Origin of the sequence: Paracoccus sp. (in: a-proteobacteria), from assembly GCF_046289755.1 — a bacterium.
GTDB lineage: Bacteria > Pseudomonadota > Alphaproteobacteria > Rhodobacterales > Rhodobacteraceae > Paracoccus.
On the sequence record NZ_JBKBVD010000006.1, the window covers coordinates 1 to 113,052 of the forward strand.

The 113,052-nt window shown below is 67.1% G+C and carries 105 protein-coding genes and 2 tRNA genes (1 of these 107 only partly in view); 44 read left to right on the forward strand and 63 right to left on the reverse strand.

What is annotated here, in order from left to right; all coding sequences use genetic code 11:
• The first annotated feature begins 141 nt into the window (after positions 1-141).
• Entirely contained in the window at positions 142-357 is a 216-nt protein-coding gene (locus ACK41U_RS03295) for a hypothetical protein (RefSeq protein ID WP_409675895.1), read from the forward strand.
• A gap of 620 nt (positions 358-977) precedes the next feature.
• Here ACK41U_RS03295 and ACK41U_RS03300 read toward each other — a convergent pair.
• From ACK41U_RS03300 to pdxH, 6 genes are all read right to left on the reverse strand, one after another.
• Complete coding sequence (locus tag ACK41U_RS03300; protein WP_409675898.1) at positions 978-1,208, reverse strand: hypothetical protein; 231 nt, start codon at positions 1,206-1,208, stop codon at positions 978-980.
• 9 nt (positions 1,209-1,217) lie between these two features.
• A complete protein-coding gene (locus ACK41U_RS03305; protein ID WP_409675901.1) occupies positions 1,218-1,886 on the reverse strand; it encodes a hypothetical protein in 669 nt (222 codons plus the stop codon).
• 660 nt (positions 1,887-2,546) lie between these two features.
• Positions 2,547-2,623, reverse strand: a tRNA-Pro gene (locus tag ACK41U_RS03310).
• A gap of 40 nt (positions 2,624-2,663) precedes the next feature.
• On the reverse strand, positions 2,664-3,194 hold the full coding sequence (locus tag ACK41U_RS03315; RefSeq protein ID WP_409675904.1) for a DUF192 domain-containing protein: 531 nt from the start codon (positions 3,192-3,194) through the stop codon (positions 2,664-2,666).
• Entirely contained in the window at positions 3,181-3,777 is a 597-nt protein-coding gene (locus ACK41U_RS03320; RefSeq protein WP_409675907.1) for a cold-shock protein, read from the reverse strand. Before ACK41U_RS03320 ends, ACK41U_RS03315 begins: the two co-directional genes overlap by 14 nt.
• A 137-nt stretch (positions 3,778-3,914) precedes the next feature.
• Positions 3,915-4,529 (reverse strand): pyridoxamine 5'-phosphate oxidase, encoded by a 615-nt coding sequence (gene pdxH, locus ACK41U_RS03325; protein ID WP_409675910.1) that lies wholly within the window; start codon positions 4,527-4,529, stop codon positions 3,915-3,917.
• Between the two features lie 84 nt (positions 4,530-4,613).
• Between pdxH and fabI the strand changes: the two genes are divergently transcribed.
• The 4 genes from fabI to ACK41U_RS03345 all read left to right on the forward strand — a co-directional run bounded on the left by fabI (position 4,614) and on the right by ACK41U_RS03345 (position 7,502).
• Complete coding sequence (fabI, locus tag ACK41U_RS03330; RefSeq protein ID WP_409675913.1) at positions 4,614-5,450, forward strand: enoyl-ACP reductase FabI; 837 nt, start codon at positions 4,614-4,616, stop codon at positions 5,448-5,450.
• Entirely contained in the window at positions 5,447-6,064 is a 618-nt protein-coding gene (locus tag ACK41U_RS03335) for a LysE family translocator (RefSeq protein ID WP_409675916.1), read from the forward strand. The genes fabI and ACK41U_RS03335 overlap by 4 nt, the downstream gene beginning before the upstream one ends.
• 10 nt (positions 6,065-6,074) lie before the next feature.
• Entirely contained in the window at positions 6,075-6,578 is a 504-nt protein-coding gene (gene gpt, locus ACK41U_RS03340) for a xanthine phosphoribosyltransferase (RefSeq protein WP_409675919.1), read from the forward strand.
• Between the two features lie 129 nt (positions 6,579-6,707).
• A complete protein-coding gene (locus ACK41U_RS03345) occupies positions 6,708-7,502 on the forward strand; it encodes a PRC-barrel domain-containing protein (protein ID WP_409675922.1) in 795 nt (264 codons plus the stop codon).
• An 86-nt stretch (positions 7,503-7,588) separates the two neighbouring features.
• Here ACK41U_RS03345 and trpE read toward each other — a convergent pair whose 3' ends face one another.
• The 4 genes from trpE to ACK41U_RS03365 all read right to left on the reverse strand — a co-directional run bounded on the left by trpE (position 7,589) and on the right by ACK41U_RS03365 (position 13,126).
• Complete coding sequence (gene trpE, locus ACK41U_RS03350) at positions 7,589-9,097, reverse strand: anthranilate synthase component I (RefSeq protein ID WP_409675924.1); 1,509 nt, start codon at positions 9,095-9,097, stop codon at positions 7,589-7,591.
• Positions 9,097-11,079, reverse strand: coding sequence for a SurA N-terminal domain-containing protein (locus ACK41U_RS03355; protein WP_409675928.1), 1,983 nt, complete (start codon positions 11,077-11,079; stop codon positions 9,097-9,099). Before ACK41U_RS03355 ends, trpE begins: the two co-directional genes overlap by 1 nt.
• 66 nt (positions 11,080-11,145) lie before the next feature.
• Positions 11,146-12,321: an aminotransferase gene (locus tag ACK41U_RS03360; RefSeq protein WP_409675931.1), complete on the reverse strand. Its 1,176-nt coding sequence runs from the start codon at positions 12,319-12,321 to the stop codon at positions 11,146-11,148.
• A gap of 1 nt (position 12,322) precedes the next feature.
• Positions 12,323-13,126: a hypothetical protein gene (locus ACK41U_RS03365; RefSeq protein WP_409675934.1), complete on the reverse strand. Its 804-nt coding sequence runs from the start codon at positions 13,124-13,126 to the stop codon at positions 12,323-12,325.
• Positions 13,127-13,347: 221 nt separating this feature from the next.
• On the opposite strand from ACK41U_RS03365, the gene ACK41U_RS03370 reads away from it, so the two are divergent.
• From ACK41U_RS03370 to lexA, 7 genes are all read left to right on the forward strand, one after another.
• Positions 13,348-13,938 (forward strand): anthranilate synthase component II, encoded by a 591-nt coding sequence (locus ACK41U_RS03370; RefSeq protein ID WP_409675937.1) that lies wholly within the window; start codon positions 13,348-13,350, stop codon positions 13,936-13,938.
• Positions 13,935-14,954 (forward strand): anthranilate phosphoribosyltransferase, encoded by a 1,020-nt coding sequence (trpD, locus tag ACK41U_RS03375; RefSeq protein WP_409675940.1) that lies wholly within the window; start codon positions 13,935-13,937, stop codon positions 14,952-14,954. Before ACK41U_RS03370 ends, trpD begins: the two co-directional genes overlap by 4 nt.
• The gene (locus ACK41U_RS03380) at positions 14,951-15,589 is read left to right on the forward strand and encodes a uracil-DNA glycosylase (protein WP_409675943.1); all 639 of its coding nucleotides are present in this window, start codon (positions 14,951-14,953) and stop codon (positions 15,587-15,589) included. The genes trpD and ACK41U_RS03380 overlap by 4 nt, the downstream gene beginning before the upstream one ends.
• Before the next feature lie 94 nt (positions 15,590-15,683).
• Complete coding sequence (gene trpC, locus ACK41U_RS03385; RefSeq protein WP_409675946.1) at positions 15,684-16,475, forward strand: indole-3-glycerol phosphate synthase TrpC; 792 nt, start codon at positions 15,684-15,686, stop codon at positions 16,473-16,475.
• The gene (moaC, locus tag ACK41U_RS03390) at positions 16,472-16,945 is read left to right on the forward strand and encodes a cyclic pyranopterin monophosphate synthase MoaC (RefSeq protein WP_409675949.1); all 474 of its coding nucleotides are present in this window, start codon (positions 16,472-16,474) and stop codon (positions 16,943-16,945) included. Before trpC ends, moaC begins: the two co-directional genes overlap by 4 nt.
• A complete protein-coding gene (gene glp, locus ACK41U_RS03395; protein WP_409675952.1) occupies positions 16,942-18,144 on the forward strand; it encodes a gephyrin-like molybdotransferase Glp in 1,203 nt (400 codons plus the stop codon). The genes moaC and glp overlap by 4 nt, the downstream gene beginning before the upstream one ends.
• A 71-nt stretch (positions 18,145-18,215) precedes the next feature.
• The gene (lexA, locus tag ACK41U_RS03400) at positions 18,216-18,932 is read left to right on the forward strand and encodes a transcriptional repressor LexA (RefSeq protein WP_409675955.1); all 717 of its coding nucleotides are present in this window, start codon (positions 18,216-18,218) and stop codon (positions 18,930-18,932) included.
• A gap of 18 nt (positions 18,933-18,950) precedes the next feature.
• Here lexA and hemC read toward each other — a convergent pair whose 3' ends face one another.
• Entirely contained in the window at positions 18,951-19,892 is a 942-nt protein-coding gene (gene hemC / locus ACK41U_RS03405) for a hydroxymethylbilane synthase (RefSeq protein WP_409675957.1), read from the reverse strand.
• Between the two features lie 73 nt (positions 19,893-19,965).
• Between hemC and hemE the strand changes: the two genes are divergently transcribed.
• On the forward strand, positions 19,966-20,994 hold the full coding sequence (gene hemE, locus ACK41U_RS03410; protein WP_409675961.1) for a uroporphyrinogen decarboxylase: 1,029 nt from the start codon (positions 19,966-19,968) through the stop codon (positions 20,992-20,994).
• On the opposite strand, the gene ACK41U_RS03415 is transcribed toward hemE, so the two are convergent.
• From ACK41U_RS03415 to ACK41U_RS03440, 6 genes are all read right to left on the reverse strand, one after another.
• On the reverse strand, positions 20,995-21,963 hold the full coding sequence (locus ACK41U_RS03415; protein WP_409675964.1) for an SPOR domain-containing protein: 969 nt from the start codon (positions 21,961-21,963) through the stop codon (positions 20,995-20,997).
• A 68-nt stretch (positions 21,964-22,031) separates the two neighbouring features.
• The gene (gene upp, locus ACK41U_RS03420) at positions 22,032-22,664 is read right to left on the reverse strand and encodes a uracil phosphoribosyltransferase (protein ID WP_409675967.1); all 633 of its coding nucleotides are present in this window, start codon (positions 22,662-22,664) and stop codon (positions 22,032-22,034) included.
• Positions 22,661-23,638, reverse strand: a complete 978-nt coding sequence (locus ACK41U_RS03425; protein WP_409676215.1) for an adenosine deaminase — start codon at positions 23,636-23,638, stop codon at positions 22,661-22,663. Before ACK41U_RS03425 ends, upp begins: the two co-directional genes overlap by 4 nt.
• Positions 23,629-24,807 (reverse strand): phosphopentomutase, encoded by a 1,179-nt coding sequence (locus ACK41U_RS03430; protein ID WP_409675970.1) that lies wholly within the window; start codon positions 24,805-24,807, stop codon positions 23,629-23,631. The genes ACK41U_RS03425 and ACK41U_RS03430 overlap by 10 nt, the downstream gene beginning before the upstream one ends.
• A complete protein-coding gene (locus ACK41U_RS03435) occupies positions 24,804-26,099 on the reverse strand; it encodes a thymidine phosphorylase (RefSeq protein ID WP_409675973.1) in 1,296 nt (431 codons plus the stop codon). Before ACK41U_RS03435 ends, ACK41U_RS03430 begins: the two co-directional genes overlap by 4 nt.
• Positions 26,096-26,488 carry a cytidine deaminase gene (locus ACK41U_RS03440; protein WP_409675976.1) on the reverse strand — a complete coding sequence of 131 codons (393 nt, stop codon included), beginning with the start codon at positions 26,486-26,488 and terminating at the stop codon, positions 26,096-26,098. The genes ACK41U_RS03435 and ACK41U_RS03440 overlap by 4 nt, the downstream gene beginning before the upstream one ends.
• Before the next feature lie 160 nt (positions 26,489-26,648).
• Between ACK41U_RS03440 and ACK41U_RS03445 the strand changes: the two genes are divergently transcribed.
• Complete coding sequence (locus ACK41U_RS03445) at positions 26,649-28,928, forward strand: NADP-dependent malic enzyme (protein ID WP_409675979.1); 2,280 nt, start codon at positions 26,649-26,651, stop codon at positions 28,926-28,928.
• Positions 28,929-29,162: 234 nt separating this feature from the next.
• Complete coding sequence (locus ACK41U_RS03450) at positions 29,163-31,058, forward strand: propionyl-CoA synthetase (RefSeq protein ID WP_409675982.1); 1,896 nt, start codon at positions 29,163-29,165, stop codon at positions 31,056-31,058.
• Between the two features lie 83 nt (positions 31,059-31,141).
• On the opposite strand, the gene aroA is transcribed toward ACK41U_RS03450, so the two are convergent.
• Positions 31,142-32,473, reverse strand: a complete 1,332-nt coding sequence (gene aroA / locus ACK41U_RS03455; protein WP_409675985.1) for a 3-phosphoshikimate 1-carboxyvinyltransferase — start codon at positions 32,471-32,473, stop codon at positions 31,142-31,144.
• Between the two features lie 114 nt (positions 32,474-32,587).
• Here aroA and ACK41U_RS03460 point away from each other — a divergent pair, with 114 nt between their 5' ends.
• Positions 32,588-33,346, forward strand: coding sequence for a DNA alkylation repair protein (locus ACK41U_RS03460; RefSeq protein WP_409675988.1), 759 nt, complete (start codon positions 32,588-32,590; stop codon positions 33,344-33,346).
• Here the strand turns inward: ACK41U_RS03460 and ACK41U_RS03465 are convergent.
• Positions 33,289-33,792, reverse strand: a complete 504-nt coding sequence (locus tag ACK41U_RS03465; RefSeq protein ID WP_409675991.1) for a hypothetical protein — start codon at positions 33,790-33,792, stop codon at positions 33,289-33,291. The two genes, ACK41U_RS03460 and ACK41U_RS03465, sit on opposite strands and share 58 nt — an antisense overlap.
• A gap of 142 nt (positions 33,793-33,934) precedes the next feature.
• Here ACK41U_RS03465 and moaA point away from each other — a divergent pair, with 142 nt between their 5' ends.
• Positions 33,935-34,942: a GTP 3',8-cyclase MoaA gene (gene moaA / locus ACK41U_RS03470; RefSeq protein WP_409675994.1), complete on the forward strand. Its 1,008-nt coding sequence runs from the start codon at positions 33,935-33,937 to the stop codon at positions 34,940-34,942.
• A gap of 52 nt (positions 34,943-34,994) precedes the next feature.
• On the opposite strand, the gene ACK41U_RS03475 is transcribed toward moaA, so the two are convergent.
• From ACK41U_RS03475 to ACK41U_RS03500, 6 genes are all read right to left on the reverse strand, one after another.
• Complete coding sequence (locus tag ACK41U_RS03475; protein ID WP_409675997.1) at positions 34,995-35,753, reverse strand: hypothetical protein; 759 nt, start codon at positions 35,751-35,753, stop codon at positions 34,995-34,997.
• Positions 35,754-35,854: 101 nt separating this feature from the next.
• Positions 35,855-36,982 carry a flavodoxin-dependent (E)-4-hydroxy-3-methylbut-2-enyl-diphosphate synthase gene (gene ispG, locus ACK41U_RS03480; protein ID WP_409676000.1) on the reverse strand — a complete coding sequence of 376 codons (1,128 nt, stop codon included), beginning with the start codon at positions 36,980-36,982 and terminating at the stop codon, positions 35,855-35,857.
• A 72-nt stretch (positions 36,983-37,054) separates the two neighbouring features.
• On the reverse strand, positions 37,055-37,726 hold the full coding sequence (locus ACK41U_RS03485) for a thiamine diphosphokinase (RefSeq protein ID WP_409676003.1): 672 nt from the start codon (positions 37,724-37,726) through the stop codon (positions 37,055-37,057).
• A complete protein-coding gene (locus ACK41U_RS03490; RefSeq protein WP_409676006.1) occupies positions 37,723-37,935 on the reverse strand; it encodes a DUF2842 domain-containing protein in 213 nt (70 codons plus the stop codon). The genes ACK41U_RS03485 and ACK41U_RS03490 overlap by 4 nt, the downstream gene beginning before the upstream one ends.
• Before the next feature lie 84 nt (positions 37,936-38,019).
• Positions 38,020-39,312, reverse strand: coding sequence for an adenylosuccinate synthase (locus ACK41U_RS03495; protein ID WP_409676009.1), 1,293 nt, complete (start codon positions 39,310-39,312; stop codon positions 38,020-38,022).
• Between the two features lie 185 nt (positions 39,313-39,497).
• Entirely contained in the window at positions 39,498-39,716 is a 219-nt protein-coding gene (locus ACK41U_RS03500) for a SlyX family protein (protein WP_409676012.1), read from the reverse strand.
• 56 nt (positions 39,717-39,772) lie between these two features.
• Here ACK41U_RS03500 and hisS point away from each other — a divergent pair, with 56 nt between their 5' ends.
• Genes hisS through hisG form a run of 3 tightly spaced genes read left to right on the forward strand, consistent with a single transcriptional unit; the run spans position 39,773 to position 42,995 of the window.
• The gene (gene hisS, locus ACK41U_RS03505) at positions 39,773-41,257 is read left to right on the forward strand and encodes a histidine--tRNA ligase (RefSeq protein WP_409676015.1); all 1,485 of its coding nucleotides are present in this window, start codon (positions 39,773-39,775) and stop codon (positions 41,255-41,257) included.
• On the forward strand, positions 41,257-42,315 hold the full coding sequence (locus ACK41U_RS03510) for an ATP phosphoribosyltransferase regulatory subunit (protein ID WP_409676218.1): 1,059 nt from the start codon (positions 41,257-41,259) through the stop codon (positions 42,313-42,315). The genes hisS and ACK41U_RS03510 overlap by 1 nt, the downstream gene beginning before the upstream one ends.
• Entirely contained in the window at positions 42,312-42,995 is a 684-nt protein-coding gene (gene hisG, locus ACK41U_RS03515; protein ID WP_409676018.1) for an ATP phosphoribosyltransferase, read from the forward strand. Before ACK41U_RS03510 ends, hisG begins: the two co-directional genes overlap by 4 nt.
• Here hisG and ccoS read toward each other — a convergent pair.
• From ccoS to ACK41U_RS03545, 6 genes are all read right to left on the reverse strand, one after another.
• Positions 42,992-43,153: a cbb3-type cytochrome oxidase assembly protein CcoS gene (ccoS, locus tag ACK41U_RS03520; RefSeq protein ID WP_409676021.1), complete on the reverse strand. Its 162-nt coding sequence runs from the start codon at positions 43,151-43,153 to the stop codon at positions 42,992-42,994. The two genes, hisG and ccoS, sit on opposite strands and share 4 nt — an antisense overlap.
• Positions 43,154-43,162: 9 nt before the next feature.
• Positions 43,163-45,367 (reverse strand): heavy metal translocating P-type ATPase, encoded by a 2,205-nt coding sequence (locus ACK41U_RS03525; protein WP_409676024.1) that lies wholly within the window; start codon positions 45,365-45,367, stop codon positions 43,163-43,165.
• Positions 45,368-45,370: 3 nt separating this feature from the next.
• Positions 45,371-45,838 carry a FixH family protein gene (locus ACK41U_RS03530; RefSeq protein WP_409676027.1) on the reverse strand — a complete coding sequence of 156 codons (468 nt, stop codon included), beginning with the start codon at positions 45,836-45,838 and terminating at the stop codon, positions 45,371-45,373.
• Positions 45,838-47,277 (reverse strand): cytochrome c oxidase accessory protein CcoG, encoded by a 1,440-nt coding sequence (gene ccoG / locus ACK41U_RS03535; protein WP_409676030.1) that lies wholly within the window; start codon positions 47,275-47,277, stop codon positions 45,838-45,840. The genes ACK41U_RS03530 and ccoG overlap by 1 nt, the downstream gene beginning before the upstream one ends.
• A 106-nt stretch (positions 47,278-47,383) precedes the next feature.
• A complete protein-coding gene (locus tag ACK41U_RS03540; protein WP_409676033.1) occupies positions 47,384-48,301 on the reverse strand; it encodes a nickel/cobalt transporter in 918 nt (305 codons plus the stop codon).
• Entirely contained in the window at positions 48,298-48,975 is a 678-nt protein-coding gene (locus tag ACK41U_RS03545) for a DUF1007 family protein (protein WP_409676036.1), read from the reverse strand. Before ACK41U_RS03545 ends, ACK41U_RS03540 begins: the two co-directional genes overlap by 4 nt.
• Positions 48,976-49,122: 147 nt before the next feature.
• On the opposite strand from ACK41U_RS03545, the gene ACK41U_RS03550 reads away from it, so the two are divergent.
• The 3 genes from ACK41U_RS03550 (at position 49,123) to parE (ending at position 52,880) form a co-directional block, all read left to right on the forward strand.
• Positions 49,123-50,088 (forward strand): alpha/beta fold hydrolase, encoded by a 966-nt coding sequence (locus ACK41U_RS03550; protein WP_409676039.1) that lies wholly within the window; start codon positions 49,123-49,125, stop codon positions 50,086-50,088.
• 62 nt (positions 50,089-50,150) lie between these two features.
• On the forward strand, positions 50,151-50,807 hold the full coding sequence (locus ACK41U_RS03555; protein ID WP_409676042.1) for a glutathione S-transferase family protein: 657 nt from the start codon (positions 50,151-50,153) through the stop codon (positions 50,805-50,807).
• A gap of 114 nt (positions 50,808-50,921) precedes the next feature.
• The gene (gene parE, locus ACK41U_RS03560; protein WP_409676044.1) at positions 50,922-52,880 is read left to right on the forward strand and encodes a DNA topoisomerase IV subunit B; all 1,959 of its coding nucleotides are present in this window, start codon (positions 50,922-50,924) and stop codon (positions 52,878-52,880) included.
• On the opposite strand, the gene ACK41U_RS03565 is transcribed toward parE, so the two are convergent.
• Both ACK41U_RS03565 and hemF read right to left on the reverse strand, forming a co-directional pair.
• Positions 52,881-53,507, reverse strand: a complete 627-nt coding sequence (locus ACK41U_RS03565) for a LysE family translocator (RefSeq protein WP_409676047.1) — start codon at positions 53,505-53,507, stop codon at positions 52,881-52,883.
• Positions 53,498-54,352, reverse strand: coding sequence for an oxygen-dependent coproporphyrinogen oxidase (gene hemF, locus ACK41U_RS03570; RefSeq protein ID WP_409676050.1), 855 nt, complete (start codon positions 54,350-54,352; stop codon positions 53,498-53,500). Before hemF ends, ACK41U_RS03565 begins: the two co-directional genes overlap by 10 nt.
• Positions 54,353-54,428: 76 nt before the next feature.
• Between hemF and ACK41U_RS03575 the strand changes: the two genes are divergently transcribed.
• Entirely contained in the window at positions 54,429-54,845 is a 417-nt protein-coding gene (locus tag ACK41U_RS03575) for a hypothetical protein (RefSeq protein ID WP_409676053.1), read from the forward strand.
• 8 nt (positions 54,846-54,853) lie between these two features.
• Here ACK41U_RS03575 and ACK41U_RS03580 read toward each other — a convergent pair whose 3' ends face one another.
• The 3 genes from ACK41U_RS03580 to clpS are packed head-to-tail and all read right to left on the reverse strand — an operon-like array spanning position 54,854 to position 56,991.
• Positions 54,854-55,657, reverse strand: a complete 804-nt coding sequence (locus ACK41U_RS03580; protein ID WP_409676056.1) for an SDR family NAD(P)-dependent oxidoreductase — start codon at positions 55,655-55,657, stop codon at positions 54,854-54,856.
• Positions 55,654-56,670, reverse strand: coding sequence for a class I SAM-dependent methyltransferase (locus ACK41U_RS03585; RefSeq protein ID WP_409676059.1), 1,017 nt, complete (start codon positions 56,668-56,670; stop codon positions 55,654-55,656). Before ACK41U_RS03585 ends, ACK41U_RS03580 begins: the two co-directional genes overlap by 4 nt.
• Before the next feature lie 3 nt (positions 56,671-56,673).
• Positions 56,674-56,991, reverse strand: a complete 318-nt coding sequence (clpS, locus tag ACK41U_RS03590; protein ID WP_409676221.1) for an ATP-dependent Clp protease adapter ClpS — start codon at positions 56,989-56,991, stop codon at positions 56,674-56,676.
• 280 nt (positions 56,992-57,271) lie between these two features.
• Here clpS and ACK41U_RS03595 point away from each other — a divergent pair, with 280 nt between their 5' ends.
• Positions 57,272-58,972 carry a D-alanyl-D-alanine carboxypeptidase family protein gene (locus ACK41U_RS03595; RefSeq protein ID WP_409676062.1) on the forward strand — a complete coding sequence of 567 codons (1,701 nt, stop codon included), beginning with the start codon at positions 57,272-57,274 and terminating at the stop codon, positions 58,970-58,972.
• A gap of 358 nt (positions 58,973-59,330) precedes the next feature.
• Here the strand turns inward: ACK41U_RS03595 and ACK41U_RS03600 are convergent, their stop codons facing one another.
• The 9 genes from ACK41U_RS03600 to ACK41U_RS03640 form a co-directional block, all read right to left on the reverse strand.
• Positions 59,331-61,520 carry a TRAP transporter permease gene (locus tag ACK41U_RS03600; RefSeq protein WP_409676065.1) on the reverse strand — a complete coding sequence of 730 codons (2,190 nt, stop codon included), beginning with the start codon at positions 61,518-61,520 and terminating at the stop codon, positions 59,331-59,333.
• A 121-nt stretch (positions 61,521-61,641) separates the two neighbouring features.
• Positions 61,642-62,616 carry a TAXI family TRAP transporter solute-binding subunit gene (locus tag ACK41U_RS03605; protein ID WP_409676068.1) on the reverse strand — a complete coding sequence of 325 codons (975 nt, stop codon included), beginning with the start codon at positions 62,614-62,616 and terminating at the stop codon, positions 61,642-61,644.
• A gap of 194 nt (positions 62,617-62,810) precedes the next feature.
• Complete coding sequence (locus ACK41U_RS03610) at positions 62,811-64,166, reverse strand: sigma-54-dependent transcriptional regulator (protein ID WP_409676071.1); 1,356 nt, start codon at positions 64,164-64,166, stop codon at positions 62,811-62,813.
• A complete protein-coding gene (locus ACK41U_RS03615) occupies positions 64,163-66,037 on the reverse strand; it encodes an ATP-binding protein (protein ID WP_409676074.1) in 1,875 nt (624 codons plus the stop codon). The genes ACK41U_RS03610 and ACK41U_RS03615 overlap by 4 nt, the downstream gene beginning before the upstream one ends.
• Positions 66,038-66,094: 57 nt before the next feature.
• Positions 66,095-66,913 carry an ABC transporter permease gene (locus ACK41U_RS03620; RefSeq protein ID WP_409676077.1) on the reverse strand — a complete coding sequence of 273 codons (819 nt, stop codon included), beginning with the start codon at positions 66,911-66,913 and terminating at the stop codon, positions 66,095-66,097.
• On the reverse strand, positions 66,910-67,791 hold the full coding sequence (locus tag ACK41U_RS03625) for an ABC transporter permease (protein WP_409676080.1): 882 nt from the start codon (positions 67,789-67,791) through the stop codon (positions 66,910-66,912). Before ACK41U_RS03625 ends, ACK41U_RS03620 begins: the two co-directional genes overlap by 4 nt.
• Entirely contained in the window at positions 67,784-68,848 is a 1,065-nt protein-coding gene (locus ACK41U_RS03630) for an ABC transporter ATP-binding protein (protein WP_409676083.1), read from the reverse strand. The genes ACK41U_RS03625 and ACK41U_RS03630 overlap by 8 nt, the downstream gene beginning before the upstream one ends.
• Positions 68,849-68,899: 51 nt before the next feature.
• Positions 68,900-70,018 carry an extracellular solute-binding protein gene (locus ACK41U_RS03635; RefSeq protein WP_409676086.1) on the reverse strand — a complete coding sequence of 373 codons (1,119 nt, stop codon included), beginning with the start codon at positions 70,016-70,018 and terminating at the stop codon, positions 68,900-68,902.
• Positions 70,019-70,213: 195 nt separating this feature from the next.
• The gene (locus tag ACK41U_RS03640) at positions 70,214-71,041 is read right to left on the reverse strand and encodes a hypothetical protein (RefSeq protein WP_409676089.1); all 828 of its coding nucleotides are present in this window, start codon (positions 71,039-71,041) and stop codon (positions 70,214-70,216) included.
• Between the two features lie 126 nt (positions 71,042-71,167).
• On the opposite strand from ACK41U_RS03640, the gene ACK41U_RS03645 reads away from it, so the two are divergent.
• From ACK41U_RS03645 to preA, 5 genes are all read left to right on the forward strand, one after another.
• On the forward strand, positions 71,168-71,512 hold the full coding sequence (locus ACK41U_RS03645) for a PepSY domain-containing protein (RefSeq protein ID WP_409676092.1): 345 nt from the start codon (positions 71,168-71,170) through the stop codon (positions 71,510-71,512).
• 26 nt (positions 71,513-71,538) lie between these two features.
• A complete protein-coding gene (locus tag ACK41U_RS03650) occupies positions 71,539-72,216 on the forward strand; it encodes a response regulator transcription factor (RefSeq protein WP_409676094.1) in 678 nt (225 codons plus the stop codon).
• Complete coding sequence (locus ACK41U_RS03655; RefSeq protein WP_409676224.1) at positions 72,216-73,526, forward strand: sensor histidine kinase; 1,311 nt, start codon at positions 72,216-72,218, stop codon at positions 73,524-73,526. Before ACK41U_RS03650 ends, ACK41U_RS03655 begins: the two co-directional genes overlap by 1 nt.
• A gap of 115 nt (positions 73,527-73,641) precedes the next feature.
• Complete coding sequence (locus tag ACK41U_RS03660) at positions 73,642-74,997, forward strand: NAD(P)-dependent oxidoreductase (protein ID WP_409676097.1); 1,356 nt, start codon at positions 73,642-73,644, stop codon at positions 74,995-74,997.
• Positions 74,998-75,011: 14 nt separating this feature from the next.
• A complete protein-coding gene (preA, locus tag ACK41U_RS03665; RefSeq protein WP_409676100.1) occupies positions 75,012-76,310 on the forward strand; it encodes an NAD-dependent dihydropyrimidine dehydrogenase subunit PreA in 1,299 nt (432 codons plus the stop codon).
• A 126-nt stretch (positions 76,311-76,436) separates the two neighbouring features.
• On the opposite strand, the gene ACK41U_RS03670 is transcribed toward preA, so the two are convergent.
• The 3 genes from ACK41U_RS03670 to ACK41U_RS03680 are packed head-to-tail and all read right to left on the reverse strand — an operon-like array spanning position 76,437 to position 79,821.
• Positions 76,437-77,909 (reverse strand): carboxypeptidase M32, encoded by a 1,473-nt coding sequence (locus tag ACK41U_RS03670; protein ID WP_409676103.1) that lies wholly within the window; start codon positions 77,907-77,909, stop codon positions 76,437-76,439.
• On the reverse strand, positions 77,906-79,054 hold the full coding sequence (gene ctaA, locus ACK41U_RS03675) for a heme A synthase (RefSeq protein ID WP_409676105.1): 1,149 nt from the start codon (positions 79,052-79,054) through the stop codon (positions 77,906-77,908). Before ctaA ends, ACK41U_RS03670 begins: the two co-directional genes overlap by 4 nt.
• A 38-nt stretch (positions 79,055-79,092) precedes the next feature.
• Positions 79,093-79,821 (reverse strand): RNA methyltransferase, encoded by a 729-nt coding sequence (locus tag ACK41U_RS03680; protein ID WP_409676108.1) that lies wholly within the window; start codon positions 79,819-79,821, stop codon positions 79,093-79,095.
• 69 nt (positions 79,822-79,890) lie between these two features.
• Here ACK41U_RS03680 and ACK41U_RS03685 point away from each other — a divergent pair, with 69 nt between their 5' ends.
• Positions 79,891-80,496: a thiamine phosphate synthase gene (locus ACK41U_RS03685; protein WP_409676111.1), complete on the forward strand. Its 606-nt coding sequence runs from the start codon at positions 79,891-79,893 to the stop codon at positions 80,494-80,496.
• 2 nt (positions 80,497-80,498) lie between these two features.
• On the opposite strand, the gene purN is transcribed toward ACK41U_RS03685, so the two are convergent.
• Both purN and purM read right to left on the reverse strand, forming a co-directional pair.
• Positions 80,499-81,086, reverse strand: coding sequence for a phosphoribosylglycinamide formyltransferase (purN, locus tag ACK41U_RS03690; RefSeq protein ID WP_409676114.1), 588 nt, complete (start codon positions 81,084-81,086; stop codon positions 80,499-80,501).
• A complete protein-coding gene (gene purM, locus ACK41U_RS03695) occupies positions 81,083-82,123 on the reverse strand; it encodes a phosphoribosylformylglycinamidine cyclo-ligase (RefSeq protein WP_409676117.1) in 1,041 nt (346 codons plus the stop codon). Before purM ends, purN begins: the two co-directional genes overlap by 4 nt.
• A gap of 110 nt (positions 82,124-82,233) precedes the next feature.
• Here purM and ACK41U_RS03700 point away from each other — a divergent pair.
• A tRNA-Ile gene (locus ACK41U_RS03700) sits at positions 82,234-82,309 on the forward strand.
• Positions 82,310-82,592: 283 nt separating this feature from the next.
• Positions 82,593-83,390, forward strand: coding sequence for a GGDEF domain-containing protein (locus ACK41U_RS03705; protein ID WP_409676120.1), 798 nt, complete (start codon positions 82,593-82,595; stop codon positions 83,388-83,390).
• Positions 83,391-83,490: 100 nt separating this feature from the next.
• Here ACK41U_RS03705 and ACK41U_RS03710 read toward each other — a convergent pair whose 3' ends face one another.
• Genes ACK41U_RS03710 through ACK41U_RS03720 form a run of 3 tightly spaced genes read right to left on the reverse strand, consistent with a single transcriptional unit; the run spans position 83,491 to position 88,845 of the window.
• Complete coding sequence (locus tag ACK41U_RS03710) at positions 83,491-86,826, reverse strand: error-prone DNA polymerase (protein WP_409676123.1); 3,336 nt, start codon at positions 86,824-86,826, stop codon at positions 83,491-83,493.
• Entirely contained in the window at positions 86,823-88,313 is a 1,491-nt protein-coding gene (locus ACK41U_RS03715; protein WP_409676126.1) for a Y-family DNA polymerase, read from the reverse strand. The genes ACK41U_RS03710 and ACK41U_RS03715 overlap by 4 nt, the downstream gene beginning before the upstream one ends.
• On the reverse strand, positions 88,228-88,845 hold the full coding sequence (locus ACK41U_RS03720; protein ID WP_409676227.1) for an ImuA family protein: 618 nt from the start codon (positions 88,843-88,845) through the stop codon (positions 88,228-88,230). Before ACK41U_RS03720 ends, ACK41U_RS03715 begins: the two co-directional genes overlap by 86 nt.
• Before the next feature lie 183 nt (positions 88,846-89,028).
• Between ACK41U_RS03720 and ACK41U_RS03725 the strand changes: the two genes are divergently transcribed.
• Entirely contained in the window at positions 89,029-89,853 is an 825-nt protein-coding gene (locus tag ACK41U_RS03725) for an invasion associated locus B family protein (protein ID WP_409676129.1), read from the forward strand.
• Between the two features lie 100 nt (positions 89,854-89,953).
• Here ACK41U_RS03725 and ACK41U_RS03730 read toward each other — a convergent pair whose 3' ends face one another.
• From ACK41U_RS03730 to ACK41U_RS03745, 4 genes are all read right to left on the reverse strand, one after another.
• A complete protein-coding gene (locus ACK41U_RS03730) occupies positions 89,954-91,162 on the reverse strand; it encodes a beta-ketoacyl-[acyl-carrier-protein] synthase family protein (RefSeq protein ID WP_409676229.1) in 1,209 nt (402 codons plus the stop codon).
• A 182-nt stretch (positions 91,163-91,344) separates the two neighbouring features.
• Entirely contained in the window at positions 91,345-91,611 is a 267-nt protein-coding gene (locus tag ACK41U_RS03735; protein ID WP_409676132.1) for an acyl carrier protein, read from the reverse strand.
• 12 nt (positions 91,612-91,623) lie between these two features.
• A complete protein-coding gene (locus tag ACK41U_RS03740) occupies positions 91,624-92,724 on the reverse strand; it encodes a UDP-3-O-(3-hydroxymyristoyl)glucosamine N-acyltransferase (RefSeq protein WP_409676135.1) in 1,101 nt (366 codons plus the stop codon).
• Between the two features lie 71 nt (positions 92,725-92,795).
• The gene (locus ACK41U_RS03745; RefSeq protein ID WP_409676138.1) at positions 92,796-94,433 is read right to left on the reverse strand and encodes a murein L,D-transpeptidase; all 1,638 of its coding nucleotides are present in this window, start codon (positions 94,431-94,433) and stop codon (positions 92,796-92,798) included.
• Between the two features lie 302 nt (positions 94,434-94,735).
• On the opposite strand from ACK41U_RS03745, the gene ACK41U_RS03750 reads away from it, so the two are divergent.
• The gene (locus ACK41U_RS03750; RefSeq protein WP_409676141.1) at positions 94,736-95,299 is read left to right on the forward strand and encodes a YcbK family protein; all 564 of its coding nucleotides are present in this window, start codon (positions 94,736-94,738) and stop codon (positions 95,297-95,299) included.
• A 166-nt stretch (positions 95,300-95,465) separates the two neighbouring features.
• Complete coding sequence (locus ACK41U_RS03755; protein ID WP_409676143.1) at positions 95,466-96,056, forward strand: TetR/AcrR family transcriptional regulator; 591 nt, start codon at positions 95,466-95,468, stop codon at positions 96,054-96,056.
• A gap of 27 nt (positions 96,057-96,083) precedes the next feature.
• Here ACK41U_RS03755 and ACK41U_RS03760 read toward each other — a convergent pair whose 3' ends face one another.
• Positions 96,084-96,701 carry a TetR family transcriptional regulator C-terminal domain-containing protein gene (locus tag ACK41U_RS03760; protein WP_409676146.1) on the reverse strand — a complete coding sequence of 206 codons (618 nt, stop codon included), beginning with the start codon at positions 96,699-96,701 and terminating at the stop codon, positions 96,084-96,086.
• 141 nt (positions 96,702-96,842) lie between these two features.
• Here ACK41U_RS03760 and ACK41U_RS03765 point away from each other — a divergent pair, with 141 nt between their 5' ends.
• The 7 genes from ACK41U_RS03765 (at position 96,843) to ACK41U_RS03795 (ending at position 104,535) form a co-directional block, all read left to right on the forward strand.
• Positions 96,843-98,168: an aspartate aminotransferase family protein gene (locus tag ACK41U_RS03765; RefSeq protein ID WP_409676149.1), complete on the forward strand. Its 1,326-nt coding sequence runs from the start codon at positions 96,843-96,845 to the stop codon at positions 98,166-98,168.
• A gap of 81 nt (positions 98,169-98,249) precedes the next feature.
• A complete protein-coding gene (locus tag ACK41U_RS03770; RefSeq protein WP_409676152.1) occupies positions 98,250-99,515 on the forward strand; it encodes a Zn-dependent hydrolase in 1,266 nt (421 codons plus the stop codon).
• A 66-nt stretch (positions 99,516-99,581) separates the two neighbouring features.
• Positions 99,582-101,033, forward strand: coding sequence for a dihydropyrimidinase (gene hydA / locus ACK41U_RS03775; RefSeq protein ID WP_409676231.1), 1,452 nt, complete (start codon positions 99,582-99,584; stop codon positions 101,031-101,033).
• A 1-nt stretch (position 101,034) separates the two neighbouring features.
• Positions 101,035-101,808 carry an ABC transporter ATP-binding protein gene (locus ACK41U_RS03780; protein ID WP_409676155.1) on the forward strand — a complete coding sequence of 258 codons (774 nt, stop codon included), beginning with the start codon at positions 101,035-101,037 and terminating at the stop codon, positions 101,806-101,808.
• A complete protein-coding gene (locus ACK41U_RS03785; RefSeq protein WP_409676158.1) occupies positions 101,801-102,688 on the forward strand; it encodes an ABC transporter permease in 888 nt (295 codons plus the stop codon). Before ACK41U_RS03780 ends, ACK41U_RS03785 begins: the two co-directional genes overlap by 8 nt.
• Positions 102,685-103,518: an ABC transporter permease gene (locus tag ACK41U_RS03790; RefSeq protein WP_409676161.1), complete on the forward strand. Its 834-nt coding sequence runs from the start codon at positions 102,685-102,687 to the stop codon at positions 103,516-103,518. Before ACK41U_RS03785 ends, ACK41U_RS03790 begins: the two co-directional genes overlap by 4 nt.
• Before the next feature lie 33 nt (positions 103,519-103,551).
• Complete coding sequence (locus ACK41U_RS03795) at positions 103,552-104,535, forward strand: ABC transporter substrate-binding protein (protein WP_409676164.1); 984 nt, start codon at positions 103,552-103,554, stop codon at positions 104,533-104,535.
• 54 nt (positions 104,536-104,589) lie between these two features.
• Here the strand turns inward: ACK41U_RS03795 and ACK41U_RS03800 are convergent, their stop codons facing one another.
• Positions 104,590-107,727: an efflux RND transporter permease subunit gene (locus tag ACK41U_RS03800; RefSeq protein ID WP_409676167.1), complete on the reverse strand. Its 3,138-nt coding sequence runs from the start codon at positions 107,725-107,727 to the stop codon at positions 104,590-104,592.
• Positions 107,728-107,739: 12 nt separating this feature from the next.
• The gene (locus ACK41U_RS03805) at positions 107,740-108,957 is read right to left on the reverse strand and encodes an efflux RND transporter periplasmic adaptor subunit (protein ID WP_409676170.1); all 1,218 of its coding nucleotides are present in this window, start codon (positions 108,955-108,957) and stop codon (positions 107,740-107,742) included.
• A gap of 403 nt (positions 108,958-109,360) precedes the next feature.
• Between ACK41U_RS03805 and ACK41U_RS03810 the strand changes: the two genes are divergently transcribed.
• Positions 109,361-110,461 (forward strand): mechanosensitive ion channel family protein, encoded by a 1,101-nt coding sequence (locus ACK41U_RS03810; RefSeq protein WP_409676173.1) that lies wholly within the window; start codon positions 109,361-109,363, stop codon positions 110,459-110,461.
• Here ACK41U_RS03810 and ACK41U_RS03815 read toward each other — a convergent pair.
• The 3 genes in view from ACK41U_RS03815 to ACK41U_RS03825 are tightly spaced (at most 54 nt apart) and all read right to left on the reverse strand, a layout consistent with a single transcriptional unit that may run on beyond the window.
• Positions 110,421-110,804 (reverse strand): GtrA family protein, encoded by a 384-nt coding sequence (locus ACK41U_RS03815; RefSeq protein WP_409676176.1) that lies wholly within the window; start codon positions 110,802-110,804, stop codon positions 110,421-110,423. The genes ACK41U_RS03810 and ACK41U_RS03815 overlap by 41 nt on opposite strands.
• Positions 110,805-110,821: 17 nt before the next feature.
• A complete protein-coding gene (locus tag ACK41U_RS03820; protein ID WP_409676179.1) occupies positions 110,822-111,934 on the reverse strand; it encodes a glycosyltransferase family 2 protein in 1,113 nt (370 codons plus the stop codon).
• A 54-nt stretch (positions 111,935-111,988) separates the two neighbouring features.
• A protein-coding gene (locus ACK41U_RS03825; protein ID WP_409676182.1) for a glycosyltransferase family 87 protein crosses the window boundary here: on the reverse strand, positions 111,989-113,052 show its 3' portion. The gene runs 154 nt beyond the window's last position; 1,064 of the gene's 1,218 nt are visible here — the last part of the coding sequence; the start codon falls outside the window, past its right edge; the stop codon is at positions 111,989-111,991.

Consider the following 113,052-nt stretch of genomic DNA (forward strand, 5'->3'; position numbering starts at 1 on the left):
AGTAGGGGCGAAGGCGCGCCATCTGCGCTTCCGTCAGCCAGAACAGGTTGCTCATTGATCGGTCTCCTTGCGGCGGCCTGAATCACGTAAAGGGCGTAAAATCAATGGGTCTGGAGCCTAGAACGGTATTCTCGGACCGCAATGCCGCCGCCACGTGACCCTTCGAGGATTTCGCTGCCTCACTTCTTTGGCGGCACCGGGCTTGAGGTGTTCAGCTTTGCCGGACTTCCGCTCGCCCGCATCCGCTCCGCGAACGCCCTGCCCGCCTCGAATGTGCTTTTGCCACCCGCGATCGTCTGCACCAGCGCGCGCGCTCTGGACGGGCTGGAGGTTCAGGGTGCGGAATGGTGCCGCTGAAGGTGCCCCGCTGCTGCATGAACAGCGCCCGATACAGCGGCCATCCAGTCGGCGCGCGTAGGCGGCGCAGTGGGCGATGATCTCGTTGACGGGATAGCGGGCGCGGCCGGGCCACCAGCTGACAGTCAGGCGCATTCAGCCCGGTCTGGATCGACCGGACGGGTTGGCGTGCCATATCGATTCTCGATGCAAAAAGCCCCGCGCGATGGCGGGGGCCAAGGACAGGAGTGCAAACCTGTCCAGAAGGACAGGTTTACCAGAACGTCAGGTTGAGTGATAAGCGCCGCAACAACCGGGCGGCTCTGTGTTGTTGGTTTCTGAGTTCAGTCGCCCGGTTGTTGGCCCTTCTCCATGCCGGGCCAGGCCAGCGGTCGCCGGTTATTCAGTCGGCTGACGCAAGTGTCGCGCCCCTCGAAATGATGGGGACAGCCGCCAGGACAATCTGTGCGCGCGCCAGTGAATCGCGCAAAATCAACCCGGGATCTGCCTCGGCATTGCGACCTCCCTCGGAGAGATTTCGTAAAAGCGCGATCAATTTGCTGCAGATTATCGTCATAGCCATCAGCCTTGTGCTCGGAGGTGGGGAAGAAATGTATGTACCATATTTCAACCGCCTTGAGCTATGTCGCTTGCGCGCGCGTGGTATGCAAGTTGTATACTTGTGTTTTTACGGTCATGCGCCCTGACCTGCCCTCGGTCGGTCCCGCGTTCATGAACGAGAGCCTGCCGGTTTGAGATTGGTCGTCGGCGGTATCCTTCAGCGCCCCGCTGGCCGCCACCCGCGCGTCCCTGTCCGCCAGCTGGCGCAGGTTGCGTTGCAGCTCGGCGTCGTCGATCGAGATCTTCGGCATGGCGCAACCTCAGGGTCGGAACACATCGCCTTTCGGCGCGCTGCGCACGATGCCGCTGATGTTTCTTTCCACCCGCCGGGATTGGCGTATGATATCTTGTCCGTCGACCATCGGCGGCACATCAGGAGCGACATCATGGCCAAGGGCATGGACAAGCGGAAACGCGACGAGAAGAAACCGAAGAAGGAAAAGCCGAAGACGAATGCCTCGGCCCCCAGCACCAAGGACGTTGTCTCGAAAGCGGTCGCGAAACAGAACCAGTAATCTCAGCCCGGAGGACCGCGCCCACCCGAAGAGGGTTGAGCGCGGTTCGCCAGCGCCCGTCACCGAATTTGCGGGGGACGGAAACGACGAGCGCGGGGCCGATCCCGGTCCGGCGCCGCATCCCGTCAACCTGCGCCGCCAGTTCCAGATGGCGAGCCAACCCGTAGCAGGCATCATCGCGTCAAAGGCATCGGCGGGGCGGATCGCTTTCCGGCCAGCATAGTGGCGATGCACGGCCCCGACCCTGTCCTTGCCCACCGGCAGCGGCTCGATGTTCTGAGCCAGCACGAAACTGCCGCTGGCCAGCGAGGCGCGGATGTCCGGGCCGCATTCTTCCGGGATCAGGTTACCTGCCGACATCATGGCCTTGCAGCGCGCCGCCGCGACCGCCATCCGGTTTTCCGGCTCATTCACCGCCATACCCTGTCGAAAGGACAAGGAAAGAACTTCGGGCTGGTGCGTTGAGTGTGCAGTCAAACACGGGTTGCCGGCTGAACCACAGACGGACAAGCCGGACCCTCGGAGGAACTGATCTTGAAATACGTCATCTTTATGCTGGCCCTCTCCGCTTGCGCCACACCGCCCGTTCCCTATGTCAGCTGCAATACAGAGCGCACGGCCTGCGCATCCAGCCTTGTCGAGTACAGCCGCTAGGGCGCGGCATTGTCCGGCCGGAACGCGTGACGCGGCACCGGCGGGACAATGCCGTGGCCTCAGTCGTCAAAAGCTGATCAGCGCAGCTGCGATTGTTCAGGGGTGTTCACCTGACGGCCCGTCGCACGACCTTCACCGGAGCCGGGCTTCGCCGCGCAGCAAAGGCCGCGCGGGAGGTCGGTCCCGAGGCGATCTCAAAGGCATCCACCGCATCCGCAAGAAGCTCGCCGATGGCAGTGGGCGCGAATGTCACGATGCCTGGCGAGGCAAAGGAGCGCCGAAGTTCCGGGAGACTGGAGGCAGGGGCGGACCGGAAAGAGATCGCCACGCATATGGGGGAGGGTCGCCGACGCATGCAGCCGAAAGGGATCGAGCACAATCTGGCGCTGTCACCGGCCACCTCAGGAAAGGCCCAGGTGCTGGTCGGGGCGATAGGATTCGAACCTACGGCCTACGGTTCCCAAAACCGTCGCGCTACCAGGCTGCGCTACGCCCCGACAGCGCGCTTCTAGCGGATTGCGGCAAGGGGGAAAAGCCCTATTGGCAGGGCCATGCGGCAAATGCCGGATCAAGTCGGGGATGTGCCATCGCCTGCCCGCGGGCCAGACCGAGGCGCGCGGCCTCTCCACCCGCGATCTCCAGCACCATCAGGCGCTCGGGCGCCGGATCCAGAGGCGACGCGCCGGGGATCGGGGTCTCATCCAGCGGTCTGGCATTGCGGTGAATATGGCGGATCACACCCCGTTCATCCATGAACACAAGGTCCAGCGGGATCAGCGTGTTGCGCATCCAGAAACTGACAGGCTCGGGCGATTCGTAGATGAACAGCATCCCCTCACCCGCAGGCAAGGACCGGCGATACATCAGGCCCTGCGCACGCGTGGCAACCGTATCGGCAATCTCGACCTCGAAGGTCAGAGCGCGGCCATCGGGCAAGGCAAAAACCGCCAGGTTATCCCGGCAAACTGCCATCTGGGCCGATGCCACGGGTGCGGCCTCTGCCGCGCCGGAAAACGGCGCCAGAGAGGCCAAAGCGAGGATCAGGCCGAAAAGACTATTGCGCAACATGGGCAAGATAGCTGGTCGCATCGTCATGATGCTCACCATCGTTTCCCACCGGAACCCGGTCACCCGGGACCGCACTGTCCCACGACGCGACCTGAGCGGCCATCAGACCGCGCGGCCCTTCGATGACACGCAGGCAGATTGCTTCGCCGATGACAAGGTCTGCAAAACCGGAATGGCGCACAACCTCAATATGTATAAAAACGTCATCAGGATGCCCGAACATGTTTGCGAACCCGAATCCCTTGGATTTATCGAACCATTTGACCCGCGCCGGGCGCAGCGGCAACGAATCGAGGTGCTCGATGACCTCCATGTCCAGATCGGCAATCGGCGGCATTCCCGTCGCCGCCGGAGGGTCGATCGACAGGACCTCGGCGGCCTGCAGCCCGCGGGTCGTGGTCTGCACCAGAACCGTCACGCGGGACTGATCCGCAACCGAACCGCGACCGAAGTTCCGCAGGACGTTGGCATGCAGAAGAATGTCGGTCCCGCCGATGTCGTTAAGTATAAAGCCGTATCCCTTGGCCGGGTCGAACCATTTAACCAGCCCGGTCACACGCGTCAGGCCAACATCATCTACCATTTCATTCCCACGTCGTCATTCGGGTTACACTTGATACAGGATTAGCCGCGTCGCCGCGCACGTACAACATCGAGGTTGGGTGTTTGTCTGTACAAAGTAAAGCGGGCAATTAGACCGATGTTATCGCCCTCGTCAACTCATGGCGAGAGGCGTGTCACACACCAGCGGTTGTCCGCCTCTTTTGTCCAAACAAATCTATCGTGAAGACGAAAAGCACCGTCTGCCCAGAACTCGATCTGGTCAGGTTTCAGGCGGTATCCCCCCCAGAAGGGCGGTCTCGACGGATTGGTTCCATGGCGCAAACCCTGCCGCGCAGCCTCGGCCAGGAGGGCGCCGCGCCCCGACAGGGGCTGCGACTGACGCGATGACCACGCGCCGATCCGGCTTTGCAGGGCACGGCTGGCGAAATAGGCGTCAGCCTGCGCGCCCTCTTCGCGGGAGACATGGCCGCGCACCCTGACCTGACGACGCAACGTCTTCCAGTGCATGACAAAAGCCGCCTTGCCGCTGGCCTCGATCTGGCGGCCCTTGGCGCTGTCGTAATTGGTGTAGAACACGAACGAGCCATCGGTGCCGGCGCCGTCGATGTCCTTCAGCAGCACCATGCGCGCGTCGGGCATGCCGTCGGGGTCGACCGTCGCCAGCGCAATCGCGTTGGGGTCGTTGGGCTCGACGGCCTCGGCCTCGGCCAGCCAGTCGCGCACGATCTGAAACGGATCGTCGCCGGCAAATATTCCACTGCGTTCATCCATTGCCCGGTCCTTGCGCGCTTGAAGCCCCAGAGTGATTGGCCTAATCACAATTCAAGAAAATGGTGAAAGCGCGGGGAACAGCCAATGTCAAGCGAGCAGCGGTGCGGCCTTATGGCGGGCAAGCGCGGCCTTATCATGGGGCTGGCGAATGACAAATCAATTGCCTGGGGCATCGCGAAGGCCCTGGCTGCCGAGGGCGCGGAACTTGCCTTCAGCTATCAGGGTGAGGCGCTGAAAAAGCGGGTCGGCCCGCTGGCCGGGCAGCTGGGCTCGGATCTTGTGCTGCCCTGCGATGTCTCGGACGAGACCACGATCGACCAGTTGTTCGCCGATCTTCAGGCGAAATGGGGCGGGCTGGATTTCATCGTCCACGCCATCGGCTTTTCCGACAAGGAACAGCTTCGCGGCCGCTATGCCGAAACCACCCGCGACAACTTCATGATGACGATGGATATTTCCGTCTATTCCTTCACGGCAGTCGCCCGTCGCGCGGCGGCGATGATGACCGGCGGCGGCTCTATCCTGACGCTGACCTATTACGGCGCCGAACGCGTCATGCCGCACTATAATGTGATGGGCGTCGCCAAGGCCGCGCTGGAGGCATCGGTCCGCTATCTGGCCGAGGATTTCGGCAAGGACGGCATCCGCGTCAATGCGATCAGCGCCGGACCGATCAAGACGCTGGCCGCCAGCGGTATCGGTGACTTCCGCTATATCATGAAATGGAACGAGCTGAACTCGCCCCTGCGTCGCAATGTCACGCAGGAAGACGTGGGCAAATCCGCGCTCTATCTGCTGTCGGATCTGGGCAGCGGCGTCACCGGCGAGACGCATCACGTCGATGCAGGCTATCATGTCGTCGGCATGAAGGCGGTGGACGCGCCCGACATCGACGCCACCAAGGGGCGCGACCCAGCATGACGATTGCCGCGCTGGTTGCGATCTGGCTGGTGCATCTGGCGGCGGCGATTTCGCCCGGCCCCGCCGTGGTGCTGGCCGCGCGCACCGGCCTGCGCGAAGGGTTTGGACGCGGGGCGTGGCTGGCCGTCGGCATCGGCCTTGGCGCCTGCATCTGGGCCGCAGCGGCGATCTTTGGTCTGGCGGTGCTGTTCCGTGTCGCCCCCGGCCTGCTGGTCGCGCTGAAATATGCGGGCGCGGCCTATCTGCTGTATCTTGCCTGGAAGATGTGGCGCCACGCCCCCGAGCCGCTGGAGACGGGCCTTTCTGCGGGCACCGCGCGGCGCGGGGCCCTGGGCCTTGTCTGGCTGGGCATTGCGGCACAGCTGGCCAATCCCAAGCCCGCCGTGTTCTTCGGCACCATCTTTCTGACCTTTCTGCCGCCACAGGCGCCGGTCTGGGCCTATCTGCTGATCCTTGCCCTGATTTTTGTGAATGATGCGGGCTGGAATGTCATTGTGGCGCGGATTTTCTCGCTCGAACGGACCCGGCGCGGTTATCTGGGGCTGAAGACCACGATCGACCGCGTATTTGGCGGACTTCTGGGCCTGATGGGCCTCAGGCTTGCGACCACGTAAGGAGCACCTCATGTCATCCGACCGCCTGCCCCACGAAAAGGGCTTTCATGTCAGCTGGGACCAGCTGCACCGCGACGCGCGCGCGCTTGCCTGGCGCCTTGACGGCACCGAATGGCGCGCCGTGGTGGCCGTCACCCGTGGCGGGCTGGTGCCCGCCATGATCGTCGCGCGCGAGCTGGACATCCGCACGATCGACACAATTTCGATCCGCTCTTACAAGGGCGTCGGGACCGGGGCCGGTCAGGGTCAGCTTGAAGTGCTCAAGCGCCCGGATGCCGAACTGATGGGCGATGGCGAGGGTATTCTGGTCGTCGACGATCTGGTCGACAGCGGTCGCACGCTGGAACTGATCCGCGAGATGTACCCCAAGGTTCACATGGCCACCGTTTACGCCAAGCCCAAGGGCAAGCCGATGGTGGCAAGCTACGTCACCGAGGTCAGCCAGGACACGTGGATCTTTTTCCCCTGGGATATGGCGCTGCAATACGTGCAGCCGTTCCGCGGTCAGGACTGACGGATCGGCAGGGTTCCGCCGCATTGGTGCATATCTGAACGGTCACCGGGGAACCGAAGCGCTGCCGGAATGATTGTCCTGTCAATCGCGCCCAACAACCCGGGTGCGTCAATTACAGGAGGATTTCACATGCGCAAGTTCCTTTTGACCAGCGTTGTCGCCCTGCCCTTTACCGTGGGTGCGGCCTTCGCTCAGGATGCGGTTCCCGCTGCAGATCCGGCCATGCAGCCTGAAACGACGGCGCCGATGGCCGCGGATCCGATGACCACGGATACGATGACCACCGAGCCGATGGCTGACGATATGGCTGCCGGGGAAACTGACGCCGACGAAATGGCCGCACAGGCCGCAGCGGCGGAAAAGGTGGTCCAGCAGCAGGCCGCGAACGAGTTGCGGATCGACTGGATCACGGGCACCACCGTTGCGTCCCCCGACGGGACCAATATCGGTTCGATCAGCGACCTGATTGTCGACGGCGATACGGGTGAGCTGAAAGCCGCCGTGATCGGCGTTGGCGGTTTCCTGGGGATCGGTCAGAAAAACATCGCACTGCCGTGGGATGATTTGTCGATCAACTATGACGCCCGCGAGATCACCAGCGATCTGACCACTGACGAAGCCGACGCGGCGCCCGAATATGTCTTCCGTGACCGTACGGATGCGCCGGCAGCTGACGGTATGGCGACTGATCCGGCGATGGCCCCGGCTGGCGACCCGGCGATGGCGCCCGCAGCTGATCCGATGGCGGCAGAGCCGATGGCCGACCCCGCTGCTGACCCGATGGCCGACCCCGCTGCTGACCCGATGGCGGACCCCGCCGCTGACCCGATGACGGACCCCGCCGCGGACCCGATGGCGGACCCGGCAGCCGACCCGATGGCGGACCCGGCAGCCGACCCGGAAACCCCTCCGGCGTCGAACTGATCGCGACGTTTCACACCATATGATCTGTCAGATGACAAACGGCGGCCTCCGGGCCGCCGTTTTCCGTTCTGCCACCGATGGCAGGTTCAGCTGTTGGTGCTGCGCACAAAGCGGGCGGCCTCTTCGGCGGCGCGTTGCAGCGCGCGGCTTTTATTGACCGTCTCCATGAACTCAGCCTCGGGGTCGCTGTCATAGACCACGCCGCCGCCCGCCTGAATGTACAGCGCCCCGTCCTTGACGACACCCGTGCGCAGGGCAATGCACATATCCATCTCGCCATTGGCCGCGAAATAGCCGACCGCGCCGCCATAGACGCCGCGCTTTTCCGGCTCCAGTTCGTCGATGATCTGCATGGCGCGGACCTTGGGTGCGCCGGACACCGTGCCGGCAGGCAGACCCGCCAGCAGCGCCGACAGCGCATCCTCGCCCTCGCGCAGCTGCCCCACCACATTCGAGACGATGTGCATGACATGGCTGTAGCGTTCGATCACGAACTGTTCGGTCGGCCGCACCGTGCCGGGGCGCGCGACGCGGCCCACATCGTTGCGGCCCAGATCCAGCAGCATCAGATGCTCGGCCAGTTCCTTGGGATCGCCCAGAAGATCGGCCTCCAGCGCGCGGTCCTGCGCTTCGTCGGCACCACGCGGGCGCGTGCCCGCGATGGGGCGGATCGTGACCTCGCCGTCGCGCAGGCGCACCAGGATTTCCGGGCTGGCGCCGACGATCTGAAACCCGCCCATGTTCAGAAAGAACATGAAGGGCGACGGGTTGGTGCGCCGCAGCGACCGATACAGCGCAAAGGGCGGTAGCGGAAACTCCATCCGCCAGCGCTGGCTGGGCACGACCTGAAAGATGTCGCCCGCGCGGATATAGTCCTTCGCCCGCTCCACCGCCGCCAGATAACCGGGCTTCGAGAAGTTCGAAACCGGCGCCCCGATCTGCGCATCCTCGCCCAGGGCGCGCGGCTCGGACGGCGCGCGGTCCAGCGATTTCAGCGCGTCCATCACCCGCTCGGCGGCGCGGGCATAGGCGGCACGGGCATTGTCGGACCCGTCATGCCAGGCGGGCGCACACAGCGTCACCTCGCCCTTGACCCCGTCCAGCACCGCCACGACCGAAGGGCGCATCAGGATCGCGTCGGGCAGGTCCAGCGGGTCGGGGTTCACATCGGGCAGATGTTCGACCAGCCGGATCATGTCATAGCCCAGATAGCCGAACAGCCCCGCCGCGACCGGCGGCACGCCCTCGGGCATAGCGTCGATCCGGCTTTCGGCGATCAGCGCGCGCAGACTGTCCAGCGCCGGGGCCGGATCGTCCTGATACGCGTCCGAGAACCGCGCCTGACGGTTGATCTGCGCGCGACCGTCGCGGCATTGCCAGATCAGGTCCGGCTTCATGCCGACGATCGAATAGCGGCCACGTACCTCGCCCCCCGTGACCGATTCCAGCATGAAGCTGTGCGGCGCGGCCTCGGCCAGTTTCAGCATCAGGCTGACCGGCGTGTCCAGATCGGCGGCCAGACGGATCGTCACAAGCTGGTTGTGTCCCTCATGCCATTCGCGCTGAAAGGCGTCGAAATCCGGCGAAAGCTGCATCACTGAACCTGCGTATTGACGGCGTTAATGGCGGATTGGTTGACCTCGATCCGCTGCTCGCGCTGAACATGGCGGGCATAGTAGTCAAAGATATCGCCCTGCAGCGACTGGCTGACACGCTCGGCCACACGGCCCTGGATCATCTGTGCATCCTCGCCCGAAAGATCCGCATCGCCGATCTGGTCAAGGCGCACCAGCAGCACGAGATTGCCCGCATCGACCACCTCGACCTCGCCCGGCTCATCAATCTCGAAGGCCTGCACCATCACCGGCTGCGGCAAGTCCTGAACCCACGCATCGCGCGTCAGGCCGGTTTCGGTCGTCCAGGGATCATCCTGCGGATCGTCCTGCGCACCCGCCTCTGGCTGCACAGCGTCCTGCGGGGGTGCGGGGACCGCCGGGTCGTTCTGCGGAACCGGGTTCTGAACCACGCCGTTGCCGCCGGTCACAGGCGCGTCGCCGTTTGCGGGCACGGTATCGGACAGCGCGGCCACACGCAGGTCATCGGCCAGTTCCAGAAGCTGGCGCTGCACCTCGGCCTCGCGCCAGTCGGCCAGAACCGCGTCGCGCACCTCGTCAAAGGGGATCAGCGCCGGCGGCACCACCTCATCGAGGCGCAGCGTGAACACACCGCCATCGGCAAGCTCCAGCAGTTCGGGAAAGTCGCTCTCGCTGATGTCGGCGGCGCGGTCGCGGAAGCTCTGATAGCCCGCGATACTGCCCTCGGCGGGCTCTTCATCGGCGTTCCAGTCGATCTGATCCGCCTGCATCTCGGTCTCGGCCGCCAGGTCCTCGATCGAGGCGCCGCCCGCCAGCAGGTCTTCGTAGTCCGGCGTGCGGTCCTGGATCAGACGCACGGCGCGCGACAGGGCCGCCTCGGCGCGCAGACCCTCGCGGGCCTCTTCAAAGGGAACGTCCACCGGATCGAGGATCGCATTGACCGAGAACAGCGCCCAGCCCAGATCGGTCTGAACCGGCCCCACGACGCCGTTCTGGTCCAGCGCAAAGACCTGCGCCCCGGCGGCGCCAAGCTGCGCCTCGCTGACCGCGCCCAGATCAATATCGTCCAGCGTCAGCCCGCGTTGCAGCACGAAGGCCTCGAAGGGTTGTTCGCCCACAGCGACAGCGTCGGCAGCGGTCTGGGCCTCGGCCTCGCTGGCAAAGATCAGGCGGCTGACCATGCGCCGCTCGGGCTGCTGGAATTCGTCGATGTTCTGGTCATAGACGGCCCGCAGCGCCGCCTCGTCCAGCGTGACCTCGGCGGCCAGCATCTGCGGTGTCACCCAGGCATAGGAAATGCGCCGCCGCTCGGGCGTGGTGAAGCGACCGGCATTGGCGGCATGCCAGGCCTCCAGCGTGGCCTCGTCGGGTTCGGCCACCGGGGCGGGCAGATCGGCCTCGGTCAGTTCGCGCCAGCTGAAATCGCGCGTCTCCAGCACCCAGCGTGTGGTCTGATCGACCACCGGCGCGGGCGCCACAACGCCGCCCGCCACGGCGCGCTGCAGCAGCATGCGGGATTCGTCGGCGCGGACGGCGGCCTCGAAATCGGCCTCGGACAGACGCTCGCGGCGCAGGACCTCGGCATAGGCGGCGCGGTCAAAGCGACCGTTCGGGCCGCGGAATGCCTCGGCGGCAAGGATCGTCTTTGCCACCTGCTCGTCACCGACGGACACGCCCATGCCGCGGGCCTGTTCCGCAAGGGCGGCTGCGGTGAACAGGCTGGCCTGCACCGCCTGCGGCACCCCCATCGCCTGCGCCTCGGCCATGGACAGCGGCTGGCCGGTCTGGCGTGTGATCGCCATCATCTCGCCGCGCAGGGCGCGGGCATATTCATCGGCGGTCACGCGGGTTTCCCCCACCTGGCCGATGGCGGTCGAGCCGCCCGAAAAGCTGGTGACGCCAAAGCCCCCCAGCCCCAGCACCATCAGACCCATCAGGATCCAGACGACGGTCGATTTACCCTTGGTGCGCAGGTTGGCCATGGCGGGGGTTTCCTCCTTCTTGTATCGCTGCCGTCTTAGGACGGCGCAGGCGTGGCGACAAGGGCGTCAGCCCCGCAATTGCCCCAGCCTTCCGGCAAGTTGACCGATGCCCGCCGCATCGACATTGGCGAATGCCAGCCGCAGGTGGCGCGCGCCCGCCGGATCATCGGGCGGCGTGAACATCGTGCCGGGCAGCGCCAGCACGCCGATCTCGCGCACCATCCGCCGCGCCAGATCGGCCGAGCTTTCGGCAAACGGATGTTCCACCCATGCGAAATAGGCGCCGACGCTTTTGACCCGCCAGCCGGGCAACGCCGCCAGCGCCGTTTCGGTGGCCGCCCGGCGCGCCAGAATCTCGGCGCGTTCGCCCGCCAGCCACGGACCAAGGTTCACCATCCCCCACAACGCCCCGATCTGCCCCAGCTGCGAGGTGGAAATCGCCACGGTGTCGAGAAACTTCTCGATCTGGGCCATGCGGGCGGTGGCCGCGATCAGCGCGCCGACACGGTGCCCGGTCAGGCGGTAGGCCTTGGAAAAGCTGTAGAGCTGGATCAGCGTCCGGTCCCGGTCAGGCCGCGCCAGCAGGTCATGCGGTGCGCCGTCGCGGCTGTCGAAATCGCGATAGGTCTCGTCCAGCACCAGCGCGATGCCATGCGCCTGCGCCAGATCGAAGAACCGCGCGACCAGTTCGGCGGGATATTCCGCGCCCGAGGGGTTGTTGGGCGTGACCAGCACGATGGCCCGCGTGCGCGGCCCGATCAGGACTGCGGCCCGGTCGGGATCGGGCAGCAGGTCATCACCGCAGGGCAAGGGCAGCGTCTGCACGCCCGCCATGTCCAGCCACATCTTATGGTTGAAATACCATGGCGTCGGCAGGATCACCTCGTCCCCCGCCCCGGCAAGGCTGGTCATCACCGCACAGAACGCCTGATTGCAGCCCTGCGTGATCGCCACCTGCGCGGGCGCCACCTGCCCGCCATAGCCGCGCGAGAATTCCTGCGCCACAGCATCGCGCAGATCGGGATTGCCCAGCACCGGGCCATAAAGATGCGCCTCGGGCCGGTTCAGCGCCGCCTCGGCAATCACGCGGCGCAGCGCCTCGGGGGGCGGATCGACGGGGGCCGCCTGACTGACATTCAGCAGCGGCCTGTCGGGGGGGAAGGTCACGCCCTCCAGCCAGCGCCGCGCCTCCATGACCGGCGGGGCGAAGGTGGCGGCAAGCGCGGGGTTCAGGGGGGCCATGTCAGTCACGCTCCAGTCGGCGAAGATCGCTGAGATCGGGGGGAAGGGACAGGTCCAGCGCCGGGGCATAAAGACGCGGGATGGCAACGGGCGCCACGGCCTCGGGCGCGGCATCGGGCGCGGCATCCGCTGTGGTATCGGGCTTCTCCTGAGCTGCACCCTCCGGTGCAGGCAGAGGCAGCGGCACCTCGTCACGGGCGTCGCGGGGACCAAGCGCGGGCGGGGTCAGCGGCGGCGTCGAGAAGGACGCATCCGGCGCCGCGTCCGGAAAGGTGATGGCCGGGCTGGCGGATTCGGCCTGAGCGGTGGGTTGGGCCGGCCCCTCGGGGTCGGCGGCGGTCTCGGGCCGCCCGGTGCCGCCGGTTGCCGCAACAGGTGCAGCCTCGGTCTCCGCGACCGGAGGCACAATGGCGGGCGCCAGGGCCGAAGGCTGGTCCACAGGCCCGCTGACCGCTGCGGGCAGTCGCGGCGGCAGATCCCCGCCACGCCCGAATTCAGACCCGACCGGCAGATCCATCGTCCCCGCCTGGGGCGATGCCTGCGCGTCCGGCAGGGTCTGCGCATCGGGCACCGCCTGCGGTCCGGCTGCGGGCGGGACCGCGTCCGGCGACGACGGGGGCACGCCGGGTGCAAGGGCCTGCGGCACGGGACTGTCGGCCACAGGGTCGGCCACAGGATCCGCCACCGGCGCGACGTCGGGCGCGGGCGCCTGCCGCGGCAGGGGCGCCAGCAGCGACCAGCCCAGCAGGACCGCCGCGCTGAGGCCCGCACCATGGATCACGCCCCGAAAGAAACCGCCTGCCATCTGCCCCGTCCTTGGCGCGCATATGCGCCGCCCGTTCTGTTCTGTTGTCCGCATCCGCCGCCGCATCCGCCGCCGGACCCGCCGCCCGAAAACCGCCAATTGCCTTTTCAGGCCGGGCTGCTCTTGACCCCCGGATGCGCTTTGCCTCATCTATAGCCGACGCTTTCGTGGGGGGAAACCGCCCGCGAAGCACCCTGCCCGTCCAGCCCACAGGTGGCCCCATGATCCTTCTGATCGACAATTACGACAGCTTCACCTGGAATCTGGTGCATTACATGGGCGAGGCCGGGGCCGAGGTCGTGGTGCGCCGCAACGACCAGATCACCGTGGCCGAGGCGCTGGCCATGGCGCCCGACGGCATCGTCATCTCGCCCGGCCCCTGCGATCCGGCGCAGGCGGGGATCTGCCTCGACCTGATCCGCGCGACAGCCGACCGGGGCATTCCGCTGCTGGGCGTCTGCCTGGGCCATCAGGCCATCGGCGAGGCGTTTGGCGGCCGCGTCGTGCGCGCCACCCGCATCCTGCACGGCAAGGTCGATGCGATCCGCCATGACGGCACCGGGGTCTTCACCGGCCTGCCCTCGCCCCTGAACGCGACCCGCTATCACTCGCTGACGGTCGAACCCGAAAGCCTGCCCAACTGCCTGCGCGTCACCGCCACCTCGGATGACGGCACCATCATGGGGCTGATCCACGAGGCGCTGCCGATCGAGGGCGTGCAGTTCCACCCCGAATCCATCGCCTCGGAATACGGGCACGAGATGATCCGCAACTTTCTGGCCCGCTGCCCGGCCCGCAAGGACGCCGCATGACCGACATCCGCCCGCTGATCGGCATTGCCGCCACCCGCCCGCTGACCGGCCCCGAGGCCGAGGCCGCCTTTTCAGCCCTGTTCGACGGCGCCGCCACCCCGGCCCAGATCGGCGGCCTCCTGATGGCGCTGCGGGTGCGCGGCGAGACGGTCGATGAGATCGCCGCCGCCGCCCGCGCCATGCGCGCCCGCATGAACCGCATCACCGCCCCCGCAGGCGCGATGGACATCGTGGGCACCGGCGGCGACGGCAAGGGCACGCTGAACATCTCGACCGCCACGGCCTTTGTGGTGGCGGGCGCGGGCGTGCCGGTGGCCAAGCACGGCAACCGCAACCTGTCGTCGAAATCGGGCGCGGCGGATGCGCTGACCCATATGGGCATCAATGTGATGGGCGGGCCTGCGGTGGCGCAGCAGGCGATCACCCGCGCGGGCATCTGCTTCATGATGGCGCCGATGCACCACCCGGCCATGCGCCATGTCGGCCCGCCGCGGGCCGAACTGGGCACGCGCACGGTCTTCAATCTGCTGGGGCCGCTGACCAACCCGGCCTCGGTCCGCCGCCAGCTGACCGGCGCCTTCAGCGCCCAGTGGATCCGCCCCATGGCCGAGGTGCTGCGCGATCTGGGCTCGGACGCGGCATGGCTGGTCCATGGCAGCGACGGCACCGATGAGATCAGCATCGCAGGCCCGACCCGCGTGGCCGCGCTGAAAAACGGCCGGATCGAGGATTTCACCGTCACCCCCGAAGACGCAGACCTGCCCCGCCACCCGTTCGAGGCGATCATCGGCGGCGAGCCTCAGCACAATGCTGCAGCCTTCCGCGCATTGCTGGACGGCGCGCCGGGCGCCTATCGCGACGCGGTGCTGCTGAACGCCGCCGCCGCCCTGATCGTGGCCGACAAGGCGACCAGCCTGCGCGAAGGCGCGGCCATGGCGGCGCAATCCATCGACAGCGGCGCCGCCCGCGCACGGCTGACCGCATTGGCCGACGTCACCGGCCCGCCCGAACCGTGACCCCGCCCGAGCCCTGGGCACATCTGCCCTTCTTCACCACCGATTGGCCCGACCTGCGCGACCGGCTGACCGCAGGCCCCGGCTGGCTGCCCGGCCCTGACCGCCTCTTTGCCGCGCTGAGCGCAACCCCGCCCGACCGGGTGCGGGTGGTGATTCTGGGCCAGGACCCCTACCCCACGCCGGGCCATGCCAACGGACTGGCCTTTTCGGTCACGCCGCAGACGCCGCTGCCCCGCTCGCTCTCCAACATCTTCACCGAACTGCGCCAGGATCTGGGCACGGCCCCCGCCACCGGCGATCTGTCCCATTGGGCCGGACAGGGCGTGCTGCTGCTCAACACCGCGCTCAGCGTGCCGCCGGGGCAGGCGGGCGCCCATGCGACATGGGGCTGGGACCGCCTCGCCCGGCAAGCCGTGACCGAGGCGCAGCGCCACGGCCCGCTGGCTTTCCTGCTCTGGGGCAGGCACGCACAAAGGGCGCTGGCGGGCCTGCCGCGCCCAGAGGACCTGACCATCGCCACCGCCCATCCCTCGCCCCTCTCGGCCCGGCGCGGCTTTTTCGGCTCGCGCCCCTTCAGCCAGATCAACAATTGGCTGACCGCCCGCAACGCCCCCCCCATCGACTGGACAAGATAACCTCTTCTTCACGAAAATATCCCGGGGGGAGTCCGCAGGACGGGGGGCAGCGCCCCCCTTCCCCCGCCCGCGACCACGCGCTAGAACAGCGGACATGGACATCCTCGACAAGATCAAGGCCTACAAGCTCGACGAGATCGCGGCCGCCCGCGCCGCCCGTCCGCTGGCCCAGCTCGACGCCGCCGCCCGTGCGGCCACGCCCCCGCGCGGCTTTGCCCGCGCCCTCGACCGGGCCGCCACCACCGGCCCGGCGCTGATCGCCGAGATCAAGAAGGCCAGCCCCTCCAGGGGCCTGATCCGCCCCGATTTCGACCCGCCCGCACTGGCCCGCGCCTATCAGAAGGGCGGGGCTGCCTGCCTGTCGGTGCTGACCGACGGGCCCAGCTTTCAGGGCGCGCCCGAATACCTCACCGCCGCGCGCGACGCCTGCGATCTGCCTGCTTTGCGCAAGGATTTCCTCTACGACACCTATCAGGTGACCGAGGCGCGCGCCTGGGGCGCCGATTGCATCCTGATCATCATGGCCTCGGTCGAGGACGCGCTGGCGCGTGATCTGGAAGACGCCGCCCTTCACTGGGGCATGGATGTGCTGATCGAGGTCCATGACGCGCCCGAACTCGACCGCGCCCTGCACCTGAAATCGCCGCTGATCGGGATCAACAACCGCAACCTGCGGACCTTTGACGTGACGCTGGACGTGACCCGCGATCTGGCCCCCCGCATCCCCGACGACAGACAGGTCGTCTGCGAAAGCGGGTTGTTCAGCGCCGCCGATCTGGGGGCGATGATGAAGATCGGCGCCCGGCGCTTCCTGATCGGCGAAAGCCTGATGCGGCAGGCCGATGTCACCGCCGCCACCCGCGCCATTCTGGACGTCGCGGCATGAGCCTGACCCATTTCGACGCCGCCGGTCAGGCGCATATGGTCGATGTGTCGCACAAGCCCGCGACCGCGCGCGAGGCCGTGGCCGAGGGGCTGGTCCTCATGTCCCCCGCCACGCTGGCCCTTGCCCAGGGCGGGGCTGCCAAGGGCGATGTGCTGGGCGTGGCGCGGCTGGCCGGGATCATGGGCGCCAAGCGGACCGCCGATCTGATCCCGCTCTGCCACCCGCTGCCGCTGTCCCGGGTCGCGCTGGAGCTGACCGCCGACCCCGACCTGCCCGGCATCCGCGTGACCGCCACCGTGCGCACCACCGGCCCCACCGGCGTCGAGATGGAGGCACTGACCGCCGTGTCCATCGCCTGCCTGACCGTCTATGACATGCTCAAGGCCGCCGAAAAGGACATGCGCATCGAGGGTATCCGGCTGCTGCGCAAGACCGGTGGAAAATCAGGCCCCTACGAGGCCGCACCATGATCACGGTCGACGCGGCGCTGGCGCATGTTCTGGCCCTCGCCGCGACGCCCCGCGCGGAAACGGTCTCGCTGGCGCAGGCCTATGGCCGCGCGCTGCTGTCCGCCCCTCCGGCGCGGCTGACCCAACCGCCCTTCGATGCAGCCGCCATGGACGGCTACGCCCTGCGCGAGGCCGACCTGCCCGGCCCGCTCGACCTGATCGGGGAATCGGCCGCAGGCCATCCGTGGCAGGGCACGCCCCGCCCCGGCACGGCGATCCGCATCTTTACCGGCGCCCCGGTGCCGCCCGGCTATGACCGCGTCGAAATGCAGGAAAACACCGTCCGCGACGGCGACCGGGTCACCGTGACCCGGCCCTCGCAGGGCCGCCATATCCGCGCAGCGGGCAGCGATTTCAGCACCGGCGACCGGCTGGCCGCCGGGCGTCGCCTCTCTGCCGCCGATATCGGCCTGCTGGCCGCGATGAACCTGCCGCAGATCGAGGTCGCCCGCCGCCCCGAAGTCGCCATCCTCGCGGGCGGGGATGAGCTTGTCCCCCCCGGCGCCAGCCCGGCCGCGGGGCAGATCATCAGCTCCAACGATCTGGCCATTGCCGCGCTGGTGACCGAGGCGGGCGGCGTGCCGCGCCTGCTGCCCATCGCGCGCGATACAGCCGACAGCCTGCGCGCGGGCTTTGCCGCAGCCATCGGTGCCGATCTGCTGGTGACGATTGGTGGCGCCTCGGTCGGCGATCACGATCTGATCGGAAAGATCGCCGCCGAACAGGGGTTTGAGCGATCTTTCTACAAAATCGCCATGAGACCGGGAAAGCCGCTTCTGGCCGGGCGCCTTGCCGGAATGCCGATGCTTGGCCTTCCCGGAAACCCTGTTTCGGCAATCACTTGCGCGATCTTATTCATGCAACCTCTCATTCGCGCGATGCAAGGCCTCGCGCCGATGCAACCGCTGCTCCGCGCCCGTCTGGGCTGTGATCTTGGTCCCGAAGGCCCCCGCCAGCACTATCTGCGCGCGCGGCTGGACGGCGGCTGCGACCTGCCCTGCGTGACGCCTTTCGGCGATCAGGACTCGGCCCGCCTGTCGCTGCTGTCGCAGGCCGATGTGCTGATGATCCGTCCGGCCCATGACGGCCCGCGCCGCAAAGGCGAGACAATCGACTGCCTGCCCCTGTCCACGCAGCGCTTAACCTTTTGTTCAGCCTGAAATGTTCTGCTGATTGACGCGATTTTGCCGATAGGCTAGAACATTAGCAGAACTTGGAAGGTGAGGCCGCCATGCTGACGAGAAAACAGATCCAGTTGCTGGAATTCATTCAGAAACGCATGGCCAGGGACGGCGTCCCGCCCTCTTTCGATGAAATGAAGGACGCTCTGGATCTGCGGTCCAAATCGGGCATCCACAGGCTGGTGACGGCGCTGGAGGAACGGGGCTTCATCCGTCGCCTGCCCCACCGCGCCCGCGCGCTGGAAATCGTGCGCCTGCCCGACGCCCTGACCCAGCGCGACAGTTCCGAACGGAAACCTGCCTCCGAAGGGTTCACGCCCCGCGTGCTGACCAACACCCGCGCGCCCCGCCCACGCGGCGCCATGTCGGTCGTTGACAGCCCGGCGGTGGAACTGCCGTTGATGGGCCGGATCGCGGCAGGCGTCCCGATCGAGGCCATCAGCGAGGCATCGCATCACATTGCGGTTCCGGGCACCATGCTGACCGGCCGGGAGCATCACTACGCACTTGAAGTGACAGGTGATTCCATGATCGAAGCCGGGATCAATGACGGCGATGTCGTCGTGATCCGCGAGCAGGACACCGCCGAGAATGGCGACATCGTCGTCGCCCTCGTCGACAATCAGGAAGCGACGCTGAAACGCTATCGTCGTCGCGGCGCGATGATCGCACTGGAGGCGGCGAACCCGAACTATGAGACGCGCATCCTGCCCGAAGACCGGGTACGCATTCAGGGCAGGCTTGTCGGGCTGATCCGCAGCTACTGAATCACCAGCGAACGGGGGTCAGGGCGCGGAAAGAAAACCGGCGTCCACGCGCGACAGAAGGTCGGCGGCAAGGTCATCGCCCATGTCCGGCCCGTCCGCCACCAGCCCTTCGCGCGTCCCCGCATGAACCTCGGTGCCGTCCGGGCGCAGGATCTCTCCGCGCAGCCGCAACCGGTCGCCCGAGATTTCGGCCAGCCCGGCGATGGGCGTCTGGCATGACCCGTCCAGCCGCGCAAGAAAGGCACGCTCGGCGGCAATCCGCGTCGCCGTTTCGGCATGGCTGATCATCGAGAGCAGAGCGGCCATGCGATCATCCGAAGCCCGGCGTTCCACACCGATCGCGCCCTGGGCCACCGCCGGAAGCATCTCACCGGGATCAATGGCGCCACGCGCGACCCCGGTCATACCCAGCCTGCTGAGGCCCGCCATCGCCAGAAACGTGGCCACCGCCACGCCATCTTCCAGCTTTTTCATGCGGGTCTGCACATTGCCGCGAAACTCGACCAGCTTCAGGTCAGGCCGGCGATGCGCCAGTTGCGCCCGGCGCCGCAGACTGGACGACCCGACCACCGCCCCTTGCGGCAGATCCGCGATCGAGGCCGCGTGCGGGCTGACAAAGGCATCCCGGACATCCTCGCGCGGCAGAAAGCAGTCGATGACAAGGCCGCGCGGTTGTTGCGTCGGCATGTCCTTCATCGAATGCACGGCGAGGTCGATATCGCCGGACTCCAGCGCCTCTTCGATCTCTCGCGTGAACAGGCCCTTGCCGCCGATCTCTTTCAGCGGGCGGTCAAGGACCCGGTCGCCGGTGGTCTTGATCACCACGATCTCGAACGCATCGGCCATCAGGCCATGCGCGGCCATCAGCCGGTCGCGCGTCTCATGCGCCTGCGCCAGCGCCAGCGCTGAGCCGCGTGTTCCGATCCGAAGCGGGCGGGAGGGGTCGGGCATCTGTGTCATGGCACCGCCATAGCCAAAGGCGCCCGCCTTGACAACGCCCCCCGCCTCGCCTTGAAGGGGCGCAGGAGGCCCCATGACCAAATTGCTGCTGCGCGCCCTGGCCGGCGAGACCCTTCCCACCCCGCCGATCTGGATGATGCGTCAGGCGGGCCGATACCTGCCCGAATACCGCGCCACGCGCGCGCAGGCAGGGGATTTTCTGTCGCTGTGCTACAATCCGGATCTGGCCGCCGAGGTGACCCTGCAACCGATCCGCCGGTTCGGTTTCGACGCGGCGATCCTGTTTGCCGACATTCTGCTGGTGCCGCAGGCTCTGGGCGCGGATCTGTGGTTCGTGACCGGCGAAGGCCCGCGGCTGAGCACGATCACCACGGCACAGGATCTGGCAAAGCTGAAGCCTGCGGATGCCATTCACGACCGGTTGTCCCCGGTTTACGAGACGATCAGGATCCTGCGCCGCGAATTGCCTGCGGACACGGCGCTGATCGGCTTTGCGGGCGCGCCCTGGACCGTGGCCACCTATATGATCGCCGGGCGCGGCACGCCCGATCAGGGCCCGGCGCATGCGCTGAAGGCTGCCGACCGGGCCAGCTTTTCCACGCTGATCGACCTGATCACCGAGGCCACGATCGACTATCTGTCGCATCAGATCGAGGCAGGGGCCGAGGTGGTCAAGCTGTTCGACAGCTGGGCGGGCAGCCTTGAAGGCGCCGATTTCGACGATTTTGCCATTGCTCCGACGCGGCGGATCATCACCGCGCTGAAAGCGCGCCATCCCGGCATTCCCGTCATCGCCTTCCCGCGCGAGGCCAAGGACCGCTATATCGGCTTTGCCGCTGCCACCGGCGCGGATTGCGTGGCGCTGGACAACTCCGTCTCGGCCGACTGGGCCGCGCGGCAGGTGCAGACCGCGGGCTGCGTTCAGGGCAATCTGGACCCGCGGCACATGGTCACAGGCGGCCCGGATCTGGTGACCGAGGCGCAGCGCATCACGCGCACCCTGCGCAATGGGCCGCATATCTTCAATCTGGGCCACGGCATTACGCCGGATGCCGATCCCGACAATGTCGCCCGCATGATCGAGGCCGTGCGCAGCGCCTGATCAGCGCGCCACCGCGCCGGGCCAGCCCTGCGCGCGCAGCCGGTTCAGCACTTCGATCAGCCGCCCCCGGTCGGTGAACGGCCCTGCCATGATGGTGCGGGCCGCGCGGTCGCCGGGCAGGGTCTGCACGACGGGCAAGCCTGCCCGGGCCAGCGCGTGGATGGCAGAGCGGGCCGCAGGCTCGTCCGGAAAGACACCGATCTGCACATAGCGGGCCGAGGCCGGGATCATCTCGACATCACGCGAGGGCGGCGGCGAAGATGCGGCAGCAGGCGCCACCCGTTCGGCGCGGGGCGTCTGCTGCGCGCTGGCCGGGGCGGGTCGCGGGGGCTGCGGCGCGCGAGGCGTGTCGGACGCGGTGGCGATGCGCGGCGTGGCGGGCGGATTGCGGGTCGCGACGGCAAAGCTGTGACCCGGCGCCGGAGGCCGCAGACCCGGGCAAAAGCCGGTTGCGTCGGCCACGCCGCCCTCGACCGGACCGGCGCGATAGCCAAGCCGGGCGCAGATCTGGTCCGGGACGCGCCCGCCCGTTCCCAGTGCCGAACGCACCGCCCCCTGATGCGCAAGCGTTGCGGCGATGTCATCCAGAATCGGGTTGCGCCCTGCGGCGGGCGAAACAGGCGGGGCGGGCAGCATATCGCCGGTCATGTCAGCGTTGCGCAATTCTTCCGCAAGCCGGTCGGCCAGCAGCCGGGCCGGATCGGGCGGCGCAGCCGGGCTGACCGGCGGCAGCACATGGGATGTGTCGGGATCGAGGCGCCGCAGGTCCGTGCTGGGCGGAAAGCCGCAAAGGGTTCGCCCCGAGGGATCAAGCCGCGCCTGCCAGCCGCCCTCCTGCCGCGAGAAGACGCAGCCGCGGCCGTCGATATACTGGGCGCCGCCAAACCCGTCAGGCGGCGGCGGTTCCGGCGCGGCGAAGGCCATCGCCGGACCAAGCAGCATCACCAGAGCCAGCCATAACCCACGCATCGCGCCCACCTTGCCACCATTCCGCACCATGCTTAGCGCAGAGAGGTGAAAGGGCCGTTAACGCGGGATTATTTCGTCCCGAACATCCGGTCTCCGGCATCGCCCAGACCCGGCACGATATAGCCGTGATCGTCCAGCCGCTCGTCCAGTGCGGCGGTAAAGATCGGCACATCGGGATGGGCCTGCCGCATCCGCGCAACCCCTTCGGGCGCGGCCAGCAGGCACAGAAAGCGGATGTTTTTGGCGCCGCGTTCCTTCAGCATGTCGATCGCCGCGACCGAGGAATTGCCCGTCGCCAGCATCGGGTCGACCACGATGGTCATGCGTGCGTCCAGCGCGCTTGGCACCTTGCAGTAATATTCGACGGGTTTCAGCGTCTCGGGGTCGCGGTACAGCCCGACAAAGCCCACCCGCGCGCCGGGGATCAGCTCAAGAATACCGTCCAGCAGCCCGTTGCCCGCCCGCAGGATCGAGATCAGCGCCAGCTTCTTGCCCTCCAGCGTGGGGGCGTCCATCTCGCAGATCGGCGTTTCGATGCGCATGGTGGTCAGCTCCAGTTCGCGCGTGACCTCATAGGCCAGAAGCAGGCTGATTTCCCGCAGCAGGCGGCGGAACCCGGCGGTCGAGACGTCCTTTTGCCGCATGATCGACAGCTTGTGCTGCACAAGGGGGTGATCGACGAGGGTCAGATGCTGCATCATGCGAATTCCTTTTTCAGCCGGTCCCGCGTTCCGGCATCGCAGAATGCGGCCTCGGCGGCCCAGAGGTTGATCTGGCGGAATTCGGTATCGCCCCAGTCAAAGGTCGATGCAAGCCGGTCGTATTCCGCGCGCAGGGTGGTGTGGAAAAACGGCGGGTCGTCGGTGGACACGGTGACCCGCAGCCCGGCATCGGCCAGCCGCGCAATCGGGTGGGCAGGCCAGCCCGGAACCGCTCCAAGCGCCACGTTCGAGCCGGGGCAGACCTCCAGCGTCACCTGCTGTTCGGCCAGATCGCGGATCAGCGCCGCGTCTTTGACCGCCTGAATGCCATGGCCGATCCGGGTGCAGCCAAGCGCCAGCGCATCGCGGATGCTGGCTGGCCCGCCCCATTCGCCCGCATGGCAGGTCAGGCCCAGCCCGGCCTCGCGGGCGCAATCATAGCTCCACTGATAATCGGTCGCGCGGCCGGTCATCTCGTCGCCGCCCATGCCAAAGCCGCTGATCCAGCCGGTGCCGTCCACTGATGCCGTTTCCGCCGCGCAGCGGGCGGTCAGCTTCGCGCGATCCGCGCCGAAATGGCGGATGATGGTGACGATGCCGCGGCTGTCGATACCCTGCGCGCGGGCGGCATCGGCGGCTTCGGTCATCGCCGCCAGATAGTCGCGCCATGCCGACAGATCGCCGCCGCCGCAGAATTCGGGCGAGACGAAGAATTCGGTATAGATCACGCCCTCTTCGGCGCTGCGGGCCAGCACCTCGGCCAGCAGGCGGGCATAGTCGCGGGGCGTCGTCAGCACGCTGGTCGCGGCCTCGTAACAGCGCAGAAAGCCGGTGAATCCGTCATAGGCATAGGCGCCGTGGTCGTCGAACACGCCGGTCAGATCGGCGCGCTTTTCCTTGGCCAGACTGCGGATAAAGGCCGGGGGTGCTGCGCCCTCAAGATGCAGATGCAGTTCAATTTTCTTCATAGGAATGATGTTCCGTGCCGGGCGCCGGGCAGACCCAGATGGGCCAGCACCGAGGCGCCGATATCCGAAAAGCCGACCAGCCCGGCGCTGCCCGCGCCCGCGCCATGGACCAGCACCGGAACCCGCTCGCGGGTGTGATCGGTGCCCGGCCATGACGGGTCGTTGCCGTGATCGGCGGTGAAGATCGCCAGATCGCCGGGGCCGAGCGTCGCCAGAAACTGCCCGGCCACGCCGTCGAACCATTCAAGCTGCGCGGCATAGCCCACAATGTCGCGGCGGTGGCCAAAGCTGGCGTCGAATTCGACGAAATTGGCGAAGGTCAGGCTGCCCGGTTCCGCCGTCTGCCCAAGCCGGATCAGATGGCGGGCCAGATCGGCGTCTGATCCGCCTTTGTGCAGTTGGGTGATGCCGCGATGGCTGAAGATGTCGCCGATCTTGCCCACGGCATGGGTCACACGGCCCGCCGCCTGCGCAATATCAAGGATCGTGTCACCCGGCGGGGCGATGGCGAAATCGCGGCGGTTGGCGGTGCGCCGGAAACTGCCCGGCTGACCAAGGAAAGGCCGCGCGATCACCCGCCCCACACGCATCCGGTGCAGCATCGGCGCCAGATCGGCGCACAGCCCGATCAGACGGTCCAGCCCGAAGGCCTCTTCATGCGCCGCGATCTGCAGCACACTGTCGGCAGAGGTGTAGCAGACAGGCCAGCCGGTCCGCAGATGCGCGGGGCCGAAAGTCTCGATGATCGAGGTGCCCGACGAATGGCAATCGCCCAGAATGCCCGGAACGCCCGCCAGTTCGCAAATCCGGGCGGTGATTTCGGGCGGAAAGGCGGGCTGGGTCCTGGGGAAATAATGCCAGTCCCACGGCACCGGCACGCAGGCAATCTCCCAATGCCCCGATGGCGTGTCCTTGCCGCGTGACACCTCGGTCGCGGCCCCCCACAGGCCCTGCGGCGCCCCCTCCAGCCCCGGCGCCTCACTGCCCGAGGCAAGGCGCAAGGCCGCCCCCAGCCCAAGGCGCGTCAGCACCGGCATGTTCAGGGGGCGGGCGGCGGCAATATGGGCCAGTGTATTGGCGCCGGTATCGGGCAACCCGTTGTTGAAGAACTGGTCGGCATCGGGCGCGCCGCCGATGCCGACACTGTCCATCACGATCAGGAAGGCGCGGCTCATCCGGTGATCCTTTCGCGGATCAGCGGGCCGGGGGCGGTCGTGGGCGTGGCGGCCTCGCCGATGGTATAGGCCGCCTGCACGGCGGCGACGGCGATCTCGGCTGCGGTGTCATCGGCGGCATGGACCATGGCCAGCGGGCGGTCCGGGCCGACCGGCTCACCCAGCTTGGCCAGCCCGTCAAGGCCCACGCGGTGGTCGATCACCTCGCCCGCGCGCACCCGCCCGCCACCAAGCGCCACGACGACATGGCCAAGCGCGGTCACGTCGATGCGCGCGACATGGCCCGCAGGCACGGGCACCGGACGGATCACCGGCGCGGCGGCCAGACGGGCGTCGGGCCGGTCCAGCAGATCGCGCGGCCCGCCCTGCGCCGCGACCATGCGGGCAAAGACCTCGGCGGCGGCGCCACTGTCCAGCGTGGCGGCCAGCCCATCAGCGCCCTGCCCCGCCAGCGCCAGCGCCTCGGCCGCCAGCGCCAGCGTCAGATCGCGCAGCGCGCCCGCCTCGCCGCGCAGCACGCGGATCGCCTCGGCCACCTCCAGCGCATTGCCGGCGCTGCGGGCCAGCGGCTGGTCCATATCGGTGATCAGCGCCGCCGTGTGGCAGCCCGCGCCATTCGCGGTCTCGACCAGCGCGCGCGCCAGCCGCCCGGCACTGTCGGGCGCCTTCAGGATCGCGCCCGAGCCCGCCTTGACGTCAAGGACCAGCGCATCCGGCCCGGCGGCCAGCTTTTTCGACAGGATCGAGGCGGTGATCAGATCAATCGATTCGACCGTGCCCGATTCGTCGCGGATGCCGTAAAGCCGCCGGTCGGCAGGCGCGAAATCGCCCGAGGCCGCGACAATCGCGCAGCCCACCTGCCGGGTGATGCGGCGGAAATCGCCCTCGGCCTGATCGACCAGATAGCCGGGGATCGCCTCCAGCTTGTCCAGCGTGCCGCCGGTATGGCCCAGCCCCCGCCCCGAGATCATCGGCACAAAGCAACCCCGCGCGGCCAGCAAGGGCGCAAGGATCAGGCTGACCGTATCGCCGATGCCGCCGGTCGAATGCTTGTCCACCACCGGCCCCGACAGATCCCATTGCAGCACATGTCCCGAATCGCGCATCGCCCGTGTCAGGGCCACACGCCCCGCCACGCCGATGCCCCGCGTCAGCACCGCCATCGCGAATGCCCCCGCCTGCGCGTCACTGACCGAGCCGTCGGCCAGACCCTGCGCCATCAGCGCGGCCCCCGGACCGTCCAGCCCACGCCCGTCGCGCACCATGGCAATCACCGGGCGCGGATCGGTCATGTGCGCGCCATATGGCCCGCGTCAAAGCGGCCCGGCAGCAACTCGCCCACGGTGGTCGACAGCGTGACCCCGTCGGTCGTGGCCAGCAGCACCGGCGTGTCGGCGCGCGCAAACTCGGCCAGCTTCTGACGGCAGCCGCCGCAGGGGGGCACGGGGCTGGGGCTGTCGGCGATGACTGCAACCTCGACCAGTTCCGTCTCGCCTGCCGCGACCATGGCGGCGATGGCGCCCGCCTCGGCGCAGGTGCCTTCGGGATAGGCCACATTCTCGACATTGCAGCCGCGATAGATCGCGCCCGAGGCGCCGCGAATCGCCGCGCCGACCTTGAACCGGGAATAGGGCACATAGGCCCGTTCGCGCACCTCGCGCGCCGCATCGAGAAGGGACATGATCCACCTTTCCTGTGACTGACCCGTAATCTGCGCGCGCAGCCCGGTCTGTGCAAGCGTGTCGCGGTGACACGGGCCGCACGCCCCCGCATCAAGCCGACTGTTCCCCGGCAAAGATATGGTTTAACGGTAAACCAATTCCGAAACCGGAGGGGCGAAGATGGAAGAACGCAGGCAGGACAGCGCGCGGCAGGCGGCACTGGATTATCACGAATTCCCGCGGCCGGGTAAGCTGGAAATCCGGGCGACCAAGCCCTTGGCCAATGGCCGCGACCTCAGCCGCGCCTATTCGCCCGGTGTGGCCGAAGCCTGTCTGGAGATCAAGGCCGACCCGGCGACGGCAGCCCGCTATACCTCGCGCGGCAATCTGGTCGCGGTGGTGACCAACGGCACCGCCGTTCTGGGGCTGGGAAATATCGGCGCGCTGGCCTCCAAGCCGGTGATGGAGGGCAAGGCCGTCCTGTTCAAGAAATTCGCCAGCATCGACTGTTTCGACATCGAACTTAACGAATCCGACCCCGAGAAACTGGCCGAGATCGTCTGCGCGCTGGAGCCGACCTTTGGCGCCATCAACCTTGAGGACATCAAGGCCCCCGACTGCTTTATCGTGGAAAAGATCTGCCGCGAGCGGATGAACATCCCGGTCTTTCACGACGATCAGCACGGCACCGCCATTGTGGTGGGGGCGGCTGCGACCAACGCGCTGTTTGTCGCGGGCAAGAGCTTTGATCAGATCAAGGTCGTCTCGACCGGCGGCGGGGCGGCGGGGATCGCCTGTCTGGACATGCTGCTGAAACTGGGCGTCAAACGCGAAAACGTCTGGCTCTGCGACATTCACGGGCTGGTCCATGAGGGCCGGGCCGAGGATATGAACCCGCAAAAGGCCGCCTATGCGCAGGCGACAACCAAGCGGACGCTGGCCGAGGTGGTCGAGGGCGCCGACCTGTTCCTGGGCCTCAGCGGTCCCGGCGTGCTGAAGCCCGAGATGGTGGCGCAGATGGCGCCGCGCCCGATCATCTTTGCGCTGGCCAACCCCACCCCCGAGATCCAGCCCGACGAGGTGCGCGCGGTGGCCCCCGACGCGATCATGGCGACCGGGCGCAGCGATTATCCCAACCAGGTCAACAACGTGCTGTGTTTCCCCTTCATCTTCCGCGGTGCGCTGGATGTCGGCGCGACCACGATCAACGATGAGATGAAGATCGCCTGTATCGAAGGCATTGCAGCACTTGCCCGCGCCACGACCGCCGCCGAGGCCGCCGCCGCCTATCGCGGCGAGACGCTGACCTTTGGCGCCGATTACCTGATCCCCAAGCCCTTCGATCCGCGCCTGATGGGTGTGGTCAGCAGCGCGGTGGCCCGTGCGGCCATGGAATCGGGCGTCGCCACCCGCCCGCTGGAGGATCTGGAGGCCTACAAGCGCAAGCTGGACAGTTCGGTCTTCCGCTCGGCCATGATCATGCGCCCGGTCTTCGAGGCCGCCGCCACCGCCACCCGCCGCATCGCCTTCGCCGAGGGCGAGGATGAGCGTGTGCTGCGCGCCGCCAACGCGATGCTGGAGGAGACCACCGATGTGCCGATCCTGATCGGCCGTCCCGATGTCATCGCCATGCGGGCCGAGCGCGCCGGTCTGCCGATCCGCCCCTCGGTCGATTTCGAGATCGTGAACCCGGAAAACGACCCGCGCTATCGCGACTATTGGGAGACCTATCACAGCCTGATGGCCCGGCAGGGCGTCAGCCCCGACATTGCCCGCGCGATCATGCGCACCAACACCACCGCCATCGGCGCCGTGATGGTGCATCGTGACGAGGCTGACAGCCTGATCTGCGGCACCTTCGGGCAATATTCCTGGCATCTGCGCTATATCCGCGAAGTGCTGGCCCGCGACGGGCTGCGTCCGCAGGGCGCGCTGTCGATGATCATTCTGGAAGACGGCCCGCTGTTCATCGCAGATACGCAGGTGCATCACGACCCGACGCCCGACCAGATCATGGAGGTCGCCTGTGGCGCGGCCCGCCATGTCCGCCGGTTCGGCCTGACCCCGCGTGTGGCCCTGTGCAGCCATTCGCAGTTCGGCAATCTCGACAGCGCCTCGGGCCGCAAGATGCGCGAGGCGATGGCGCTGCTGGACGCGCGCAAGGCCGATTTCATGTATGACGGCGAGATGCATGTCGACAGCGCGCTGGACCCCGATATCCGCAGCCGGATTTTCCCCGCCTCGCGCCTGCAGGGGATGGCCAATATTCTGGTCTTTGCCAATGCCGATGCCGCCTCGGGGGTCAGGAATGCGCTGAAGATGAAGGCGGGCGGGCTGGAGGTCGGGCCGATCCTGATGGGCATGGGCAACCGCGCCCATATCGTCACCCCCTCGATCACCACGCGCGGGCTGCTGAACATGAGCGTTCTGGCAGGCACGCCGGTCGCCGCCTATAGCTGAGCACCCAAGGGGTGGGCGCGAATCGCCCGCCCCCTCGCAAACCGGCCGATTTTGCAAAATCTTCTGCCTGATTGCGGCGATTTTGCATGAATTTCCATTTTGCAAAATATGGCCCCCGGACTGTCGCAAAATCGTGCAAAATCCGGTGCGACAGCCGCTGCTGCTCCGCTAACAGAGTTGCGCCACGCCCCCCTTCCTGCGTAACAAACCTTCAGGGAGCAGGAGGGGGCAAGGGTGGCATACCAGGACATCTATGAGGCGTGGACGGCGGACCCCGAGGGGTTCTGGCTGGGTGCGGCGGGCGCGATCGACTGGGCGCGGGCGCCGGAACGGGCGTTCTTCGATCAGGGACCGGCGGGCGAATGGTTTGCCGATGCCATGGGCAACACCTGCTGGAATGCGGTCGACCGCCATGTCGAGGCCGGTCATGGCGAGCGGATCGCCATCATCCATGACAGCCCGGTCACCAACATGATCCACAAGCTGACCTATCGCGAGTTGCGCGACCGGGTCGCCAGTCTGGCAGGCGCCCTGCGCGCGCGCGGCGTGCAAAAGGGCGACCGCGTCATCATCTACATGCCCATGGTCCCCGAGGCGCTGGAGGCGATGCTGGCCTGCGCCCGGATCGGCGCGGTGCATTCGGTCGTCTTCGGCGGCTTTGCCGCGCATGAGCTGGCCGTGCGCATCGACGATGCCCGCCCCCGTGCGATCATCGCCGCCTCCTGCGGGCTGGAGCCGGGGCGCGTCGTCCATTACAAGCCGCTGCTGGACCGTGCGATCGACGAGGCCCGCCACAAGCCCGATTTCTGCGTCATCTTCCAGCGCGAACAAGAGGTGGCCGCGCTGGTCCCCGGCCGCGATCTGGACTGGCACGGGTTTCAGGCCGGGGTCGAACCGGCCGAATGTCTGCCGGTCGAGGGCAACCATCCCGCCTATATCCTCTATACATCAGGCACGACCGGCCAGCCCAAGGGCGTGGTGCGCCACACCGCGGGCCATATGGTCGCGCTGATGTGGACGATGCGGAACATCTATGGCGTCGCGGCGGGCGAGGTGTTCTGGGCCGCCTCGGATGTGGGCTGGGTCGTGGGGCACAGCTATATCTGCTATGGCCCGTTGCTGGCGGGCGCCACGACGATTGTGTTCGAGGGCAAGCCGGTGGGCACCCCCGATGCGGGCACCTTCTGGCGGGTGATCGCCCAGCACGGGGTGAAAAGCTTCTTCACCGCGCCCACCGCCATCCGTGCCGTGCGCCGCGAAGACCCCGACGGCCTGTTGATCCGCGATTACGATCTGTCAGGACTCAGGGCGCTGTATCTGGCGGGCGAACGCGCCGATCCTGACACGATCGGCTGGGCCGAGGATCACCTGAAGGTGCCGGTTATCGACCACTGGTGGCAGACCGAGACCGGCTGGGCCATCGCCGCCAACCCGGCGGGGATCGAGCTGCTGCCGGTCCGCAAGGGCAGCCCCTCGGTCGCGATGCCGGGCTATGACGTGCAGGTTCTGGACGAGGCCGGTCATCCGGTCCCCCCCGGCACGCTTGGCGCCATCGCGATCCGCCTGCCGCTGCCGCCCGGCACGCTGCCGACGCTGTGGAACGCGGAAGAGCGCTTTCGCACGGCCTATCTGGCGCATTTTCCGGGGTTCTACGAGACCGGCGATGCGGGCTATGTCGATGAGGACGGCTATCTGTACATCATGGCGCGCACCGATGACGTGATCAATGTCGCCGGTCACCGCCTCTCCACCGGCGCCATGGAGGAGGTGCTGTCGGCCCATCCCGCCGTGGCCGAATGCGCCGTGATCGGGGCGGCGGATGCGCTGAAAGGTCAGGCCCCGGTCGGGTTTCTGTGTCTGAAGAACGGCGTCGTGACCGCGCATGAGCAGATCGTGGCCGAGGTGGTGGCGATGGTGCGCGATCAGATCGGCCCGGTCGCGGCCTTCCGGACGGCCTGCGTGGTGGCCCGCCTGCCCAAGACCCGGTCGGGCAAGATCCTGCGCGCGACCATGTGCAAGATCGCCGATGGTGAGGCGTTCCGACCGCCCGCGACCATTGATGATCCGGCCATTCTGGAGGAGATCGCGGTGGTTCTGAGGGGCGTGGGCTATCCGGTGCGGGGCACCTGAGGAGGGGTTGCAAGGGGGGCGCTGCCCCCCGGCCCGTTCCGGGCCTCCCCCCGGGATATTTGGGTGAAGAAGAGGGGGCGGGGTCAGCCCAGCTCGGCGCCGAGGCGGGTCATCAGGGGCACGAAATCGGGGAAGGATGTCGTGATCGGGCTGGCATCGTCGATGCTGACGGGTGTGTCGGCGGCCAGCCCCAGGATCAGGAAGGACATGGCGATGCGGTGGTCGAGATGGGTGAGGGCCATGCCGCCGCCCGGCACGCCGGTGGCGCCGTGGACCGTCATGCTGTCAGGGGTTTCCTCGACACGGACGCCATTGGCCTCCAGCCCGCGCGCCATCGCGTCGATGCGGTCGCTTTCCTTGACGCGCAGTTCCGCCACGCCGTTCATGACTGTCTTGCCGCTGGCAAAGGCGGCCACGACCGAGAGGATCGGGAATTCGTCGATCATGCTGGCGGCGCGGGCGGCGGGCACCTCGACGCCGGTCAGGGCGCTGTGGCGCACAACCAGATCGGCCACCGGCTCGCCGCCTTCGCTGCGCGGGTTTTCAAAGGTGATGTCGGCGCCCATCTCCAGCAGCGTAACATAGAGCCCGTCGCGGGTCGGGTTGCGGCTGACGCCCGGCACGCGGATCTCTGATCCCGGTACGATCAGCGCCGCCGCCACCGGGAAGGCCGCGCTGGAGGGGTCGCGCGGCACCGCCACCGGCTGGGCGCGCAGTTCGGGACGGCCCTGCAAGGTGACGATATGGCCCTCGGGCGTGGTCCGGGCATGGATCTGCGCGCCGAACCCCGCCAGCATGCGTTCGGAATGGTCGCGGGTCGGCTCGGGTTCGGTCAGGACCGTCTCGCCCGGCGCGTTCAGCCCGGCCAGCAGGATCGCGGATTTGATCTGGGCGCTGGCCACGGGGCTGCGGTAGCGGACCGGCAGCGGGTCGCGCGCGCCTTCGATGGTGATGGGCAGGCGCCCGCCCTCGCGTGCGGTGATGCGGGCGCCGAATTGCGACAGCGGGTCGGTCACCCGCGCCATCGGGCGGCGCGACAGGCTGGCGTCCCCGGTAAAGGTCGCGGTGACCGGCGTCGTGGCCATCGCGCCCATGATCAGCCGCACGCCGGTTCCCGAATTGCCGCAGTCAATCACCCCCTCGGGCGAGGCAAAGCCACCGACGCCGACGCCATGCACCGACCACGCCCCCGGCCCCTGCCGTTCGACCTGCGCGCCGAAAGCCGCCATCGCGGCGGCGGTGTCCAGCACGTCCTGCCCCTCCAGCAGGCCGGTGATGGTGGTCCGGCCCACCGACAGCGCGCCCAGGATCAGCGCGCGGTGGCTGATCGACTTGTCGCCGGGGATCTGCGCCTCGCCCGTCAGCGGACCGGCGGCGCGGGAGGTCATCGGGCGGGGTTCAGCTGAATGCGACATGGGGTCCCTCATAGGTTCGGGCATCTTTTACCGCCACCCGTCAAGGGGTGCCACCATCTTCTTGCGACGGGGGGCCGCGCCTTCTAGAAGCGCCCAAAGCAATGAGGTGCATGAATGGATGAGCTGGACGCCCTGCGCGCCATGGCCGACCCGCAGCGGGCCACCCGGACCGCTGCCCGACACAAAAGCGGGCGCGAGACGCTTGGCCTGACGCCGGCGCAGATCGACGCGCAGGTGGCCGACTGGCGCGGGCGCGACATTGCCGCGCGGGTGGCGCTGGCCGATCTGCTGTGGCAGGCCGACATCCACGAGGCGCGGATCAGTGCCGCCCGTCTGCTGACGCAGGCCCGGATGCGGCCCGATGATGCGGTCTGGCAGCTGATCGCGTCCTGGGTGCCCGATCTGGACGGGGCCGAGATTGCCGATGCCGCGATGATTGCCGGACAGAAGCGGATCGTGGCCGAGCCTGCGCGGCTGGATGAGGTGCAGCACTGGCTGGCCAGCCGCAACCCCTGGGCGCGGCGCGCCGCCCTGTCGGTCACCCTGCCCTATGCCAAGCTGCCCCATCCCAAACCCGCGGATCTGGCGCTGCGCGAGCGGGTGCTGGACTGGGCCGCACAGCTGTCAGCCGACCCGCATGGCGCCGTCCAGCAGGCGGTCGCCGGCTGGCTGCGCGATCTGGCGCGGCGTGACCCGGACAGGGTTGCGCAGTTTCTGGACGCGCATGGCGAGGCCATGAAGCCCTTTGCGCGGGCCGGGGTGACCCGCGCCCTGCCCCAAACCCTGGCCGACACCCTGCGCCCCGTCGTCAGCGATCAGGAGCGGAACACCTCCAGCGTCGGCAAATCGGTCAGCGATACGCCCAGCAGCTGAAGCGCGGGCAGCGAGACCTGGCTGCCGCTGCCGCCACTGGTCAGCGGGATCAGCTCCACCTGCGCCGAGCGGCCATTGGCGGGGTTCACGATCCGGCCCATGGCGCGTTCGGTGACCAGCGGCGTGCGGATCCAGAACCCGCCCTCGGACGGGTTGCCAAGCGAGGCGACGGTGGTGCCCAGCCGCGCCTCGGCCCGTTCCGCCGGTCGGGCGGCAGCGGCGCGCTGTTCGGCGGTCGTGGTGTCCAGCTGTGCGGGCGTGGCACGGGCGGCGGGCCGCGGCGCGGGCGCGCGGGTGATCGCGGTGGCGGCCTGCACCTGCTCGGGCGAGGCGGCGGGGGCCGTGGCTGTGCCACCCGCCGGGCGCTGTGTCAGCAGGCCGGGCGTGCAGGCCGCCAGCGCGACGGTCAGGGCGGGCAGCGTCAGAAACAGGGAAAGCCGGGGCATGGGCGCCTCTTGTCTGGGTGTCTTTGCGCCAGCCTAGCCCGTCCCCCTCTGCCCGTCCACCGACAGAGCCGTGACGGGCCCGTTACAGGCAATTCTCGCGCTTGTGCTTGTGGCGGGCGGGCGTCGCGCCTAGATTTCCATGATGAGCGCCCCCGCCCCCCTGATTGACCCCTTCGCCCGCCCGATCACCTATCTGCGGGTGTCGGTCACCGATCGCTGCGATTTCCGCTGTGTCTATTGCATGGCCGAACATATGCAGTTCCTGCCCAAGGCCGACCTGCTGACGCTGGAGGAACTGGACCGCCTCTCGACCGCCTTCATCGGTCTGGGCGTGCGCAAGCTGCGCATCACCGGCGGCGAGCCCTTGGTGCGGCGCGGCATCATGGGGTTTTTCCGCGCGGTCTCGCGCCATCTGGGGGCGGGCCTTGACGAGCTGACCCTGACCACGAATGGCAGCCAGCTGGCCCGCCATGCGACCGAGCTGGCCGATTGCGGCGTGCGGCGGGTGAATGTCTCTCTGGACACGCTGGATGCGGACAAGTTTGCCAGGATCACCCGCTGGGGCCGCCTGCAGCAGGTGCTGGACGGCATTCAGGCTGCCACCGCCGCAGGCCTGCGGGTCAAGATCAACGCCGTCGCGCTGAAGGGCGTGAATGACGACGAGCTGTTCGATCTGGTCAGCTGGTGCGGCGATGAGGGTCATGACCTGACCTTTATCGAGGTGATGCCCATGGGCGAAATGGGCGAGGAAGACCGTCTGGATCAGTACTGGCCCCTGTCGGACCTGCGCGCGCGCCTGTCGGAACGCTTCACCCTGACCGACCTGCCGCTGCGCACCGGCGGCCCCGCCCGCTATGTGCAACTGGACGAGACGGGCCAGAAGATCGGCTTCATCACCCCCCTGACCCATAATTTCTGCGAAAGCTGCAACCGCGTCCGCGTGACCTGCACCGGCGAGCTGTTCATGTGTCTGGGGCAGGAGGACATGGCCGACCTCCGCGCCCCCCTGCGCGCCAGCCCCGACGATGCGGCCCTGCGCGAGACCATCCGCGCGGCGATTGCGAGGAAGCCCAAGGGGCATGATTTCGACTATTCCCGGCAGGGCGTGGCGGGGCAGATGTCGCGGCATATGAGCCATACGGGGGGGTGAGGGGCGGAGGGCCTCCTTGGCGTCCGCTATGCGGGACGGAGCGGACATCGGGTCAATCTCGCTGAACGACTGCTTTCGGTCGTGTCAGAATTGCTGCAATCACGGCACCCGAGATGAAAGCAAATAAGAAGAAGTTGAGTGAATACGGTGTAAGCAGCCAGCCATAAGCAGCAAAAAAGCTCATTCCAATAAATATCACGAGACTAAGAACTCCCAGTGCAACCGACGGCCATCTGAATGGTGTCAATGACCAGCCATTGCGTTTCAATTTCCACGCGAGACGGGCTAAGAGCGACCATGCTAAAGCCCACCAGAGCACTGACAGAACACTGCCAACAGGCGATCGCCAAACCCCCAATACCTCAAATCTAAGTTTTTCGTAGACCGTCGCGGGACGTTCCGTAAAGCCATACTCAATGTCCATATATTCTGGATATGCACTTTCGGACGGTCTACCATCTTCCTCAATTACTCTGCTTCGCGCCAATTTTTCGTAATCAGGCTCAAGCACAACACCCCGAAGTTCATCGAATATCCGGCACTGAGGCGGGCTGACTGATCCGTCGCAATGAATAAGCAACGCCACTGACTGTGGTGTTGCCGCGAGCAAGTATCCTTCGCTATCGAAAACAACTACTTGCGAAGGATCAGCGAAGAATATGCCGTCTCCGTATAGAACAGCGAATTCGATAACTCCCAATTCCGGATGTTCAATCTTTTCGCTCTCGCCAAAGTAGGGCGAATGCGATTGGGCGGGTGACGACACCCCAAGCCAATAAAGCAATGCGACAGCTGCGATAAATACTTTCAAGTTAAATAAGGCCCTGACTATAAACTTCGAGATACGATGATAGCAGACATTGGCGCCGGGCGCAGCATTGGTCAGGATGGGCTCTTCGCGTCTGCCTGCCCCTACTCCGCCGCCGCTTGCGCAGCCTCAGCCTCCAGCACCTCAGCCCGCTTCTCGACCAGCTCGACGATGTGATCCACCATCTGGTCATTCGTCATCTTGTGGCTCTGCCGCCCGGCCATATAGACCATGCCCGATCCCGCGCCGCCGCCGGTAAAGCCGATATCGGTCATCAGCGCCTCGCCGGGGCCGTTCACCACGCAGCCGATGATCGACAGGCTCATCGGCGTCTTGATATGCTCCAGCCGCTGCTCCAGCGCCTCGACCGTGCGGATCACGTCAAACCCCTGCCGCGCGCAACTGGGGCAGCTGATGATCTGCACACCGCGGGTGCGCAGGCCCAGGGATTTCAGGATCTCGAAGCCGACCTTGACCTCGGCCACCGGATCGGCGGACAGGCTGACGCGGATCGTGTCGCCGATCCCCGCCCACAGCAGATTGCCCAGACCCACCGCCGATTTCACGGTGCCGCCGACAAAGCCCCCGGCCTCGGTGATGCCCAGATGGATCGGCGCATCGGTGGCCTCGGCCAGAATCTGATAGGCCGCCGCCGACAGGAACACGTCGCTGGCCTTCACGCTGATCTTGAACTCGTGGAAATCATTGTCCTGCAGGATCCTGATGTGATCCAGACCGCTTTCGACCATCGCGTCCGGGCAGGGCTCGCCGTATTTCTCCAGCAGGTGGCGTTCCAGCGACCCCGCATTCACCCCGATGCGGATGGAACAGCCGTGGTCCTTGGCCGCCTTGATCACCTCGCGCACGCGGGTCTCGTCGCCGATATTGCCGGGGTTGATGCGCAGGCAGGCAGCCCCCGCCTCGGCGGCCTCGATGGCGCGCTTGTAGTGGAAATGGATGTCGGCCACGATCGGCACCGGGCTTTCGCGGCAGATCTCGCGCAGCGCATGGGTGGTCTCGGCATCGGGGGCGCTGATGCGGACGATGTCGGCACCCGCCTCGGCACAGGCGATCACCTGATCCAGCGTGGCGCGCACATCATGGCCGTTGGTGTTGGTCATGGTCTGCACGCTGATCGGGGCATCGCCGCCGACGGGCACGCGGCCCACCATGATCTGGCGCGACTTGCGGCGCTCGATATTGCGCCAGGGACGGATCGGGTTCAACGACATGGATGACAGCCTCCGGGGATACGTCCGAGAGATAGGGCAGATGCCCGTCCGGAACAACCGCCCCCGGACAGATCAGGCACCCGCCCGCGACAGACCCAGCCCGTCCAGCACAGCCGCCAGACAGTTGCGCGGCAGCAGCACCAGCATCCGTCCCTCGATGGTCAGGGACACCGGCCCCACAACCCGGTTCGACGTGCCGACCCGCGCATCGGGGGCAAATTCCAGCCCGTCGATCGGCCATTCCAACCCGGTGCTGCGCCCCCGCGAAGGCCCCATCGGCCACAGCGACAACCGCGTGCCATGCGGCAGCCGCAGATCGACACAGGACGGCGCCAGAAACACGACATCCTCTGCGGCCAGCAGGATCACCGGCATCGGCGCCCCGGCCACCATCGCGGTCAGCGCCGCCAGAGTGTGATCCAGCCGCAACCCGGCAAAGCCCACAGCCAGAACAAAGGGCGCGGAAATCCGGCGCAGGCATTTGGTGAAATCGGTGCTGTCCTGCTCGGAAATCTGATGAATACGGTCACCTGCAATGCGCAGACGTGCCGCATCGCTCAGACTGTCCAGATCGCCCAGAACCAGATCCGGCACCCGCCCATGGGCCAGCGCACGGTCCGCCCCGCCATCGGCAGCCACCAACAAGGGCGCCACCGCCAGCGCCGCCTCAAGCTCGCCGACCAGAACGGCCCCACCGCCAACGACAGTGACCCCCCGGTCCGACCGCAGCAAAACGGCCGTCATTCGCCCTTGCCAACCCCAAGGAACACGCGCCTGAACGGCAGGGCCCACAAGACGCCAAGCCCCACATAAACCAGCAATTCGACCAGAATCGTCTGGCGCCCGAACCGCGCATCCAGCCAGTTCATCAGCGTGACCGCCACCACCACATAAAGCGGCATCAGAACGACAAGAATCAGCAACGACAAGCGCTTTCGCGTCTTAAGCTCCATGACCACTCCTGCTTTGGTCCGGAAATATCCCCCAGGGGGTCCGGGGGACGGGACGTCCCCCGGCATTCGCGGGACGCAATGAACTCAGTCCGCAAACGGATCCGTGACCAGAATCGTATCGTCGCGCTCGGGGCTGGTTGACAGCATGGCGACCGGGCACTGGATCAGCTCTTCGACCCGGCGCACATATTTGATCGCGGCGGCGGGCAGCTCGGCCCAGCTGCGCGCACCGGCGGTGGTTTCCTGCCAGCCGTCCATCTCTTCATAGATGGGCGTCACCCTGGCCTGAAGCGCGGCGGCGGTGGGCAGATAATCGTACTGCACCCCGTCGATCTCGTAGCCCACGCAGATCTTCAGCCTCTCGAACCCGTCCAGCACGTCCAGCTTGGTCAGCGCGATGCCGTTCACGCCGCTGATCGCGCAGGTCTGGCGCACCAGAACCGCGTCGAACCAGCCACAGCGTCGCTTGCGCCCGGTGACGGTGCCGAATTCATGGCCGCGTTCACCCAGACGCTGGCCATCGGCATCGTCCAGCTCGGTCGGGAACGGGCCCTCGCCCACGCGGGTCGTATAGGCCTTGACGATGCCCAGCACGAAATCAATCGCGCCCGGCCCCATGCCGGTCCCCGAGGCCGCAGCGCCCGACATGGTGGTCGAGCTGGTCACATAGGGGTAGGTGCCGAAATCAATGTCCAGCAGGCTGCCCTGCGCGCCCTCGAACAGGATGCGCTTGCCCGACTTGCGCGCCTCGCCCATGATCTTCCACACCGGTTTGGCATAGGGCAACAGGCGCGGCGCGACCTCCAGCAGCCTGGCCTTCAGGTCGGCGCGGTCGATCGGCGTGGCGCCCAGACCGGCGCGCAGCGCGTCGTGATGGGCCAGCAGGCGGTCCAGCCGGGCCTCCAGCGTCTCCTCATCGGCCAGATCGGCGACGCGGATGGTGCGGCGACCGACCTTGTCCTCATAGGCCGGGCCGATGCCGCGGCCGGTGGTGCCGATCTTTGCCTTGCCCGCCGCCTCTTCGCGCAGCTTGTCCAGATCCTGATGCAGCGGCAGGATCAGCGGCGTATTCTCGGCGATCATCAGGTTGTCGGGCGAGATGGCGACGCCTTGCCCCGAGAGCTTCTCGATCTCTGAAAACAGCGCCCAGGGGTCCAGAACGACGCCATTGCCGATCACGGCCAGCTTGTTCGGCCGCACGATGCCCGAGGGCAGCAGCGACAGCTTGAACACTTTTTCGCCGATGACCAGCGTGTGGCCGGCATTGTGGCCGCCCTGAAACCGCGCGATCACATCGGCACGTTCGCTGAGCCAGTCAACGATCTTGCCCTTGCCCTCGTCGCCCCATTGCGCGCCGACAACCACCACATTGGCCATGAACGACCCTTTCGTTCCACAGAGTTTTTCGTGTTGCGTCTAGCGCATCAGGCGCGGCGGGAAAAGCCGCGATTTCACGGACCCGCGACCGCGGACCTTGCCGGGGGCTGTGGCCGGGGGCGCTTCGCCCCCCGGACCCCCAGAGGATATTTTTCTGACCAAAGCAGCAGGCAGGCGAAGTGCGTCTAGTAATGCGGGGGGCGCTGATCGGCCAACGCGACGGCGCCCGGCTGATCGGCCTGGCGTTGCGCCTCGGCCTCCAGCAGCATTCCGAGGCGGCGGGTCAGCTGCAGGATCGTCCGGTCCTGACGGGCAATGACCTCGGACAGCTCGTCCGTGGTGCGGGTCAGATGTGCGAGGGTTTCCTCGACCGCCAGCAAGCGGGTTTCTGCGTTCTTGTCCATCTCGTCCCCTTCCGTTACAGCATGCCCGGATTTGGCCCCGTAAAGGCAACAGACCCATGGCAAAAGACCCCAAAAAGCAACCCCGTCCCAAGGCCGAAACGCCAAAGGGGTTCCGCGACTATTTCGGCGCCGAGGTGACCGGGCGCAAGGCCATGCTGGACCGGATCGCCGGGGTCTATCATCGCCATGGCTTTGATCCGCTGGAAACCAGCGCCGTCGAGACGGTCGAGGCCCTGGGCAAGTTCCTGCCCGATGTGGACCGGCCCAATGCGGGCGTCTTTGCCTGGCAGGAGGAGGCGGTGCCGGGTGGCGGCACGGCGGGCGACTGGCTGGCGCTGCGCTATGATCTGACGGCGCCTTTGGCGCGCGTCGCGGCGCAGTATCGCAATGATCTGCCCAGCCCCTATCGCCGCTATGCGATGGGGCCGGTCTGGCGCAATGAAAAGCCCGGTCCGGGGCGGTTCCGGCAGTTTTATCAATGTGATGCGGATACGGTCGGGTCGGCCTCGGTCGCCGCGGATGCCGAGATCTGCGGCATGCTGGCCGATGCGCTGGAGGCTGTGGGGATTGCGCGCGGCGACTATCTGGTGCGGATCAACAACCGCAAGGTGCTGAACGGCGTGCTGGAGGCCGCCGAGGTCGCCGCCGATCAGGCCGAGGATGTGCTGCGCCAGATCGACAAGTTCGACAAGGTGGGCCGCGACGGTGTGCTGGCGCTGCTGACCACGGGGCGGCGCGATGACAGCGGGGCGGTGATCGAGGGCGTGGGGTTGTCGGAGGCGCAGGCGGCGCCGGTGCTGGCCTTCCTAACCTCGAAGGGGGCCGATAACGCCGCCACGCTGGACAATCTGCGCGCAGCGGTCGGCGCATCAACCATCGGCGGCGAGGGCGTGGGTGAGCTGGCGCAGATCGCCGATCTGCTGGCCGCGATGGGTGTGGCCGAGGATCGCGCCGTGATCGACCCTGCCGTCGTGCGCGGCTTGGGCTATTATACCGGCCCCGTGTTCGAGGCCGAGCTGACATTCGAGATCCTCGACGAAAAGGGCCGCAAGCGGCAGTTCGGATCGGTCGCGGGCGGCGGGCGCTATGACGGGCTGGTCGAGCGTTTCACCGGCCAGAAGGTGCCTGCCACCGGCGTCAGCATCGGCGTGGACCGGCTGCTGGCGGCGCTGCACGCCAAGGGGTTGGCAGGCGAGGCGGCGCAGGGGCCGGTCGTCGTGACGGTGATGGACCGTGACCGGATGGCCGATTATCAGGCGATGGCGTCCGAGCTGCGCGCGGCGGGCATCCGCGCCGAGGTCTATCTGGGCAATCCGAAGAATTTCGGCAACCAGTTGAAATATGCCGACAAGCGCGGTGCCCCGGTGGCAATCATTCAGGGCGGGGATGAGGCCGCGCGCGGCGTCGTGCAGGTCAAGGATCTGGTGCTGGGCGCGCGCATTGCAGCGGATGCCAGCCTTGAGGAATGGAAGGCCCAGCCTGCCCAGACCGAGGTGGCGCGCGCCGATCTGCTGGCCGAAGTCCGCAGGATCATCGGATGATCCCGAAACGCGACAAGCAGGCCGTGGGCCAGCGCCTGCTGGACGTCTTTCGTGCCGCCGGTGCGGTCGAGGTCGCGCCCGACATCCTGCTGCCCGCCGACAGCCTGCTGGATCTGTATGGCGAGGATATCCGCGCCCGCGCCTATGTCACCGCCGACCCGATCCGGGGCGAGATGATGCTGCGGCCCGATTTTACCGTGCCGGTGGTGCAGGCGCATATGGATAACGGTGCCGAGCCCGCGCGCTATTGCTATCTGGGCGAGGTGTTCCGCAAGCAGGATATGGGCGAGACCCGCCCCGAAACCCCGCGCGATCACGAATATCTGCAATGCGGGTTCGAGCTGTTCAGCCGCGATCCCGGTGCCGATGCCGAGGTGTTCGCGCTGTTTCACCGGGCCCTGGCGCCCTTGTCGCTGCGCGCCGAGATGGGCGATATGGGGCTGATCCTCGATGCCGTGGCCGGGCTGCCGCTGACCGAGGCGCGGGCGCAGGCCTTAGCGCATCACATCTGGCGGCCGGGGCGGTTCCGGCGGCTGCTGGCGCGGTTCTCGACCCCCGCCGTGGCGCGCGACTTCCCCGAGACCGGCGCGCCATGGGCCGGGCTGCGGACCGAGGCCGGGATGGTGCGCCGCATCGCGCGGCTGAACGCCGATGCCGCCGTGGCCCCCCTGCCCCCGGTCTGGACCGAGCGGCTGGAGCGGCTGTTCGCCCTGCGCGCCCCGGCCCCCGAGGCGGTGGCAGAGCTGACGGAACTGGCGGCAGACATGCCCGCCATCGCGCCTGCCGTGGCGCGCATCCGCGCCCGGCTGGACGCCATCGCCGCGCAGGGGATCGACCCTGCGGGGGTGATCTTTGACGCCAGCCACGGGCGCACGACGCTGGAATATTACGACGGCTTCACCTTCAGCTTTCAGGCGGATCGCGCGGGCTGGCCGCCCATCGCCTCGGGCGGGCGTTATGACGCGCTGACCCGCGTGCTGGGCCGGGGCCGCGAGATCCCCGCCGTGGGCGGCATCATCCGCCCCGGTCTGGTCGCAGAACTGGAGGCGCAGGCATGATCCGTCTTGGCGTGCCGTCCAAGGGGCGGCTGATGGAGCAGACTTTCGACTGGTTCGCGGACCGGGGCGTGCGGCTGTCGCGCGCAGGCTCTGACCGCGAATATGCGGGCCGGGTCGAGGGGGCCGAGGGCGTCGGGCTGGTGCTGTTGTCGGCGGGCGAGATCCCGCGCGAGCTGGCCGCGGGCCGGATCGGGCTGGGCGTGACCGGCACCGATCTGGTGCGCGAAAAGCTGGCGGGCTGGGCCTCGGATCTGGTCGAACTGGCGCCGATGGGGTTTGGCCATGCCGATCTGATTCTGGCCGTGCCGGAGTGCTGGCGCGACTGCACAACCCTTGATGATTTCGCCGCCATCGCCCGCGATTTCCGCGCCGAACACGGGTTCCGGCTGCGCATCGCCACGAAATATCACCGGCTGGTGCGGGCATGGTTGGCCGGCCATGAGGTCGCGGACTACCAGCTGGTGGACAGTCAGGGCGCGACCGAGGGCACGATTGCCAACCTGACCGCCGAGGCGATTGCCGACATCACCTCGTCGGGGGAAACGCTGCGGGCCAACAACCTGCGGGTGCTGGACGAGGCGCCGATCCTGCGGTCACAGGCGACGCTGTTTGCCAGCCGCGCCGCGATAGGGCCGCAGATGGTGGCATTCGCGCGGCAGCTGGGGATTGATACCGTCTAATCCTGCCGCGGCTGGTCGTCGTATTTGTCGCTGAGCACGCGTTCGCTGTCGCCCTTTGGGTCTTCGAACTGGCGTGATTTCAGCGCCCAGACAAAGGCCACCAGCCCCGCAGCCCCCAGCCCGAGCGAGACGGGGATCAGGATCGTCAGGATTTCCATGGGGGTCCCCTATCGGTTCAGGCGCAACGCGTTCAGCGTCACCGTAATGGAACTGACCGACATGGCCAAGGCCGCCAGCAGCGGCGTGGCAAAGCCCGCCAGCGCGAAGGGCACCGCAATCACGTTATAGCCGAACGAGATGGCAAAATTCTCGCGGATGCGGCGGGTGGCGCGTTTGGCCACCCGGATCGCCTCGGCCACCGGCGCCAGATCCTGCCCGGTCAGCACCATGTCGCTGGCCACCCGCGCCGCATCCAGCGCCGTGGCGGGCGAGATCGAGGCATGCGCACGCGCCAGCGCCGCCGTGTCGTTCAGCCCGTCGCCCACCATCAGCACCTTTATGCCCTGATCGGCCAGCCGCCCCACCATCCCGGCCTTGTCGGTCGGGCTGACGCCTGCATGCCATTCAGTGATACCCAGCTGATCCGCCAGATGCGCCACCGCCGCAGGCCGGTCGCCCGACAGCAGGATCACCCGCCGCCCGTCAGCCTTCAGCGCGGCAATGCACTCGGCGGCACCGGGGCGCAGCCGGTCGCTGAACTCCAGCCGCAGGGGTGCGGCGCCCTCAATCGCGAACCAGCTGGACAGCAGCGCGCCATCCGCGTCGCTGTCTGCGCCCAGCCAGTCGGCACGGCCAAGCCGCACCATGCGCCCCTGCCAGCAGGCCGAAATGCCGCGTCCGGGGATCTCGGTCACATCGGTCAGCGTGGCGGGCGCGACGTGGTTCAGGCCCGAAGCCAGCGCCCGCGCCAAGGGGTGCGACGAGGCCTCGGCCAGCGCGCGCGCCACCGGCGCCAGATCATCCGGCAGAGGGCCGCCGACCAGTTGTGGTTGGCCCATGGTCAGGGTGCCGGTCTTGTCGAAGACGACCGTATCCACCTCGGCCAGACGTTCCAGCGCGGTGCCGTCCTTGATCAGCAGCCCGCGCCGGAACAGCCGCCCCGAGGCCGAGGTGACCACCGCAGGCACCGCCAGCCCAAGCGCGCAGGGGCAGGTGATGATCAGCACAGCGGCGGCAATATTGATCGCCAGACGCAGATCGCCCGACACCCAGAACCAGCCCAGAAAGCTGCCGAAGGCCAGCAGATGCACGGCGGGCGAATAGCCCCGCGCCGCACGCTCGGCCAGCGAGGTATAGCGCCCGCGCGCGTTTTCCGCCGCCTCGACCAGCGCGGTCAGCCGGGCCAGCGAGCTGTCCTGACCCGCCGCCGTCACGCGGATGACCAGCGGGCCGGTCAGGTTCACCTCGCCCGCCGACAGCATCAGTCCGGGGGCGGCGGGCACGGGCAGCGTCTCGCCGGTCAGCAGGGCACGGTCGATTTCCGAGGTGCCGTCGACGATCTGCCCGTCGGCGGGGATGCGGCCACCGGGGCGCACGCGGATCAGATCGCCGGGGCGCAGGCTGGCGACGGGCACGACCGTTTCAACGGCCTTCGACAGCAGCGTGGCGCGCGGCACCTCCAGCGCGGTCAGTTCGGCGGCGGCGGAGCGCGCAATCGCACGGGTGCGATAGTCCAGATAGCGCCCGATCAGCAGGAAAAAGCACAGCATTACGGCGGCGTCGAAATAGGCGTGATGGCCGGAATTCGCGGTCTCATAGACGCTGATCGCGGATGCCAGGACCAGCGCCAGCGAGATGGGCACATCCATCCCCAGCCTGCGCGCCCTGAGCGAACGGAACGCGCTGGCAAAGAACGGCCGCCCGGCAAAGGCCACCGTGGGCAGGGCGATGGCGCCGCTGATCCAGTGGAACAGATCGCGGGTCGCGGCCTCGGCGCCTGACCAGACGGCGACCGACAGGATCATGATGTTCATCATCGCGAAACCCGCGACGCCGATCCGCATCAGCAGGTCGCGCCCGGCGCGGTCGGCGGTGGTGGCGGCCAGCGCGTCGGGGTCCAGTTCATGCGCCTCGTGACCGGCGCGGGCCAACACCGGGATCAGATCATCGGCGGTCAGGCCCGGCGCCTCTACCGTCACCCGGCGAAGCGTCAGGTTGACCCGCGCGGCGCGCACGCCCGGATGGGCCATCAGCGCATCCTCGACCTGCGTGATGCACAGCGCACAATGCGCGCCGGGCAGCGACAGGATCAGAGCGGCCGGGGCCGCAGCCTCGGCCCGGTCGGCCAGACGCTGCGCCAGCGGTGCGGCGTCGCAGGCCGGGCACGAGCCAAGCCGCGCGTCATAGCCCCGGTCGGCGGACAGATCGGCCATGTGTCAGCCCCCGTCGCGGCGGATGTTCAGGTAAAGGCGCTGGCGAAAGACCACGCCATCGCCATCCTCGGCCATCACATCGGCATTCCAGTTGCCCGGCGCCAGCGCCAGCGATGTGCTCCAGCGGCCCGGCGCCTCGGGCGACAGGTCGGGCTGCTGGTCGTCGCGCTGATGGGTCGGGCGGCGCAGCTGCAGGCGCAGCACCTCGGGCGAAACGGCGGCACCTTGGGCGTCGGTCAGGCGCAGCACGGCGCGGTCGCCCTCGATGGCCAGATCGGCGGTCCAGCCCAGCCCCTGCTGAGCGTTGCGGTCGCGGTCGAAATGCTGCGAGGCGATATAGCTGCTTTTCGTCTCGACGCCCGGAAAGCTGCCGATAGCATTATAGGCCATGACCAGATTGACCGCGATGATGACGCCAAAGGCCGAGACGGCGATGGCAAGCACATGTTTGCCGGTAAGCTCGCGTTTCATCATCTGCTCCTTCCGTGAAAGACCGTCTCGACGCTGTTGCGCGCCGGGCCGTCATTGTCGCTGACGCCAAGGATGATCGGTGTGCTTTCCAACCCCGCCAGCGCCGAGCCTGCGGGCGCGGTCAGATAGACCCGCCGGGTCATGGTCTGATCCGCGGGCACCAGCGCCAGCGCGTCGCCCTCGCCCTCGACCGTCAGGATCAGATCCTCCGCGCCGCCTCCTTCGCCCGCGCCCTCGACCGTAAAGACAAAGCTGCGCGCCTCGTGCTGCTTGTTGCGCAGCCGCACCTCATAGGCGTTGCGGACAGCGCCATCAGACATGGTGACGTAAAGCGGGTTCCTGACGGGCGTGACGTTCAGATCCACCTCGGAGCGCAGCACCAGCGCCACCGCCAGCCCCACGCCGATGGCCGACCACAGCACGAAATAGACCAGCATGCGCGGGCGCAGGATATGACCCAGCAGCGGACGCGGGGTGCGGCCCGCGCGTTCGGCCTCTTCGTCGCGCAGCGCCATGTAGCCGATCAGCCCGCGCGGCTTGCCGGTGCGGTCCATGATCTCGTCGCAGGCGTCGATGCACAGCGCGCAGGTGATACATTCGATCTGCTGGCCGTCGCGGATGTCGATGCCGGTCGGGCAGACATTGACGCAGGCCATGCAGTCGATGCAGTCGCCCCGCTCGGCGGTGGGCGCCGATTTGCCGCGCGGCTCGCCGCGCCAGTCGCGATAGGCGACGGTCAGCGTGTCCTCGTCCATCATCGCGGCCTGAATGCGCGGCCAGGGACAGGCATAGATACAGATCTGCTCGCGTGCAAAGCCGCCGAACAGAAAGGTGGTCGCGGTCAGAAGCGCGATGGTGATCCACGCCACCGGCGGCGCATCAAAGGCCAGCAAGCCGCGCAGCAGGCTGGGCGCATCGGTGAAATAGAACACCCAGGCCCCGCCGGTGGACAGCGCGATCAGCAGCCAGACGGCCCATTTCGTCACCCGCAGCCGGGCCTTTTTCGCATCCCATTTGGCACGGTGCAGACGGATGCGGGCGTTGCGGTCGCCCTCGATCCAGCGCTCGACCACCATGAACAGGTCGGTCCAGACGGTCTGCGGGCAGGTATAGCCGCACCAGACCCGGCCAAGCGCCGCCGTGAACAGGAACAGCCCCAGCCCCGCCATGACCAGCAGGCCCGCGACGAAATAGAATTCATGCGGCCAGATCTCGATCCAGAAGAAGAAAAAGCGCCGGTTGGCCAGATCCACCAGCACCGCCTGATCGGGCATCAGGGGGCCGCGATCCCACCGGATCCACGGCGTGATGTAATAGACCGCCAGCGTCGCCGCCATCACGATCCATTTCAGGTTGCGAAAGCGCCCCGAGACACGCTTGGGGAAAATCGGCTCGCGGGCGGCATATAGGCTGGGGGGGTCTAGCGGTTCGCTGGACATGGGAAGGCTCCTGTTGCGCGCAGCCGTTCTAGCGCGCGCGGGGCCTTGGGTTCCTTGACCTGTATCAAGTGGCGGGCACGCAGGCTGCGGCAGGCCGCCGCAGCCGTCAGATCAGCACAAGCACCGCCACCAGCGCGATCAGCGCGCCTGCCGCCAGCTGCATACCGCCGGGCAGCCAGCGCGCCACGCCCGCCCATGGCCCGGTTTCGGGCACCAGCGCGACACTGCCACGCCGCGCCCAGACCGCCAGCGCCGCCACCGCCAGCGTGACCGAGGCCGTGCCCAGCCCCATCGCCAGCGTGCCCGCGACGCCCATCGCAAAGATCTCCATCCGCCATGTCAGCAGCAGCAGGAACAGCGCGCCGGTGCAGGGGCGCAGGGCGATGCCCGCGATCACCAGCAGCCCGTCGCGAAAGGACCGCGTCTGCATCACCTGTTGCGGGCTGGGGCCATGGGCATGGCCGCAGCCGCAGGCGGCGTGATGCTCATGCGCCGCAACCGGCGCCGCCTGCGCCCGCAGCATGCGGGCGCCGCGCCATGCCAGCCACAGCCCCACGACCCCGATCAGGGCGGTGCTGATGTCGGCCATGTGGCGTTCCGACAGCGCGGTCAGTTGCTCGCGCCCCAGATCCAGCGCCGCGATCCCGCCCCAGACCAGCACGATCGCCGTGCCCGCCTGCGCCAGCGAGGCCGCCACCGACAGACCCGCCAGCCGGGCAAAGGGCACCTGACTGCCAAAACCATAGCTGCCGATGACCAGCTTGCCATGGCCCGGCCCCACCGCATGCACAAAGCCATAGCCAAAGCACAGCGCCATCAGCGCCATGGCCGCCCCCGGCTCGCCCGCGCGCAGGCGTTGCAGGGCGCCCGCCATCAGGTTCTGCACCTCGCGCTGCGAGGTCGCGGCCCACCGTTCGACCCCGGCCAGCCCGCCCGACAGCCACAACGCCACCACCGCCAGCCCAAGGCCCAGCCCCGCCAGCGCGATCAGGCGCCCGGCGCCGATGCGGCGCGCGACGCTCATCCCGAGGCCCCGCAGCCGACGCGGATCTCGTCTGCGCCGACCGCGCCGATATTCACCTCGACCATCTCTTCGTCGCGCGCCTCAAGGGCCGACAGCTCGCGCCGCAGCGCATCGCGCAGGGCGGCGGCATAGGCGTCGGCGGCGGCATAGCTGTCGCCCGGCCGCAACTCGGCCCGGCAATCGGCGCGGCCCCGGACAACCGGCGGCTGCGGCACGGTGAAATCGACGTAGAATTCCGGGTCATAGACCTGAATGACCAGCGGCGCCTCGCCCGACAGCGGCTGTGCCAGCGGCCGCCGGTGCCGCGACACAAGCTGGCCGTCCTGCAAGGACACGCTGAAATCGCGCGGCGCGGCCAGCGCGATGCGCCGCCCCTCGGAGCCCAGATAGAGGCCGCCGTCAAACCCCGCGTCCCAGTCGCCGTCAAAGCCGCGCAGAACTGCCGCATCCTCGGGGGTCAGCCCCCCGGCCGCCGGGCGGATGCCGAAATCCTCAAGGATCAGCAGCGAATAGAAGGCGTCATAGCGCCATTCGACCTCGACCGCCGCCAGACGGCCCGAAGGGTCGTAATCCAGCCGCAGACCGGCGTCGATGAACACATGCGGATGGGCCAGCGCCGCCTGCGGCAACAGCGACAGGCACAGGACGGATGCGGCACGCAGGAACGGGATCACGGCAGGCTCCTCGGGTCGGAATGGCGCTGGTTTAGGGCCATGGCTGCGGCATTGCAAATCACCTCGGCGCCAGCAGGCGTGCGCGCATGCAACCCCGGCGGCATCTTGCGCGTGTCTGTATCACAACGCCACAAAGGAAACACCCGCATGACCCTGACCAAGCTGATGCCCGTGATGGCGCTTCTGGTGCTGGCGCTGGCGGGCTGCGCCGCGCTGGTCGACAACCGCGCCACCACCCGCGAGGCCCGCATCAACGCCGATTACCCGCCCACCGGCCGCATTCTGGACGTGGACGGCCAACGCGTGCATGTGCAGATCGCAGGCAGCGGCCCGGATGTGGTGCTGTTGCACGGCGCCAGCGGCAATCTGCGCGACTTCACCTTTGATCTGATGGGGCGGCTGGCGGGGGATTACCGGGTGATCGCCTTTGACCGCCCCGGACTGGGCTGGACCGACAGCCTTGGTGCCACGAATGACAGCCCGCTGGCGCAGGCGGCGCTGTTGCGGGCGGCGGCGGATCAGATCGGGGTGCGCAACCCGGTGCTGGTCGGCCACAGCTATGGCGGCGCGGTGGCGATGGCATGGGCGCTGGCCGACCCGGACGGGCCTGCCGCCATCGTGCAACTGGCGGGTGCCACCCATCCATGGCCGGGCGAGCTGGAGGGATGGTATCCCTTTATCACCAGCCGCTTTGGCCGCAGCACGGCGGTGCCCGCGATCACCGCCTTCGCACCGCTTGGCCGCGCCGACGAGGTGATCGAGCGCATCTTTGCGCCCCAGTCCGCGCCGCCGGGCTATGCCGATCATGTCGGCGCCGGTCTCAGCCTGCGCCGCGACAGCCTGTCGGCCAATGCGCGGCAGGTCATGGCGCTGAAACCGTATCTGGAACAGATGGCGCCGCTGTATCCGCGCCTGCGCCAACCGATCGAGATCGTGCATGGCGATGCCGATACCACCGTGGGGCTGGAGTTCCACGCCCGCCGGATGGAGGCCGAGGTGCCGGGCGCGCGGCTGACGGTGCTGCCGGGCGTGGGCCATATGCCACACCACGCCGCCCCCGATCAGGTCGTGGCCGCGATCCATCGCGCCGCCGCCCGCGCCGGGCTGCGCTGAGACATCTTGCGCAGACCCGCACGGGCGGGCGATGTTGCGGCACCTGACAGAAAGGACCGCCCATGCTGACCCTTCACGGCGTCACCCGATCCCGCGCCTCGCGCATTGTCTGGCTGTGCCATGAGCTGGACCTGCCCTTCCAGCAGCGCCCGGTGATCCAGGCCTACCGGCTGGCCGATGCCGATGCACCCGACGCGCCCCTGAACACCCGCAGCCCGGAATTTCTGGCGCTGTCACCCGCAGGCGCGATCCCGGTGATCGAGGATGACGGGCTGATCCTGTCGGAATCGCTGGCCATCACCCTGCATCTGGCGCGCAAGCATGGCGGCGATGTGGGTCCGCAGAATTACGAGGAAGACGCGTTGATGGGTCAGTGGTCCTTCTATGGCGCCACCGCGATCGAGCCTGACGCGCTGACCATCCTGTTCCTGCACAACCGCACGCTGGCCGCACCCGAGGATGCCGGGCTGGTGGCCGAGGCCGCCGGGAACCTTGCCCGCCCCCTCAGGGTGCTGGAGGATCATCTGGCGACCCATGCCTATCTGATCGGCGGGCGCTTTACCGTGGCCGACCTGAACATGGCCGAGATCATCCGCTATGCGGCGGGCCACACCGCCCTGATGGAACCCTTCCCCGCGATCCGCGCCTGGCTGTCGGCCTGTCAGGACCGGCCCGCCTTCAGGGCCATGTGGGCCGCGCGTCTGGCCGAGCCTGAATAACGGGCGCATCCCTTGCGGTCGGGCCGCGCGGCGCCACAACCCCTTGCCGCGCGACCCGCCCGCATGAGATAACCGCCCCCGAACCAGACCAAGAACCAGAAGAACGAGCAGACCATGGCCGACGACCTTCTTTCCGGCAATGCCGCCAGCGACGCCTATTCTGCATCCTCGATCGAGGTGCTGGAGGGGCTGGAGCCGGTGCGCAAACGGCCCGGCATGTATATCGGCGGCACGGACGAACGCGCGCTGCACCATCTGGTGGCCGAGATCCTCGACAACTCGATGGACGAGGCGGTGGCGGGCCATGCCACCCGGATCGAGGTCGAGCTGCTGGCCGATCACAGCGTCGTCGTGCGCGACAACGGGCGCGGCATCCCCATCGACCCGCATCCCAAGTTTCCGGGCAAATCCGCGCTGGAGGTGATCCTGTGCACCCTGCATGCGGGCGGGAAATTCTCGGGCGATACCTATCAGACTTCGGGCGGCTTGCACGGGGTCGGCGCCTCGGTCGTGAACGCGCTGTCGGATCTGATGGTCGTGCAGGTGGCCCGCAACAAGGAACTGTTCGAGCAACGCTTTTCGCGCGGCATCCCGCAGGGGCCGGTCGAAAAGATCGGCGCGGCGCCCAACCGGCGCGGCACCACGGTCACTTTCCACGCCGATGAAGAGATCTTCGGCCATCACCGCTTCAAGCCCGCCCGCCTGATCAGGATGGTGAAATCCAAGGCCTATCTGTTCTCGGGCGTGGAAATCCGCTGGAAATCCGAGATCGACGATGGCGAGACCCCGCGCGAGGCGGTGTTCCACTTTCCCGGCGGTCTGGCCGATTATCTGGCCGAGACGCTGACCGGCGCCAGCACCTATTCCGACCGCCCCTTTGCCGGCAGCGTCGATTTCAGGCGCTTCAACGCGCCGGGCAAGGTCGACTGGGCGATCCACTGGACCCCTGCCCGCGACGGCTTCATCCAGTCCTATTGCAACACCGTGCCCACCCCCGAAGGCGGCACGCATGAGATGGGCTTCTGGAACGCGATCCTCAAGGGCATCCGCGCCCATGGCGAGATGGTGGGCAACAAGAAAGCCGCCCAGATCATCCGCGACGACCTGATCGTGGGCGGCTGCGCGCTGGTGTCGTGCTTCATCCGCGAGCCCGAATTCGTCGGCCAGACCAAGGACCGCCTTGCCACGACCGAGGCCGCCCGTCTGGTCGAGGGCGCCGTGCGCGACCATTTCGACAACTGGCTGGCGGCGGACACGAAATCGGCGGGCGCGATCCTCGATTTCCTGATCCTGCGGGCCGAGGAACGCCTGCGCCGCCGCGCCGAAAAGGAAACCGCCCGCAAGACCGCCACCAAGAAGCTGCGCCTGCCCGGCAAGCTGGTCGATTGCAGCGCCACCAACCGCGACGGCACCGAGTTGTTCATCGTCGAGGGCGATTCGGCAGGTGGCTCCGCCAAGATGGCGCGCGACCGCACCAATCAGGCGCTGCTGCCGCTGCGCGGCAAGATCCTGAACGTGCTGGGCGCGGCCTCATCGAAAATGGGCGCCAATCAGGAGATCAACGATCTGTGTCAGGCGCTTGGCGTGCAGATGGGATCGAAATTCAACGTCGACGATCTGCGCTATGACAAGGTCATCATCATGACCGATGCCGATGTCGACGGCGCCCATATCGCCAGCCTGCTGATGACGTTCTTCTTCACCCAGATGCGCCCGATGATCGACAAGGGGCATCTCTATCTGGCCTGCCCGCCGCTCTATCGTCTGACGCAGGGGGCGCATCGGATGTATGTCTCGGACGAGGCCGAGAAAGAGCGGGTGATGGAAAAGGGTCTGGGCGGGCGTGGCAAGATCGACATGCAGCGCTTCAAGGGTCTGGGCGAGATGGACGCCAAGGATCTGAAAGACACCACGATGAACCCGAAAACGCGCAAGCTGATCCGGGTCAGCATCGACGATGAACTGGGCCATGAGACCGCCGATCTGGTCGAGCGGCTGATGGGCAAGAAGCCGGAACTGCGCTTTGAATATATTCAGGAGAATGCGCGGTTTGTCGAGGAACTGGACGTCTGATCAGTCCGCTGTCGCCACCGCCAGCCAGATCGCGACCAGCGCCAGCAGGACGGCCAGACTGCGGCGCAGCCTCTGCTCGGCCTTGGCGTCGCCCAGAAACCGCCGCCAATGCGCGGCGGCCAGTACGATACCGGCATGGATGGCCGTCGCGATGCCGACATAGATCGCGGCCAGCGACAGAAACATCGCCGGATCATGCGCGGCCTGCGGCATGAAGGCGGGCAGCACTGACAGGTAAAAGGCGAATGCCTTGGGGTTCAGCAGGTTGGTGATCAGCCCGCGCGCAAAGAACTGCGCAGCCGCCGATCCGCGCGCCGCATGCTCTGAGGCCTCATCCGCCCCGCGCCAGCCCTGCCATGCCAGCCACAGCAGATAGGCCACACCGCCCCAGCGCAGCACCTCGGCCAGCCCCGGCACCGCCGCGATCAGCGCCCCCAGCCCGAAGGCCGCGGCAATCCCCACCAGCGCCAGACCAGAGGCCACCCCGGCCACCGCCGCCAGCCCGGCCTTGCGCCCGTCACCCAGCGCCACGATCGCCAGATAGCTCATATTCGGCCCCGGCGTGATCTCGGCCAGAACTGCCGCGATGACGAACCCGATCAGACCGGGGGTGAGGATCAGATCCACTTGGCGAGCGGCGGCAGAGACATCAGCACCGCATCGGCATTATGCCCCGTCTCCAGCCCGAACTTGGTGCCCCGGTCATAGACCAGATTATATTCGGCATAGAGGCCGCGATGGATCAGCTGCGTGTCGCGGTCGGCATCCGTGAAGGGCGTGGCCATCCGCGCCTCGGCCAGTGGCAGGAAGGCGGGCAGGAAGGCGGCGCCGACGTCGCGGGTAAAGGCGAAATCGGCCTGCCAGTCGCCGCTGTTCAGATCGTCATAGAAGATGCCGCCAACACCGCGCGCCCGGCCCCGGTGGGGGATAAAGAAATACTCGTCGGCCCATGCCTTGAAGCGGTCGTAATATCCCGCGTCGTGGGGGGTGCAGGCGTCGCGCAATGTGTCGTGAAAATGCGCGGTGTCGGGGGCGTATTCGATACAGGGGTTCAGATCGGCGCCGCCGCCGAACCACCACGCGCCCGGTGTCCAGAACATGCGCGTGTTCATGTGCACGGCGGGCGCATGCGGGTTCTGCATATGCGCGACCAGAGAAATGCCGCTGGCCCAGAAGCGCGGGTCCTCCGCCATCCCCGGCACGCCGCGCGCGGCCATCGCGGCCTGCGCGCGGGGCGCCAGCGTGCCATGCACCTCGGACCAGTTCACGCCGACCTTCTCGAAGGCGCGACCGCCGCGCATGACCGACATGATGCCGCCGCCGCCGTCATCGGCGCGGCTGGTCGGCGTCACCTCGAACCGGCCCGGCGCAGCTTGGCCGGGGGCGCGGTCCTCCAGCGCCTCGAAGGCGGTGGTGATGCGGTCGCGCAGCGCGCGGAACCATGCGGCGGCCTGGCTGCGGTGCTCATCCATGACAGTCCTCATTCGTGATTTGCAAAGCCTGCACCTTCGCGGCTAGCATTCGCAACCTGATGTAACGAGAGCCGCCATGTCCCGCAACACCACCACCGCCCTGATCCTTGCCCTGCCGCTGCTGCTGGCCGCCTGCCAGACGCCGCAGGAGCAGTGCATCAGCCGCAATACCGGCGAGTACCGCACCGTCAGCAGCCTGCTGGCAGAGGTCGAGGGCAATCTGTCGCGCGGCTATGCCTGGGATGAACGCCAGGTCACCCGCCAGCGCCTGACCCAATGCGAGACCGTGACCACCGACCGCGAAGGCAAGCCGGTCGTCACCACCTACAGCTGCTGGCGCGACCAGACCGAGACCGAGCGGTTCCGCGTGCCCATCGACCCGGTGGCCGAGGCGCGCAAGCGTGACGGGCTGGTCGCGCGCCGCAATGTGCTGTCGGCCAGCGCCGACCGCGCCATCGCCGCCTGCCGCGCGGCCTATCCCGACGAAAGCTGAGTTGACCGCTACAGGATCTGGGCGGTGACCGGATCGGCCAGACTGCGGCCGCCATCCACGGTGACGATCTGGCCGGTGACAAAGCGCGCGGCATCGCTGACGAGGTAATGCACCGTCTCGGCCAGCTCATCGGCGGCGGCGATGCGGCCAAGCGGCGTGCCGGCGATGATCTGCGCGCGCTTGTCGGGATTCTCTTTCAGCCCGCATTGCAATTCATGCGACATCACGCTGCTGAAGCTGACGCCGTTCACCCGGATGCGATGCGGCGCCAGCGCCAGCGCCAGCCCGCGCGTCGCATGTTCCTGCGCCGCGCAGGCGATGGAATAGCCCAGCATCGAGGGGATCGGGCGCCGCGCCGCCAGCGTCGAGATGTTCACGATGGCGCCGGTCTGGGGGCTGTCCTTGTCACCCTCGGCCTGCCGGATCATCCGCTTGGCGACGATCTGCGACAGGCGCAGACCCGACAGCAGGTTCTGGCGCAGCATCTCTTCCAGCGCGTCGATATCGGTGTCCAGCGGGTCCGAGCTTTTGACAAAGCGATGCGCGTTGACCAGAATATCCACCCGGTCGAAGGCGTCGATCGTGGCCGACAGCAGGTTCGCCATCGCCAGTTTCTCGGCCATATTGCCGACAAAGCGCCGCACCTGCCGGTCGTCGTCATAATTCGCCACGGCCTGAGCAAGCGCGGCCTCTTCGCCATCGGCAAACATGACCTGCGCGCCGCGTTCGACCAGATGGCGGGCGATGGCCAGCCCGACACCGCGCGCGGCCCCGGTCACGATGGCGGTCTTGCCCTGAATCGACAGGCTCATCGCCTGGCCCTCGATGCGCGGACGGTGGCGCTGCCCTTGCCCGCCGCCGTCGCCTCGATCACCTTGAAGCGGCTGTCACCGGCGATCTCGTGGACCTGACCGAAATACTGGCTCAGCACCGCCTCATAGGGCAGGTGGCGGTTGGCGACCATCCACAGCCGCCCCGCCCCGGTCAGCAGCCGCGCGGCGGTGGCGATGAACGCCGCGCCCAGTTTCGGATCGGCCTGACGCCCCTCGTGGAAGGGCGGGTTCATCACCACGCCATTGACCGGCTCGGGCAGCGAAAAATCGCGCGCATCGGCCCAGTGAAAGCGGATGCGGGGGTCGGACAGGTTCGCCCGCGCCATCTGCAGCGCGGCGTGATCGGCCTCGACCAGATGCAGCTGCTCAAGGCCCGGGCGCGGCAGGATCTGCGCCGACAGCCAGCCCCAGCCCGCGCCCAGATCGACGACGCGCGTGGGCATCTTGGCGGGCAGATGCGCCGCCAGCATGGCCGAGCCGGGATCGACACCATCGGCGGAAAACACGCCCGGCAGGGTCTGAAAGCCCGGCGCCGCCTCGGCGGGTTGCGCGGCCCAACCGGCGGGCAGCCAGTCCCCCTGGGGCAGGGTCACGCGGAATATCTTGCCATGCGCCTTGCTGTGCACCTCATCCACGGGGGCCAGCGCGCGCAGCTCACGCAGGATCGAATCGACGCCATCGGTCTTTTGCCCGTCGATCCACAGCGCCGCGCCCGCAGGCAGGCGCCCGGCCGCATCGGCGATGGCCGCCCGCGCGGCCGCCTTGGCGCGGGGCAGCATCAGCACCGCCAGATCGAACGCCCCCTCGATTTCGGGCGCGACGCGCCAGCCGCGCGCGCTCAGCGCCTGATGGTCGGGGAAATGCCCCTGCCGGATCTGTGTCTGCGCCGGATCGAATGCCGACAGATCATCGGTGCCACGGGCGCCGATCAGCAGAACCTGCCCTCCGGGATGGCCATCCGGAAAGGCCAGGTCGAGTCTCGATTGTGTCACGGTCTACTCTTTTTCCATCGTGCATTGCAGCGGGTGCTGCTGGCGCCGCGCCAGCTCCATCACCTGCGCCACCTTGGTCTCGGCCACTTCGTGCGAGAAGACGCCGACCACGGCCACACCCTTGCGGTGGACGGTCAGCATGATCTCGATGGCCTGGGCATGGGTCATGTGGAACAACCGCTCCAGCACATGAACGACGAATTCCATCGGTGTGAAATCGTCGTTCAGCATCAGCACCTTGTACATCGGTGGCCGCTGCGAGCGGGTGCGCGGCTTGACCGCCAGATCGGACTGGTCATCGGGCGGCGTGCTGTCTGTCATCCGGTGGATCATCTGCGTCAAGGTCATTCCTGAAGTCCGCGCCAGCCGGACAGTGCCGGTCGGCGCCATGTCCGCATCCGGGGAATATAGTCGAAACCGGCGGGGATGAAAGCCCCCCAGCCCCTTTGCCGCCAGCCCGAGGGTCGGGCTGGCGGCCCTTGCGATCAGCAAAATATCTCGAATGCACGGTTTCATGGATTTTTCTGCCATGCTATTGTCGGATTATTAACGACGGGTGTGCGAAAAAAGACGCGCCCGCAGAGGCAGAAAGACCGTGACAGTGACCAGATTCCTTTCCGCATTCCGGCTGTGGGCAGTTGCGCTGTTCGCCGCCCCGCTTTTGTCGCTTGTGCTGGTGCAACCCGTCACCGGGGCGCCGTTCGCGGCCTATGTGATGGACGCCCGCACCGGCCAGCCGATCTATCGGCAGAACGCCGACACCCGGCTGCACCCGGCCTCGCTGACCAAGATGATGACGCTGTATATGACGTTTCATGCGATCGAAAGCGGGCGCGTCCGGCTGGATTCGCGCTTTACCATCTCCAGCAATGCCGCGAATGAGCCGCCGTCCAAGCTGGGGCTGCGCGCAGGCCAGCAGATCGAGCTGCGCTATCTGATCCGCGCCGCCGCCGTCCGCTCGGCCAATGACGCGGCCACGGCGATCGGCGAGGGGCTGGCCGGCTCGGAAGAGGCGTTTACCCAGCAGATGACGCAGATGGCGCGGGCTTTGGGGATGAACAACACCCAGTTCCGCAATGCCCATGGCCTGACCAAAGAGGGGCATTTCTCGACCGCCCATGACATGAGCATTCTGGGTCGCCATCTGTTCTACGATTTCCCGCAGTATTACAACCTGTTCTCGCGCCGGACGGCGGATGCGGGCATTGCGCAGGTCACCGCGACGAACCGCCGCTTTCTGGATGATTATCAGGGCGCCGACGGGATCAAGACCGGCTATACGCGGGCGGCGGGCTTCAACCTGACCGCCTCGGCGCAGCGCGGCAACAAGCGGCTGATCGCGACCGTCTTTGGCGGCACCTCGACCGCGCAGCGCAATCAGGTCATGGCCGAATTGCTGGATGCCAGCTTCCCGCGCGTCCCCGACCGCGTCCGCGAGGTGCGTCCGCAGCGCCCGCGCATGCTGGTGCAGGCCTCCACCACCCGCCGCGCGCAGGTGCAGCCGACCCCCGCCGCGACCCAGCCCGAACCGCAGCGGATGGTGCTGGCCGCGGCCCCCGCCCCCCGGCCTGCCGCCGCCGCAAGCCTGCTGGCCGCGGCCCCGGTCGCCCCGCCGCCGGACCTGACCGAGGCGTTGCGACAGGCGGGTGCCACGGCAGACGCGGGACTGGACCGCAAAAGCACGCTGAGCCTTGCTGCAAGCCAGCGGCCCCGCACACGCCCCGGCGCCAGTGGTGCCGCCATCGCCGAAGCCGTGGCCGAAGCCGTTGCAGTGGCGCCGACCACCGCAGCATCGGCCAGCCTTGCTGCCCCGGTCCTGGCGGCGTCCGCACGGCCGCGTCCGTCGCCCCGGCGCGCCGACCCGGCCAGCACCGCAGCAGTCGTCGCAGCAGCCGAGCCTACCCCTGAACCCGCCGCTCCGGCCAGCGGCGCGCCTGCGGGCAGCCTCAATCTGGTCAGTTCCGCGGCACCGCGCCCGCGTTCGGAAACCGTGATCCTTGCGGCCATGGGCGAGGGCGATCTGGGCAACCCGGAGGCGCTGGAGATTGTGCGCCGCCCGGCAGACAGCGGGCGCAGCTGGGGCGTGTCGCTGGGGATGTTCACGTCGCAGGCGCAGGCCGAACGCGAATTGCTCAGCCTCGCCCTGCAGAACGGTGCCGTGCTTGGCAGCGCCCGGCGTCAGGTCTCGGACACGCGGCGCGGCTTTGATGCGCAATTCGTCAACCTGAACCGCGCCGAGGCAGAGCTGGCCTGCGAACGCCTGCTCAGCCGCAGCCGCGATTGTCAGGTGATCGGGCGCTGACATCCGGCCGCCCGCCATCCGGTTCCATCCATGCGCGCGCCCTGAAACGGGCGCGCGTTTCCTTTTGACCCGTCGCCGTCGCGGCCCGACCGTGCAGGCATGGGGCGTTCAGCCGATGGCGGGCGTTGGCAATCGCCCCTTGGGGCAACGGCGTCTTGCCTGTCTGAAACTGGCGGCTGCCCCCGGAATGCCTGCCAGACGCCCCGCACGCAGATTGCGGCAAAGCCCGGTTCATCAGCGCTCAGACTGTGCAGCCACCGCCCGGAGATACCCCGTGCCCGCCACCCGCTCGCCACATGAAAAAGGGCGGGTCTGACGACCCGCCCGAGTTCTTTGGGATAGGATGAGATGGCCGCTCTCAGTCGGCCTGCCCTCGCGCCAGTGAGGCGGGCGTGACCATCTTGCGCTGCCACAGGAACAGCACGACCGCGACGCTCAGCCCCACCAGATCCGTGAGCCAGCCCACCGAGATCATCGACAGCGCCGCCGCCAGCAGCACCAGCCGCACGATGCCCGAGGCATGGCCGAAATAGTAGCCGATCACCCCTGCCGACAGCAGGAACATCCCCAGCAGCGCCGTCGCCGTGGCGTGGATGATGTCGATCGTCTCGCCCTGCATCAGCAGCTCGTGCGAGCCAAAGAACATGAACGGCACGATGAAGGCGGCAAGACCCATCTTGAACGCCTCGACCGAGGTTTTCATCGGGTCAGACCCCGACAGGGCCGCGCCCGCATAGGCCGCCAGCGCCACCGGCGGCGTGATGGCCGACATGACCGCGTAGTAGAAGACGAAGAAATGCGCGACCAGCACCGGCACGCCGAGGCTGATCAGGCCGGGCGCCACGACCGCCGCCGCCACCGCATAGGCCGCCGTGGTCGGCATCCCCATCCCGAGGATGATCGAGATGCACATGGCAAAGAACATCGCCAGCAGCTGGTTCTGATCGGCAATCGCCAGCAGCAGCGACGAGAACCGCGCCCCCACGCCGGTCAGCGCGATGACCCCCACGATCACCCCCGCCGCCGCACAGACGGCGACCAGCTGGATCGACATTTTCGCGCCCAGTTCCAGCGCGCGGAAGATCTGGCGCGGCCCCATCCTGTGCGGGGTCAGCCAGGACACCATCGCCGCCGAGGCCATCCCCATCGCCCCCGCGCGGATCACCGAATAGCCGGCAAACAGCGTGTAGATCAGGATGATGATCGGCAGGAACAGATAGACCTGCTTCACCAGCACCGAAAAGCGCGGCAGTTCAGACCGGGGCAGCCCCTTCATGTTCAGCTTCAGCGCCTGAAGATCGACCATGAAATAGACCGACACGAAATAGAGCAGCGCCGGGATGATCGCCGCGATCACGATGTCGGTATAGGGAATGCCCGTCACCTCGGCCATGATGAAGGCGCCTGCCCCCATGATCGGCGGCAGGATCTGCCCGCCCGAGGACGCCGTGGCCTCGATCGCCGCCGAGGATTTGGACGAATAGCCCACCTTCTTCATCAGCGGAATGGTCAGCGAGCCGGTCGAGACCACATTGCCCGCCGAGGTGCCGTTGATCATGCCCATCAGGCCGGATGCGAAGACCGCGACCTTGGCCGGACCGCCGCGCGCCTGACCGGCGCAGGCAAAGGCGAAGTTGACGAAATAATCGCCGACGCGCGAGGCTTGCAGGAACGCCGCGAAGGCGATGAACAGGATGATATAGGTCGAGCTGACCGCAATCGGGTCACCCAGCACGCCCTGATCGGTAAAGATGTAGGTAAAGAACCGCGTGGCCGTATAGCCGCGATGGTTCAGAAAGCCCGGCAGCCACGGCCCCAGGAAGCTGTAGGCGATGAAGACGCCCACGATCACGACCAGCGCCAGCCCGGTCATGCGGCGCGCCAGTTCCAGGATCAGCAGCACGCCGGTCACGGCCGCCCACAGATCACCGGGCTGCGCCATGCCGGTGCCCGCCCGCATCCGCAGCGCGCCCACGACAAACAGGATATAGCCCAGCACCGCGATGGCCGCGATCCCCAGCATGACATCGGCAAACGGAATGCGGCCCCGCGCACGGGGCGCAAACAGCCAGCCCGACAGGATCGCGGCCCCCGTGCCGATGACCAGCGGCAGCCCATAGGTCTGGAACATGAAGCGTGGCGGCTGCGGCGCCCCGAACAGCCACCAGCCCGCCCAGGCATAGGCGATCATCGCAAAGCCGTAACCGATGCCCGCGACGGCGATGGCCATCAGCGCAAGGGCTGCGGGGTGGCGCTGCGTGCCTGCGGGCGCCTCGTCGGGCGCGTCGGGGCTTTGGACCAGCGCGGAGTAGGTCAGAAAGCCGATCACCAGACCACCGCACAGGTGGATCATCCGATAGGTCCAGGTTTCCAGCGGATAGAGGACCATGACGACGAGGTGAAAGCTCGTATAGACGGCACAGAGAACGGCAATCAGCAGGCCGATGCGCGCCTTGGGGTCGCGCTGATTGGGGGCCATCGGCTCTTCATCGACGCCTTGCGCGATGACGGGGCCGGCATCTGCCGCGGAAGCGGGATGAGCGGACATGTTGGGGTCTCCGTCGGCGCGGGCGTCGCGGACAGGATGCCGCAGCCGGGCCGTTCATGGAATGGGGGTCAGGTTGGGATGGTCGGAGGCCGCAGGGGCCTCCGACCGGGACAGGTCGTGATCAGCCGCGCAGGTCGGCGGGGATCTCGATGCCTTTTTCGTCGAAATACTGCAGCGCGCCCGGATGATAGGGCAGGAACGTGTTCTTGTCGGCGTTCTCGGGCAGCGTCTCGGCCGAGGTGGCGTGGATCTGCATCATCGCCTCGTTGTTCTCCATCACCAGCTTGGTGATTTCATAGGCGAGGCTGTCGGGCATATCCGCATGCGCGATGGCAAAGTTCCACATGGCGACGGTGCCATGGCCCTCGGGGAAGCCCTGATACATGCCGCCCGGCACGTCGAACGCCGCCACTTCCGGCAGCGCCTCGAGGATCTGCGCGCGCTGCTCTTCGGTGAAGCCGAAGATATTGACCGGGTTTTCCGCTGCGATCTGCGCGAAGGCCGAGATGGGCACACCGGCGGCAAAGGCAAAGGCGTCGATCAGACCGTCCTTGACCTGGCTGGTGGCGTCATTGGCGCCCGAATAGCTGACATTCGCCTCGACGCCCAGCACCTCGAAAAAGCGCGGCCAGTAGGTCGCAGCCGTGCCGCCCGCAGGCCCGACCGAGACGCGCTTGCCCGCCATATCGGTCACATCCGCGATGCCCGAGGATTGCAGCGCCACCGCCTCGAACGGGGTCTGATACATCGGGAACAGCGCGCGCATCGAGGAATGTTCCACGCCCGGCGCCAGTTCGCTGTTGCCGGTCCATGCCTCATAGGCGGGGCCCATGGTGACCAGACCGATCTGGTGATCGCCGGTCTCGACCAGCGTCGCATTCTGGACCGGACCGCCGGTGACCTCGGCCGAGGCATTGATGCCGATATTCTGGTTGAGCAGCCCGGCGAGGCCGGTGCCATAGATGAAATAGGTGCCGCCCTGGCTGGCGGTGCCGATGGTCAGGCTGCTGGGCCAGTCCGAACGATCCTCCTGCGCGAAGGCAGGCGACAGGGTAAAGGCAGCAGCGGCCGCGATGGCGGCAGTGGACAAACGCATGGAATCCTCCCGTAACGATTCATGGGTTGCGGGGTGCGCAACCGTTGAAAGCAAGACCAGCTAGCGACGGCCATGCGCCTGACGCAACTCCGCCATGCGTCTGGCGGGGATAAAAATGCCGGTTCCGGTGGTCCGATGGGTGGAATCGGTAACATCGGCGTCATCGGATGGGTGGAATTCCCCCCAATCGCGCGTCACAGCTCGGGATCGTCGCCCGCATCGGCGTAATGCGTCTTGTCGATCCGGTGTTTCTGCATCTTTTCATACAGCGATTTGCGCGACAGGCCGAGCGTTTCATAGACCGGCTTCAGCCGTCCGCCATGGGCCGCCAGCGTCGCGACGATCAGATCCCGCTCGAAGGCGGCGACGCGGTGGGCCAGCCGCATCTGGTCCGGGGCGCGATCCTCGGCGGGCTGAAGCGCGATCCCCAGCGCGTGGCGGTCGGCGGCGTTGCGCAATTCGCGCACATTGCCGGGCCAGTCGCGTTCGGCGATCTCGGTCAGCAGCTGCGGCGGCACGGTGACGGGTGGGCGACGATGGCGGGCGGCGGCCTCCTGCACCAGCTTGATGAACAGCAGCTGAATATCCTCGCGCCGCGCCGACAGCGGCGGCAGGTTCAGCGTCACCACGTTCAGCCGGTACAGCAGATCGGCCCGGAAACGCCCCGCGGCCACCTCATCTTCCAGCGGCTGGCGCGAGGTGGCGATAAAGCGCACGTCCAGCACCCGGTCCTCGTTCGCGCCAAGGGGCGTGATGACCCGGTCCTGCACCACGCGCAGCAGCTTGCCCTGCACATCCAGCGGCATCGAGGCGATCCCGTCCAGCAGGATGGTGCCGCCGCGCGCGTGTTCGAACTTGCCGTATCGCGCGCGCAGGGCGCCGGGGAAGGCGCCCGCCTCATGGCCGAACAGCTCGGATTCGATCAGCGATGCGGGCAGCGCGGCGCAGTCGATGGCGATAAAGGGGCGGCGCGCGCGGGGCGACAGGTCATGCAGGGCGCGGGCGACGACCTCTTTGCCGACGCCGGTTTCGCCCACGATCAGCACATCGGCATCGGTCGGGCCGATCGTGCGCAACCGCCGGCGCAGGTCGATCATCACATTGGATCGCCCGACCAGCCGCGTTTCCAGATCGTCGGCCTGCCCCGCCGCTGCGCGCAGCACCCGGTTTTCCAGCACGACGCCACGATAGCTCAGCGCCCGGTCGACGATCTTGGCCAGCTGTTCGGTGTCAAAGGGCTTTTCGATGAAATCATGCGCCCCCTCGCGCATGGCCCGCACGGCCAGCTGGATGTCACCGTGACCCGTGATCAGAATGACCGGGATCTCGGTGTCGATTTCGCGGATGCGGTTCATCAGGGTCAGCCCGTCCATGCCCGGCATGCGGATGTCGGTGATGACAATACCGTCAAAGCCAAAGCCCACCCGGTCCAGTGCGGATTGCGCATCGCGCATCTCTTCGATCTCGAACCCCTCCAGATCCAGCGCCTGCGCGGTGGACAGGCGCATCTCGGCCTCGTCATCGACCAGCAACACGCGACCGCCGCTCATGCAACCTCCGAGGCGCTGACAAGGTCCGGGGCAAGGCGCGGCAGATCAATCTCGAACGCGGCGCCGCCGGATTCACGCACGACACGAAGTTCCCCTCCGAAATCCTTGATGATATTGAATGAAATAGACAGCCCAAGCCCCAGACCCGCGCCCACCCCCTTGGTCGAGAAGAAGGGATCGAAGATGCGTTCCTCCAGCCCCTGAGGCACGCCGGGGCCATTGTCGCTGATGCGCAGCACCAGCCGGTCACCCGCCTCGCGCGCGCTGATGCGGATCTGCCCGTCCTCGCGCCCCTCCAGCGCATCCAGCGCGTTGGACAGCAGATTGACGATCACCTGCTGAAAGCGCACCGGCCCCGCCCGCAGCATCAGGGGCCCATGCGGCAGATCAGTGTCCAGCCGCAACTCGCGCTTGCCGATGCGCCAGGCGATCACCTCCAGCGCGTCGCGCAGCACGTCGTGCAGGTCCACGACCGCCAGTTGCGAATTGGGTTTGCGGGCAAAGTTGCGCAGGGTGCGGCCAATCTCGGTCATGCGATCGGTCAGCTTGACGATGCGGCCCAGGTTGTCACGCGCCTCGGGGGTGCGGTCGCGGTCCAGATAGGTCAGCGCATTGGCCGCGAAATTGCGCACCGCACCAAGGGGTTGGTTCAGTTCATGCGACAGCGCCGCCGACATCTGGCCAAGCGCCGCCAGCTTGGCCGATTGCACCAGATGGCGCTGCGTGCGGCGCAGCTCATCCTCGGTGGCGCGGCGTTCGGTCACCTCGGCGGCCAGCCGTGTGTTCAGCGCGGCCAGTTCCTGCGTGCGCGCGGCCACCCGGCTTTCAAGGTGGCTCTGGGCCTCGCGCTGCATCTGCAACCGTTCGCGCAGGCGCGCGCGCCGCTGCGCCAGCGCCGCCAGCCCCGCCGCGCTGAGGCCCAGCACCAGCAGCGCGCCGACCGAGGCCCACAGCGCCTGACGATGCGCGGGCGCCGTGTCCAGCAGCACCTGCACCGTCCAGCCCGCCTCGGACATCGGCTCGGACACGATCACGAATTCGCGCCGCCCTTCGGGCAGATCCAGCGTCATCAGCGGGTGCTGACCGACCGCACCCGTCTTTTGCAGCGGCAGCGCCGCAAGCGGCTGGCTGTCATAGCGGCGCGTCTCGGCCACGCGGGTCCGCGCCTCGGGCGACAGGGGGGCCAGCGCGCGAAAATGCCAGTCGCGGCGGCTGGCCAGAAAGACGACGCCCTCGGCATCGGTCACGATGATCTCGTATTCCGCCGCCCGCCAGCTGTCCTCGATCGCATCCACATCGACCTTCAGCGCCAGAACGCCGGCGATCCGGCCCCGGTCGCGCACCGGCGCCCCGAAATAATAACCCCGCTTGGCCGAGGTCGTGCCAAGCGCGAAGAACCGCCCCTGCCCGCCGGTCACCGCATCGCTGAAATAGGGCCGATACTCAAAATTCTGACCAACAAAGCTGGGATCGTCGGCAAAATTGCTGGCGGCGACCGTCGTGCCGTCCAGCCCCATGACATAGCTGTCGGACAAGCCCATCATGTCGTTGACATGGCGCAGATACAGATTGGCGGCCGCAATCTGGGCCAGCCCCGCGCGGGGGGACAGGGCATCCGCCAGGACCTGCTCATGCGCCATCAACTCGGGCAGACGCTCGTACCGGGCCAGTTCACCGCGCAGGCCGGACAGCGAAAGACGCAGCACGTTTTCGCCCTGCGGGATCGTCGCGGCGATAAAGGCACGGCCAAGATGGGCAGGCCCAAGCGCCAGCGCCGCACCTGCCAGCGCCAGACCCGCGCCCAACAGGACCAGCCTGCGCCGCCATCTGCCGGGGATAGCCCGGTCCTGTTCCGCTGATGCCGATGCCACGCACGCGCCTCCGTCCCCGCGCCATGATCGCGCGGATCGGGGCGCCCCGCAAGCGGCTCAGCCCTCCGACTGTCGGGCGGCGACCCGCTGCGCCTGCCGCCTGCGCGCGATCTCGAAGGCGACGGCGCCGATGACGGTGGCCACAATGATGATCAGCGCCAGCGCGTTGACCGCAGGGGTCAGGCCGGTGCGGACCTTGGTGGCGATGAACACGGTCAGCGGCGTCTCGAAGCCGCGCACGAACAGGGTGGTGTTGTAATTCTCGACCGATTGCAGCACCGCCAGCCCGGTCGAGGCCAGCAGCGCGGGCCGCAGGAACGGCAGCAGCACCCGGCGGAACACCATCCCGCGCGAGGCGCCAAGGCCCAGGGCGGCCTCTTCCTGCGTGCGGTCAAAGCGCTGCAGGCGGGCCATCACCATCAGCATGACATAGCAGATGATGAATGTCGCCTGCGCCAGCACGATCAGGAACACCCCGCCGCCCACACCCAGCTGCCGCCACAGGATCAGGGTCGAGATGCCGATCACCACCCCCGGCGTCAGCAAGGGCGAGACCATCAGCGCATAGGCGAAACTGCGCGCGCGCGCATGCAGCGAGGTCAGCACCAGCGCCGCCGCCGTGCCCACCGGCACCACCACCGCGACCACGCAGACCGCCACCAGAACCGAGGTCCACAGCGACCGCCACATCGCCCCATCGGCCCACATGGCCGCGAACCAGTCCAGTGTCGTGCCCTGCCACGGGATCACCGTCGGAAAGCGGCTTTCGTTGAAGGCCGCTGCCCCCATGATGATCAGCGGTGCAAACAGATACAACGCAAATACAATCAGATAGAGGACGAACATCATCCGGAATATACGGTCTGCCACGCTCATTTCGCCACATCCGCCAGATTGACCCGCGCGATTTTCAGCGTCATCAGCACGACCGCAAGGCACAGGACCAGCAGCACCAGCGCATAGGCCGCGCCCCGGTTCCAGTCGCCGCCCTCGAAGAACCAGTTATAGATGATCTCGGTGAACCAGCGGCTGCCGGGCGATCCCAGCAGCGCAGGCGCCACATACGACCCCGCCGCCAGCATGAAGGTGAACACGAATCCGGTGGCAATGCCCGCTTTCGCATGGGGGATCACCACGCGAGTATGGATGCGCCAGGGCGCGGCGCCAAGGTCGCGCGCGGCCTCGATCTGGGCTTTTTCCAGCGATTCTATCGCGTTGTAGATCGGCAGCAGCATGAACAGGATATAGGCGTAGACCATCGCCGCCAGCACGCCGCCATTGCCCTGCCAGCGGACCGGCCCGTCGATCAGGCCAAGGCCCATCAGCATCTCGTTCAGCGGGCCGCGATAGGCCAGGATGATGAACCAGGCCAGCGTGCGCAGCACCTCGTTGATGAAAAACGGGATGATGATCAGCAGCAGGGCGATGGACAGTTGCCCGACGGTGGCGCGCTGCGCCATCCAGAAGGCGATGGGATAGCAGACGAGGAAGGTGACCAGCGCCACCAGCCCGCTGGCCCAGATCGTCTTGAAGAAGATCGCGCGATGGGTCGGCTCTCCGGCCAGATAGGCGATGTTTGACAGAGAATAGGTGTCATCCGGCCCGCCAAGCGCGGCAGGCGGCAAGTTGGGGCGCAGCGCGTAGTCGATCATCATCAGGTTCGGGGCCAGCACCATGCCCGCCAGCCAGATGAAGACCAGCGTCAGAAAGACGGTCGACAGCCCCGGCCCGAAACGCCCATACAGATCACGCATCGGCCAGCACCACCGCATGTTCGGGGGCAAAGCCGAACCGCGCCTCGGCCCCCGGTGCGGGCGCATCCGCCAGCCGCGTCGAGGGGACCGAGGCGGCCAGCGCCGCGCCATCGGCAAAGCGGCCATGGACCAGCGCAAAGGCGCCCTCGAAATCGACCCGCTCGATGCGGGCATCCAGCGGGTTGGCCGTGCTGCCGGGCATCATGGCCTCGGGGCGGATATAGATCGTGCCCTGCGCGCCCGGCGCGGCGCCCTGCCCCGCACGGCCCGTCAACGCGCCAAGCGCCGTGTCGATCTGCGCACGCCCCCCCTCGACCGCCGCGATCCGGCCCGAGATGGCGTTGGTCTCACCCACGAAACGGGCCACGAATGAGGTCGCGGGGTTGTCATACAGCTGGCGCGGGGTGGCCACCTGTTGCAGCAGCCCCGCCGACATCACCGCCACCCGGTCGGACATGGCCAGCGCCTCTGACTGGTCATGGGTGATGTAGATGAAGGAGACGCCGGTGCGCTTTTGCAGCGCGCGCAGTTCGGCCCGCATATGCTGGCGCAGCTTCAGGTCCAGTGCCGACAACGGCTCGTCCAGCAGCAGCACGCCGGGTTCCACCGCCAGCGCGCGGGCGATCGCCACGCGCTGACGCTGGCCGCCCGACAATTCGCCCGGCATCCGGTCGCCGTAACCCTCCAGCGCGATCAGGCGCAACAGGTCGTCGGCCTTGGCGCGGCGCGCCGCCCGGCCCACGCCCCGCGCCTCAAGGCCAAAGGCGATATTGTCGCGCACCGACATCAGCGGGAACAGCGCCAGCGACTGAAAGATCATCGCGGTCGGGCGCTGGTTGGGGCCAAGCCCCTTCATGTCCTGATCGCCGATCAGCACGCGGCCCTCGGTCGGTTCGATAAAGCCCGCGATCATGCGCAGGATCGTGGTCTTGCCGCAGCCCGACGGCCCGAGGATCGAGAAGAACTCGCCCGCCGCGACCTTGAAACTGACATCGCTGACGGCGCGGGTGGTGCCAAAACTCATGCCGATACCGGCAAGCTCGACCGCGTGGGACATGATCTCTCCTGCGAATGAAGGGGGCGCCCTGGCGGCGCCCCCGTTAAGGCATCAGGCCGACAGGAAGCGGTCCTGATATTCGTTGCGCTTGGTGACGTACCAGCTTTCCTGAATCGGCCACCACCACAGCTTTTCAAGCGCGTCGCCCGGATAGGCGGCGGCAAAGAACGCCTTGGCCTCATCCGACAGCAGCTGATCCGACCCCACGGCGGTCGAGTTGATCGAGGTCGCGTTGGTATACATCGCGCCTGCCTCGGGGGTCAGGAACCAGTTGATAAAGGCATAGGCGCTGTCCAGATTCTCGGCGCCCGAGGGGATCGACAGCCCCTCCATCCATGCCAGCGCGCCTTCCTTGGGCGCGATGAAGCCGATGGGCAGACCTTCGCGGGCCAGACCGGCGGCGCTGCTGTCCCAGGTCTGGCCGATATTGGCGCCATTGACGCGGAAGGCGCCCTGCGCCTCGTTCTCGTTGGACCAGAACTGGATGATATTGCCCTTGCGCGCGATGGCCTCGGCCAGAATCACGTCAAAGATCTCGACCTGCGCCTCGGGGTCGGTGAAGGCCTCCAGCAGCGGGCGCGGCAGCTTGCCCTCGGCCTCCAGCCACAGGCCCAGACCGATCAGCGAGGAATGGCCGCGCACGGTCGCCTGCGCGCCCTCGGACCAGATGTCGCCGTAAGAGGCGGTGCCATATTCCAGCGGCATCTGATCGCGATCAAAGGCGATCGCCTCGGTGCCCCAGTCGGTCGGCACCTGATAGCGCGCCCCCTCGACCACGGCGCCCAGATTGACCGAGTTTTCCCACGCGCTTGGCAGCACCCGGTCCACCTCGATGCGCGAGTCGTCCAGCGGCTGAACCAGACCGAATTCGACATAGTTCGGCACCCGGTCGACGGTCGGCCAGATCAGGTCGAACCCGGCGCCATTGTTGGCGCGCAGCTGGTTCAGCAGCTCGTCATTGGTGCCATAGGGGGTGTAATTGGTGGCGATGCCGGTGGCCTCGGTGAAGGCGGCCAGCATCTCGTCGTTCAGATAGCCGGCCCAGGCAAAGATATTGACGGTGCCCGCGCCCTGCGCCATCGCGCGACGCGCCAGATAGGGCGAGGCCAGCGTGACGCCCGCCGTGGCGGCAGCGCCGCGCAAAAGGCCGCGACGATTGATGCGATTCATGGAAGGAACCTCCTGTCAGTGATGCAGTCCCGCTGTCTAGAGGCATCACAAGACATTCGCGTGACGCCATCCCCGCAGCCGGTCGCCGCAATGCTAGACCGGGTTTGCGTTTTGTAAAAGCCTTTGATGACGCAGCAGGACAGGCAAAGGGGCCGGCGCAAGGCCAGCCCCTGTCAGCACCCCGGAGAGGGTCGTTCAGCGCGCGGTTTCGCGGATGACCTCGCCCCGGGCATCGAGTTCCAGCGTCACGGCTTCGCCATCGGGATTGGTCGCCTCCAGCAGCAGGCGCGGGCCGGCGCGGTAGAGAAAGCCAAAGCCGGTATAGCCCGCCTCGGTCAGGCGCGCGTTCGCGGCCACCGCATCGAAATCGGGCGCGGCGCGCATCGGGCCACCTTCACGCGGGCCACCCGCACGCGGGCCTCCTTCACGGGGACCACCCTCGCGCGGGCCGCGGGCGTGATCGCCGGGGCGTCCCCCCTCGCGATGGCCGCGCATCTCGCCACGCTTGCCCTCGCCCCGCATCTCGCCGCGTTCGCCTTCGCGACCAAAGCGCTGAACCGATCCCGTCGCATCGACACGCGCGCGCATCCGGGCGCCCGACTGATCGCGCCCGCGCAGATCGAACCCGTCCCCGGCCACGTTGATCCGTTCGATCCGGGTGAACTGGCCGAAGACCTCGCTGTCGCGCACCGCCTGCGGCAGGATCTGCTCGATCGCCAGGGCGGGCATGGGGCCGTCATCGGCCTTGATCTCGACCAGCAGGCCGTCGCGGTCGAACTTCATCTCGATCTCGGTGCCGTCGGGCAGCTCGCCCTCGTATTCGCGCCCGCCGTTCTTCCACGAATCAACCTCAAGATCGGTCAGGCCCAGCCGGGTCACCAGATCAGGGGTTCCCGTGGCGGTCTGTGGGGCGGCAGCCTGTGGGGCGGGGGGCGTGTCCTGCGCCAGTGCGGGCGTGGTCAGGCTGGCCCCCGTCATCAGCAGGGCCAGCGCCGCGGTCCCGGTCAGCTTGCGAATGCTCATCTCAGTCTCCTTCATCAGTGCAGGGCGCTCAGGGCCCGGCCTGACCGGGTTTAGCGCAGGGCAGCCGAACCGCAGGACAATGCCACGTTTCCTTTTCATTTGGCCGCGCCGCGCCATAATGGCCCCATGCGCGCCCTGATGCCCATCCTGCTGAGCCTGTGTCTTGCGTCGCCTATCGCCGCGTCCGCACAGGATCTGCCCCTGCCTGCCCCGGAAGCATGGGCCGAGGGCTTTCGCCCCCTGCCCTTTCACCAGATTGCCGAGGCGGCCGTCGCCCGCTATCAGGGCCGCATCATCGGCGCCGAGAGCCGTCCGCCGCAGCCGCAGGAACGCGATCTGGGGGCAGAACTGGTCTATGAATTCCGCCTGCTGACGCCTGCGCGCAACCTGCTGGTGATCCGTATGGATGCGCGCGACGGGCGCTTTCTGGATGTGGCCGGGCGCGGCCAGATCGACGCGCGCCGCCGCTGAACCCGCTCAAGAACAAGGCCCCGACCATGCGCGCACTGATCATCGAGGACGACCCCCTGCTGGCCGGGCAACTGGCCCACGCATTGGCGGCGGCGGGCTTTGTCACCGATCACGCAGCCGACGGCACCCAGGGCGAGTTTCTGGGCGCGACCGAGTGCTATGACGTGGCGATCCTGGATCTGGGCCTGCCGGGCATGGCGGGGATCGAGGTGCTGACCCGCTGGCGCGATCAGGGCATCGCCATGCCGGTGCTGATCCTGACCGCGCGCGGCGACTGGACCGACAAGGTCGCGGGGTTCCGCGCGGGCGCCGATGATTACGCCGTCAAACCCTTCCGGCTGGACGAGGTGGTGCTGCGCGCCCAGACCCTGATCCGGCGGGCGGCGGGCCATGCGCGCCCGGTCATCCGCGCGGGCGCGCTGGTGCTGGACAGCCAGCTGGGGGTGATCACCCGCGACGGGATGGCGCTGCGGCTGACCGGGTTCGAGGCCCGCATCCTGACCTATCTGATCCATCACCAGAACCGCATCGTCAGCCGGACCGAGCTGTCCGATCACCTCTACGAGGCCGAAACCGACCGCGATTTCAAGTCGATCGAGGTCGTCATCGGCCGGTTGCGCCGCAAGGTCGGCGACGGCGTGATCGAGACCCGGCGCGGCGAGGGCTATGTGCTGCACGGCGCCACCCCGGTGGCGCCTGCGTGATGCGCTCGATCCGGGGGCGGCTGCTGATTCTGGGGGCGATCTGGCTGACGGCGGCGCTGCTGGCGGCTTTCGTGATGATCGCCCATCTGCTGCGCGATTTCGTCACCGACCGCTATGACGCCGAGGCGATGGCCGCCGCCGACAGCCTGATCGCGCGGATCGGCACCGACAATGCCGGGCGCATCCGCCTGTCCGCCACGCCGCCCGACCCGCGCTTTGCCCTGCCGCTGTCGGGCTGGTACTGGCAGGTCGCGGCAGACGGGGCTGCGGTGGCGCGCTCGGGTTCGCTGCTGGACGGGCGGCTGACGGGTCCGGCGGGCGAGCTGACCGGCGCCCCCGGTCTGGGCGCCGACATGGCGCCCCTGCGGGTGCTGCGCCGCGAGGTGACCGTGCCCGACAGCGAGGCGCTGATCGCCGTCACCGTCACCGCCCCCCTGGCCGAGATCCGCGCCAGTCTGGCCCAGATCATCCGCCCGCTGGCGCTGGCGCTGATGGCGCTGTGGCTGGGGCTGGCGCTGGCCTCTCTGGTGCAGATTACGGCGGGGCTGCGCAGCCTTGACCGGCTGCGCGCCGATCTGACCCGCGTGCGTGCGGGCCGGTCCGACCGCCTTGCGCTGCCCGATGTGTCCGAGCTGCGCCCGCTGGCGTCCGAGATCAACGCCGCACTGGACCAGAACGCCAGCCTGCTGGCGCGGTCACGGCAGCATCTGGGCAATCTGGCGCATTCGCTGAAAACCCCGCTGGCGGCGCTGGCCAATGAATTGCCACAGGACCATGCCGGTCAGGCGCTGATCACGCGGATGGACCGGCTGATCGGCTGGCATCTGCGCCGCGCCCGTCAGGCCGGGCCGGGCGTGCTGGGCAGCCGCACCCCGGTCGCGCCGGTGATCGACGACATCCTGCTGGTCCTGCGCTGGCCCATGGCCGACAAGGGGATGGTGGCAACCCCCGACTGCCCCCCCGATCTGGCCTTTGCCGGCGAGCGGCAGGATCTGGAGGAGATGATCGGCAATCTGTCCGAGAATGCCGTCAAATGGGGCCGCAGCCGGATCGCCCTGCATGCGGCGCGTCACGGCGACCGGCTGGTTCTGCGGATAGCCGATGACGGACCCGGCATGGATCCGGGTGCTGCGCCGCGTGCGCTGGTGCGGGGCGCACGCCTTGACGAGCACGGCCCCCCCGGCGCAGGTCTGGGCCTTGCCATCGTGGCCGATCTGGCCGCCCTGCATGGCGGTGCCTTGCGGCTGGAGCGCAGTGAAATGGGCGGTCTGGCGGCGGTTCTGGACCTGCCTGCCGCAGCCTTGACCTGACGCACCCTCTGCCTGAAATTTCCGCAAAGCCTCGCGGCAATAATTTTACCATTTGATAAAAAATCGGACCTGTGTCAGCCTGATCCCATCAACAGGGAAAAGCCAGGAGACGCAAATGTCCCAAGCAAGATTGTCGCCCGGCGTCGTGCCGGGGCGGCTGACGCCCGATATGCTGGCCGCGAATTTTGCCGATGTCGCGCCGCCGCTGGACCGGCACGAGGCCCATGTCGCCGCCGACCGCTGCTATTTCTGCCACGATGCCCCCTGCATCACGGCCTGCCCCACCGGCATCGACATCCCGCTGTTCATCCGCCAGATCGCCACCGGCACGCCGGATGCAGCGGCGCGCACGATTCTGGACGCCAATATCATGGGCGGCATGTGCGCCCGTGTCTGCCCGACCGAGACGCTGTGCGAAGGTGCCTGCGTGCGGATGGAGGCCGAGGGCAAGCCGGTCGAGATCGGGGCCCTGCAACGCTACGCCACCGACGGGCTGATGGCCAAGGGTGTGCACCCCTTTACCCGCGCGGCGCCCTCGGGCCGTCGCGTGGCGGTGGTCGGTGCCGGGCCCGCGGGTCTGGCCTGCGCGCACCGGCTGGCCCTGCGCGGACATGACGTCGTGATCTTCGAGGCACGACCCAGACCCGGCGGGCTGAACGAATACGGCATCGCCAGCTACAAGGCCGTCGATGATTTCGCGCAGGCCGAGATCGACTGGCTGCTCCGGATCGGCGGCATCGAACTGCGCCACGGCCAAAGCCTCGGCGCCGGGATCACGCTGGAGGATCTGCGCGCCGAATATGACGCGGTGTTTCTGGGCATGGGGCTGGGCGGCGTGAACGCCCTGCGCACCGAGGGCGAGGACCGGAGCCATGTGCTGGACGCGGTCAGCTTCATCCGCGAGTTGCGGCAGGCCAGCGATCTGACGGCGCTGCCGGTGGGCCGCGACGTGGTGGTGATCGGCGGCGGCATGACGGCAGTGGACGCCGCCGTGCAGGCGCGCCTGCTGGGCGCCGAAAACGTCACCATCGTCTACCGGCGCGGGCAGGACCGCATGTCGGCCAGCCGCCACGAACAGGACCATGCCACCGCCAGCGGCGTGCGCCTCATCTGCAACGCCGCCCCGGTGGCCATCCACGGCAATGGCGCCGTCACCGAGGTCGAATGCGCCTATACCGAGGACGGCCCCGGCGGGCTGGTCCAGACAGATCAGCGTTTCCGCCTGCGCGCCGATCAGGTGTTCCGCGCCATTGGCCAGCGCCTGACCGGCGCGCCCGAGGGGCTGGTGCTGGAGGGCGGCAAGATTGCCATCGACGCCGCGGGCCGCACCTCGCAGCCGGGCATCTGGGCGGGCGGCGATTGCGCGGCGGGGGGCGACGATCTGACCGTGACCGCCGTGGCACAAGGGCGCGACGCCGCCCATGACATCGACGCCCTGCTGACCGGGCATTCCTCTGAAACCGCAGCCTGAAGGAGGGCGGAACAATGGCAGATCTGCGCAGCAATTTCATCGGCATCACCTCGCCCAACCCGTTCTGGCTGGCCTCGGCGCCGCCGACCGACAAGGAATACAATGTCCGCCGCGCGTTCGAGGCGGGCTGGGGCGGGGTGGTGTGGAAAACCCTCGGCTCGGAAGGCCCGCCGGTCGTGAACGTGAACGGTCCCCGCTACGGCGTGATCCACGGCGCCGACCGCCGGGTGCTGGGGCTGAACAATATCGAGCTGATCACCGACCGCCCGCTGGAGGTCAACCTGCGCGAGATCAGGTCGGTCAAGCGCGACTGGCCCGACCGGGCGCTGATCATCAGCCTGATGGTGCCCTGCGACGAGGACAGCTGGCGCGACATCCTCACCCGGATCGAGGATACCGGCGCCGACGGGGTCGAGCTGAATTTCGGCTGCCCGCATGGCATGGCCGAGCGTGGCATGGGCAGTGCCGTGGGTCAGGTGCCGGAATATATCGAAATGGTCACGCGCTGGGTGAAAAAGCACTCGCGCATGCCCTGTATCGTCAAGCTGACACCCAATATCGCCGATGTGACGAAACCGGCGGCGGCGGCCAGGCGTGGCGGCGCCGATGCGGTCAGCCTGATCAACACGATCAACTCGATCACCTCGGTCGATCTGGATCTTTTCGCGCCCCAGCCCACCATCGACGGCAAGGGCAGCCATGGCGGCTATTGCGGCCCGGCAGTGAAACCGATCGCGCTGAACATGGTGGCCGAAATCGCCCGCCACCCCGAGACGGCCGGCATCCCGATCAGCGGCATCGGCGGCGTCACGACATGGCGCGACGCCGCCGAGTTCATGGCGCTTGGCGCGCGCAATGTGCAGGTCTGCACGGCGGCGATGACCTACGGGTTCAAGGTGGTGCAAGAGATGATCTCGGGCCTGTCGGAATACCTCGACCGCCGCGACATGACCCTGCCCGAGCTGATCGGCCGCGCCACGCCCAATGTCACCGACTGGCAGCAGCTGAACCTGAACTATGTGACCAAGGCAGTGATTGATCAGGACGCCTGCATCAGCTGCGGGCGTTGCTATGCCGCCTGCGAGGATACCAGCCATCAGGCCATCGCAATGAAACCGGGCCGCGTCTTCGAGGTGATCGAGGAGGAATGCGTGGCCTGCAACCTCTGCGTCGATGTCTGCCCGGTCGAGGACTGCATCACCATGCGCGAACTGGCACCGGGTGAGATGGACAAGCGCACCGGCATCCCGCGCGGGGATTATGCGAACTGGACCTCGCACCCGAACAACCCGATGGCGCGCGCGGCCGAATAAGCCGGATTTGCGTCCCGCGACCGCCGGGGGGCCAGCCCCCCGGACCCCCCGGGATATTTGCGTGAAGAAGAAATGCCGCGATCTGCAGCGCAGGGCTTCTTCTTCATAAAAATATCCATTCAGGGCTCAAAGATCGTAAATCCGGCCAAATTTTTCGTCCAGATAGTCCAGCAGGGGCTCGGGGCTGATGGCGCTGCCCGAGGCGGTCTCGATCACCTGGGCGGGCGGCATCAGGCCGCCATGGCGCTGGACCTGCTCGCGCAGCCATTCGGTGCCGGGGGTGGCGTCGCCTTTGGCCAGCGCCGTGTCCAGTTGCGGCACGGCGGCGCGCAGTTCCTGATTGAGGCAGCCCGCATAGACATTGCCAAGCGCATAGGTCGGGAAATAGCCGAAAAGGCCCACCGCCCAGTGCACGTCCTGAAGCACGCCATTGGCGGGGCGGTCGACGGACACACCGAAATCCTTGAGGAAACGCGCGTTCCAGGCCTCGACCAGATCGTTCGTGTCCAGCCGCCCCGAGACCAGATCGCGTTCCAGATCGAAGCGCAGCATGATGTGAAGGTTGTACTGGATCTCGTCTGATTCCGTGCGGATATAGCCCGGCGTCACGCGGTTCACGGTGGCGTAGAAGGCATCCGCATCGGTGATGTTCAGCCCGTCGAACGCGTCCGACATGCGGTGAAACAACCAGCCCGTGAAGGCCCGGCCCCGGCCCATCTGGTTTTCATAGATCCGGCTCTGGCTTTCATGCACACCCATGGACACGCCCCGGCCAAGCGGCGTGAAGGCATAGTCGGGGTCGATGCCCTGCTCATAGCTGGAATGGCCGACCTCGTGGATCGTGGAGTAGAGGCAGTTGAACGGATCGGTCTCGACCACCCGCGTGGTGATCCGGCTGTCCTGCCAGCGACCGCTGCTGAACGGGTGCACGGCCAGATCCATCCGGCCCCGCGTCCAGTCATAGCCAAAGGCCGTGGCGCAGGCGCGGGCCAGGCGCAGCTGGGTTTCCTGCGGGAAATGGCCGCTGAGCGCCGTGGGCTGACGCGCGGCGCCCAGCACCTCGTCGCGCAGGGCGACCAGGCGCGGGCGCATGGCGTCAAACAGCGCAGCGATCTGCGCGCCGGTCATGCCGGGCTCGTAATCGTCCAGCAGCGCGTCATAGAGATCGCCGCCATCGGCCAGTGCCGCCGCCTCTTCGCGTTTCAGCATCAGCACCTGATCCAGCGTCGGCAGGAAATCCTCGGGCGCCTCCTTGGCGCGGGCCTCGGCCCAGATGCCCTGCGACAGCGAGGTCAGGCGTGCCAGTTCCTCGGCCAGACGCGCCGGGATGCGGCTGGCGCGGGTGAAATCGCGCGCGATCAGCGCGATGATGCGGGTCTCGGCCTCGGACCGGGGCCGGGCGGCATCCAGCCATTCGCCGAGGCGCGGATCGGTGCGGCGCTCGTGCAGCACGGCCTCGATCGCGGCCATTTCCTCGGATCGCTGCTCGGTCGCGCCGCGCGGCATGACGGTTTCCTGATCCCAGCCGAGGCGTTCGGCCACCGAGGACAGGGCTTCGGTCTGGCGCTGGAAGGCCAGCAGGTCATCGAGTGCGCTCATCTGATGGCTCCACGGATCGAGGTTTCAACGGGGTAGCGGGCATGGTGGCGGGCGCGCAGGATCATCGCGAACAGCACCACCGCGCCGAACTGATGGGTCAGCGCCAGATGCAGCGGCGAGGCGTGCAGGACGTTCAGAATGCCCAGCCCGATCTGCGCCGCCATCGCCACGATCATCACCGTGAAGGCGCCGCGCGTGACCGGATGGGGCGAGCGGCGGGCGCGCAGCCAGACCACCACGGCGAAGATTGCCAGCAGATAGCCGGTCATGCGGTGGATGAACTGCACCAGCGCCGGGTTCTCGAAGACATTGCGCCAGCCAAGCGTGCCGTCCCAGATGGCGGCGGGAATCCATTCGCCGCCCATCGTGGGCCAGCCCGTATAGGTGCGGCCCGCGTCGATGCCTGCCACCAGCGCGCCCAGCAGGATCTGGACGAAGGTCAGGTGCATCAGCCCGGTGGACATGGAAAACAGCTTGCCCTCGCCGGCGCGGCGGGCGCGCATCAGATCGGCCTCGCTGCGCGACAGCTGCAGCACATACCAGGTGATCAGCCCAAGGATCAGGAAGGCCAGCCCCAGATGCGTCGCCAGCCGATAGGAGGCCACGCGCAGCATCCCCTCGCCCAGACCGGAGCTGACCATCCACCAGCCGATGGCCCCTTGCAGCCCGCCAAGCGCGCCAAGGCCCAGCAGGCGCGGCGTCCAGCCCGACGGAATGCGCGATGTGGCCCAGAAGAACAGGAAGCCCATGGCCCAGACCAGACCGACGACGCGGCCCAGCAGGCGGTGGCCCCATTCCCACCAGTAGATGTATTGGAATTCGCTCAGGGACATGCCCTGATTAAGCTCCTGATATTGCGGGATCTGGCGGTAGAGATCGAATTCGCTTTGCCAGTCATCGGCGGTCATGGGTGGGATGGCGCCGGTGACGGGCTTCCATTCGGTGATCGACAGGCCCGAGCCGGTCAGCCGCGTCGCGCCGCCCACCACGATCATCGCCAGCACCAGCAGGAACAGCACCGCCAGCCATGCCCGGATCGCGCGCCGGGCGCCGCGTGGCCGGGCGTCGATCATGCCGGTGGTCGGGGCGGGGCGGCTGCTGGCCGCCGGGTCCGAGACTTCCTGAAAGACAGGGCGCTTGGCCATCGCGGGGCTCCTTTTTCCGGGTCAGTGTTAGGGGGCGCCTAGCGGCGGGTCAACTGGCGCAGGATGCCGTGCAGGATCCGCACATCGCCGCGCGTCAGCGGCAGCCGCGCCCACATATTGCGCAGGTTCAGCCGCATCGAGGCGGCCTTGGTCTCGGGGAAGAAGAACCCGGCCTCGGTCAGCTTCTCGTCATAGTGATCGCCCAGACGCTCGATCTCGATGCGGTCGGCGGGGGTTTCGGCCTGCTCGCGCCCGGCATGGGGGGCGGGTTCGGGCGGCAGGATGTCGCGGCCGTATTCATAGCCCATGAGCAGCACCGCCTGCGCGAGGTTCAGCGACGGGAAATCGGGGTTCACCGGCACCGTCACAATCGCGTTGGCCCGCGCGATCTCGTCATTTTCCAGCCCCGTGCGTTCGGGGCCAAAGATGATGGCGCTGCGGCCTGCGCGCGCGCGGGTGTCGGCCATCGCGGTTTCGGGGGTGAAGACCGGCTTGGTCAGCTCGCGCCCCCGCGCTGTGGTGGCATAGGCGTATTCCACCCCCTCCATCGCATCGGCCAGCGTCGGATAGACGCGGGCGGCGTCCAGCACGCGCCCGGCGGCACCCGAGGCCATGGCGACCGCTTTGGGGTTGGGCCAGCCGTCGCGGGGTTCGACCAGCCGCATCTCGGTCAGGCCGAAATTCAGCATCGCGCGCGCGGCGGCGCCGATATTCTCGCCCATCTGCGGGCGCACAAGGATGATGACGGGCTGGCGATCGGTCTGCATGGCTGCGCAATAGTCCGTCTGGCGGCGGGCGGCAAGCTGCGCTATCTGCGACACAAAGGAGACACCCGTATGAGTGATGGACCCCAGCTGTATCTGATGACCCCGGCCGGCGCGCAGGCCTCGGCGCTTGGGCCCCTGCTGTCCGAGGTCATGGACCGCTTTCCCCCGGCCTGCCTGCGCATCCGCGCGGGCGCCGAAGAGGATGAACTGGGCCGTCTGGCCGATCTGGCGCGCGAAATCGCCCATGCCCGCGATGTGGCCGTGGTGATCGACGATCACGTCAAGCTGGCGCAGCGGCACGGGCTGGACGGGGTGCATCTGACCGATGGCGCCCGCAGCGTGCGCTATGCCCGCAAGGAACTGGGCGATGATGCGGTCGTGGGCGCCTTCTGCGGCGGCTCGCGCCACGAGGGGATGACTGCGGGCGAGGCCGGGGCCGATTACGTCAGCTTTGGCCCGGTGGGCGATTCGGCGCTGTACCGGGGCGAGCCTGCCGAGCTGGACCTGTTCCAGTGGTGGTCCGAGGTGATCGAGGTGCCGGTCGTGGCCGAGGGCGCGATCACCCGCGAGCTGCTGGCCCAGCTGAACCCGGTCACGGATTTCATCGCCATCGGGCCGGAAATCTGGGGCGAGGACGATCCGCTGACCGCGCTGACCAATCTCTGGGGCGGCTGAGCCTAGAGGATCACCGGCGTCTGATCGCCCACAGCAAAGCGCCGCAGGACCGCCGGATAAAGCCGGTGTTCCTGCACCAGCACCCGCGCCGCCAGCGTGCCCGCGTCATCGCCCGGCAGGACCGGCACGCGCGCCTGCCCCAGCATCGGCCCCGCATCCAGTTCCGGCGTGACCAGATGCACGGTGCATCCGGCCTGCGCATCCCCGGCGGCGATGGCGCGGGCATGGGTGTCAAGGCCGGGGTATCTGGGCAACAGAGACGGGTGAATGTTCAGCATCCGCCCGGCAAAGCGCTGAACGAAGCCCGGCGTCAGGATGCGCATGAAGCCGGCAAGGCAGATGATGTCGGGCTCGGCGGCCAGCAGCGGCTGAAGCAGCGCCGCCTCGAACCCGGCGCGGTCACGGGGAAAGGCGCGGTGATCGACGGCGGCGGTGGGCACGCCCAGTTCAGCGGCGCGCGCCAGTCCCGCCGCCTGCGGATCGTTCGAGGCGACCAGCACCGGACGCGCCGGGTGGTCGCCCGCCATGTCCTGAACCAGCCGCAGCATGTTCGAGCCGCCGCCCGAGATCAGGATCGCTATCCGTTTCACGCAAGCGTGCCGGAATAGCGGATGCCCGCGCCTGCCGTGACGGTGCCGATGCGGTGGACGCGCTCGCCCTGCCCGGCCAGCAGATCCGCCAGCGCCTCGGCGCGATCAGCCGCCACGACAAGGATCATGCCGATGCCGCTGTTGAAGGTTTTCAGCATCTCGGACTGCTCGATCCCGCCCGCCTGTGCCAGCCAGCCAAAGACCGGGGCGGGCTGCCAGCTGCCAAGGTCGATATCGGCGCCAAGATCCGATGGCAGGACGCGGGGCAGGTTCTCGGTCAGCCCGCCGCCGGTGATATGGGCCAGCGCATGCACGCCCCCGGCCCGGATCGCCGCCAGCGCCGGTTTGACATAAAGCCGCGTCGGCGTCAGCAGCGCCTCGCCCAGTGTCGTGTCGGCAAAGGGGGCGGGGTCGGCCCATGCCAGGCCCGCACGCGCGGCCACCTTGCGCACCAGCGAATAGCCGTTGGAATGCACCCCGTCCGAGGCCAGACCCAGCAGGACATCGCCCTCGGCCACGCCTGCGGGCAGCGCCGTGCCACGCTGCATCGCGCCCACGGCAAAGCCCGCCAGGTCGAAATCGCCGTCGTGATACATGCCGGGCATCTCGGCGGTTTCGCCACCGATCAGGGCGCATCCGGCGGATTTGCAGCCGCGCGCAATGCTTTCGATCACGCGGGCGCCCTCATCGACGCTGAGCTTGCCGGTGGCGAAATAGTCCAGAAAGAACAGCGGCTCGGCGCCCTGACAGACCAGATCATTGACGCACATGGCGACCAGATCCTGGCCCAGCCCGTCCAGATGACCGGTGTCGATGCCGATGCGCAGCTTGGTGCCGACCCCATCGGTCGCCGCGACCAGAACCGGATCGTCATAGCCCGCAGCCTTCAGATCGAAAAGCGCGCCGAACCCGCCAAGCGCGTCCATGACGCCGGGCCGCGCCGTGGCGGCGGCGGCAGGCTTGATGCGCTCGACCAGCGCGTTCCCCGCGTCGATATCGACGCCTGCGTCGCGATAGCTGATCCCGTTCTGTGTCATGGCGGCCCCCGGCTGAATTCGCGCCCCCGATACCCCATGCCCGCGCGCGGGGCAACGCCAGAGGCGCTTGACCCGCGCGCGGGGGCGCATTAACCCGAAAAGCGCTGCGGGGGCCTGTAGCTCAATGGTCAGAGCAGGGCGCTCATAACGCCTTGGTTGGGGGTTCGAGTCCCTCCAGGCCTACCAGCATCCGCGCAGAGCTTTGCTTCTTGCAGGCATTTATCGGCGGCCGACAGGAATACCAGCCCGGTTTACTCGTTCTGGTGCTGTTCTAATTCCAGAACCGGCCGCCGCAGTTCGGCCATCATCGTGTATCGCTGCGCCTCGGGTCAGCAGAGCCGTCGCCCGGCCCCGCGAACAGTGGTAACAGGGGACAGATGCCTGTGATCCGATCCGGAAACGCTTTTTTGTTGCAACTTTGATATGTGCACGGCCATATGTCTGCACGTCTTTGGTGAACTGGTGGACGATGGTATTTTCACACCGCCTCCTGGAAAAGTTCTGGAAGCTCTCGGTGTTCAGGCAGTCCTGTCTCATCGTGCTGGTCGCCGTGATTGGGGCCGAAACGCTCACCCTGGTGTTCTATAGCATCTTTTTCGCGGACCGGCTCATCCTCGATCTCTTGTTCACTGCGGTCATTGTCATCGTCATCGGCTTCCCGCTCGCCTCTTTCTTTTTTGGCCAACAGGTGAAGCTGGCAGAAATGGCGGCCAAGCTTGACTATGCCGCCAGCACCGACGGGCTCACCGGCCTCTCGAACCGCAAGACGTTCTTTAATGAAGCCACGGCAGTGATGGCGCGGGGCAAACCGGTTCCCGATGCGCTGCTTTTCATTGACGTGGATCACTTCAAAACCGTCAATGACACCTTTGGACACTCGACCGGCGATGCAATGCTGCGGGAACTGGCCGCCGTGATCCGCTCGTCGATCCGGGCGAAGGACATCGCGGCCCGTCTTGGTGGTGAAGAGTTCGCCATCTTTCTTGTTGATGCGGATCGGGCTGAGGCCATGCAGGTGGCCGAGCGCATCAGAATGAACGTGCGCAATGTCACCTGCGTCTCGGACGTCAGGGACTGTGGGATCACTGTCAGTGTCGGCGTTTGTGTGCGCCAGCCCGGTGAGAACCTCGAAGACCTTCTTTTGAAGGCCGACCGAAATCTGTACGCGGCGAAGAACCGGGGCCGGGACCTTGTTGTTGACGATCACCCCTGTCTTCCTGTTCCGGTGCGAGAGCCCGGCACCGGCATATGTGCCGGGGCGGCGTGATCGGTCGGGCGCGCAGCGTCCCGGAGGACCATCGTTGCCATTCAACCCGTCAGATCGGCAGCCCGTCAGATCGGCATAGCTGACGCCGCCCGACAGTTTTTCAATGGAAATCGCGGCTAGGAAAGAGGCGCCTGGCCTGATCGCGGGGGTGGTACGCGCGCGGGGGGCAGCGTGGCGGGATGCGCGCGGGTCTGGGCGCGTCATCGGCCTGCGGGTGGGTGAGGCCCACCACCTCTTCCATCGGATGACCAAGCTGCGCGATATGGCCCGAGAGATCCTCGATCACATCCGCGATCAGATGCACAACGATGCCTTCGCGCTGCAGCTTTCCCGTGACGCGCAACAATCGCCCGCCCATCACGATCCGGCGAAACCGCTTGTAGACACTGTTCCAGACAACGATGTTCGAGACGCCGGTTTCGTCTTCCAGCGTCAGAAAGATCACGCCGGATGCCGTGCCGGGGCGTTGGCGGGTGATGACGAGGCCGCAGACCGAGACGCGTCCGGGGGGAATGCGCGCCAGTTGGTCATGCGGCGTGATTGCGGTGATTGAGGGGCGCAACAGCTCCATCGGGTGGGCGCGCAGAGACAGGCGCATCGCGACATAATCCTCGACCACCTCTTCGCCCAGATGCATTTCGGGCAGCTGCACCCGAGGCTCTTGCAGACCTTCGCCGTCAATCGGATCGGCGAAAAGTGGCAAGGGTTCGGGCGCGCGGATCGCCCGCACGGCCCAAAGCGCCGCGCGCCGTGTCATCCCCATCGTTGAAAAGGCGTCCGCCTCGGCCAGACGCTCCAGCACCGCAGGCGCCAGCCCCGCGCGCAGCCACAGGCTTTCGGGATCGGGATAGCCATTGCCGCGCGCGGCCCTGATCCATTCCGCGTCCTCCGCGCGAAAACCCTTGATCTGGCGGAACCCCAGCCGCAGAGCCAGCGCCCCGTCCGCGCGGCGTTCCAGCCGGTTGTCCCAGTCACTGTGATTGACGCAGATGGGGCGCAGCTCGACCCCGTGTTCGCGGGCGTCGCGGACAATCTGGGCGGGGGCGTAAAAGCCCATCGGCTGGCTGTTGAGAAGCGCGCAGGCAAAGACCGCGGGATGATGGCATTTGAGCCAGGACGACACATAGGTCAGCATCGCAAAGGCTGCCGCGTGGCTTTCGGGAAAGCCGTAATCGGCAAACCCCTCGATCTGTGCGAAACATTGCTCTGCTATTTCAATGGAATAACCGTTCCCCCGCATCCCGTTCACAAAGCGGTTCCGGTGCTCGCCGATCGTGCCCATGCGCCGGAACGAGGCCAGCGAGCGGCGCAGCCTGTCGGCCTCTTCCGCCGAATAGCCCGCGCCGACAATGGCGATCTGCATCGCCTGTTCCTGAAACAGCGGCACGCCCAGTGTCTTGCGGGTGACCTCGGCCAGGGCGGGGCCGAAAGGTTCGGGCGCCTCCAGCCCCTGCCGCCGCCGGATATAGGGTTTGACCATGCCGCCCTGAATCGGGCCGGGGCGCACGATGGCCACCTCGATGACCAGATCATAGAAGGTGCGCGGGCGCATCCGGGGCAGGAAATTCATCTGCGCGCGGCTTTCGACCTGAAACACCCCCACCGCATCGGCGCGGCACAGCATGTCATAGGTGGCGCTGTCCTCTTGCGGGACGGTATCGAGGTCAACCCGCACCTGTTCATGCTGCTCCAGCAGGTCAAAGCTCTTGCGCAGGCAGGTCAGCATGCCAAGCGACAGGATATCGACCTTCAGAATGCCAAGCGTGTCGATGTCGTCCTTGTCCCATTCGATCACCGTACGATCCGCCATCGCGGCGTTTTCAATCGGGCACAGCGCGTCAAGCCGCCCCCGGGTGATGACAAAGCCGCCGACATGCTGGCTGAGATGGCGCGGAAAGCCGATGATTTCACCGATCAGCCGGATGGTCTGGGCAAGGCGCCGGTCGTCGGGGTTCAGCCCCAGTTCGCGCACCCGGTCAGGGTCGGCACCACCATTCGACATGCCCCAGATCTGGCCCGACAGGCTGGCCGTGACGTCCTGACTGAGGCCCATCACCTTGCCCACCTCGCGGATCGCGGCGCGCGACCGGAAATGGATCACGGTCGCGCACAGCCCCGCGCGGTCGCGGGTGTATTTCTCATAGATCCACTGAATGATCTCTTCGCGGCGCTCGTGTTCGAAATCCACATCAATATCGGGCGGCTCGCCACGATGGCGCGAGATGAAGCGTTCGAACACCATCCCGATCATGTCGGGCGAAACATCGGTGATGCCCAGCAGGTAACACAGGATGGAATTGGCCGCTGATCCACGGCCCTGACACAGGATACCGCGCGACCGGGCCTCGCGCACGATGTCATGGACGGTCAGGAAATAGGCCGCAAAGTTCAGCTCTCCGACAAGGGCCAGTTCCTTGTCCAGCAACTGGTGCACCCGCTGGGACGCGCCGCCCGGATAGCGACGCCCCAGCCCCTCGCGGGCCAGCAGGTCCAGCCGCGCCTGCGGGGCGATGCCGTCGGCGGCCTCGTCGGGATATTCATAGCTGAGTTCGGACAGATCAAAGCTGCACCGCACGGTGATCTCCAGCGTCCGGCGGATTGCGGCGGGATGATGGCGGAACAGCCGCGCCATATCTGTCGCGCCCTTGAGGCGGCGTTCGGCATTGGGCAAAGCGCGGGTGCCGATCCGGTCGATCGTGATCCCCTCGCGCAGGCAGGTCAGCACATCAGCCAGCGGCTTGCGCGCGGCGCGATGCATCAGCACATCGCCCACCGCCACCATCGGGGCACAGGCACGCAGCGCCAGATGCGCGCAGGCGGTGAACCACACCTGATCCGACCCGTCATAGCGCGGCGCAGCGCCCAGAAAGACATGGCCGGGATAGCGGCGCACAAGGGTCTGGACGGGGGCCAGCACCTGCCCCAGTTCGCCCGCGCACAGCCCCGCAGGCGGCAGGGCGATCAGGATCATGCCCAGACACCCGGCCTCCAGATCGGCCAGATCCAGATGACATTCGCCCTTGCCCGCGCGGCGTTTTCCCCGCGTCAAAAGCTGTGACAACCGCTCGTAGGCGGCACGGTCGGTGGGCAACGCGACCCACTCCACCGCGCAATCGCGCAGCACAAGGCGGGCACCGACAATCAGTCTGGGCAGGGACCGCGCGGCGGGAAGGGTCAGATCCTGCGGCGATCCCGTCTCAAGCCGCGAACTGGTATCAACCTGCTGGCTGGACCGGACCCGCAGACCCTCACCGGCCTTGTTGCGCAGGTTTTTCAGCGCGCCATAGGCCCGCACGACCCCCGCCAGAGAATTGCGGTCGGTCACCGCAACTGCCTTCAGCCCCAGTTCGGCGGCACGCACTATCAGCTCTTCGGGATGCGACGCCCCGGTGAGAAAGGTGAAATTCGAGGTGACGCACAGTTCGGCATAGCTCATGCGAATTCCCCGTGAACGAACCAGCCCGGATTTTGCGGCGTGTAGAACAGCCACAGGCGGCGGCCTTGCTGTGTGTCCACCTTCCAGTAGTCACGCAGGCCGGTCTGCCAGTTCTCATCCTCGATCCACCATTCCGGCGCGATTCGCTCGGGCCCGGTGACGCGACCTGTGCTCAATGTCATCGCGCGCCAGCGGAACCGCTCGGGCGGCCGGGCAGAGGCATTGACTGTGCCGCACAGAGGCTCGGGGGGGAACAGCCGCACGGGGCGCGGGCGGACCAGGGCCCAACCGCCTTCGGGCGCGCTGTGGGCGGCTGCGGCGATGACAAAGCTGCGCTCGGGGATGTGGCTGTCGGCAGGCAGGAAGCGCTGGACATTCTCCAGCCCGATCCGCGTGCCAATGCGGGTGATCAGATCGTTCAGCCGTTCGGGACCGGCCTGTGACGAATGGCTGCCGGTTTGCTGGGGGGCAAGCGGTTCGACCAGCACCGCCTCCAGCCGGATCTGGTCGATGCCGAACCCCGCATCCACCTGATCCACTCCGCGCGCGAACAGCGGCAGGATGCGGGCAGGATCGCGCATCGCCGCCGCCAGCCGCAACTCGACCTGCTGACTGCCCTGATCGACCCGGCGCAGCGTCAGCACCAGACGCCGCGCGCCGGTCTCATGCGCTGTCAGCTTGCGGCACAGCGGGTCCAGCAGCCGCGCGATGGCCGCCATGACATCATCGACCAGGCCGATCGGATCGGGAAAACTGGTGCGCATCGCGTAATGCGGCGGCTCGGTTTCGGGTGAAACCGCCTCGGGAACCTGCCCCATGGCCTGATCCAGCCGCAACAGCAGTTCCGGCCCGAACCGCCGTGCCAGCGGTGCGCGGGCCGCAGTGGCAAGATCGCCGATATGGCGCAACCCAAGCCGTTGCAGCGCGGCGGTGGTGGCCGGGTCCAGCCGCAGCGCGGCCACGGGCAGGGCTGTCAGCGCGGGCGCATCCTCGCCGTAATGCGCAAAGGCCCATGCCGCGCCGCGTGTGGCGCCCAGCCCCAGCCGCAGCGTCAGCCCCGCCCGCGCAATCCGGGCGCGCATGTCGGCCAGCATCTCTGCCTCCCCCCCCAGCAGATGAGCCGAGCCGGTGACATCCAGCACCAGCCCGTCCTCACCCTCGCGCCCGACCCAGGGACAATAGCGGGTGGCCCACCGGCGCAGGCTGGCCAGAAACCGTGCATCCAGATCGGGACGCGCCGGCTGGCTGACCAGATCGGGACAAAAGGCACGCGCATCCGCAAAGCTCATCCCACGATGCAGGCCCCGCCGCTCGGCCAATGCGTTCAGGCAATAGATCCGGTCGGTATTCTGCTGATTCAGGGTCAGCGCAAACGGCGCGCCCTCTGCCCCTGTCACACCGTCAATCGGGCGCACCCGCAGAGCCCGCTCGCAGGCCAGACGCGGAAACCACATGCAGACGACGCGTTTGCAAGTCCCATTGAACATCCCAGACACCAAAAGTTCCCGATTTGTTCTTTGTAATTTCCCAGCGCATCAAAGTCGAGTCCTCCCTCGCCAGATCAAAGACAGGCGCCACCCGCCAGCGGGTTTCGGCGGCGTTCGAGCCCATGCCTTCGGGGATAATGCACAGCCCCGTCGTGCCGCCCGCCCTGGCGGCCAGTTGCAGCCTGCGCCCCTCGCGCAGGTCCAGCGGGCGGGTGAATTCAATCACGACAAAAGGGATCGCCCCATCCCTCAGCGCCTCTTCGGCCACGGCGAGGCTGTCGGTCTGATCCGGCGTGCGGGCCATCAGCAGCCGCGCAGGGTCGAGGAAAGGCACAAGGCCAAGCGGCTGGAGCACATCACTATGCCATGCCTGCCGGACCCATAGCAGGCACCCCGCCGATGAGGTTGCAGAGATCATCGCAAAGCCCAGGGCCGAAGGGCCAAAGACCTCGTGAACCCGTGCGGGGCGCAGGGGGAATCGGGTGGCAATATCCGGTTGCATAAAAGAGAACTTAACAGGAACAAATACCATTGCCAATGCGTGGGCCCATCATGGTCAGCATCTGTCCCCGTCGGCATCTGTCCCCATCGGCGGCGGGCTGCCGGGCGGGGGGCGGTCATGGCAAGGTGATGCCGGGGTGAGGCAATCGCGCCTGACAAATGAAGCCGGACGTGATAACCCGTGCCAACGCTTTGATCAAAGGAAGAAAAGATCATGCTCTTGAAACCTTCGCATGCGCTGCTGGCGGCGCTGGCGTTGATCGCCGCTCCTGCTTTCGCCCAGGATGCCGCCCCCGCCGGGGATACCGCATCCGGGGCCACCCCGGAGGCGACCGAAAACGCGACCCCGGCACCGGATGCCGCGACCACGCCGCAAACCGCGACCGAGTCCGAAACCGCAGCCGAAGCTGATGCCGAAGCTGATGCTGATGCGGCGACCGATGAGACGGCCGCAGACGCCCCCGCAGACGCGCCTGCCGACGCGCCTGCGACACCGGCAGAACCGCGCCTTGGCAGCTATTATCTGATGGCCGAGCATGGCGACTGGACGCTGCGCTGCATCCGCACCGATCAGCCCAAAGACCCGTGCGAGATGTACAAGCTGCTGGTCGACGAAGACGACAATGCCGTGGCCGAGATGACGCTGATCCCGCTGACCAACGGCAATGTGGCGGCAGGGGCCACGCTGATCGCGCCGCTGGAAACCGACCTGACCGAGGGGCTGGGCCTGCAGATCGACAACGGCGAGATGCGTGGCTACCCGTTCAGCGTCTGCACCGAACTGGGCTGCATGTCGCGCCTTGGCTTTACCGAGGCCGAACTGGCCGCGATGAAGCGCGGCAACCGTGCGACCGTGCAACTGCTGCCCTTCGGCGGTGATCCGCAGAACCCGGTGCGCCTGACCGCCTCGCTGTCAGGCTTCACCGCGGCCTTCAACGCGCTGGAAGCCTATGCGACAGCGCCCGTCGAAGAGGCGCCCGCCACCGATGCGGATGCGGATGCCGATGCCGGTGCAGAAGAAGACGCGCCCGCCGAATGATCTGCCCTGACTGCGCGCGCCGGGAGGGCGCGCGCAGTCAACCGTCGCAGTTATCCGTCGCTGTGGATGTCACCCCATCCCGCGGCGTGAACCATCCCGGTCAGACCCGGCGCAGCGCGATCACCGCGTTCAGCCCGCCAAAGGCGAATGCGTTGGACAGGACCGCATCGACCCGCGCCTCGCGCGCCTCGTTCGGGACCACGTCCAGCGCGCATTCAGGGTCGGCCTCTTCATAGCCGATGGTGGGCGCGATCACGCCGTCACGCAGCGCCATGATACAGGCCAGCAGCTCGACCGCGCCGGTGCCGCCGATCAGATGGCCGTGCATGGATTTGGTCGATGAGATCATCAGCCGGTCCGCGTGATGGCCAAAGGCATGGGCCACCGCCGCGCATTCCGTCTTGTCATTGGCCGCCGTGCCGGTGCCATGCGCGTTGATATAGCCGATATCCTCGCGGTTCAGCCCGGCATCCTGCATGGCGCCTGTGATCGCCCGTTCGGCGCCTTGCGCCGAGGGCATGACGATGTCCTGCGCGTCCGAGGACATGGCAAAGCCCACCACCTCGGCCAGAATTTCGGCGCCCCGTGCGCGGGCATGCTCGTACTCCTCGAAGACAAAGACGCCCGCGCCCTCGCCCTGCACCATGCCGTTGCGGTTGGCGCTGAAGGGGCGGCAGGCGTCGCGGGACATGACGCGCAGCCCCTCCCATGCCTTGACGCCGCCAAAGCACAGCATCGCCTCGGACCCGCCCGACAGCATCACCTCGGCCGCGCCGGATCGCACCATCTGAAAGGCCAGCCCCATCGCGTGGTTGGAACTGGCGCAGGCGGTGGCCACGGTAAAGGCCGGGCCGCGCAGCCCGAACTCCATGCTGACATGGCTGGCCGCCGCATTGTTCATCAGCTTGGGCACCACGAAGGGATGGACGCGGTTCTTGCCCTCTTCATAGACGGCGCGGTAATTCTCGTCCCAGGTGTTCAGCCCGCCCCCTGCCGTGCCCAGCACCACGCCCGAGCGGAAGCCCAGAGAGCCCTCGAAATGCAGGCCCGACTGTTCGACCGCCTGCTTGGCGGCCAGCAGCGTGAACTGGGTGAACTTGTCGTAAAGCAGGATCTGCTGGCGGTTGAAATATTGCTGCGGATCCCAGTGATGGACCTGCGCGCCGATCTGGATCGACAGACGTTCGACGTCACGAAACTCCAGCTGGGTGATGCCACAGCGCCCCTCGCGGAAGGCGGCCAGTGTCGCGGGCACATCGGTGCCAAGCGCATTGACCGTGCCCGCGCCGGTGATGACCACCCGGCGCAGACCGTTGCGCGCCGTCAGCCCGCCAGTACCCCGTATATCGGGCGCGGCCAGACCGGCATCGGCCTTTGCCTCGCTGGCGGCCCTGACGCCGGTGGCCTTGGCGCTGGTGGCCTTGTCGCTGGCAGCCGCCGCAGCAGCAGCCGCTGCCGCTGCCGCAGCGGCGGCCTTTTCCTTCTTCTTGCTCATGCGTCCTTGTCCGCGACCAGACGCATGACTGCGGCGATGATGCTGCCCATGGTCGAGATGTCGAAATCCGACTTTTCGGGCTCATTGGCGTTGAAGGGGATGGTGATGTCGAACTCTTCCTCGATCGCAAAGATCGACTCGACCAGCCCGAGGCTGTCGATGCCCAGATCCTCGGGCGTCGCATCGTCGGTGATCTGGTCGGGTTCCAGCATGGCCTGCTCGGCAATGATGGCGCGGATACGTGTCTTGATGTCGTCGGTCATATGGCCTCCTGATCAGCCCTTTTCCAACAGGCGTGTAACGGTTTGCTGAAGTTTTGATAGCTGTTCTGCGAAACGAGGCAGCCGGCGCATGGCTTTCTGGATCTCCATCTGGGTCTCCATCTTCACGGCCGGGTTGCCCAGCACCACGCGCCCGGCGGGCACGCGGGTAAAGATCTTGGTGGCGCCCCCCGCGATCACATCGTCGCCGATCTCGATATTGTCGGACACACCCACCTGCCCCGCCAGCACCACCCGGTCACCCAGCCGGGACGAGCCCGCGATACCCACCTGACCGCAGATCAGGCAATCGCGCCCGACGACGACATTGTGGCCCAGATGCGCAAGGTTGTCGATCTTGGTGCCCGATCCGACGCGTGTGGCGCGGATCGTGCCGCGGTCGATGGTGGCATTGGCGCCGATCTCGACATCATCCCCGATCTCGACCCCGCCAAGCGAGTGGATGCGGGTCCAGTGCTGTGCCTTTATATCGTCGCGCCGACCAAGGGTGCGGCGGATTTCCTCGATGCCGGATTCCTCGGGGGTGACGAATGAGAACCCGTCGCCGCCGATCACCGCGCCGGGCTGCAAAATCAGCCGGTCGCCCGCAACCACGCCATGCCCGATGCGCACGCCGGGATGGGCCAGCAGATCGGCGCCCAGCCGCGCCCCACGCCCGATGCTGACATGCGCACCGATCCGCGCCCGCGCGCCGATGCGGACATCGGCACCGATCACCACGAAGGGGCCGATGGCCGCGCCCTCGCCGATCTGCGCCGACGGGTCGATCACAGCCGAGGCATGGATGCCCGGCGCAATATCCGGGCCGGGGTCAAAGCTGCGGGTCAGGCCCGCCATCACCAGCCGGGGCCGGGGCGCAAAGATCGCGGCGCGCAGCCCATAGGCGGCGGGGTCCATCCCCTCGGCCAGAATCGCGATGGCGCCGGGGGTCAGGGCCTCGGCATAGCGCGGCGACATCGCCAGCGCGATCACACCGCCCTCTGGCCCTGCGGCGCCCGCCTGCGCGGGCTCGGCCGCACCGGTCACCTGCAGGTCGCATTCGCCCCAGGCCTTGGCCTCAAGCGCGGTCGCCAGTTCGCCGACGGTGATTGCCATGCCAGCCCCCTTTTCTGATCCGCGATCTAGCCTGTTTGGCCGCGTCGCGCCAGTCCGGAGAGTGCCGCAGTCTACCCCTGCACGCCGAACCCCTCGGCCTCCAGCGCACGCCAGACGCGGGCATCGCGGTCATAGACATCGTCGAACAGGCGCACCCGGCCCTGATCGTCGGGCCATGCGGTGAAATAGACCAGATGCACCGGCAGCGCCGGGCGCAGGTTCAGCCATGTCTCGCGGCCACTGTCACGGGCGCGGCGGAACATGCCCGCCGGATCGTCGGTCTGGCGCGACAGCAGCGCATAGGCCAGATCGACCGGATCGCCGATGCGGATGCAGCCGTTGGAATAGGCCCGCACCCGGTTGCCGAACAGATGCTTGGTCGGCGTGTCGTGCAGATAGATGTTCCACTGATTGGGGAAGATGAACTTGACGATGCCAAGCGCGTTGTCATCGCTGGGTTTCTGGCGCAGGCGATAGGGAAAGCGCGCGGCCGAGAAATCCACCGCGTCGCGCGGCACGACATTGCCGCGCCCGTCGATCACATCCAGATGCGACAAGGCGTTGCGGTTGGCGCGCAGCTTGGGCAGGTAATCGCGCGTGGTGATCGAGCGCGGCACATTCCAGCTGGGATTGACCACCAGATAGGCCAGCATGTCGGAAAATTCGGGCGTGCGCATCTCGGGCGTGTCCTTGCCCACCACGCTGCGGGTGCGGAACACTTCGGCGCCGTTCTCGACGATGGTGGTGCTGAATTCGGGGATGTTCACCCAGACATGGCGCGCCATCAGGTCATGGCTGCCCATCCAGCGCAGCCGCTCCAGCGCGACGATGATCGCGCGCTCGCGCGCGTCCTGCCCCGAGGGGCCGTCGCCGTTCAGATACCGGATCGTCTGCGGCCCGGCGATCCCGTCGGCGGACAGACCTGCCGCCTGCTGAAAGGCGCGCACCGCCAGCGCCAGATCTGCATCGTAAAGCCGGGGATCTGGCGCCGCTGCGTCGAACCCCATGGCGGTCAGCCGGGCGCGCATCAGCGGCAGATCCGCGCCGCTCGCGCCGATCCGCCAGACGGCTTCGGGAACGCGCGGCAGATGCGCGGGCACCGACAGGTCATCCCTGCCCGACAGGGCCTGCTGGAGGGCGCGATAGGCGGGATGGCCGGGCGCCGCCGATGCGATCACCGCCGCCGGGTCCGGGCTGGCGGCAAATGCCGCGATCAGACCGGGCACCGCATCCTGCGAACGGTCGCGCTTGATCTCGCCATCCACCCGCGAGGGGTTCAGCACCCCGCCCGACAAATCGGCCAGCAGCTGCGACAGCGCGCGGGCATGGGCCAGCTCGGCGCTCAGCCCGCCGCTGTTTGCGGCCATCTCCAGCGTATCGGGCTCAAGCGTATCGGGGGCGTAACGGCCGGACGGAATTCCGTGGCGCGGCGCCCCGGCGATTGCGGCCAACAGCGCGGCGCGGCGCGGCTGTGCCGATTCGCCTTGAAAGATCGGGCGCAATCCGTTGCCGCCATAGAAGGCCGCAAGCCCCGGATCGCCAGCAACCGCTGTCGCCAGGGCCATTTCCTCGGGCGTGAAATGCAACCGGGGTGCCGCCGCGATGGTCACGGGCGCGACAGCGGACTGACCCGTCTGTGCCATGGCAGGCGCCGCCAGCCACGCAACAGCCAGCATCGGAAGAACGCCCAGAAGGGATCGAATAGCCATCACATACCTCACTCGCACCCCTGACGGGATACCCTTATTTACCCCGCGCCACTACGGACACCGCGTTGATCCGCGGGGAGAAAACCTCCAACGTGGCCCGCGTGCCACATGCAATGACCTGCAAGACACAGACGAACCGGTTCGGCGGTTTTCTGCCGAACTTCCCCTCTGCAACGTGCTCTGACCAGAATCCGTTTCGTTTCACACCATTTTTTGACATATTGTTAGGACATCGGGGCTAAATCTCGATGGGCCGCGCGCCGCGTGGACAAAAAAGAACGATGCAGGACAGGCGATCTGACATGACAATTGACCTTATCTCTCGTCGCGGCATTCTTGGTGTGTTCGCGGCGACGACAGTCGTGGCGGCTCCGGTGATGGCCAATGCCTTCGGCTTTCTTCGCGGCAATGCGGGCGACATGCGGCGGGTGCGCATGTATAACGGCAGAACCGGGGAAAGCATTGACACCGTCTATTGGGTGAATGGCCGCTATATCCGCGAAGCCCTGAATGAAATCAACGTCTTTATGCGCGACTGGCGCACCGGCGAAGTGATCGGGATCGACCCGCGCGCCGTTGATGTGGCCGCAGCCTCGGCGCGTCTGCTGCAGACGAACGAACCCTATATGATGCTGTCGGGCTACCGTTCGCCGCGCACCAACGCGATGCTGCGCCGTCAGTCGGGCGGTGTGGCGCAGAACTCGCTGCACACGACCGGCAAAGCGGCAGACCTGCGGCTGAAATCACGCTCGGTCTCGCAGATCTATCAGGCCGCCGTCGCCTGCCGCGCCGGTGGCGTCGGACGCTACACCCGGTCGAACTTTGTGCATATGGACTGCGGCGCCGTCCGCACCTGGGGCAGCTGAGAAAACCGCTGAACGCAACCCGGCCATCGGCCAGCAAGGACGCCATCCGCAATCTGCGGTCGGCGTCTTCGGGCATGACAAACGGCCCTGCCCTGCTTTTGAGGGTTGCGCGCTGTGACCACGCAACGCAAGCTGCAGGCCACGCCATCCCAAAACACGGACCCGCATGAGCCCCCACCTGACCCGCCGCCATCGGACCGCCAAGCAGATTCAGGCTGCCGCCATTTCCCTTGCTGTCCGCGACGGGCTGGCCAACGTCACGACCGAGGCGATTGCGCGCGAAGCCGGGATCAGCACGCGCACCTTCTTCAACTATTACCCCTATAAAGAGGCCGCGCTGATGGGCCCGCCGCCGGATTATCCGGCCGAGGCGTCCGAGGCGTTCGTGACCGGCAAGGGCCGGCTGATCGACGATCTGGCCACCCTGATCCGGGCGCATCTGTCCCGCTATCTGGACGAGCGCGAGATGATCGCCCATCTGCTGGCCCTCAGCGAGACCGATCCCAAGCTGGAGGCGCTGCGCAACAGCACCATGCTGGCGCGCCGCGCGCAGATGCGTGACCTGCTGCACCGGCGCATGCCCGGTTCCGACCCGCGGCTGATCGAGATACTGGCCGCCGCCATCACCGCCGCGACCAATGCCGCCACCAAGGACTGGGTCTCGGGCGAGCGCAAGGATTTCATCGCCGCTGCGCATGAGAACCTGTCGCTGATCATCGTCGCCGCCGAATTCATGAGCAAACCGCTGGACGCCTGATCACGCGCCCCGATTGCACGGCGCCGATCACACACCCAGCAACCGGCGATACATATCCTCCATGAAGCCCTGCGCCTCGGTGATGGGGTCGCGCCCCTCGCCCAGCACCGCCCGGACCTGTGCGTCGAAATCGGCATAATGCTGCGTCATCGCCCAGATCGAAAAGATCAGGTGGCGCGGATCGGTGCGCCGCAGCCGCCCCTCGGCCATCCATCCCTCAAGGATCGCGGCGGTCCGGTCGACGATCTCGCGCAGCCCGCCGCCCAGAACCTCGGTCAGATGCGGTGCGCCTTGCAGGATCTCGTAGGCGAACAGACGGCTTTCGCGCGGAAAATCGCGCGACATCTGCAGCTTTGCCGCGATATAGGCCAGCACCTCGTCCAGCGGCTGGCCATCCGGGTCGATCCGGGCCATCGGCGCCAGCCACATCTCCAGCAGCGTGGTCAGCAGCGCCTTGTGGATCTCGTCCTTCGAGGGGAAGTAATACAGCACATTCGGCTTGGACAGACCCGCCGCGCGCGCGATCTGGTCGATGGTCGCGCCCCGGAAGCCGTTGGCCGAAAAGGCGGTCAGCGCACCTTCGAGGATCAGGTCGCGATTCTTCTGCTGGATGCGCGTCAGGCCGCTTCCGTTCCCCTCTGTCATCGTCGTCATCCTTCTGGCATGCTTGGAAATTGAGCATTGCGCCCGGAACGATCCGGCGCCGCATCACGACGCTTGACTGCCACATGACCCGTGCTAGCCTGATCCTGACCGATTGGTCAATATTCCGCGAGGATGATCCCCATGCCGCTTGACCGCAAGCCCGCCCCGAATGACCTGCGTGCCTTCTGGATGCCCTTTACCGCCAACCGGCAGTTCAAATCGGCGCCGCGCATGTTGGTCGCCTCGAAAGACATGCACTATACCGCCGCCGACGGGCGCCAGATTCTGGACGGCACGGCGGGTCTGTGGTGCTGCAACGCGGGCCATTGCCGCCCCAAGATCACCGAGGCCGTGCAGGCGCAGGTGGGCGAGCTGGATTACGCCCCCGCCTTTCAGATGGGTCATCCGCTGGCGTTCGAGCTGGCCAACCGGCTGGTCGACATTGCCCCCGAGGGGATGGAGCATGTGTTCTATTGCAACTCGGGGTCCGAGGCGGTGGATACGGCGCTGAAGATCGCGCTGGCCTATCACCGCGCGCGCGGCGACAGCGCCCGGACCCGGCTGATCGGGCGCGAGCGCGGCTATCACGGCGTGGGCTTTGGCGGCATTTCGGTCGGCGGCATCGTCAACAACCGCCGCCATTTCGGCACATTGCTGGCGGGCGTCGATCACCTGCCCCACACCCATCTGCCCGAGAATGTCTTTACCAAGGGCCAGCCCGAGCATGGCGCGCATCTGGCCGACGAACTGGAACGGATCGTGGCGCTGCACGGCGCCGAGACCATCGCGGCCGTGATCGTCGAGCCGATGGCAGGCTCGACCGGCGTGCTGATGCCGCCCAAAGGCTATCTGGAACGCATGCGCGAGATCACGAAAAAGCACGGCATCCTGCTGATCTTCGACGAGGTGATCACCGGGTTCGGCCGCCTTGGCAGCCCCTTTGCCGCGCAGCATTTCGGGGTCGTGCCCGACATGATCACCTGCGCCAAGGGGCTGACGAACGGGGTCATTCCGATGGGGGCGGTGCTGGCCAGCGCGCAGATCCACGACGCCTTCATGCAGGGCCCCGAGCATATGATCGAGCTGTTTCACGGCTATACCTATTCCGGCAACCCGATCAGCTGCGCCGCCGCCATCGCCACGCTGGACACCTATGCCGAAGAGGGTCTGCTGACCCGCGCCGCCGGTCTGGAGAGCTATTGGCAAGAGGCGATCCACGGCCTGCGCGAGCATCCGCATGTCGTCGACATCCGCAATATGGGCCTGATCGGCGCGGTCGAACTGGCCCCGATCCCGGGCGAGCCGGGCAAGCGCGGCTTTGACGTGTTCGTGCGCGCCTATGAGGCGGGCATCCTGATCCGCGTGACCGGCGACATCATCGCCATGTCGCCGCCGCTGATCATCTCGGAGGCGCAGATCGACCATCTGATCGGCACGCTTGGCGAGGTGCTGAAGACCACCGCCTGACCACCACCGCCTGAGGGGCGGCCCACCCATCACGCCGACCCCCGCACAAAGACGGGGGCGGCCCGACAGGAAGGACACAAGATGAGCGACAAGAGCGCGACCCTGACGGCTGCCAATATGGCGGTCAACGGTGTGCGGCTGTGGGACAGCCTGATGGAGATGGCGCGGATCGGGCCGGGCGTGGCGGGCGGCAACAACCGCCAGACGCTGACCGATGACGATGCGCGGGGCCGGGCGTTGTTCCGGTCATGGTGCGAAGATGCCGGCATGAGCATGGGTCTGGACCGCATGGGCAATATGTTCATGCGCCATGAGGGGACCGAGCCGGATCTGGACCCGGTCTATATCGGCAGCCATCTGGACACCCAGCCAACGGGGGGCAAATATGACGGGGTTCTGGGCGTGCTGGCCGGGCTGGAGGTGATCCGCTCGATCCGCGATCTGGGCATCCGCACCCGCCGACCCGTCGTGGTGGTGAACTGGACCAACGAAGAGGGCACGCGCTTTGCCCCCGCCATGCTGGCCTCGGGCGTGTTTGCGGGCGTGCATGACGAGGATTACGCCAACAGCCGCGAGGATGCCGAGGGCAAGCGGTTCGGCGACGAGCTGGACCGGATCGGCTGGCGCGGCGATGAGGCGCCCGGCGCGCGGCCCATCCATGCCATGTTCGAGCTGCATATCGAGCAGGGGCCGATCCTTGAGGCCGCAGGCAAGGAGATCGGCGTGGTGACCCATGGCCAGGGTCTGTGGTGGCTGCAGGTCACGCTGACCGGCAAGGACGCCCATACCGGCAGTACGCCGATGGCAATGCGGGTCAATGCCGGTCTGGGCATGGCGCGGATCATCGAGGCCGTCCACCGGATCGCCATGGATCACCAGCCAGACGCGGTGGGCGCGGTGGGTCAGGCGAATGTCTTTCCCAACAGCCGCAATGTCATTCCCGGCAAGGCGGTGTTCACCATCGACTTCCGCTCGCCCGATCTGGGCAAGCTGACCTCGATGCGGGCGCGGCTGGAGGCGGAGGCGGCTGAGATTGCCTCTGAACTGGGATTGGGGATCGGGATCGAGCCGGTGGGGCATTTTGATCCGGTGACCTTCGATGCGGGTCTGGCCGACAGTCTGCGCGCGGCAGCCGGGCGGCTGGGCTATGGGCATATGGATGTCGTCTCGGGCGCCGGGCATGATGCCTGCTGGATCGCCCGCGTCGCGCCGACGGTGATGATCATGTGCCCCTGCGTGGGCGGGCTGAGCCACAATGAGGCCGAAGAGATCACGCCGGACTGGGCGCGGGCGGGGGCGGATGTGCTGCTGCATGCGGTGCTGGATGCCGCAGGGATTGTCCGCTGACGCGGACGCAGGCCGGGGGTTTCACCCCCGGACCCCCAGGATATTTGGATGAAGAAGAGGGACGGGATGAGCACGGTCATCAGGGGCGGCACGGTTGTTACGGCGGATCTGAGCTATGACGCGGATGTGCTGATCGAGGGCGGGAAGATTGTCGCGATCGGGCAGGGGCTGGTGGGCGACCGGGTGCTGGATGCGGGCGGCTGTCTGATCATGCCGGGCGGGATTGATCCGCATACGCATCTTGAGATGCCGTTCATGGGGACCTATTCCGCCGATGATTTCGAAAGCGGCACGCGGGCGGCGCTGGCGGGCGGGACCACGATGGTGGTGGATTTCGCCCTGCCCTCGCCCGGTCAGGGGCTGCTGGATGCGTTGCAGATGTGGGACAACAAGGCCGGGCGGGCGCATTGCGATTACAGCTATCACATGGCGGTGACCTGGTGGGGGCAGCAGGTGTTCGACGAGATGGCGGCGGTGGTGGATCGCGGCATCACCAGTTTCAAGCATTTCATGGCCTATAAGGGCGCCTTGATGGTGAATGACGATGAGCTGTTCGCCAGCTTTCGCCGGGTGGGCGATCTGGGCGGGTTGGCCATGGTGCATGCCGAAAACGGCGATGTCGTGGCAGAGCTGTCGGCGCGTCTGCTGGCCGAGGGGAATTGCGGCCCCGAGGCGCATGCCTGGTCGCGCCCGCCGCAGGTCGAGGGCGAGGCCACCAACCGCGCGATCATGGTGGCCGATATGGCGGGGGTGCCGCTGTATGTCGTGCATACCTCGTGTGAGGACAGCCACGAGGCGATCCGGCGGGCGCGTCAGCAGGGCAAGCGGGTCTGGGGCGAGCCGCTGATCCAGCATCTGGTGCTGGATGAGAGCGAATATTTCCACGCCGACTGGGATCATGCCGCGCGGCGGGTCATGTCGCCGCCGTTCCGCAACAAGGCGCATCAGGACAGCCTGTGGGCCGGGCTGCAATCGGGCAGCCTGTCGGTGGTGGCCACCGATCACTGCGCCTTTACCACCGCGCAGAAGCGCTATGGTGTGGGCGATTTCACCAAGATCCCGAATGGCACCGGGGGCCTGGAGGACCGGATGCCGGTTCTGTGGACGCAAGGCGTGGGCACGGGCCGGCTGACGCCCAATGAGTTCGTGGCCGTCACCTCGACCAATATCGCCAAGATCCTGAACCTGTATCCGAAAAAGGGCGCGGTGCTGGTCGGCTCGGATGCCGATCTGGTGGTCTGGGACCCGCAGGCGGAAAAGGTCATCACGGCGGGGGCGCAGCAATCGGCCATTGATTACAACGTCTTTGAGGGTCAGCAGGTCAAGGGTCTGCCCCGTTTCGTTCTGACGCGCGGGGTGGTTGCGGTAACCGAAGGCGCGGTGGACAGCCGCGAGGGGCATGGCGAATTCGTCGCCCGCAAGCCGCGCCCGGCCGTGAACCGCGCCCTGTCCGCCTGGAAAGAGCTGACCGCGCCGCGGCCCGTTGAACGCAGCGGCATTCCGGTCAGTGGCGTCTGAGATGGCCGTCATCGAAGCCCATCGCGTCAGCCTGACATTCCAGACCGCCGACGGGCCGGTGCATGCGTTGAAAGACGTGGACCTGTCCGTCGCGCCGGGCGAATTCGTCAGCTTTATCGGGCCATCGGGCTGCGGCAAGACGACCTTTCTGCGATCCATTGCGGCGCTGGAAACGCCGACCGGGGGCAGCCTGCGCATCAACGGCATGGAGCCGGATGCGGCGCGGCGCGCGCGGGCTTACGGCTATGTGTTTCAGGCGCCGGGCTTGTATCCTTGGCGGACGATTTCGGGGAATATCTCGTTGCCGCTGGAGATCATGGGGTTTTCGCGGGCTGACCGCGCCGAACGCATCGCCCGTGTGATGGATCTGGTCGAGCTGTCGGGCTTTGGCGGCAAATATCCGTGGCAGCTGTCGGGCGGCATGCAGCAGCGCGCCAGCATCGCCCGCGCGCTGGCCTTTGACGCCGACATCCTGCTGATGGACGAGCCCTTTGGCGCGCTGGACGAAATCGTGCGCGACCGGCTGAACGAGGCGCTGCTGGCGCTGTGGCGCAAGACCGGCAAGACCATCGGCTTTGTCACCCATTCGATCCCCGAGGCGGTCTATCTGTCCACCAAGATCGTCGTCATGTCGCCGCGTCCGGGGCGGATCACCCGCATCATCGACAGCCCCCTGCCGCCCGAGCGCCCGCTGGAGATCCGCGACACGCCGGAGTTCATCGCGCTGGCCCATGAGGTCCGCGAAGGGCTGCGCGAGGGGCATGGGCATGGCTGAGGCCCGACGCCTGTTTGGCGGCAATCTGCTGCCGGTCCTGACCGTGCTGCTGGTCATCGTCGCGGTCTGGTATCTGGCCGCGATCCGCATGAATGCGCAATGGGAGCGGGATCAGGCCGCCCGCGCGGGCGTCGAAATCCCCATGTCGCAGATGATCCCGGCCACGCTGTCGCAGGACCGGCCCGTGCTGCCCGCGCCGCATCAGGTGGCGCAGGGGCTGTGGGAGGGGGTGACCGGGCAGGCCATCACCTCGCGCCGCAGCCTTGTCTGGCATGGCTGGGTCACCCTGTCGGCGACGCTGGCGGGGTTTGCCATGGGCACCGGGGCGGGCATCCTGCTGGCCATCGGCATCGTCCACAGCCGCGCCATGGATCAGTCGGTCATGCCCTGGGCGGTGGCCAGCCAGACGGTGCCGATCCTTGCGATTGCGCCGATGGTGATCGTGGTGCTGGCCTCGGTGGGCGTGACCGGGCTGCTGCCCAAGGCGATCATCGCGGCGTGGCTGTCGTTCTTTCCGGTGCTGGTCGGCATGGTCAAGGGGCTGCGCACGCCCGACGGCATGCAGCTGGACCAGATGCGCAGCTGGAGCGCGGGCGGCGCGCAGGTGCTGTGGCGGCTGCGGCTGCCCTCGTCCCTGCCCTATCTGTTCGCCAGCCTCAAGGTTGCCATTGCCGCCGCACTGGTGGGAACGATCGTGGCCGAGCTGCCCTCGGGCGCGACGGCGGGTCTGGGGGCGCGGCTGCTGTCTGGCAGCTATTACGGGCAGACGGTGCAGATCTGGTCGGCGCTGTTCGCCGCCGCCATCCTTGCCGCCACGCTGGTCGCCCTCGTCGGTCTGATCGAGCGGGCGACCCTGTCCCGCATGGGGCTGGCACGATGAGCGCGCTGCCGATCCTTGGGGTCTGGCTGGGCGGGCTGGCGCTGAACCTGTGGCTGGCGCGGTTCGGAACGCGGGCCAGCCGCACCGCCGTGGCGGTGATCTTCGGCGCCACGATCATCGCGCTGTGGGAGATGACCGTGCGCATCTATCAGGTGCCGACCGTGATCCTGCCCGCGCCCAGCCTGATCGCGCAAAGCGTGATGGACAACCGCAGCATCCTGTGGACCGACTTCGTGCAGACGATCCTGAAAGGCGCATTGTCGGGCTGGGTCATCGGGGCCGCCGCCGCCGTGGCCACTGCCATCGCCATCGACCGCAGCCCGTTCCTGCAGCGCGGGTTGCTGCCCATCGGGAATTTCGTGGCCGCCCTGCCCATCGTCGGGATCGCGCCCATTCTGGTGATGTGGTTCGGGTTCGACTGGCAGTCCAAGGCGGCGGTCGTCGTGGTGATGGTGTTCTTTCCGATTCTGGTGAACATGGTCGCAGGCCTGAAGGCGACCGAGGCGATGCAGCGCGACCTGATGGCCAGCTGGGCCGCGCCCTATTGGCCCGCGCTGTGGAAACTGCGCCTGCCCGCCGCAATGCCGTTCCTGTTCAACGGGCTCAAGATCACCACCACGCTGGCGCTGATCGGGGCCATCGTCGCCGAGTTTTTCGGCAGCCCCACGCGGGGCATGGGGTTTCGCATCTCGACCGCGGTGGGGCGTCTGGACCTGCCGCTGGTCTGGGCTGAAATTGTCGTGGCGGCCCTTGCAGGCACGCTGTTCTACGGGCTTGTCGCGCTGATCGAAAAGAAGGTGACCTTCTGGCACCCGTCGCAGCGCGGCTGATCGGGCATCCGCCCACCAACAGGAGAGACGCTGATGAAACGACTGATGATGTCCGCCGCAGGGCTGGCGCTGATCGCGGGCGCGGCCCATGCCGACGAGCTGACGCTGCAGCTGAAATGGGTCACGCAGGCCCAGTTCGCAGGCTATTACGTCGCGCAGGAACAGGGGTTCTATGAGGAAGAGGGGCTGGATGTCACCATCCTGCCGGGCGGCCCCGACGTTGCGCCGACGCAGGTTCTGGCAGGCGGCGGCGCCGATGTCATCGTCGAATGGATGCCCGCCGCGCTGGCCGCGCGTGAACGCGGCCTGCCGCTGGTCAATATCGCCCAGCCCTTCAAGGCCTCGGGCATGATGCTGACCTGCCTGCGCGAAACCGGGATCGAGAACCCGGAAACCGACTTTGCCGGCAAGACGCTTGGCGTCTGGTTCTCGGGGAACGAATATCCGTTCCTGTCGTGGATGAACACGCTTGGCCTGTCGACCGAGGGTGGCGAGGGCGGCGTGACCGTGCTGAAACAGGGGTTCAACGTCGATCCGCTGCTGCAAAAGCAGGCCGCCTGCATCAGCACCATGACCTATAACGAATACTGGCAGGTGATCGACGCAGGCATCAGCGACGAAGATCTGGTGACCTTCAAATACGAGGATCAGGGCGTCGCCACGCTGGAAGACGGCCTCTATGTGCTGGACTCCACGCTGGAGGACGAGGCGATGGTGGACAAGCTGGCCCGTTTCGTGCGCGCCAGCATGAAGGGCTGGGACTATGCCGCCGAGAACCCGGATGCGGCCGCCGAAATCGTGCTGGAGAACGACGAATCCGGCGCGCAGACGCTGGAGCATCAGACCCGCATGATGACCGAGATCGCCAAGCTGCTGGAAGGCTCGGACGGGACGCTGGACGAGGGCGATTACCAGCGCACCGTCGATACGCTGCTGGCAGGCGGTTCGGACCCGGTGATTTCCGCCGCCCCCGAAGGCGCGTTCAGCACCGCCGTCACCGACCGCGCGTTCCAGTAAATCCCCGACCGGATTGCGACAGGGCCGCCCCTTGGGGCGGCCCTTTGTCATGGCCTATTCGGCGGGCTGCGGGCCCTGAACCCCCCGCCGCTTGTCGCGGCGGCGGGCCGCGCGATCTGCCGCGCGCAACCGGCGGCGGCCATCCCAGGCCAGCAGCGTCGGCGTCAGCAGCAGCGTCACCGCCGTCGCCACCACCAGACCGCCCGCAATCCCGGTCGACAGCTGGATCCAGAACTGCCCCGAGGGCGCCCCGAAGAACAGATCGCGCCCGGTAAAGTCAATGGTCATGCCCAGCACCATCGGCATCAGCCCGATCACCGTCGTGCCCGCGGTCAGCAGAACCGGGCGGAACCGTTCAGCAGCGGCGCGGCGCGCGGCATCGTCGGGCGCGACGCCATTGCCGCGATGCTCGTTATAGGCGTCGATCAGCACGATATTGTTGTTCACGACCACGCCGGCCAACGCCATGATGCCGATCCCGCTCATCACGATCGAGAACGGCTCCTGCCGGATCATCAGGCCAAGGAAAACACCGGCAATCGAGAAGATGATCGCGGTCAGGATCAGGAAGGCCTGATAAAAGCTGTTCATCTGGATCAGCAGAATGGTGAACATCAGAAACAGCGCCACCAGAAAGGCGCCGACAAGGAAGGTCATCGCCTCCTGCTGGTCCTCGATCTCGCCGCCGAAATTGATGTCCACATCCTCGGGCAGACCCGCCTCGGCGATCGCTGCGGTGATGCGGTCCAGTTCAAGCGCCAGCGTCGTGCCCGGCGCCAGATCCGCCGACAGGGTCTGCGTCTCGCGCGCGGCCACACGCGTAATCGCGGCGGGCGCAGGCGCCGGGATGATCTGCACCACGTTCGAGATCGGAACCTGCCCCGCCGCGACATTCACCCGCAGATTGGCAAGGTTCTCGAAATTGCGCTGTTCGGGCGGATAACGCAGGGCAATATCGACCTCTTCATCAGCAAAATCAGGCAGGTAGGTTCCAAGGCTGACGCCGTTTGTCAGCAGCCGCACCGCCGTGCCGATCGTGTCCATATCGACGCCGTAGCGCGCCGATTCCTCGCGGTCGACAACCAGCCGGATCTCGGGGTTCGGGCGTGGCGTGTCATTGGCGATATCGACAAAGCTGCCCGCCTCGATCATCAGCTGCTCGATCCGCTCGGCGGCGGCCTGCAAAGTGGCGCGGTTCCCGGCCGAGACCTCGATCTGCACCGGGCGCGAGGCGGCAGGCCCGGACGCCGCCGCCTCGACCTGAATGCCCAGACCCGGCAGAGTCTCGGTCAGGGCCCGCATCTCGTCGATGATCTCGCCCGAGCGGCGGCGGGCCTGCCAGTCAAGGAACTCGACCTGGATCTGGCCGATCACGTCCGACGAAAGCTGCGAGCGGACCCGTTCCTCGACCGAGCCGATGGTGCGGGCATAGACGCTTTCGATCCCCTCGACGCCGATCACGCGATGCTCGACCATCCGCACCAGCTGATCGGCCTCCTGCACCGACAGGTTGCCATTGGCCGAGATCTGCACCTGCGCACGTTCCGCATCGGTCGCGGGGAAGAAATCCACCCCACGGCCCAGCAGCGAATAGGCGTAAAACACCATCAGCAGGCCCAGAATGGCCAGCCCAAGCGTGGTGCCGGGCCTGCGCACCGTCCAGCGCGAAAAGCGGTTCATGGCCGAGGGCACCTCGCCCTCGTCGGCAGCCAGATTGCCGTCGCCGCCGCCGCCCAGAATGGTGCCGGTGACGGGCACGAAGATCAGCGCCATGGCCAGCGACATCAGCAGCGTGGCGATCATGGTGGCGGGCAGGTAGAACATGAACTGCCCCGCCAGACCGGGCCAGAACAGCAGCGGAAAGAACACCGCCAGCGTCGTCGCGGTCGAGGCGGTGATGGGCCATGCCATGCGCTGCGCGGCCATGCGGAAGGCGTCGAACTTGTTGTGGCCTTTGGCGATCAGCCGCTCGCCCATCTCGACCACCACGATGGCGCCGTCGACCAGCATCCCCACGACAAGGATCAGCGCAAACAGAACGATCACATTCAGCGTGAAGCCAAGCGCCCAGATGATCAGGATGCCGCCCAGAAACGAGCCGGGGATCGCCACCGCCACCAGCAGCGAGGCGCGCACGCCCAGAAACAGCACCGTGACCAGCATCACCAGCACCACGGCAGCGATCACATTGTTCTGCAGATCCGACAGCAGGTCGCGCATCTCGACCGACTGGTCGTTCATGAAGTTGACCTCGATCTGATCGGACAGGCCCGAGGTCATCTGCGCGACCTCGGCCCGGACCGCCTCGACCGTGTCGATGACATTCGCGCCCGCCGATTTGCGCACGTCGATGGCCAGCGCGGGCCGCCCGTCGATCCGGGCATAGCTGATCGAATCCTTGAAGGTCTGGCGCACCTCGGCCAGATCCTGCACCCGCAGCACGGTCGGGCCGTTGACCAGCACCGGGATCGACATGATCTCGTCCAGCCTGACCACGGTGCCGGGAATCGAGACGCCTAGCCGCCCCGCGCCGGTATCGAACGAGCCCACCGCGATCAGCTGGTTGTTGGCCTGCACCGCCTGCGCCAGCTGGCCGGGCGAGATGCCATAGGTCTCCATCGCCAGCGGGTCGATCAGCACTTCCAGCTGATCCTCGCGGTCGCCGGTCAGATCGGCCTGCAGCACGCCGCTGACCGTCTCGATCCGGTCCTTCATCTGGCGGCCAAGCCGGATCAGCTCGCGTTCGGGCACCTGCCCCGACAGCGCGACGGTCAGGATCGGGAACATCGACATGTCGATTTCGCGCACGAACGGCCCGTCGGCCGCCGTCGGAATATCGGGGCTGGCATCGTCCGCCGAATCCTTGACCGATTGCAGCGCGCTGTCCTGATCAAAGCCGGGGCGGAATTCCAGCTGGACCGAGGCATAGCCCTCGCTGGCCTTGGTCGTCATCCGGCGCAGCCCGTCCAGCGAATTCACCTGCCGCTCGATCGGCTCGGCCAGCAGCTTGGCGGCATCCTCGGCGCTGACGCCGCTATAGGTCACGTTGACGATAAAGATCGGAATATCGACCTCGGGCATCGATTCCTTGGGGATCGTCACATAGGCATAAAAGCCCGACAGGATCAGCGCGACCATCACCAGCACAACGGTCCGCGCGCGCGAGAAGGCGGCAGCGATCAGGGAATTCATCGCCCGCCCCCCTCAGTTTTCGGTGGTGGGGCTGGCGGCGGCGGGTGGCTCGGCGGCATTCGCGGCCCCCAGCAACGCCTCGGCCGCGTTCTGCGAGGCGGGATCTGCGCCGCCCGACTGCTGTTCCATCAGCGCATCGCTGTCGCCGCCCAGCACGCCGCGGAATTCGTCGGGCGTCTCCGAGACCTGTGCGCGCTGACCGTCGTTCAGCGCGCCCTGCGAGATGGTCACGATACGCACCTCTTCAGGCAGGCCGGCGACCCAGATCGCCTCGGCCCGCGCCTGCACGATCTCCAGCGGGACAAAGCGCAGCGTCTCGCCATCCTCATCCACGATCATCACGCCGATGCGCCCGGCATCGTCCAGCCGGATCAGCGCGGGAGAGATGCGATGCGCGCGCTGCTCCTGCATCGCCAGCGAAATCTCGGCGGACAGACCGGCGGGAATGACGCTGTCGGGGTTGTCGATCTCCAGTTCGACGCGGAAGGTGCGGGTCTGGGTCGTGGCCACCGGCGAGATATAGCTGACCGTGCCGACAGCCTTGCGCCCGCCCTGAAACGCGACATCGGCGGTCTGACCCAGCGAGACCGAGGTGATCTCGTTCTGGCGCACCTCGATCTCGGCAATCAGCGGATCGTTGTTCACGATCTCCAGAACCTCGCCCCCGGCCTGAACAAAGCTGCCCAGTTCCGAGATGACGCGGCTGACCGTGCCACTGATGGGGGCGCGCAGACTGGTGTTCTGCAGCTCCAGTTCGGCGGCCCGCAGATCTGCCCGCGCCGATTCCAGCGCGGCAAAGCGCGATTGCAGTTCCGCCTCGGAGGTCACGCCGCGCGCGCGCAACTGGCGCGCGGCCTCGTGATCGCGTTCGGCGCTGCGCAGTTCCGCCTCGGCACGGGCCACGCCCGCCTGCCGGTCATCGGCCGACAGCCGTGCGATCTGCTGACCCTGCTCGACGCGGTCGCCCTGCCGCACGACCTCTTCGACGATGCCGCCGGTGCGGCTGCGCAGGATCGAGGTCTGGTTCGGCACGATATTGCCGTACAGCACGACGCGCGGACGGATCGTCTCGGCCGTGCTCAGATGCGCGGCGACATTGGGCAGCGGCGGCTCGACCCGCACGGGCGCTTCGGGGGGGGTGCTGTTCAGCATGCCGCCGCCGATCCAGAAGGCCAGAAACCCCAGAATTGCCAGAAACACCAGCGTCGAAGAAGACATCAGTCGCGACATAGGAAACCACATTGAATTGAGGCACGGCGGCCATGGGTCAGGCGCGAACGCCTCGGCAATTCCGAAAAGCTGGCAACAGGCACACAGATGGAGATTTGCGGCCCGAAGGTCAACCTTCGTGTCCCGAACCACGGGTCCGCGCACGGCCATTTTACAGTCCCTGCCACGACAGGCCGATATGTCGCAGCCTCCTGAAATGCCGGACCGGCGCCCCGTCGAATGGCAACCCGCCGCGTCGTCATTGCCCCGCTGCCCATGCAGGCGGCACAGGATCGCGATTGTGGGCAGATCACCCCGCCCGCGCCCGCGCAGCTGGCGCGAGGGTGGCGGGCTATGGAACATGTCATCACGGCGGGCCGTTCCGCCGGGTAACCTGATACCGACCTGACGGACGAGGCACTCCATGACCCGCGCGACCGAGACGACCCTGATCTTTGCTCTGACCCTGGGGCTGTCCTGGCTGGGCTGGCTGCTGATCCGCAGGATCACCTCGCGGCTGATTGCGGGGCGCAGCGATTTCTGGCGCCCGCTGCTGACGCGGACCCAACGGCCCGTGCAACTGGCCCTGATCATCGGCGGTGCATCCGTCGCCGCGCGACTGGCGCCACTGGCGCCCTCGGAGGCCGGGGTGCTGCGTCATCTGCTGCTGCTGGCCTTCATCGCCTGTCTGACACTGGTGGCGCGGGCCGCCTTGCAGATCTGGATGGCGCTGCATCTGCGGCGCTTCCGCATGGATGTCGAGGACAACCTGCTGGCCCGCAAACACGTCACCCAGTCGCGCATCCTTCAGCAGGTCGGCGATGTGCTGATCATCGTGGTGGGTTTCAGCGCGATGTTGATGACCATCGACGGCGTGCGGCAATACGGGGTCAGCCTGCTGGCCTCGGCGGGAGCTGCGGGTCTGGTGGTCGGTCTGGCGCTGCAACCGGTCCTGCGCAACCTGTTCGCGGGCATCCAGCTGGCGCTGACCCAGCCCATCCGCATCGACGACGCCGTCATCATCGAGGGCGAATGGGGCAATATCGAAGAGATCGGCAGCACCTATGTCGTCGTGCGCATCTGGGACAAGCGCCGCCTGATCGTGCCGCTGACCTATTTCATGGACCAGCCCTTTCAGAACTGGACCCGCAACGACGCGACGCTGATCGGGGTGGTGATGATCTATGTCGATCACGAGGTCGACGTCCCCGCCCTGCGCGCCGAGGCCGAGCGGATCGTCCGCGCCTCGCCCCTGTGGGACCGCGATGTCTTTGCCGTGCAGGTCACCGATTTCCGCGAGACCGTGGCCGAGCTGCGCATCCTTGCCAGCGCCCGCAATGCCGGACGCGCCTTTGACCTGCGCTGCGAGATCCGCGAGCAGGTGCTGGCCTATCTGCAGCGCGACCAGCCGCAGGCCCTGCCGCGACGTCGCAACAGCCTGACCCTGGATCAGAGGTCCGTGGACGCAATGGCCGCGGCGGGGTCTATTCCAGCGACCGGCGGCGGAACACCCAGAACCGGTTGATGACGAAACTCAGCGCCGGAACCAGCACGACGCCCAGCACAAAGCCCGTCTGATAGCCAAGCCCCAGCACCTGCACGCTGACGGCCATGGTCGCCATATTCGCCGCAAGCCCGATGGCCAGCGACACCGCAAAGCGCAGCATCTGCGCCGTGCCATGGCGGCTGCGGTCATGAAAGACCCACAGGGACTGGCCCAGATAGGTGACCGACAACGCCACCAGAAAGGCGATGCCGTTGGCGGGCGCAGGCGCGACGGACAGCTGTTCGACCGCAAGGACCAGAACCGCGAAATGCACCGCCGTCGCCGTGATCCCGACCACGGCAAAGCGCGACAGTTCCGTCATGACGGGCCGCATGCGTGTCATTCGCCGGCTGTGGCCGCCATGGCGCGGCGCGGCAGCGCGGGCAGCATCTCTGGCTCGGCGCCGATGCCGATGCCGATGCCGATCTGCTCGCTGACCAGATAGATCGGGCGTTGCTTGGATTCGATATAGAGACGGCCCAGATATTCGCCGATGATCCCCAGCGAGATCAGCTGAACCGCGCCCAGCATCAGAACGACCGCCATCAGCGACGCATAACCGGGCACGTCGCGCCCCAGAAACAGCGTCTGCAGGATAATCGTCACCGTATAGAGGATCGACACCAGCGCGACCGTGCCGCCCACATAGGTCCAGACCCGCAGCGGAACGGTCGAAAAGCTGGTCAGCCCGTCCAGCGCAAAGTTCCACAGCTTCCAGTAGTTGAACCGGGAACTGCCGACCGAGCGCGCGGGCCGGGCATAGGGCACCCCGATGCTGCGAAAGCCCACCCAGGCAAAGATCCCCTTCATAAAGCGATTGCGTTCGCGCAACAGCAGCGTCGCCTCGACGGCAGCGCGGCTCATCAGCCGGAAATCGCCCACATTCGGTTCGATCTTCAGCGACGAGAGGCGGTTGAACAGGGAATAGAACAGCCCGGCCGAGCCGCTTTTGGCCACCGTGTCGCTGCCCCGGTCGGTGCGCTGGCCGAACACGACATCATAGCCCTCGCGCCACAGCCGGACGAAATCGACGATCAGTTCGGGCGGGTCCTGCAGATCGACATCCATCGGGATCACCGCATCGCCGCTTGACGCCTCAAGCCCGGCGGTCAGCGCAGCCTCTTTGCCGAAGTTGCGCGTCAGCCGCACCAGGCAGACCGACGGGTCGCGTTCATGCGCCGCCTGCACCGCCAGACTGGTGCCATCGGTCGAGCCGTCATCGACAAAGATGATCTCATAGCCGATGTCGTCCATCGAGCGCAGCACGCCGGTGATCCGGTCAAGGAACAGCCCGATGGCGTCCTCTTCGTTCAGCACCGGCACCACGATCGACAGGCGCCGCCGGGACACGGGCGTCATCGCCGCCACCGGGCGTGCGTGACCGATCACGGCTGAACCCGGACCGCGATAAGGCGCACGGTCGCCGCCAAGACGCTGATCTTCAGGACCCATGATCAGTCTCCCTCACAGCCGCAGGTGTTGATGTCGTGGAATGTTGCATGGCGCTCACCTTTGGGCTGCGGCCAGTGACGGCTGCACCCCCTCCTGCGGCTTTCGGCACACGACAAGATACAGCGCCAGAATGCCCAGCACGGCGATTTCACGCGTCCGCGCCATCAGCGCCAGATCCAGCTTTTCCCAGATGCGTTGCGGAAAGAAGATCACAAAGGCCAGCGCACAGATCAGCAGCAGCAGCCCCGGCTTGCGCCGCGCCGCCAGCAGCAGCGGGCAGGCAATCACGGCGACCGGCGCGAGGTCATAGTCATGCGCAAACAGGAACAGGAACGAGATGAGCAGGATCGCATTGATCAGCCAGATCGTCTCGTAATGCCGTCGCATCATGAACAGCCCGATCAGCGCAGCGATGCCGGGCAGGATCAGCGACGGCACCTCGATGCCGACACTGGCCAGCACGCTGCGGATGCCGAAGACATGCTTGAAGGTGACGACGTTATAGATCGTGTCCTGATATTCCCCCAGCGTGCCCGCCCAGGCCAGCCACGAGCCGCTCAGCCCGTTCGTGATCATCGGCCAGGCCGAGATCACGACGGTTGTCGCAGCGGCAGTCGCCACCAGAACCCACCGGCGGTCCAGCACGAACCACAGCCCCACCAGAAAGGCCAGCTGCGGCTTGAACGCGCTGAGCCCCAGCAGCACCCCCGCCACGACATCCAGCCGCCGGTCCGCCATCAGCCAGCAACCATAGACGCAGGCCGCCGAGATCAGCGTCATCTGCCCCATCCACACGACATGCGCCGAGAACGGATTGCCGATCACGATGGACGATGCGATCAGCGCGATGGCAGCCGCTTGCGGGCCCCCGTCAGGCGCGGTTTTCGCCGCACCCAGATGGATGAACGCCACCAGAATGCCGATCGCCACCAGATTGAGCGCCCCGATCAGGATCTGGGCCAGCTCGACCGATCCGGGCGACAGGATCATGGCGACGGGGAATGCGTTCGGCGGATAGGCAAAGTTGCCCGAATCAATGTCCAGCAGCGTCTTCATCGCGCCTTTGAAACTGTCGACATCATAGGGGCTGCTGAACTGCCCCCACATTTCGCCCGCAA

Bases quoted from the DNA above. Each gene is read 5' to 3' on its own strand.
- hisG (WP_409676018.1), top strand. From the start codon at position 42,312: ATGATCCGTCTTGGCGTGCCGTCCAAGGGGCGGCTGATGGAGCAGACT.
- ACK41U_RS03820 (WP_409676179.1), bottom strand. From the start codon at position 111,934: ATGGGTCCTGAAGATCAGCGTCTTGGCGGCGACCGTGCGCCTTATCGC.
- ACK41U_RS03580 (WP_409676056.1), bottom strand. From the start codon at position 55,657: ATGAGCCTGTCGATTCAGGGCAAGACCGCCATCGTGACCGGGGCCGCG.
- ACK41U_RS03715 (WP_409676126.1), bottom strand. From the start codon at position 88,313: ATGTTCAATGGGACTTGCAAACGCGTCGTCTGCATGTGGTTTCCGCGT.
- ACK41U_RS03800 (WP_409676167.1), bottom strand. From the start codon at position 107,727: ATGAATTCCCTGATCGCTGCCGCCTTCTCGCGCGCGCGGACCGTTGTG.
- purM (WP_409676117.1), bottom strand. From the start codon at position 82,123: ATGACACAGAACGGGATCAGCTATCGCGACGCAGGCGTCGATATCGAC.
- trpD (WP_409675940.1), top strand. From the start codon at position 13,935: ATGACCGACATCCGCCCGCTGATCGGCATTGCCGCCACCCGCCCGCTG.
- ACK41U_RS03435 (WP_409675973.1), bottom strand. From the start codon at position 26,099: ATGACCGATCCGCGCCCGGTGATTGCCATGGTGCGCGACGGGCGTGGG.
- hisS (WP_409676015.1), top strand. From the start codon at position 39,773: ATGGCAAAAGACCCCAAAAAGCAACCCCGTCCCAAGGCCGAAACGCCA.
- ACK41U_RS03660 (WP_409676097.1), top strand. From the start codon at position 73,642: ATGTCCCAAGCAAGATTGTCGCCCGGCGTCGTGCCGGGGCGGCTGACG.
- ACK41U_RS03810 (WP_409676173.1), top strand. From the start codon at position 109,361: ATGACCCGCGCGACCGAGACGACCCTGATCTTTGCTCTGACCCTGGGG.
- ACK41U_RS03360 (WP_409675931.1), bottom strand. From the start codon at position 12,321: ATGGCCCCCCTGAACCCCGCGCTTGCCGCCACCTTCGCCCCGCCGGTC.
- ACK41U_RS03460 (WP_409675988.1), top strand. From the start codon at position 32,588: ATGGATGAGCTGGACGCCCTGCGCGCCATGGCCGACCCGCAGCGGGCC.
- ccoG (WP_409676030.1), bottom strand. From the start codon at position 47,277: ATGTCCAGCGAACCGCTAGACCCCCCCAGCCTATATGCCGCCCGCGAG.
- ACK41U_RS03550 (WP_409676039.1), top strand. From the start codon at position 49,123: ATGACCCTGACCAAGCTGATGCCCGTGATGGCGCTTCTGGTGCTGGCG.
- ACK41U_RS03770 (WP_409676152.1), top strand. From the start codon at position 98,250: ATGAGCGACAAGAGCGCGACCCTGACGGCTGCCAATATGGCGGTCAAC.
- ACK41U_RS03765 (WP_409676149.1), top strand. From the start codon at position 96,843: ATGCCGCTTGACCGCAAGCCCGCCCCGAATGACCTGCGTGCCTTCTGG.
- ACK41U_RS03735 (WP_409676132.1), bottom strand. From the start codon at position 91,611: ATGACCGACGACATCAAGACACGTATCCGCGCCATCATTGCCGAGCAG.
- aroA (WP_409675985.1), bottom strand. From the start codon at position 32,473: ATGTCGCATTCAGCTGAACCCCGCCCGATGACCTCCCGCGCCGCCGGT.
- hydA (WP_409676231.1), top strand. From the start codon at position 99,582: ATGAGCACGGTCATCAGGGGCGGCACGGTTGTTACGGCGGATCTGAGC.
- ACK41U_RS03785 (WP_409676158.1), top strand. From the start codon at position 101,801: ATGGCTGAGGCCCGACGCCTGTTTGGCGGCAATCTGCTGCCGGTCCTG.
- ispG (WP_409676000.1), bottom strand. From the start codon at position 36,982: ATGTCGTTGAACCCGATCCGTCCCTGGCGCAATATCGAGCGCCGCAAG.
- ACK41U_RS03365 (WP_409675934.1), bottom strand. From the start codon at position 13,126: ATGGCAGGCGGTTTCTTTCGGGGCGTGATCCATGGTGCGGGCCTCAGC.
- ACK41U_RS03725 (WP_409676129.1), top strand. From the start codon at position 89,029: ATGCTCTTGAAACCTTCGCATGCGCTGCTGGCGGCGCTGGCGTTGATC.
- ACK41U_RS03620 (WP_409676077.1), bottom strand. From the start codon at position 66,913: ATGAGCGTGGCAGACCGTATATTCCGGATGATGTTCGTCCTCTATCTG.
- moaC (WP_409675949.1), top strand. From the start codon at position 16,472: ATGAGCCTGACCCATTTCGACGCCGCCGGTCAGGCGCATATGGTCGAT.
- ACK41U_RS03530 (WP_409676027.1), bottom strand. From the start codon at position 45,838: ATGAAACGCGAGCTTACCGGCAAACATGTGCTTGCCATCGCCGTCTCG.
- ACK41U_RS03445 (WP_409675979.1), top strand. From the start codon at position 26,649: ATGGAAGAACGCAGGCAGGACAGCGCGCGGCAGGCGGCACTGGATTAT.
- ACK41U_RS03705 (WP_409676120.1), top strand. From the start codon at position 82,593: ATGGTATTTTCACACCGCCTCCTGGAAAAGTTCTGGAAGCTCTCGGTG.
- ACK41U_RS03685 (WP_409676111.1), top strand. From the start codon at position 79,891: ATGAGTGATGGACCCCAGCTGTATCTGATGACCCCGGCCGGCGCGCAG.
- trpE (WP_409675924.1), bottom strand. From the start codon at position 9,097: ATGCAGCTTTCGCCGGATTTCGACGCCTTTCAGCGCGAATGGCATGAG.
- ACK41U_RS03710 (WP_409676123.1), bottom strand. From the start codon at position 86,826: ATGAGCTATGCCGAACTGTGCGTCACCTCGAATTTCACCTTTCTCACC.
- ACK41U_RS03680 (WP_409676108.1), bottom strand. From the start codon at position 79,821: ATGCAGACCGATCGCCAGCCCGTCATCATCCTTGTGCGCCCGCAGATG.
- ACK41U_RS03605 (WP_409676068.1), bottom strand. From the start codon at position 62,616: ATGCGTTTGTCCACTGCCGCCATCGCGGCCGCTGCTGCCTTTACCCTG.
- ACK41U_RS03415 (WP_409675964.1), bottom strand. From the start codon at position 21,963: ATGCGTGGGTTATGGCTGGCTCTGGTGATGCTGCTTGGTCCGGCGATG.
- ACK41U_RS03500 (WP_409676012.1), bottom strand. From the start codon at position 39,716: ATGGACAAGAACGCAGAAACCCGCTTGCTGGCGGTCGAGGAAACCCTC.
- ACK41U_RS03345 (WP_409675922.1), top strand. From the start codon at position 6,708: ATGCGCAAGTTCCTTTTGACCAGCGTTGTCGCCCTGCCCTTTACCGTG.
- hemE (WP_409675961.1), top strand. From the start codon at position 19,966: ATGACCAAATTGCTGCTGCGCGCCCTGGCCGGCGAGACCCTTCCCACC.
- ACK41U_RS03780 (WP_409676155.1), top strand. From the start codon at position 101,035: ATGGCCGTCATCGAAGCCCATCGCGTCAGCCTGACATTCCAGACCGCC.
- moaA (WP_409675994.1), top strand. From the start codon at position 33,935: ATGAGCGCCCCCGCCCCCCTGATTGACCCCTTCGCCCGCCCGATCACC.
- clpS (WP_409676221.1), bottom strand. From the start codon at position 56,991: ATGACAGACAGCACGCCGCCCGATGACCAGTCCGATCTGGCGGTCAAG.
- ACK41U_RS03485 (WP_409676003.1), bottom strand. From the start codon at position 37,726: ATGACGGCCGTTTTGCTGCGGTCGGACCGGGGGGTCACTGTCGTTGGC.
- ACK41U_RS03655 (WP_409676224.1), top strand. From the start codon at position 72,216: ATGCGCTCGATCCGGGGGCGGCTGCTGATTCTGGGGGCGATCTGGCTG.
- ACK41U_RS03295 (WP_409675895.1), top strand. From the start codon at position 142: ATGCCGCCGCCACGTGACCCTTCGAGGATTTCGCTGCCTCACTTCTTT.
- ACK41U_RS03555 (WP_409676042.1), top strand. From the start codon at position 50,151: ATGCTGACCCTTCACGGCGTCACCCGATCCCGCGCCTCGCGCATTGTC.
- lexA (WP_409675955.1), top strand. From the start codon at position 18,216: ATGCTGACGAGAAAACAGATCCAGTTGCTGGAATTCATTCAGAAACGC.
- ACK41U_RS03430 (WP_409675970.1), bottom strand. From the start codon at position 24,807: ATGAGCCGCGCCTTCCTGATCGTGATGGACAGTGTCGGCATCGGCGGC.
- fabI (WP_409675913.1), top strand. From the start codon at position 4,614: ATGTCAAGCGAGCAGCGGTGCGGCCTTATGGCGGGCAAGCGCGGCCTT.
- trpC (WP_409675946.1), top strand. From the start codon at position 15,684: ATGGACATCCTCGACAAGATCAAGGCCTACAAGCTCGACGAGATCGCG.
- glp (WP_409675952.1), top strand. From the start codon at position 16,942: ATGATCACGGTCGACGCGGCGCTGGCGCATGTTCTGGCCCTCGCCGCG.
- hemC (WP_409675957.1), bottom strand. From the start codon at position 19,892: ATGACACAGATGCCCGACCCCTCCCGCCCGCTTCGGATCGGAACACGC.
- ccoS (WP_409676021.1), bottom strand. From the start codon at position 43,153: ATGGAAATCCTGACGATCCTGATCCCCGTCTCGCTCGGGCTGGGGGCT.
- ACK41U_RS03495 (WP_409676009.1), bottom strand. From the start codon at position 39,312: ATGGCCAATGTGGTGGTTGTCGGCGCGCAATGGGGCGACGAGGGCAAG.
- ACK41U_RS03610 (WP_409676071.1), bottom strand. From the start codon at position 64,166: ATGAGCGGCGGTCGCGTGTTGCTGGTCGATGACGAGGCCGAGATGCGC.
- ACK41U_RS03740 (WP_409676135.1), bottom strand. From the start codon at position 92,724: ATGGCAATCACCGTCGGCGAACTGGCGACCGCGCTTGAGGCCAAGGCC.
- upp (WP_409675967.1), bottom strand. From the start codon at position 22,664: ATGATGCAGCATCTGACCCTCGTCGATCACCCCCTTGTGCAGCACAAG.
- hemF (WP_409676050.1), bottom strand. From the start codon at position 54,352: ATGGATGAGCACCGCAGCCAGGCCGCCGCATGGTTCCGCGCGCTGCGC.
- preA (WP_409676100.1), top strand. From the start codon at position 75,012: ATGGCAGATCTGCGCAGCAATTTCATCGGCATCACCTCGCCCAACCCG.
- ACK41U_RS03635 (WP_409676086.1), bottom strand. From the start codon at position 70,018: ATGAATCGCATCAATCGTCGCGGCCTTTTGCGCGGCGCTGCCGCCACG.
- parE (WP_409676044.1), top strand. From the start codon at position 50,922: ATGGCCGACGACCTTCTTTCCGGCAATGCCGCCAGCGACGCCTATTCT.
- ACK41U_RS03525 (WP_409676024.1), bottom strand. From the start codon at position 45,367: ATGGCCGATCTGTCCGCCGACCGGGGCTATGACGCGCGGCTTGGCTCG.
- ACK41U_RS03465 (WP_409675991.1), bottom strand. From the start codon at position 33,792: ATGCCCCGGCTTTCCCTGTTTCTGACGCTGCCCGCCCTGACCGTCGCG.
- ACK41U_RS03300 (WP_409675898.1), bottom strand. From the start codon at position 1,208: ATGCCGAAGATCTCGATCGACGACGCCGAGCTGCAACGCAACCTGCGC.
- ACK41U_RS03440 (WP_409675976.1), bottom strand. From the start codon at position 26,488: ATGTCCCTTCTCGATGCGGCGCGCGAGGTGCGCGAACGGGCCTATGTG.
- ACK41U_RS03815 (WP_409676176.1), bottom strand. From the start codon at position 110,804: ATGACGGAACTGTCGCGCTTTGCCGTGGTCGGGATCACGGCGACGGCG.
- ctaA (WP_409676105.1), bottom strand. From the start codon at position 79,054: ATGGCCAAGCGCCCTGTCTTTCAGGAAGTCTCGGACCCGGCGGCCAGC.
- ACK41U_RS03805 (WP_409676170.1), bottom strand. From the start codon at position 108,957: ATGTCGCGACTGATGTCTTCTTCGACGCTGGTGTTTCTGGCAATTCTG.
- ACK41U_RS03640 (WP_409676089.1), bottom strand. From the start codon at position 71,041: ATGAGCATTCGCAAGCTGACCGGGACCGCGGCGCTGGCCCTGCTGATG.
- ACK41U_RS03575 (WP_409676053.1), top strand. From the start codon at position 54,429: ATGTCCCGCAACACCACCACCGCCCTGATCCTTGCCCTGCCGCTGCTG.
- ACK41U_RS03745 (WP_409676138.1), bottom strand. From the start codon at position 94,433: ATGGCTATTCGATCCCTTCTGGGCGTTCTTCCGATGCTGGCTGTTGCG.
- ACK41U_RS03625 (WP_409676080.1), bottom strand. From the start codon at position 67,791: ATGCGTGATCTGTATGGGCGTTTCGGGCCGGGGCTGTCGACCGTCTTT.
- ACK41U_RS03315 (WP_409675904.1), bottom strand. From the start codon at position 3,194: ATGTTGCGCAATAGTCTTTTCGGCCTGATCCTCGCTTTGGCCTCTCTG.
- ACK41U_RS03490 (WP_409676006.1), bottom strand. From the start codon at position 37,935: ATGGAGCTTAAGACGCGAAAGCGCTTGTCGTTGCTGATTCTTGTCGTT.
- ACK41U_RS03795 (WP_409676164.1), top strand. From the start codon at position 103,552: ATGAAACGACTGATGATGTCCGCCGCAGGGCTGGCGCTGATCGCGGGC.
- ACK41U_RS03540 (WP_409676033.1), bottom strand. From the start codon at position 48,301: ATGAGCGTCGCGCGCCGCATCGGCGCCGGGCGCCTGATCGCGCTGGCG.
- gpt (WP_409675919.1), top strand. From the start codon at position 6,075: ATGTCATCCGACCGCCTGCCCCACGAAAAGGGCTTTCATGTCAGCTGG.
- ACK41U_RS03355 (WP_409675928.1), bottom strand. From the start codon at position 11,079: ATGGCCAACCTGCGCACCAAGGGTAAATCGACCGTCGTCTGGATCCTG.
- ACK41U_RS03335 (WP_409675916.1), top strand. From the start codon at position 5,447: ATGACGATTGCCGCGCTGGTTGCGATCTGGCTGGTGCATCTGGCGGCG.
- ACK41U_RS03650 (WP_409676094.1), top strand. From the start codon at position 71,539: ATGCGCGCACTGATCATCGAGGACGACCCCCTGCTGGCCGGGCAACTG.
- ACK41U_RS03600 (WP_409676065.1), bottom strand. From the start codon at position 61,520: ATGTCCGCTCATCCCGCTTCCGCGGCAGATGCCGGCCCCGTCATCGCG.
- ACK41U_RS03760 (WP_409676146.1), bottom strand. From the start codon at position 96,701: ATGACAGAGGGGAACGGAAGCGGCCTGACGCGCATCCAGCAGAAGAAT.
- ACK41U_RS03630 (WP_409676083.1), bottom strand. From the start codon at position 68,848: ATGTCCCACGCGGTCGAGCTTGCCGGTATCGGCATGAGTTTTGGCACC.
- ACK41U_RS03645 (WP_409676092.1), top strand. From the start codon at position 71,168: ATGCGCGCCCTGATGCCCATCCTGCTGAGCCTGTGTCTTGCGTCGCCT.
- ACK41U_RS03755 (WP_409676143.1), top strand. From the start codon at position 95,466: ATGAGCCCCCACCTGACCCGCCGCCATCGGACCGCCAAGCAGATTCAG.
- pdxH (WP_409675910.1), bottom strand. From the start codon at position 4,529: ATGGATGAACGCAGTGGAATATTTGCCGGCGACGATCCGTTTCAGATC.
- ACK41U_RS03670 (WP_409676103.1), bottom strand. From the start codon at position 77,909: ATGAGCGCACTCGATGACCTGCTGGCCTTCCAGCGCCAGACCGAAGCC.
- ACK41U_RS03320 (WP_409675907.1), bottom strand. From the start codon at position 3,777: ATGGTAGATGATGTTGGCCTGACGCGTGTGACCGGGCTGGTTAAATGG.
- ACK41U_RS03790 (WP_409676161.1), top strand. From the start codon at position 102,685: ATGAGCGCGCTGCCGATCCTTGGGGTCTGGCTGGGCGGGCTGGCGCTG.
- ACK41U_RS03370 (WP_409675937.1), top strand. From the start codon at position 13,348: ATGATCCTTCTGATCGACAATTACGACAGCTTCACCTGGAATCTGGTG.
- ACK41U_RS03720 (WP_409676227.1), bottom strand. From the start codon at position 88,845: ATGGTATTTGTTCCTGTTAAGTTCTCTTTTATGCAACCGGATATTGCC.
- ACK41U_RS03750 (WP_409676141.1), top strand. From the start codon at position 94,736: ATGACAATTGACCTTATCTCTCGTCGCGGCATTCTTGGTGTGTTCGCG.